Origin of the sequence: Psychrobacillus sp. MER TA 171, assembly GCF_023713305.1 — a bacterium.
Lineage (GTDB): Bacteria > Bacillota > Bacilli > Bacillales_A > Planococcaceae > Psychrobacillus.
Map to the genome: position 1 here is coordinate 1 of NZ_JAMAWN010000013.1, position 115,343 is coordinate 115,343.

At 36.2% G+C, this 115,343-nt stretch carries 105 protein-coding genes and 1 other annotated feature (1 of these 106 running past the window's edge); of the genes, 74 read left to right on the plus strand and 31 right to left on the minus strand.

What is annotated here, in order from left to right:
• Window positions 1-375: 375 nt before the first annotated feature.
• Both M3627_RS12835 and M3627_RS12840 read right to left on the minus strand, forming a co-directional pair.
• Window positions 376-684, minus strand: a complete 309-nt coding sequence (locus M3627_RS12835; RefSeq protein ID WP_251556026.1) for an AzlD domain-containing protein — start codon at window positions 682-684, stop codon at window positions 376-378.
• A gap of 1 nt (window position 685) precedes the next feature.
• Window positions 686-1,369, minus strand: coding sequence for an AzlC family ABC transporter permease (locus M3627_RS12840; protein ID WP_251556078.1), 684 nt, complete (start codon window positions 1,367-1,369; stop codon window positions 686-688).
• A 134-nt stretch (window positions 1,370-1,503) separates the two neighbouring features.
• Here M3627_RS12840 and M3627_RS12845 point away from each other — a divergent pair, with 134 nt between their 5' ends.
• The 9 genes from M3627_RS12845 to M3627_RS12885 all read left to right on the plus strand — a co-directional run bounded on the left by M3627_RS12845 (window position 1,504) and on the right by M3627_RS12885 (window position 15,723).
• Window positions 1,504-2,145, plus strand: coding sequence for a TVP38/TMEM64 family protein (locus M3627_RS12845; RefSeq protein ID WP_169361038.1), 642 nt, complete (start codon window positions 1,504-1,506; stop codon window positions 2,143-2,145).
• Window positions 2,138-2,686, plus strand: coding sequence for a signal peptidase I (gene lepB / locus M3627_RS12850; protein WP_285841708.1), 549 nt, complete (start codon window positions 2,138-2,140; stop codon window positions 2,684-2,686). The genes M3627_RS12845 and lepB overlap by 8 nt, the downstream gene beginning before the upstream one ends.
• A gap of 80 nt (window positions 2,687-2,766) precedes the next feature.
• Complete coding sequence (gene addB / locus M3627_RS12855; RefSeq protein ID WP_251556029.1) at window positions 2,767-6,261, plus strand: helicase-exonuclease AddAB subunit AddB; 3,495 nt, start codon at window positions 2,767-2,769, stop codon at window positions 6,259-6,261.
• Window positions 6,248-9,961 (plus strand): helicase-exonuclease AddAB subunit AddA, encoded by a 3,714-nt coding sequence (gene addA, locus M3627_RS12860; protein ID WP_251556031.1) that lies wholly within the window; start codon window positions 6,248-6,250, stop codon window positions 9,959-9,961. The genes addB and addA overlap by 14 nt, the downstream gene beginning before the upstream one ends.
• An 11-nt stretch (window positions 9,962-9,972) precedes the next feature.
• Window positions 9,973-11,133, plus strand: coding sequence for a DUF418 domain-containing protein (locus M3627_RS12865; RefSeq protein WP_251556032.1), 1,161 nt, complete (start codon window positions 9,973-9,975; stop codon window positions 11,131-11,133).
• A 78-nt stretch (window positions 11,134-11,211) separates the two neighbouring features.
• Window positions 11,212-12,108 carry a fumarylacetoacetate hydrolase family protein gene (locus M3627_RS12870; protein ID WP_169361034.1) on the plus strand — a complete coding sequence of 299 codons (897 nt, stop codon included), beginning with the start codon at window positions 11,212-11,214 and terminating at the stop codon, window positions 12,106-12,108.
• Window positions 12,109-12,165: 57 nt separating this feature from the next.
• A complete protein-coding gene (locus tag M3627_RS12875) occupies window positions 12,166-12,528 on the plus strand; it encodes a YisL family protein (protein WP_251556035.1) in 363 nt (120 codons plus the stop codon).
• Window positions 12,529-12,814: 286 nt separating this feature from the next.
• Window positions 12,815-13,624: an AAA family ATPase gene (locus M3627_RS12880; RefSeq protein WP_169361032.1), complete on the plus strand. Its 810-nt coding sequence runs from the start codon at window positions 12,815-12,817 to the stop codon at window positions 13,622-13,624.
• A 656-nt stretch (window positions 13,625-14,280) separates the two neighbouring features.
• Window positions 14,281-15,723 (plus strand): alpha-amylase family glycosyl hydrolase, encoded by a 1,443-nt coding sequence (locus tag M3627_RS12885; protein WP_251556037.1) that lies wholly within the window; start codon window positions 14,281-14,283, stop codon window positions 15,721-15,723.
• Between the two features lie 313 nt (window positions 15,724-16,036).
• On the opposite strand, the gene M3627_RS12890 is transcribed toward M3627_RS12885, so the two are convergent.
• The 3 genes from M3627_RS12890 to M3627_RS12900 form a co-directional block, all read right to left on the minus strand.
• Window positions 16,037-16,540 (minus strand): DUF3231 family protein, encoded by a 504-nt coding sequence (locus M3627_RS12890; RefSeq protein WP_169361030.1) that lies wholly within the window; start codon window positions 16,538-16,540, stop codon window positions 16,037-16,039.
• Window positions 16,541-16,678: 138 nt separating this feature from the next.
• Window positions 16,679-17,530 (minus strand): DegV family protein, encoded by an 852-nt coding sequence (locus tag M3627_RS12895; protein ID WP_251556039.1) that lies wholly within the window; start codon window positions 17,528-17,530, stop codon window positions 16,679-16,681.
• A 29-nt stretch (window positions 17,531-17,559) separates the two neighbouring features.
• Window positions 17,560-18,369, minus strand: coding sequence for a Cof-type HAD-IIB family hydrolase (locus M3627_RS12900; protein WP_169361028.1), 810 nt, complete (start codon window positions 18,367-18,369; stop codon window positions 17,560-17,562).
• A gap of 134 nt (window positions 18,370-18,503) precedes the next feature.
• Between M3627_RS12900 and M3627_RS12905 the strand changes: the two genes are divergently transcribed.
• Both M3627_RS12905 and M3627_RS12910 read left to right on the plus strand, forming a co-directional pair.
• Window positions 18,504-19,262, plus strand: a complete 759-nt coding sequence (locus tag M3627_RS12905) for a prolyl oligopeptidase family serine peptidase (RefSeq protein WP_251556040.1) — start codon at window positions 18,504-18,506, stop codon at window positions 19,260-19,262.
• Window positions 19,263-19,310: 48 nt separating this feature from the next.
• Window positions 19,311-19,619, plus strand: a complete 309-nt coding sequence (locus M3627_RS12910) for a metal-sulfur cluster assembly factor (RefSeq protein WP_169361026.1) — start codon at window positions 19,311-19,313, stop codon at window positions 19,617-19,619.
• 367 nt (window positions 19,620-19,986) lie between these two features.
• Here M3627_RS12910 and M3627_RS21070 read toward each other — a convergent pair whose 3' ends face one another.
• On the minus strand, window positions 19,987-20,679 hold the full coding sequence (locus M3627_RS21070) for a Crp/Fnr family transcriptional regulator (protein WP_251556041.1): 693 nt from the start codon (window positions 20,677-20,679) through the stop codon (window positions 19,987-19,989).
• Between the two features lie 141 nt (window positions 20,680-20,820).
• On the opposite strand from M3627_RS21070, the gene M3627_RS12920 reads away from it, so the two are divergent.
• Window positions 20,821-22,947, plus strand: coding sequence for an ATP-dependent Clp protease ATP-binding subunit (locus tag M3627_RS12920; RefSeq protein WP_251556042.1), 2,127 nt, complete (start codon window positions 20,821-20,823; stop codon window positions 22,945-22,947).
• A 55-nt stretch (window positions 22,948-23,002) separates the two neighbouring features.
• On the opposite strand, the gene M3627_RS12925 is transcribed toward M3627_RS12920, so the two are convergent.
• Window positions 23,003-23,194 (minus strand): DUF2929 family protein, encoded by a 192-nt coding sequence (locus M3627_RS12925; RefSeq protein WP_169361213.1) that lies wholly within the window; start codon window positions 23,192-23,194, stop codon window positions 23,003-23,005.
• Between the two features lie 167 nt (window positions 23,195-23,361).
• Here M3627_RS12925 and M3627_RS12930 point away from each other — a divergent pair, with 167 nt between their 5' ends.
• The 7 genes from M3627_RS12930 to M3627_RS12960 all read left to right on the plus strand — a co-directional run bounded on the left by M3627_RS12930 (window position 23,362) and on the right by M3627_RS12960 (window position 31,685).
• Window positions 23,362-24,297 carry a beta-ketoacyl-ACP synthase III gene (locus M3627_RS12930; RefSeq protein WP_169361212.1) on the plus strand — a complete coding sequence of 312 codons (936 nt, stop codon included), beginning with the start codon at window positions 23,362-23,364 and terminating at the stop codon, window positions 24,295-24,297.
• 27 nt (window positions 24,298-24,324) lie between these two features.
• Window positions 24,325-25,563 (plus strand): beta-ketoacyl-ACP synthase II, encoded by a 1,239-nt coding sequence (gene fabF / locus M3627_RS12935; RefSeq protein WP_251556043.1) that lies wholly within the window; start codon window positions 24,325-24,327, stop codon window positions 25,561-25,563.
• A gap of 347 nt (window positions 25,564-25,910) precedes the next feature.
• The gene (locus tag M3627_RS12940; RefSeq protein ID WP_169361210.1) at window positions 25,911-26,939 is read left to right on the plus strand and encodes an ABC transporter ATP-binding protein; all 1,029 of its coding nucleotides are present in this window, start codon (window positions 25,911-25,913) and stop codon (window positions 26,937-26,939) included.
• Entirely contained in the window at window positions 26,920-27,867 is a 948-nt protein-coding gene (locus M3627_RS12945) for an ABC transporter ATP-binding protein (protein WP_169361209.1), read from the plus strand. Before M3627_RS12940 ends, M3627_RS12945 begins: the two co-directional genes overlap by 20 nt.
• A gap of 1 nt (window position 27,868) precedes the next feature.
• Window positions 27,869-28,831, plus strand: a complete 963-nt coding sequence (opp4B, locus tag M3627_RS12950; RefSeq protein ID WP_169361208.1) for an oligopeptide ABC transporter permease — start codon at window positions 27,869-27,871, stop codon at window positions 28,829-28,831.
• 30 nt (window positions 28,832-28,861) lie between these two features.
• Complete coding sequence (locus M3627_RS12955) at window positions 28,862-29,773, plus strand: ABC transporter permease (protein WP_251556044.1); 912 nt, start codon at window positions 28,862-28,864, stop codon at window positions 29,771-29,773.
• Between the two features lie 61 nt (window positions 29,774-29,834).
• Window positions 29,835-31,685: an oligopeptide ABC transporter substrate-binding protein gene (locus M3627_RS12960; RefSeq protein WP_251556046.1), complete on the plus strand. Its 1,851-nt coding sequence runs from the start codon at window positions 29,835-29,837 to the stop codon at window positions 31,683-31,685.
• 245 nt (window positions 31,686-31,930) lie between these two features.
• On the opposite strand, the gene trpS is transcribed toward M3627_RS12960, so the two are convergent.
• Complete coding sequence (trpS, locus tag M3627_RS12965) at window positions 31,931-32,917, minus strand: tryptophan--tRNA ligase (RefSeq protein ID WP_251556047.1); 987 nt, start codon at window positions 32,915-32,917, stop codon at window positions 31,931-31,933.
• Window positions 32,918-32,962: 45 nt separating this feature from the next.
• Window positions 32,963-33,176, minus strand: a binding site (T-box leader).
• 51 nt (window positions 33,177-33,227) lie between these two features.
• Entirely contained in the window at window positions 33,228-33,572 is a 345-nt protein-coding gene (locus M3627_RS12970) for a DUF3899 domain-containing protein (RefSeq protein WP_251556048.1), read from the minus strand.
• A gap of 620 nt (window positions 33,573-34,192) precedes the next feature.
• On the opposite strand from M3627_RS12970, the gene M3627_RS12975 reads away from it, so the two are divergent.
• From M3627_RS12975 to pepF, 10 genes are all read left to right on the plus strand, one after another.
• Window positions 34,193-35,917: a peptide ABC transporter substrate-binding protein gene (locus M3627_RS12975; protein ID WP_251556049.1), complete on the plus strand. Its 1,725-nt coding sequence runs from the start codon at window positions 34,193-34,195 to the stop codon at window positions 35,915-35,917.
• Window positions 35,918-36,113: 196 nt separating this feature from the next.
• Window positions 36,114-37,046 carry an oligopeptide ABC transporter permease gene (gene opp3b, locus M3627_RS12980; protein WP_251556050.1) on the plus strand — a complete coding sequence of 311 codons (933 nt, stop codon included), beginning with the start codon at window positions 36,114-36,116 and terminating at the stop codon, window positions 37,044-37,046.
• Window positions 37,046-38,065, plus strand: coding sequence for an oligopeptide ABC transporter permease (gene opp3C / locus M3627_RS12985; RefSeq protein WP_251556051.1), 1,020 nt, complete (start codon window positions 37,046-37,048; stop codon window positions 38,063-38,065). Before opp3b ends, opp3C begins: the two co-directional genes overlap by 1 nt.
• A gap of 15 nt (window positions 38,066-38,080) precedes the next feature.
• Window positions 38,081-39,136 (plus strand): ABC transporter ATP-binding protein, encoded by a 1,056-nt coding sequence (locus tag M3627_RS12990; protein ID WP_251556052.1) that lies wholly within the window; start codon window positions 38,081-38,083, stop codon window positions 39,134-39,136.
• Window positions 39,136-40,077 (plus strand): ABC transporter ATP-binding protein, encoded by a 942-nt coding sequence (locus tag M3627_RS12995; protein WP_169361199.1) that lies wholly within the window; start codon window positions 39,136-39,138, stop codon window positions 40,075-40,077. The genes M3627_RS12990 and M3627_RS12995 overlap by 1 nt, the downstream gene beginning before the upstream one ends.
• Before the next feature lie 253 nt (window positions 40,078-40,330).
• The gene (locus M3627_RS13000; RefSeq protein WP_483315290.1) at window positions 40,331-41,548 is read left to right on the plus strand and encodes a putative glycoside hydrolase; all 1,218 of its coding nucleotides are present in this window, start codon (window positions 40,331-40,333) and stop codon (window positions 41,546-41,548) included.
• A 563-nt stretch (window positions 41,549-42,111) separates the two neighbouring features.
• Window positions 42,112-42,507 (plus strand): transcriptional regulator SpxA, encoded by a 396-nt coding sequence (spxA, locus tag M3627_RS13005; protein ID WP_053590237.1) that lies wholly within the window; start codon window positions 42,112-42,114, stop codon window positions 42,505-42,507.
• Between the two features lie 218 nt (window positions 42,508-42,725).
• Entirely contained in the window at window positions 42,726-43,391 is a 666-nt protein-coding gene (mecA, locus tag M3627_RS13010; protein WP_251556053.1) for an adaptor protein MecA, read from the plus strand.
• Between the two features lie 498 nt (window positions 43,392-43,889).
• Window positions 43,890-45,059 carry a competence protein CoiA gene (locus tag M3627_RS13015; RefSeq protein WP_251556054.1) on the plus strand — a complete coding sequence of 390 codons (1,170 nt, stop codon included), beginning with the start codon at window positions 43,890-43,892 and terminating at the stop codon, window positions 45,057-45,059.
• Between the two features lie 48 nt (window positions 45,060-45,107).
• On the plus strand, window positions 45,108-46,922 hold the full coding sequence (gene pepF, locus M3627_RS13020) for an oligoendopeptidase F (RefSeq protein WP_169361195.1): 1,815 nt from the start codon (window positions 45,108-45,110) through the stop codon (window positions 46,920-46,922).
• 237 nt (window positions 46,923-47,159) lie between these two features.
• Here pepF and M3627_RS13025 read toward each other — a convergent pair whose 3' ends face one another.
• The 5 genes from M3627_RS13025 to M3627_RS13045 all read right to left on the minus strand — a co-directional run bounded on the left by M3627_RS13025 (window position 47,160) and on the right by M3627_RS13045 (window position 50,761).
• Entirely contained in the window at window positions 47,160-47,318 is a 159-nt protein-coding gene (locus tag M3627_RS13025) for a hypothetical protein (RefSeq protein WP_251556084.1), read from the minus strand.
• Between the two features lie 892 nt (window positions 47,319-48,210).
• Window positions 48,211-49,029 (minus strand): ClpXP adapter SpxH family protein, encoded by an 819-nt coding sequence (locus tag M3627_RS13030; protein ID WP_251556055.1) that lies wholly within the window; start codon window positions 49,027-49,029, stop codon window positions 48,211-48,213.
• Complete coding sequence (locus tag M3627_RS13035) at window positions 49,026-49,424, minus strand: globin domain-containing protein (protein WP_169358857.1); 399 nt, start codon at window positions 49,422-49,424, stop codon at window positions 49,026-49,028. The genes M3627_RS13030 and M3627_RS13035 overlap by 4 nt, the downstream gene beginning before the upstream one ends.
• Before the next feature lie 125 nt (window positions 49,425-49,549).
• A complete protein-coding gene (locus M3627_RS13040; RefSeq protein ID WP_169358858.1) occupies window positions 49,550-50,152 on the minus strand; it encodes a lytic transglycosylase domain-containing protein in 603 nt (200 codons plus the stop codon).
• A gap of 33 nt (window positions 50,153-50,185) precedes the next feature.
• Complete coding sequence (locus tag M3627_RS13045; RefSeq protein WP_169358859.1) at window positions 50,186-50,761, minus strand: CYTH domain-containing protein; 576 nt, start codon at window positions 50,759-50,761, stop codon at window positions 50,186-50,188.
• Between the two features lie 97 nt (window positions 50,762-50,858).
• On the opposite strand from M3627_RS13045, the gene M3627_RS13050 reads away from it, so the two are divergent.
• The 6 genes from M3627_RS13050 (at window position 50,859) to M3627_RS13075 (ending at window position 55,693) form a co-directional block, all read left to right on the plus strand.
• On the plus strand, window positions 50,859-51,242 hold the full coding sequence (locus tag M3627_RS13050) for a UPF0738 family protein (RefSeq protein WP_251556056.1): 384 nt from the start codon (window positions 50,859-50,861) through the stop codon (window positions 51,240-51,242).
• Between the two features lie 28 nt (window positions 51,243-51,270).
• Window positions 51,271-51,930 carry a GTP diphosphokinase gene (gene yjbM, locus M3627_RS13055; RefSeq protein WP_169358861.1) on the plus strand — a complete coding sequence of 220 codons (660 nt, stop codon included), beginning with the start codon at window positions 51,271-51,273 and terminating at the stop codon, window positions 51,928-51,930.
• 18 nt (window positions 51,931-51,948) lie between these two features.
• On the plus strand, window positions 51,949-52,752 hold the full coding sequence (locus tag M3627_RS13060; RefSeq protein WP_169358862.1) for an NAD kinase: 804 nt from the start codon (window positions 51,949-51,951) through the stop codon (window positions 52,750-52,752).
• Window positions 52,753-52,754: 2 nt separating this feature from the next.
• Window positions 52,755-53,666, plus strand: coding sequence for an RluA family pseudouridine synthase (locus M3627_RS13065; RefSeq protein ID WP_169358998.1), 912 nt, complete (start codon window positions 52,755-52,757; stop codon window positions 53,664-53,666).
• Between the two features lie 220 nt (window positions 53,667-53,886).
• Window positions 53,887-55,254, plus strand: a complete 1,368-nt coding sequence (gene mgtE, locus M3627_RS13070) for a magnesium transporter (RefSeq protein WP_169358863.1) — start codon at window positions 53,887-53,889, stop codon at window positions 55,252-55,254.
• Between the two features lie 52 nt (window positions 55,255-55,306).
• A complete protein-coding gene (locus tag M3627_RS13075; RefSeq protein ID WP_169358864.1) occupies window positions 55,307-55,693 on the plus strand; it encodes a hypothetical protein in 387 nt (128 codons plus the stop codon).
• Between the two features lie 247 nt (window positions 55,694-55,940).
• On the opposite strand, the gene M3627_RS13080 is transcribed toward M3627_RS13075, so the two are convergent.
• Window positions 55,941-56,462 (minus strand): CotY/CotZ family spore coat protein, encoded by a 522-nt coding sequence (locus tag M3627_RS13080; RefSeq protein ID WP_169358865.1) that lies wholly within the window; start codon window positions 56,460-56,462, stop codon window positions 55,941-55,943.
• Between the two features lie 141 nt (window positions 56,463-56,603).
• On the opposite strand from M3627_RS13080, the gene M3627_RS13085 reads away from it, so the two are divergent.
• The 7 genes from M3627_RS13085 (at window position 56,604) to M3627_RS13115 (ending at window position 59,722) form a co-directional block, all read left to right on the plus strand.
• On the plus strand, window positions 56,604-56,993 hold the full coding sequence (locus M3627_RS13085) for a YhcN/YlaJ family sporulation lipoprotein (RefSeq protein ID WP_169358866.1): 390 nt from the start codon (window positions 56,604-56,606) through the stop codon (window positions 56,991-56,993).
• Window positions 56,993-57,448, plus strand: coding sequence for a stage V sporulation protein AC (spoVAC, locus tag M3627_RS13090; protein ID WP_169358867.1), 456 nt, complete (start codon window positions 56,993-56,995; stop codon window positions 57,446-57,448). The genes M3627_RS13085 and spoVAC overlap by 1 nt, the downstream gene beginning before the upstream one ends.
• Window positions 57,442-58,449 (plus strand): stage V sporulation protein AD, encoded by a 1,008-nt coding sequence (locus M3627_RS13095; protein WP_251556057.1) that lies wholly within the window; start codon window positions 57,442-57,444, stop codon window positions 58,447-58,449. Before spoVAC ends, M3627_RS13095 begins: the two co-directional genes overlap by 7 nt.
• 1 nt (window position 58,450) lies before the next feature.
• The gene (gene spoVAE / locus M3627_RS13100) at window positions 58,451-58,816 is read left to right on the plus strand and encodes a stage V sporulation protein AE (RefSeq protein ID WP_169358868.1); all 366 of its coding nucleotides are present in this window, start codon (window positions 58,451-58,453) and stop codon (window positions 58,814-58,816) included.
• A 64-nt stretch (window positions 58,817-58,880) separates the two neighbouring features.
• Window positions 58,881-59,054 carry a YjcZ family sporulation protein gene (locus M3627_RS13105; protein WP_169358869.1) on the plus strand — a complete coding sequence of 58 codons (174 nt, stop codon included), beginning with the start codon at window positions 58,881-58,883 and terminating at the stop codon, window positions 59,052-59,054.
• A 34-nt stretch (window positions 59,055-59,088) separates the two neighbouring features.
• Window positions 59,089-59,334 carry a stage VI sporulation protein F gene (locus M3627_RS13110; protein ID WP_169358870.1) on the plus strand — a complete coding sequence of 82 codons (246 nt, stop codon included), beginning with the start codon at window positions 59,089-59,091 and terminating at the stop codon, window positions 59,332-59,334.
• Between the two features lie 76 nt (window positions 59,335-59,410).
• Window positions 59,411-59,722 (plus strand): hypothetical protein, encoded by a 312-nt coding sequence (locus tag M3627_RS13115; RefSeq protein ID WP_169358871.1) that lies wholly within the window; start codon window positions 59,411-59,413, stop codon window positions 59,720-59,722.
• A gap of 52 nt (window positions 59,723-59,774) precedes the next feature.
• Here the strand turns inward: M3627_RS13115 and M3627_RS13120 are convergent, their stop codons facing one another.
• Genes M3627_RS13120 through M3627_RS13130 form a run of 3 tightly spaced genes read right to left on the minus strand, consistent with a single transcriptional unit; the run spans window position 59,775 to window position 61,500 of the window.
• On the minus strand, window positions 59,775-60,203 hold the full coding sequence (locus tag M3627_RS13120; protein ID WP_169358872.1) for a GNAT family N-acetyltransferase: 429 nt from the start codon (window positions 60,201-60,203) through the stop codon (window positions 59,775-59,777).
• Between the two features lie 2 nt (window positions 60,204-60,205).
• A complete protein-coding gene (locus tag M3627_RS13125) occupies window positions 60,206-60,721 on the minus strand; it encodes a YjcG family protein (RefSeq protein ID WP_169358873.1) in 516 nt (171 codons plus the stop codon).
• 56 nt (window positions 60,722-60,777) lie between these two features.
• Window positions 60,778-61,500 carry an alpha/beta hydrolase gene (locus M3627_RS13130; RefSeq protein ID WP_169358874.1) on the minus strand — a complete coding sequence of 241 codons (723 nt, stop codon included), beginning with the start codon at window positions 61,498-61,500 and terminating at the stop codon, window positions 60,778-60,780.
• Window positions 61,501-61,616: 116 nt separating this feature from the next.
• Here M3627_RS13130 and M3627_RS13135 point away from each other — a divergent pair, with 116 nt between their 5' ends.
• The gene (locus M3627_RS13135; RefSeq protein WP_169358875.1) at window positions 61,617-62,201 is read left to right on the plus strand and encodes a phosphatidylglycerophosphatase A family protein; all 585 of its coding nucleotides are present in this window, start codon (window positions 61,617-61,619) and stop codon (window positions 62,199-62,201) included.
• Window positions 62,202-62,556: 355 nt separating this feature from the next.
• Here M3627_RS13135 and M3627_RS13140 read toward each other — a convergent pair whose 3' ends face one another.
• Window positions 62,557-62,712, minus strand: coding sequence for a hypothetical protein (locus M3627_RS13140; protein ID WP_251556058.1), 156 nt, complete (start codon window positions 62,710-62,712; stop codon window positions 62,557-62,559).
• A 312-nt stretch (window positions 62,713-63,024) separates the two neighbouring features.
• Here M3627_RS13140 and M3627_RS13145 point away from each other — a divergent pair, with 312 nt between their 5' ends.
• Together M3627_RS13145 and M3627_RS13150 are read left to right on the plus strand one after the other, a co-directional pair.
• On the plus strand, window positions 63,025-64,413 hold the full coding sequence (locus M3627_RS13145) for an aldehyde dehydrogenase (protein WP_251556060.1): 1,389 nt from the start codon (window positions 63,025-63,027) through the stop codon (window positions 64,411-64,413).
• A 190-nt stretch (window positions 64,414-64,603) separates the two neighbouring features.
• Window positions 64,604-66,781, plus strand: coding sequence for a sensor domain-containing protein (locus M3627_RS13150; protein ID WP_251556062.1), 2,178 nt, complete (start codon window positions 64,604-64,606; stop codon window positions 66,779-66,781).
• A gap of 170 nt (window positions 66,782-66,951) precedes the next feature.
• Here the strand turns inward: M3627_RS13150 and M3627_RS13155 are convergent, their stop codons facing one another.
• Complete coding sequence (locus tag M3627_RS13155; protein WP_251556063.1) at window positions 66,952-68,541, minus strand: two-component system sensor histidine kinase NtrB; 1,590 nt, start codon at window positions 68,539-68,541, stop codon at window positions 66,952-66,954.
• A gap of 107 nt (window positions 68,542-68,648) precedes the next feature.
• Between M3627_RS13155 and M3627_RS13160 the strand changes: the two genes are divergently transcribed.
• From M3627_RS13160 to M3627_RS13185, 6 genes are all read left to right on the plus strand, one after another.
• Complete coding sequence (locus M3627_RS13160; protein WP_169358880.1) at window positions 68,649-69,698, plus strand: M42 family metallopeptidase; 1,050 nt, start codon at window positions 68,649-68,651, stop codon at window positions 69,696-69,698.
• A 121-nt stretch (window positions 69,699-69,819) separates the two neighbouring features.
• Complete coding sequence (locus tag M3627_RS13165) at window positions 69,820-71,394, plus strand: peptide chain release factor 3 (RefSeq protein ID WP_169358881.1); 1,575 nt, start codon at window positions 69,820-69,822, stop codon at window positions 71,392-71,394.
• Between the two features lie 787 nt (window positions 71,395-72,181).
• Complete coding sequence (locus M3627_RS13170) at window positions 72,182-75,241, plus strand: efflux RND transporter permease subunit (RefSeq protein WP_251556064.1); 3,060 nt, start codon at window positions 72,182-72,184, stop codon at window positions 75,239-75,241.
• 180 nt (window positions 75,242-75,421) lie between these two features.
• On the plus strand, window positions 75,422-76,510 hold the full coding sequence (locus M3627_RS13175) for an SDR family oxidoreductase (RefSeq protein ID WP_169358883.1): 1,089 nt from the start codon (window positions 75,422-75,424) through the stop codon (window positions 76,508-76,510).
• 225 nt (window positions 76,511-76,735) lie between these two features.
• Window positions 76,736-77,506 (plus strand): TerC family protein, encoded by a 771-nt coding sequence (locus tag M3627_RS13180; RefSeq protein WP_169358884.1) that lies wholly within the window; start codon window positions 76,736-76,738, stop codon window positions 77,504-77,506.
• Between the two features lie 126 nt (window positions 77,507-77,632).
• On the plus strand, window positions 77,633-78,985 hold the full coding sequence (locus tag M3627_RS13185) for a TrkH family potassium uptake protein (RefSeq protein WP_169358885.1): 1,353 nt from the start codon (window positions 77,633-77,635) through the stop codon (window positions 78,983-78,985).
• 231 nt (window positions 78,986-79,216) lie between these two features.
• On the opposite strand, the gene M3627_RS13190 is transcribed toward M3627_RS13185, so the two are convergent.
• The gene (locus M3627_RS13190; protein ID WP_251556065.1) at window positions 79,217-80,977 is read right to left on the minus strand and encodes a B12-binding domain-containing radical SAM protein; all 1,761 of its coding nucleotides are present in this window, start codon (window positions 80,975-80,977) and stop codon (window positions 79,217-79,219) included.
• 174 nt (window positions 80,978-81,151) lie between these two features.
• Between M3627_RS13190 and M3627_RS13195 the strand changes: the two genes are divergently transcribed.
• Both M3627_RS13195 and M3627_RS13200 read left to right on the plus strand, forming a co-directional pair.
• Window positions 81,152-82,207, plus strand: coding sequence for an ATP-binding protein (locus M3627_RS13195; protein WP_251556066.1), 1,056 nt, complete (start codon window positions 81,152-81,154; stop codon window positions 82,205-82,207).
• 75 nt (window positions 82,208-82,282) lie between these two features.
• On the plus strand, window positions 82,283-82,726 hold the full coding sequence (locus M3627_RS13200; protein WP_169358888.1) for a MarR family winged helix-turn-helix transcriptional regulator: 444 nt from the start codon (window positions 82,283-82,285) through the stop codon (window positions 82,724-82,726).
• 36 nt (window positions 82,727-82,762) lie between these two features.
• Here M3627_RS13200 and M3627_RS13205 read toward each other — a convergent pair whose 3' ends face one another.
• The 3 genes from M3627_RS13205 to M3627_RS13215 all read right to left on the minus strand — a co-directional run bounded on the left by M3627_RS13205 (window position 82,763) and on the right by M3627_RS13215 (window position 84,326).
• Window positions 82,763-83,356: a hypothetical protein gene (locus M3627_RS13205; RefSeq protein WP_169358889.1), complete on the minus strand. Its 594-nt coding sequence runs from the start codon at window positions 83,354-83,356 to the stop codon at window positions 82,763-82,765.
• A 43-nt stretch (window positions 83,357-83,399) separates the two neighbouring features.
• Complete coding sequence (locus tag M3627_RS13210; RefSeq protein ID WP_169358890.1) at window positions 83,400-84,011, minus strand: CPBP family intramembrane glutamic endopeptidase; 612 nt, start codon at window positions 84,009-84,011, stop codon at window positions 83,400-83,402.
• Between the two features lie 126 nt (window positions 84,012-84,137).
• On the minus strand, window positions 84,138-84,326 hold the full coding sequence (locus M3627_RS13215) for a YkvS family protein (RefSeq protein WP_144537802.1): 189 nt from the start codon (window positions 84,324-84,326) through the stop codon (window positions 84,138-84,140).
• 226 nt (window positions 84,327-84,552) lie between these two features.
• On the opposite strand from M3627_RS13215, the gene M3627_RS13220 reads away from it, so the two are divergent.
• From M3627_RS13220 to M3627_RS13250, 7 genes are all read left to right on the plus strand, one after another.
• The gene (locus M3627_RS13220) at window positions 84,553-84,741 is read left to right on the plus strand and encodes a hypothetical protein (RefSeq protein ID WP_169358891.1); all 189 of its coding nucleotides are present in this window, start codon (window positions 84,553-84,555) and stop codon (window positions 84,739-84,741) included.
• Between the two features lie 113 nt (window positions 84,742-84,854).
• On the plus strand, window positions 84,855-85,031 hold the full coding sequence (locus tag M3627_RS13225) for an aspartyl-phosphate phosphatase Spo0E family protein (protein ID WP_169358892.1): 177 nt from the start codon (window positions 84,855-84,857) through the stop codon (window positions 85,029-85,031).
• A 19-nt stretch (window positions 85,032-85,050) separates the two neighbouring features.
• Complete coding sequence (locus tag M3627_RS13230; protein ID WP_169358893.1) at window positions 85,051-85,989, plus strand: AAA family ATPase; 939 nt, start codon at window positions 85,051-85,053, stop codon at window positions 85,987-85,989.
• Window positions 85,989-87,146: a DUF58 domain-containing protein gene (locus M3627_RS13235; RefSeq protein ID WP_251556067.1), complete on the plus strand. Its 1,158-nt coding sequence runs from the start codon at window positions 85,989-85,991 to the stop codon at window positions 87,144-87,146. The genes M3627_RS13230 and M3627_RS13235 overlap by 1 nt, the downstream gene beginning before the upstream one ends.
• 85 nt (window positions 87,147-87,231) lie before the next feature.
• Window positions 87,232-88,377 (plus strand): DUF4129 domain-containing protein, encoded by a 1,146-nt coding sequence (locus M3627_RS13240; protein WP_251556068.1) that lies wholly within the window; start codon window positions 87,232-87,234, stop codon window positions 88,375-88,377.
• 405 nt (window positions 88,378-88,782) lie between these two features.
• The gene (locus M3627_RS13245; protein ID WP_251556069.1) at window positions 88,783-89,652 is read left to right on the plus strand and encodes an NAD(P)-dependent oxidoreductase; all 870 of its coding nucleotides are present in this window, start codon (window positions 88,783-88,785) and stop codon (window positions 89,650-89,652) included.
• 67 nt (window positions 89,653-89,719) lie between these two features.
• Complete coding sequence (locus M3627_RS13250; RefSeq protein WP_251556070.1) at window positions 89,720-90,625, plus strand: chemotaxis protein; 906 nt, start codon at window positions 89,720-89,722, stop codon at window positions 90,623-90,625.
• 180 nt (window positions 90,626-90,805) lie between these two features.
• Here M3627_RS13250 and M3627_RS13255 read toward each other — a convergent pair whose 3' ends face one another.
• Window positions 90,806-91,273 carry a YkyB family protein gene (locus M3627_RS13255; RefSeq protein WP_169358898.1) on the minus strand — a complete coding sequence of 156 codons (468 nt, stop codon included), beginning with the start codon at window positions 91,271-91,273 and terminating at the stop codon, window positions 90,806-90,808.
• Between the two features lie 203 nt (window positions 91,274-91,476).
• Between M3627_RS13255 and M3627_RS13260 the strand changes: the two genes are divergently transcribed.
• The 12 genes from M3627_RS13260 (at window position 91,477) to M3627_RS13315 (ending at window position 108,377) form a co-directional block, all read left to right on the plus strand.
• Window positions 91,477-93,510, plus strand: coding sequence for a putative bifunctional diguanylate cyclase/phosphodiesterase (locus M3627_RS13260; RefSeq protein WP_169358899.1), 2,034 nt, complete (start codon window positions 91,477-91,479; stop codon window positions 93,508-93,510).
• Window positions 93,511-93,659: 149 nt separating this feature from the next.
• Entirely contained in the window at window positions 93,660-94,430 is a 771-nt protein-coding gene (fadH, locus tag M3627_RS13265; RefSeq protein ID WP_169358900.1) for a 2,4-dienoyl-CoA reductase, read from the plus strand.
• A 249-nt stretch (window positions 94,431-94,679) separates the two neighbouring features.
• Window positions 94,680-95,132, plus strand: a complete 453-nt coding sequence (gene cbpB / locus M3627_RS13270) for a cyclic-di-AMP-binding protein CbpB (RefSeq protein ID WP_169358901.1) — start codon at window positions 94,680-94,682, stop codon at window positions 95,130-95,132.
• 439 nt (window positions 95,133-95,571) lie between these two features.
• Window positions 95,572-96,447 carry a transcriptional regulator CcpC gene (locus M3627_RS13275; protein ID WP_169358902.1) on the plus strand — a complete coding sequence of 292 codons (876 nt, stop codon included), beginning with the start codon at window positions 95,572-95,574 and terminating at the stop codon, window positions 96,445-96,447.
• 58 nt (window positions 96,448-96,505) lie between these two features.
• Window positions 96,506-98,902 (plus strand): hypothetical protein, encoded by a 2,397-nt coding sequence (locus tag M3627_RS13280; RefSeq protein ID WP_169358903.1) that lies wholly within the window; start codon window positions 96,506-96,508, stop codon window positions 98,900-98,902.
• The gene (locus tag M3627_RS13285; protein ID WP_251556071.1) at window positions 98,902-99,831 is read left to right on the plus strand and encodes an ABC transporter ATP-binding protein; all 930 of its coding nucleotides are present in this window, start codon (window positions 98,902-98,904) and stop codon (window positions 99,829-99,831) included. Before M3627_RS13280 ends, M3627_RS13285 begins: the two co-directional genes overlap by 1 nt.
• A 1-nt stretch (window position 99,832) precedes the next feature.
• On the plus strand, window positions 99,833-100,681 hold the full coding sequence (locus M3627_RS13290; RefSeq protein WP_240949629.1) for an ABC transporter permease: 849 nt from the start codon (window positions 99,833-99,835) through the stop codon (window positions 100,679-100,681).
• Window positions 100,682-100,693: 12 nt separating this feature from the next.
• On the plus strand, window positions 100,694-102,148 hold the full coding sequence (locus M3627_RS13295; protein ID WP_251556072.1) for a PCRF domain-containing protein: 1,455 nt from the start codon (window positions 100,694-100,696) through the stop codon (window positions 102,146-102,148).
• Window positions 102,149-102,159: 11 nt separating this feature from the next.
• A complete protein-coding gene (locus M3627_RS13300; RefSeq protein WP_169358907.1) occupies window positions 102,160-103,152 on the plus strand; it encodes an AAA family ATPase in 993 nt (330 codons plus the stop codon).
• Window positions 103,149-104,024 carry a DUF58 domain-containing protein gene (locus M3627_RS13305; protein WP_169358908.1) on the plus strand — a complete coding sequence of 292 codons (876 nt, stop codon included), beginning with the start codon at window positions 103,149-103,151 and terminating at the stop codon, window positions 104,022-104,024. Before M3627_RS13300 ends, M3627_RS13305 begins: the two co-directional genes overlap by 4 nt.
• 11 nt (window positions 104,025-104,035) lie before the next feature.
• Window positions 104,036-105,796 (plus strand): vWA domain-containing protein, encoded by a 1,761-nt coding sequence (locus M3627_RS13310; protein WP_251556073.1) that lies wholly within the window; start codon window positions 104,036-104,038, stop codon window positions 105,794-105,796.
• Window positions 105,780-108,377: a VWA domain-containing protein gene (locus M3627_RS13315; RefSeq protein WP_251556074.1), complete on the plus strand. Its 2,598-nt coding sequence runs from the start codon at window positions 105,780-105,782 to the stop codon at window positions 108,375-108,377. The genes M3627_RS13310 and M3627_RS13315 overlap by 17 nt, the downstream gene beginning before the upstream one ends.
• Window positions 108,378-108,422: 45 nt before the next feature.
• On the opposite strand, the gene M3627_RS13320 is transcribed toward M3627_RS13315, so the two are convergent.
• The 6 genes from M3627_RS13320 to M3627_RS13345 form a co-directional block, all read right to left on the minus strand.
• Entirely contained in the window at window positions 108,423-109,610 is a 1,188-nt protein-coding gene (locus tag M3627_RS13320) for an MFS transporter (RefSeq protein ID WP_251556075.1), read from the minus strand.
• A gap of 494 nt (window positions 109,611-110,104) precedes the next feature.
• Window positions 110,105-111,178, minus strand: a complete 1,074-nt coding sequence (locus M3627_RS13325) for an ABC transporter substrate-binding protein (RefSeq protein ID WP_251556076.1) — start codon at window positions 111,176-111,178, stop codon at window positions 110,105-110,107.
• Entirely contained in the window at window positions 111,175-111,981 is an 807-nt protein-coding gene (locus tag M3627_RS13330; protein WP_169358913.1) for an ABC transporter permease, read from the minus strand. Before M3627_RS13330 ends, M3627_RS13325 begins: the two co-directional genes overlap by 4 nt.
• Window positions 111,965-112,789 (minus strand): ABC transporter permease, encoded by an 825-nt coding sequence (locus tag M3627_RS13335; protein WP_169358914.1) that lies wholly within the window; start codon window positions 112,787-112,789, stop codon window positions 111,965-111,967. The genes M3627_RS13330 and M3627_RS13335 overlap by 17 nt, the downstream gene beginning before the upstream one ends.
• A complete protein-coding gene (locus M3627_RS13340; protein WP_251556077.1) occupies window positions 112,779-113,885 on the minus strand; it encodes an ABC transporter ATP-binding protein in 1,107 nt (368 codons plus the stop codon). Before M3627_RS13340 ends, M3627_RS13335 begins: the two co-directional genes overlap by 11 nt.
• 15 nt (window positions 113,886-113,900) lie before the next feature.
• A complete protein-coding gene (locus tag M3627_RS13345; RefSeq protein ID WP_169358916.1) occupies window positions 113,901-114,443 on the minus strand; it encodes a helix-turn-helix domain-containing protein in 543 nt (180 codons plus the stop codon).
• 190 nt (window positions 114,444-114,633) lie between these two features.
• Between M3627_RS13345 and M3627_RS13350 the strand changes: the two genes are divergently transcribed.
• Both M3627_RS13350 and M3627_RS13355 read left to right on the plus strand, forming a co-directional pair.
• A complete protein-coding gene (locus tag M3627_RS13350; RefSeq protein ID WP_169358917.1) occupies window positions 114,634-115,077 on the plus strand; it encodes a TlpA family protein disulfide reductase in 444 nt (147 codons plus the stop codon).
• A 102-nt stretch (window positions 115,078-115,179) separates the two neighbouring features.
• Window positions 115,180-115,343, plus strand: the beginning of a protein-coding gene (locus M3627_RS13355; RefSeq protein ID WP_169358918.1) for a potassium channel family protein. The gene runs 496 nt beyond the window's last position; the window shows 164 of its 660 coding nt (coding positions 1-164); it begins with the start codon at window positions 115,180-115,182; its stop codon lies beyond the right edge, outside the window.

Sequence of the window (115,343 nt, forward strand, 5' to 3'; positions counted from 1 at the left end):
TAGAAAGAAATTAAACTTACATTTTTTGGTTAAACCAAAAAGTGTTAATTTCATATGGTCTAATTTTCAAAAATACCAGTTCATATGAGAGTGAATGACGTAAATTTTTCTTAACTTGATAGCTATGTCATCCCGTAGGAGTCGCCGTATGGGCTCCAATCAATAAATAGGAACATCCTTGATACATCGATATATTGATTATAAATTTACTTGCATAAACAAAGCAAAAAAACTGTTGCCAACCCCAATTTCATAATTTATTTGATAGTCATTTGAATATGTTTACAGTCACTATAAATAAGAATTGTTAGTACAAATAAGCCAATAACTTTAACAAAGCTTTAATAAATTAAAATTTTTAAAGAAGTTAAACCTTTATATAAAGAGGCTATAAACTGCTAAAAAACCGACTGTTCCAAGGACGACAACCATCACATTTTGAAATAAAAAAGCGAGAGTAAAAGCAATGATAGCGCCTATAAAACCAAATAATAGATCGCCTTCTTGTATGTATAAAACTGCTGGAAATATTAATGCCCCTAAAACAGCAAAAGGTATATTACGTAATATACCTGAAATAACAGGTGGCAGTTCCTTGCCTTCCAAAAATGTTAAAGGAAATGCCCGAGGAATGTAAGTAACAACTGCCATACCAAAAAGCATCCACCAATACCAACTACCCAATTTATAACACTCCTTTTGGCAAGCTTTTTTGTTTTCTTGCATAGATGATTTCAACTAGAATAGAAGAAGCAAGCGTTGCGACTAATATAGCCCATCCAGTAGAAAGTAAGCTAGTCCAGTAAAAAAAAGCATTAATCACAGCAGAAATGAGGGCTAGCATCACTACTTTTCGGTTACCCTTCATAGACGGGACTAGTAATCCTATGAACATGGCATATAAAGCTATAGCCATCGCTGCTTTTAAAAAAGCAGGGAGGTTTGCACCAATCGCATGACCAATTGCAGTGAAGACAACCCAGCTACTATAGGCAATAATCACGACACCAAATGCAAACGGGGTGGAAATTTTCTCGCCTTTTTTAGTAGCAAGAACCGAAAAGGCTTCGTCCGTTATCCCAAATGCATAAATGCCTTTAATCCATCGTTTCTCGCTTTGCATCTTTTCATTGAGTGATGCCGTCATAAGAAAGTGACGGATATTTACTACAAAAGTATTTAATACAATTAATATAGGGTCTACCCCTTTTGTTATAAGCGTTAAGGACATATATTGGGCTGCTCCAGCGTAAACAAATATGCTCATGGCGGTTGCCTCCAGAAGAGACAATCCTGAGGTTTTTGCTAATAGGCCAAAGGTGAGAGCCACGGGAAAATAACCAATAGCGATACTTAGTCCATCCCGCATCCCGCTCGCGAAAGATCTATTCACAAAATATTCACATCCTTTTTACATAATGAAAAAATTATACTATAAGAGTATAGTTTTATGTATACAATAAAAGGGGAAAGTATAAATATACATAAGCGGAGGAGAGAGACATGCCAGATTGGTTATCGTTTGAGACACTTACTGATTTAACAAAAGAATATCGGACACTTGGCCCGATTATCGGCATTCTTCTGCCCTTTCTGGAAGCCTTTCTGCCATTTTTACCATTAGTCGTTTTTATCGTTGCTAACGTAGCTGCTTATGGTTTATTGTTTGGATTTTTATTATCATGGGTTGGTTCCTTTGTTGGAGCTTATACCGTCTTTTTAGTTATTCGTAAATATGGACGGGCCAGAGTTTTAGGTTTTATAACTAGGCATGAAAGAATACAAAAATTAATATTATGGGTAGAGAGGAATGGTTTTGGACCACTATTCCTATTGATCTGTTTCCCTTTTACTCCATCTGCTCTGGTTAATATCGTAGCAGGGTTATCAAATATAAAAAAACATACGTATTTATGGACTGTAGCCTCAGGAAAGCTCATTATGATTTTTGTCGTTAGCTTTATCGGCTCAGATCTTAAAGCACTTGTGACACAACCGGTTCGAACTGCAATTGTTATCCTAATCATTGCTATCTTATGGTTTATAGGAAAGCATGTGGAAAAAAGAATTGAAAAGAGAGTAGAAGAAGACATAAGTGGAGTCAATATAAAAAGAAAGAGAAAAAGAGGAGAGACATTTGAGTAAATTTAAGCAGGAGACAATGGAATGGGTCATTGCCATAACTATCGCTATAGCTATTGTAGTCGTAGTTCGAATGTTTCTTGTAACAAATTATGAAGTTAGTGGTAAGTCGATGATGCCAACCCTTGCGGATAAGGATAGGGTTTTAATTAGTAAAATCTCACCGATCAACCGTATGGACGTCATCATTTTTAACAATGGTGAGGAAGACTTTGTAAAGCGTGTCATTGGGTTGCCGGGAGATACAATCCGGTATGAAAATGATGAGCTATTTGTGAACGAAAAACAGGTAAAGGAGCCATTTCTAGAAAGTAATCTTGCTTATAAAAATCCAGATGAACATTTTACGGAAGACTTTAATTTACTTGAACTAACTGGCAGTAATACGGTACCGAAAGGCAAACTTTTTGTACTAGGAGATAATCGAATTGCTAGTCTAGACAGTCGGTATTTTCATTTTATAGATAAAGACGAAGTTATTGGAGAGGTTAAATTCAAATACCTTCCATTGGCAGATGCTACCTTCAATTTTACGTCCGAATAATTTCCCTCACTTGACTATGTTTTGTACAATAGAGAGTAGGAGATTATTCGTTTTTTTTTATGGAAAGGAGCTTGTTTAGCTTGTCATTACGAATTATTAGTGGTCGGTCTGGATCCGGTAAGACAAAGTTTATGCAACAAGAAATTGTTCAATCAGTAAATGCGGCTCCATTCGGAGATCCGATTTTTTATATAGTACCTGACCAAATGTCATTTTCCAGTGAATATGACATGGCCGCCGATTCAGGGGTAACTGGAATTATTCGCGCCCAAGTGAGTACATTTAAACGGCTTGCCTGGCGTGTTCTTCAAGAAACAGGTGGGATAGCTAAAGAAGAGATTAGCGGCTTTGGCTATCGTATGCTTATTCGTAGCTTATTAGAGGACAACAAAGACGAATTTACTTTGTTTAAGCGTGCATCTACTAAGCGGGGGTTCACCGACCAAATAGAGGTGCTATTGAAGGAATTTAGTCGTTATTGCGTGGACTCCTCTTCGATGAGCAATGCCTTTAGCAGCTTAAAGGCTGTCGATGCCCCTCAAACATTATTAGATAAATCCTCGGATATTATGATGATGCTTGATTTAATCGAACAAAGGCTAGGGACAAGCTATGTAGACGGAGAAGGGTATTTAACACTACTCGCAAATAATATTAAGGACTCCTATCTTTTGGAAACCTCAGAAATTTATATTGATGGTTTCACCTCCTTTACCGCTCGAGAACTAGAAATTATCCAAGCATTGATGAAAAAGGTAAAAAGACTATCTATCGCACTGCCAATGGAGAGTCTTTCAGATGCCTTTGATGAGCAGTCTCTTTTCTTCCAGCCTGCTAATACAGCTGCTAGATTAATTGAAATGGCTCAGACTGAAAACGTTCAGGTAGAGGAAACGAAGCATTTTACAGATCAAAGACGGTTCGTAGCAGAAGAGCTTGCTCATATTGAAGCTAATTTCGACCAAATCCCAACTCCTCAAATTATGTCTAATGGAGCACTAAGGCTAACGGAGGCGATGAATAGACGCGCCGAGATTCATGCAGTTGCTAGACAAATTAGAGATTTAGCTCAATTTAAAAATGTCCGCTATAACGAAATGGCAATATTACACCGAGATACTGAAAGTTATGAAGGGCTAATAGAGACAACTTTTCCCCAATATGAAATCCCATTTTTTATAAGTAAAAAGAAATCTATGCTTCATCATCCTCTGATCGAGCTCAGCAGAACGGTTTTAGAAATTATTCAATCGGACTGGAAATATGAGCCAATGTTCCGAGCGATTAAAACGGATCTATTCTTCCCGATTGATGCACCTAAAACGATGTGGAGAGAACGAGCGGATCGTTTAGAGAATTTCGTGCTGTCCTTTGGTATATACGGGGATAGATGGTTCGATAGTCGAAGATGGGTGTACAAAAAGTATAGAGGCCTAGAATTCTATTCAAAGGTACAAACGGATGAAGAGCTTAGTATTCAGGCTGATATTCACGCGGCGAGAGATATTCTTATCCAGCCGATAAAGAATTTGGCAGATGCCCTGGAGGAATGTAATACAGGAAAAGAAATTGCTATTGCGCTCTATACCTTTATGGAATCCTTACAGGTGTACGAAAAACTGCAAAAACTTAAAGAAGTGGAGGAGGAAAGCGGACAGCTGTTGCTGGCTACAGAGCATGACCAAGCGTGGAATGAATGGGTCGATGTGCTAGATCAATTTGTTCTAATGTTCGGAGAGAAGGAAATGTCTCTCGAAGAGACTATGAAAATACTTGACGAGGGTTATGACCAGCTAGAGTTTTCTCGCATTCCTCCATCGATTGATCAGGTGATTGTTGGAAACGTGGATACTGCGCGTTTGACGAATATAAAAGCGGTTTTTGTAGTTGGAGTGAACGATGGTGTGTTTCCAAAAAGAATCGATCACGAGGGTTTGCTGTCAGATACGGAGCGTGAGTGGTTCGCCCAAGTAGGCTTTGAGCTCGCACCGACTTCTCGAATGAGATTGCTCGATGAAAATTACTTGACTTATAAAGCCTTTGCTACTCCTTCTCACTATTTGTATGTTTCCTATGCTATTGCCGATAGTGAAGGGAAGGCTCAGTTGCCTTCTATGTATATTAGTAAGCTCCAACAGCTTGTAGGAGGGGTGCCAATAGAGATAGCGGTAATCGATCCTTCTGATGTAAAGGATCCTAGCTTTAGTATGACGTTAATCAGCCACCCGAGAACTACTCTTGCTTACCTGTCGATGCAGTTACGACAGGCTTTACAGTCTGGAGAGTTATCAGATGAATGGCAGGCTGTGTATCAGTATTATATGGAGGATCCTTATTGGTCTACGCTTATTAAGCGAATTATTCGCCCAATGCTGCGTGGAAACAAAACAGACCTTCTATCCTCGGATATAACGGCAGCTTTATACGGGGAAACGATTAATTCCAGTGTTTCAAGGGTTGAAAAGTATTATAGCTGTCCGTTTGCCCACTTTGCTGGTTATGGGTTAAAGCTAGAGGAGCGTTCAGAATATCGCTTAGAGGCACCGGCTATGGGAGATCTTTTTCATGCTGCAATGAAATGGATTTCAGATGAAACCTCTCGCTTAGATTTAACGTGGGGACAGTTGACTAGAGCCCAATGCATGCAGTTTGCCAAGCAGGCAGTCGACCATATCGTACCAATTTTTGTACATCAGCTATTGTTGAGTACAAATCGTTATCGTTATATTCAAAGAAAATTAGAGCAAATCGTCGGAAATACGTTAGTGGCATTAAGCAGACATTCCAAAGTATCTGGCTTCGTACCAATTGCGATTGAGGCAGGCTTTGGTCCAGGCGAACAATTGCCACCTCTAGAGATACCATTAAAACATAGACGTAAGATGCAATTGCGTGGAAGAATCGACCGAGTGGACGCAGCGAATGTAAATGGCAATATGTTCATGCGCATCATTGATTATAAGTCCTCCAAAAAAGGTCTTGATCTCAATGAAGTGTATCACGGTATTTCCTTACAGCTGTTAACGTACTTAGACGTCGCTGTAGAAAATGCTAAAATATGGCTCCAGGAAGAAGCAGAGCCTGCTGGTGTACTTTACGTTCATATGCATAATCCGTTTATTCAAAGCGAGAAGGAATTAGAGGATGAGGAGCTACAGGATTCCATATATAAATCCTATAAAATGAATGGACTGTTGTTATCCGACCCAGAAGTGATTACAGAGATGGACGAGCAAATAGATGGGTTTTCGAAGGTTATTCCTGTCCGGATGAACAAGGACGGCAGCCTTTCCAAATCCTCCTCTAAAGTTGTAGAACCAAATCAAATGAAACTTCTTCAAACCTTTGTCCGTAAAAAGCATGAACAGGCTGGGAACGGCATGAACGCAGGAGACACGAGAGTATATCCATATGTCATGAAGGATAAGATGCCTTGCCAATTTTGCTCATATAGGAGCGTTTGTCAATTCGACCCGCAGGATCCGGAGCAAAAGGTCCGAGTGTTAAAAGTAGATAAACCAGATGTTATAGCGGACAAGATACAAAAGGAGATGAGTACAAATGAAGATTCCTAAGATGCCAGATGATTTAACTTGGACACCAGCGCAGTGGAAGGCAATCTGGGCAACTGGTTCAGATGTGCTCGTAGCTGCCGCTGCAGGTTCTGGTAAAACAGCTGTGCTCATCGATCGACTTATACAAAAGGTGATTGCAAAGGAAAATCCAATAAACGTAGATGAATTGCTAGTCGTTACATTCACAAATGCTTCGGCAGCAGAAATGCGTCATCGAATGAGAGAGGCGTTGGAAAAAGCGATTGCCTTGGACCCTAACTCCAATCATTTGAGAAAGCAGCTGACGTTGTTAAACAAAGCACAGATTTCCACCTTACACTCCTTTTGTTTAAACATTGTGCGTCAGTATTCCTATATGCTGACAATCGATCCGGGCTTTCGAATTGCAGATGACACAGAGGCAGCTCTTCTACGCGACGATGTACTAGCTGACATCCTAGAAGAAGCATACCAGACAGAAAATCCAGATGCTATGTATCTATTATCCGACAGCTTCACCTCCGATCGAGATGACCAATCGATTGAAGTGATGATCGATAAGTTATATACGTATGCTCGTGTGCATCCAGAGCCAAAGAAATGGCTACTAGCTATCCCGGAAGCTTATGAGCTAGACAGTGACATGACGATAGATGAACTGTCATTCATCGACCCGTTAAAGCTCGCGATTATTTATCAGCTGGAGGAAGCGATGGCGCTGGCAGAGGATATTCGAAAGCTTGCGAATCTTCCTGACGGCCCTGCTCCACTTGGAGAGACGGCTATAAATGATCAACAACTTATACAGGAAGCCATACGCTTACTGAAGATGGGGAGCTGGCAGGACACGTATTATTACTTCCAAGGATTAAAGTGGGGGAAAGCTGCCTCCATTCGAAAGGATTCCTGTGATGAAGAGCTGAAAAAGAAGGCTACGAGTAAGAGGAATAAGGCTAAAAAGGTAGTCAACGATCTCAAGGACAAATATTTTACGCGAACACCTGAACGACTTTTAGAAGAGATGAGATTGATGGCTCCTCACCTAAAAACATTAGTAAATCTTGCTATTTCTTATGGAGAAAGATACACTGCAGCAAAAAATGATAGAGGGCTAGTAGACTTTTCTGACCTCGAGCATTATGCCTTAGGGATACTCACTGACCATGATGAGGACGGAAATTTAGTCTCTTCCGCAATTGCAAAGGAATATCAGGAGCGATTTAAAGAAGTGCTCGTGGATGAATACCAGGATACTAATAATCTCCAAGAAACTATTCTTCAATTAGTTAAAAGCGGTGATGAATTAACTGGGAACATGTTCATGGTTGGCGATGTAAAACAATCTATTTACAGGTTCAGACTTGCTGAGCCTATGCTTTTTCTTGGAAAGTATCGCGTATTTAATGAAGAGCCATTAGAATCTGGAGTGAAAATTGATTTAAATGCAAACTTCAGAAGTCGTCAAGAAGTGCTCCATGGAACGAACTATATCTTCCAACAAATTATGGGTAAAAATGTTGGAGAAATAGATTATGATGATGCTGCTTCCTTGAAGCCTCAAGCCCCATACGATGACAAAGACGCAGCAGTAGAGCTTGCGTTGTTATATGAAGTGGAGGATGGAAGTGCCGAGGTAGATGCAGATGAGGAGGATTTTTCATCTGTTGATGCCGAGGAGGAATTAAAAAAATCCCAAGCAGAGGCACGTTATATCATTTCAAAAATAAAAGAAATGATCGCGAGCGGACATACAGTCTATGATCCATGGAAAAAGAAAGAACGCCCTGTTCAATATAGCGATATGGTCATTCTTATGCGGTCCATGACCTGGTCGCAGGAAGTCAATGAACAGTTTAAAGAGGCAGGAATTCCTTTATATGCAGAGCTTTCCAAAGGTTACTTTGAAGCGATAGAAGTTCTAATCATGCTACATACCCTACGTACAATTGATAATCCTTACCAGGATATTTCACTAGCTTCTGTTCTTCGAGCACCTTTCGTTGGCTTAACTGAATCAGAGCTTGCGCTTATCCGATTAGCTGCACCGAAGGAATCATTTTATGAAGCGTTGAAGCTATTTGTCTCTAGTGGAGGAGCAGGCTTATCCTCTGAAACGGCAGAGAAGCTCCAAAGATTCCTGCTACAATTTGAAGATTGGAGAGATCTTAGTAGAAGAGGCTCTTTGGCAGACTTAATATGGCAAATCTATTTGGACACCCATTACTATGAAATAGTAGGCTCTATGCCTAACGGAAAACAGCGCCAAGCGAACCTGCGTGTGTTACATGACCGAGCAGTTGCTTATGAAAAGACATCCTTCCGTGGATTGTTCCGTTTCTTACGTTTTATAGATCGGATGAGAAAGCGTGGAGACGATTTGGGTGCAGCTAGATCTATTAGTGAAAAAGAAAATGTTGTTCGCTTAATGACCATCCATTCCTCCAAAGGTCTGGAATTTCCTGTCGTGTTCCTCGCAGGGATGGGAAGACCATTTAACCAAATGGACTTTAACGAGTCATATTTATTTGATCAAAACTTTGGACTTGCCGTAAAGGCAATAGACCCTATTAAACGTATTTCTTTCACATCGCTTCCATTCCTAGCGGTAAAAGAAAAGAAACAAATGGAACTAAAAGCAGAGGAAATGCGAGTTCTCTATGTGGCGATGACTCGTGCCAAGGAGCACTTATTCCTAGTAGCTACTATAAAGGATTTAGCAAAAACCCTAGACAAATGGGAGGATTCTCAAACACTTATGAGTGATGAAATGATCCCAGATTATAAAAGGGCAAAAGCGAAAGGATATTTGGATTGGATAGGTCCTGCTCTTGCTCGACACCGGGATTATAGTCAGTTATCTCAAATAAACGAGGCAAACATAGTAGAGGGTCCCTCCAAGTGGAATATAGTTGCTAAGCATATAGATGAACTTAAAGTTCACCAGGAAGAAGAGAAAAAAGAGGAAACTTCACTTCAGGAACTATTGCAGTTGGAAAATCCAGCGTTATTAGAGGATGTTAAGAAAATCTTTGATACGCGCTACGAATTTGAAGCTTCCACTCATAAACGTTCTAAGCAGTCAGTGAGCGAAATGAAGCGCCTACAATTATTGTCCGAGCGCCATGATGAAGAGTTCTTTGGCCCTACTACTACTCCTGTAAAAAGCAAAGTGGCTAAGCGTCCTTTCTTTTTACAGGAAGGAACGAAATTGACAGGAGCCGAAGCAGGTACGGCTGTCCATGCGTTTATGCAGCATGTAGATTTATCTGAACGAAAGACCGCCGAACAAGTACTGGCATTTGCAGAGAGGCTAAAAGAACGAGAAATCATTACTAATGCTGAAAAAGAAGCGATTAATCCAGAAAAGATGGTCCCTTTCTTTCATTCTGAAATGGCCGAACGTTTAAGAATTGCTAAAAACGTTATGAGAGAATTTCCTTTTACCTATGCTTTAGTTGACCAAGATGGCGATAAGCAGATTGTCCAAGGGGTTGTAGACTGTTTATTCCAAGAGGAAGATGGACGGTGGGTGCTGCTAGATTATAAAACAGATAAAGTAAAGCATTTACAAAGCAACGAGGATCTTTTACTAAAAGAGATGAAAAATAGATACGCAATACAGCTTTCATTATATGAAAAGGCTATCGAAGACATCTTGAAGGTCGATATAAAAGAGAGAGTATTATATCTATTTGATATAAATAAAACAGTAATTATTTAGGGGGAAGCTTGGTGATTTTACCTACGCAAGAAAAAGAAAGAATCATTTCTATCGATGTAATGAGAGGCTTTGCTTTACTAGGAATTTTCGTAGTGAATATGCTATTTTTTCATGGTCCGTATATTTATGTGAATCCATATGACTGGTATCAAACCCCAGCTGATCAAGAAACCTATAAGTGGATTGATATTTTCGTACAAGGCAGTGTCTATCCGCTGTTTGCAATGCTATTTGGATACGGATTAGCAATGCAATTTATGAAGTCGGAGGCAAAGGGCACATCCTTTTCCCGCCTCGCAGTAAGAAGGCTATTGATACTACTAGGAATTGGGTGTATTCATGCATTTTTAATTTGGTCTGGTGACATTTTGATTACCTATGCATTAGCCGGATTGTGTTTAATCGTATTGATGAAATTAAAGCCACTTTGGTTAATAATAATCGCAGCTGTTTTGTATTTAATACCGAATGGCTTGTTAACTGGGTTGGTCTACTTCATGACAAAAATAGCCCCTGACCAGTCCGTTCTTTATACAGCAATTCAAAAGGTAGAGGAATCGGCCGTAGCCTATTCACAAGGATCGTGGTTCGATGTATTTGGACAAAGATTAGCCGATTGGCTTTACATGCAAGGATACGGTTTAAATGTTGTGCTTATTCTTTGTACAATATTACCGCTTTTAATGCTTGGATCGGCGGCTGCAAAGCTAAGACTAATCGAGCGAGCGAGTGAGCTGAAGTTATTTTGGATCATTACAATAATTATTGCGATGACAGCAGGAACAGCTATTAAGTGGTTACCGTTTAGTCAAGGTGATGATTTATTTACAATGACGGTCCAAGACACTTTTGGAGGGCCTCTTCAAGCCATTGCTTACGGTGGCTTCCTTGCATTGATTTGTACAATTCCTATAGTAGGAAAACTATTATCCCCAATTGCTAAAGCAGGAAGAATGTCTATGACCATTTATTTAATGCAATCTATTCTTGCAACTACTATTTTCTATGGTTATGGCTTTGGTTTATACGGTAAAGTCGACATAGCCACAGGTACATGGATGGCAATAGGAATATATGTAATTCAAATCATTTTTGCAGAAATATGGTTTACTAAGTTTAAACAAGGTCCTGTCGAATTATTGTGGAGAAAACTGACTTATTCGAAAATATGATCGAAAAAGATGAAATTAAACAAAGTTTGTAATAGACTATATTAATAGATTCAAATTTCTTTAGAGGAGTGTTTATAGATGAAGCTATTGTCATACCGATTAAACGATAAAATTTATTTTGGTCCAAAAGTAAAAAAAGAAGAAGCAGTCTGGGATGTACTTACTATTCAAGAAGAATTACAAGTGCTACCTAATTTTCCTGCAACTATCGTCCAAGGTGTCAGCTTCGGGATGGATTTTATTGAACAAATACGTGTTTTAATAGAAACAGCTTTAAAAGAAGAGGATCCAAATCGTTTTAAACGCTCATTTACAGAAATTGAATGGCTATCACCGATACCTCGCACACCCAAAAATGTAATGGCAATTGGTAAAAACTATGCCGATCATGCAAAGGAAATGGGTGGGGTAGCGGAGGACTTTGTTGTATTTACAAAGGCTCCGACAACAATTGCCGCAGATGAACAAACGTTACCAGTCCACTCAGAGGTTACTTCTTCGTTAGATTACGAAGGTGAGCTTGCAATCGTAATAGGAAAAGAAGGAAAGAATATTCCTTCTAAATTAGCCTATGATTATGTATTTGGTTACACAATTGCTAATGATATTACCGCAAGAGATCTTCAGAAGAAACACCAGCAGTTCTTCTTAGGTAAAAGTTTAGATTGGTCATGTCCTATGGGACCTTATGTGGTAACGAAGGATGAAATTCCAAATCCTCAGGACCTAACGATCGTTACAAAAGTTAACGATGAAATTCGTCAAAATGGTGTTACCTCCGATATGATTTATTCGGTTGAGAATATTATTTGTGAGATATCAAAAATTGTAACTTTGGAGCCCGGAGATGTTATTTTAACAGGTACGCCTGCAGGAGTAGGTAAGGGATTCAATCCTCCAAAATTCTTAAAATCAGGCGATATTGTGAAAGTTTCTATTGAAGGAATCGGAACGCTTGTAAACAAGTTTGAGTAATGGTAGTTTAAAAGTGGTATAGTAAAGATATATTAAAATTAACGTTGAGGTGAAACAATGGATTTCTTAGCAAGTACGCACTTACACATAACAACTTGGGTAGTAGCATTAATTTTGTTTTTTGTTGCTCTAGCAATGTCTAATTCAAAGGTTGTTCAGATGATTTTACGTTTAGATTATTTGCTTATCATCCTTACAGGAGTTGCTTTATTCATCAAAGGGATGGATTATGGAGAAGGCATGCTGTATGGCTTGAAGTTTATAGCTGGTATTCTTGTAATTGGTATGATGGAAATGACTTTAGTTAAAAAAGCAAAAGGTAAACCATATACGACGTTTCTTGTATTAGTATTTGTGTTCTTCTTTGTTGCTTTATTCCTTGGATTCAAGCTTCCAATGGGTATTAACTTTTTAGCATAATAATTAAAACTCTCATGTTTACATGGGAGTTTTTTTGTATTTAAATAAAAAGTTTATGCCCATTGTAATACAGGGAAGAGCGATGGTAGATTTTTGCTTCGGTAGACGCTATCCTTATCGTGAGCTAGAAGCTATTATCCATATCTTACGTGATGATTTATAGTCCCTTTAAGAAGGCTATGGTGAAAATGAAGGTTTATTTAAGATTCAACCCTCTAGAGCAATAATAAAAAAATGATAATATTGATTATAGCTATTCATTATTCCAAAAGGGAGGTTAACCCATATGATCTATCTGAAAAGCTTCAAGCTTTCACTTCATACAGTCAATAATCCAAATGCATATCCATACAATGTGTTTAGAAAAATAACTGGAGAAGTGTTAGTCTTTCATAACATTACAGTAGTGTATGGTAACAATGGTTCCGGTAAGTCCACACTATTAAATTTAATGGCAAACAAGCTTAAAATTACGGGGGCTGAGGAAATAACAAATAATAGCCATAACATATACCCGTTAGATTACATATCAGAATGTTCCTACGCGCTAGGTGAAAATAAGAGTGACGGAGAGTCAGATCAACTACCGTATAATAGTTTGTACATCAAAAGCGAAGATATTTTATATGAGATCAAGAAGATTCAGCAGGAGGCGGTTCTTAAGGAGGGTTACCTGTACCAACACTCTAGGTTGGGATATACTAAGGAACGTTTGGAAGAGTTGAAACATTCTTCACAGATGTACAAACAAATGAAGATTATGAAATTTTCTAATGAGAAGTATTCTAACGGTGAGACATCCATGCAGATATTTGATGAATATCTTGTCCCAAACGGATTATACTTGCTCGATGAACCTGAAACCTCTCTTTCTCCTACAAACCAAATTAAGTTGGCAGAAGAAATCAATAAACTCGCAAGGTTTTTTGACTGTCAATTTATTATAGCGACACATTCTCCATTTATGTTGGGAACATTAGATGCTAAGATTTATAATCTTGACGCACCCCTTTTGACAACAAATAGATGGACTGAGCTTGAAAACGTAAGATTTTTCTACGACTTTTTCAATAAACGGAAGAATGAATTTGAATAATCAGCAGAAACATCTGCAGGTTCTTCAGAACGCATATAATAGCCAACCAAACTAGTCACTTAATGGTTGAATAAATAAAGTAATATACTTCTAATAACGTTTTGAAAAAAATAAGTAAGAACTTCTATATAAAAAAAGCCTATAGCTCGCGAAATTGCATCTTCGCGAGCCGCTTGACCATTAGAAAATATTTTTATTCCTTTATTAGCTAAAATGCCTTTATTCCGTTTCTAATAGTTGAAGGGAGGCGACGGATAGAATTAAGCCATAAGATTACCGAAAGTAGAGTGTTGTCGTGACGGTAGTCACGACAACACTCCTAAAACTTCTCCGATAATGATATGGCCAAAGTCTATCCAAAAGCCGACCGGAAACAAATAGATTCCGACTGAAGACTTTCAATATCTAAAAGGAACTTAAAAAATTCTTCAATACAGCAGTAATGTCTTAGCAAAAGCCGACCGGAAACGATTAGAAACCCTAGAAGCTATTAATATGACACAGTTTGGACGAATACTTTTTTATTTTCTACCTATTTCTTTTTAAAACATAGCGATTGAAACGTAGCTTTGTTAAAATTAACGATGATAAGTCTTGTTTTAGAGTATAAATAAACAAGACAATTTTATGTTGACCCGATGTAGAGGAGGATTACCTTGAAATTTAAAAAATGGCTTGTTTGTAGTGTACTTTTCAGCAGCCTATGGATGACAACTGCTTTTAGTGCTCAAGCAGCGGATTCATCTATACAAAATGAAAGTATTTATGACTTATACGTTGACCGATATTTTAATAGCACAGTCGCAAATGACTACAATGTTAATACGAAAGATCATCTAGCCTTCGCTGGAGGAGATTTTAAAGGAATCATGGACAAAATGGATCACATACGTGATTTAGGCTTTTCAATACTCTCTATCGGTCCAGTTTTCTCAACGGAATCCTATGATGGTAAAGCAATTTTAGATTTTAATGAAATTGAAAAACATTTTGGAACAGCTGATGAATTAGAAGCTTTGATTGAGAAAACACATAATCAAAAGATGAAACTAATGATAGAATTTCCATTGAATAACTATAGTGCGCAGCATACTTGGGCTAGTGAAGAGGACAAGCAAGATTGGATTATATCCAAAGACGGCGTACTACAACTAGATTTAGAAAATCCGGAAGTACAGACTGAACTTATAGACACTATTGTAGCTTTTGCTACTAAGTACAAAATTGATGGAGTGAAGCTTTCTGAAATAGAAGGCGCACCTACAGAATTTATAAACGAAATGATTACAGCCTTAAAAGAAGTAAGAAATCCAATGTATGTTATAGCATTAGAGGAAAGCGATGCGAATTTTGATGTCAACTATTCAGAACAACGTATGGTCGCACTAAGAGATGCGTTCAAAAACACGGATTACCCTTCAGATGTTATTAGTTCGGTTGAATCCAATGACTTACTCCTAATTGACAATTTAGTATCAGAACGTTTTACTTACCATAGTGCTTTGGAAAACATGTTCCCTCCGACGCGCATTCGCGCTGCTATAGGAACACTACTGACACTACCTGGAGTACCTTATATGACATATGGAACGGAAATTGCCATGAACGGTCAGGTACCAGAAGAAAGCCATCAAATCATGAATTTTCGTGTAGATGAAGAGTTAATCGAGTATATCCAAGATGTTAACTCCATTCGTAATAAATCAGATGCACTTAGATCTGGTGACATAGAAGTTCTAAAAAATGAAAATGGTTATGCAGTATATAAGCGTGAATCAGAAGAAGAAACATTTATTATAGTTGTAAATAATACTAGCGCTACCCAACGTATTGATCTTTCTAGTGAAGTTGTAGGAGAAGACAAGGAAGTTAGAGGGATTTTTGAATCCGATTTAATTAGAACCACGGATGATGGCTCATACCGCATAGTTATTGATCGTGAAATTGTGGAAGTCTTTCAAGTAACAGACCGCAAAGGTTTAAATACAGCTTATATAATCGCAATGGGAATCTCTTATTTGTTATTTATCTTATTCCTCGTAATTGTTTGGAAAAAAGGAAAGCAAAGAAGAAGAGACGATGAAAACAAAGCGAAATAATAAAAAAACTATCTCTTGAGTGCCAAGAGATAGTTTTTTTAGTTAGAAAGATAAATTGAATTGATGTCCAGCTTCATCGCCTTGCCCCTCGGGGTCAAATGGATAAAAGCTCCGGTGGCTGAAGAACTGCCTCCTCGCTTTTCTGCATTTGCCTGTCGGGGCAGTGACAGGCGCTTGCGCTTTTCTTGATGTCCAGCTTCATCGCCTTGCCCCTCGGGGTCAAATGGATAAAAGCTCCGGTGGCTGAGGAACTGCCTCCTCGCTTTTCTGCATTTGCCTGTCGGGGCAGTGACAGGCGCTTGCGCTTTTCTTGTTAGTGATGTTCTGTATGAAGTGGAGGTAGGATTAACCAACCTTTTTCCTTCGTTAACTGCAATAATTTTGCACCTAATTGAGCTTTTTTCATATGGAATTGGCCATACATGGTAGCTATGTCTTCTCTTGTAGAAATACCCATTGCCTTACTGCAGGCTACTAATCCTGAAGCGCCATCGATTGCTAACGCAGCTGCAATTTCAGGATCATTGAATTTTGCACCTGGTGGGATATTTTCTACTTGAGCTACAGGACGCTCAGGAGGGGCAGGTGGAAGTCCAATGCCATTTTCCTTGAGAATCCTTTCCAAATACTTGTTTTCATCTTTCATGGCATCCACGGAATCTTCAAGAATTTTTTTTAGATCTGTATCTCCAGCGTGATTATAAAAGGTTTGGTGTGCAGCAATTAATCCTTGGTTGGTTGTTAAATTAGTCCAAATAGCAAAAACTTCACCACAATGTAATGGTTGCTCTTTTTGATTCCCAGATAAAATACCCATTTTTTCACTCCATTTCGTCATAAGTCGACATGATTTTTTCAGGTCGAGCTTATTATGTGACAACATGGAGGAACTATTCTAATTCCAATAAAAAAGACAAATCTGCTGGAAGATTTGTCTTTTAATCTATTAAAAGTTTTATGCTTCTTTGTTCAAAAAGAAGACAGAGATTGCTCCGGGGCCAGTGTGGGCACCAATGGTGGAACCAATCAGATGAATTTCTACATCTGTAGGCTGCATTTTTTCTAATATCATTTCTTTTAGTTCTTGTGCTCGATCTAATACGTCTGCATGACTAATAGCAATTACTTGTCCTTCTAAATTTCCTCCGCGTTCCTCTACTAATTCTACTATACGTTTCATTACTTTTTTAGTGCCGCGAATTTTTTCAATCGGTACAAGTTTGCCCTCTTCTACATGAAGTACAGGCTTGATGTTTAACAGGCCACCGATAAATGCACTTGCTTTGGAAACTCGTCCACCGCGGGCCATATAATCTAAGTCATCTACAGTGAAAAGATGTTCCATATGTGTAGCATTCCATCTAATTTTCTCTTCAATTTCCGAAAGGCTTAGTCCTTCATCTCTTAGTTTTACTGCTTCTTTTACAAGCAGTCCATATCCAAGTGAAGCACATTTTGAATCTATGATAGTTAGCTTCATATCCGGATATGTCTCTAATAATTGTTCCTTCATCATCACAGCCGTACTATAAGTACCTGATAACTCTGAGGAGAAAGCGATGTAAATACCTTCTTCTCCTGACTTAGCAAGATCCTCAAAAATACGAAGGAAATGTTCAGGAGAAGTTTGAGAAGTTTTAGGCTGCTTACCATTTCTAATCTCTGCGTATACCTCTGTTGATACAATGTCGTTTATATCTTCATATTCTTTATCGTCAATATGAACACGAAGTGGTGCTAACTCGACTTGATTTGTTTCAAAAAATAATTTTGGTAAGTCACTTGCACTGTCGGCAAATATTCTCATTTTTGTCCTCCTAAAATTTGTGAATTATATTAATTCAATTTTAATCTTTCTTTTAAGAATTCTGCAATACCATCTTCATTATTTGTTGCAGTAATTTCATTTGCGATATTTTGCAAAGGGGAAATAGCATTACCCATTGCGACACCAACGCCAGCATATTCAATCATTTCTAAATCGTTATCCTCGTCTCCAAATGCAATAATTCTATCTTTAGGGATATTTAAATATTTGGATACATGGTCGAGACCTACTGCCTTATTCAGACCGTGTCTAACAATTTCAATAACATCCCAAGGTGCTCCCCAACGGCGGTGATCAATAACTTCTGCATGAACTTCTTTTAAATGCTTTCTAACATCATCTACTGAATTTTCCTCTGCATGTATGAGTAAACTAGTTGGATCGGCGTTTAAAAATTGTCGAAGGTCACCAGTAGTTATATTGGGATTTCCTTGTACTAAAGCGGAGATCATTTGTTCATCATGATAATGTAAGTATACGTCATCTAGGACTTCTGCGAGCATATTTTTTATCGAATAGCTTTGAACGGCCTCAACTACTTCTTTTACAACATTCAAGCTAATTGGTTTATGTATCATTTGCCATGAACGATTTCTAGGGTGATGTACGAATGCCCCATTGAAGTTGACAATAGGAGTAGTTAGCCCAAGTTCATGATAATACATTTCGCTTGCTCGATAGGGTCTACCCGTTGCAATCATTACTTCATGCCCTTCATCCTTAGCCTTTAATAAAATTCTTTTCGTGTTATCAGAAATAACCTTTTGGTCGGTTAATAAAGTTCCATCTAAGTCTAATACGATTAAGTGTCGTTCCATGTGCATATTCCCCCTCATCTTATTAAAGTTTATCTTGTTCCAGATGTTCCGTCAAAATGTATTGGTTCGCGATTTTGTAAAAAAACTTTTACTTTGTTAAAATAGTAATATAACGAATAAGGGGTGTATATTCAATGATTACTAATTTAGAAAATTGGGGAGACATCCCTGTGCTACATATATCAAAAGAAAGCTTTACAAAAAATACTCCCGTAGTCTTTTTTCTTCATGGTTTTGAGAGTGCAAAAGAGCATAATTTACACTATGCATACCAGTTAGTCAATAAAGGCTGTAGAGTTATCATGCCTGATGCTCATTTACACGGGGATCGAGATATTGATCTTGACCAAATACAGATTAGCCTTCGTTTTTGGGAAATTGTTTTAACATCAATCGAAGAGCTAGGTAAACTAAAAAAAGAATTAAACACACGCGGATATGACAACGGACAAAAAATAGGCTTGGCTGGAACCTCTATGGGTGGAATTACAACACTGGGCTGCTTAACGGCATATCCATGGATTGATGCGGCTGCTATTATGATGGGAACCCCGGGATATGTAAACCTTGCTAAAGATCAAATGACTTTAGTTGAGCAAAGAGGATTTAAGATTCCAATGAACGAAGAAGAAAAGAAAAAAATGTTTGATACATTATCTATATTTGATGCTTCTAAGCAATTAGAGAAACTAGAAAATAAGCCACTATTTTTCTGGCATGGCATGAAGGATGAAGTAGTACCGTTCGCACCTACTAACAAATTTGTGGAAGATTTGATTGAACAATATGGTGATGCTCAGATTGAGTTTATGAAAGAAAAAAGCGTTGGCCATGCAGTTTCAAGAAAAGGTATGCTTCGTTCAACGGAATGGTTAGCTAACCGTTTGGCATAATTGATATATCTTTGTTATGATGAATGAAAGATGTAAGGAGGTATTAGTATGGATCAAGATATGAAAGATAGTATGATGGCTGCCCTGGAAAATGTTATTGACCCAGAGCTAGGCGTAGATATTGTCAATTTAGGTTTAGTATATGATGTGGATCTAACTGATGAGGGACAAGCAACAGTTACGATGACACTAACTTCTATAGGTTGCCCGATGGGTCCAATGATAGTAGATCAGGTTAAAACAGCACTAGCTGAGCTACCTGAAGTTAAAGACACTGAGGTTAATATTGTCTGGAACCCACCATGGTCAAAAGACAATATGTCTCGATATGCAAAAATTGCATTAGGTATTCGATAATTATTAAGACTCCTCTAATTATAAAAGAGGACGTTTAAAACAAAACAAGGCATCTTCTGTTCAAGTCGAACAGGAGGTGCCTTGTTTGATTATATGCGTTTTTTCTTGAATTATAAGAGCTGTTTTTCTATAGCTGCTTAGGGTTTGATTTGTAGGGGCAATTCCAGCGGGATAAGTATGAAATTTCACCACAGCACGATTGCCTTGGAGAGGACTTGCCACTTACGCTATTGTGAGTGGCGATTGGAAGCACCCGAACTGAGTATAGCGAGGGAGAAGGCTTGAGTCGTGCACGCGAAAAGCGCCCGTCACAAAACACCGATATATACAAGCGAGTAAATGAACGACAATCGTTCACTTACTCTAATTAATCTATCCGACAAACGCAAAGAGGACAGCTTTCGCACTGGTTTTCTCTTCTTAATAACTCTAAATCGTTAATTGTAATAATACCTTTATGAAACGAAATTAGACCCTCACTTTTCATATCATTTAACATTCGATTAACTACTTCCCTACTCATCGAGCAAAGGTTAGCTATTTCCTGATTAGTAAGTGAAAAATTAATTTTAATCCTACCATCAGATAATGGTTCACCATACGTGTTACACAAGCGTATTAAAGTAGAATATAGAGCGCCTTTTTTACCATAAAGCATCAAATCACGAAACCTTGTCTGGTTTTTTAAGTAAATAAGCTGTATATATTTTGTCCATTCCACCATTAACTGAGTAGAATTAACAAGAAATTTTTCTAATTTATTTTTTGGTAGCACTAATAGCTGTGTAGTCTCCAACGTAAGAGCAGAAAAACTATGATGAGTATTATCTGCGAAAACACCAGATTCACCTATACAGTTTTCGGGGCCTACTATTCTTAAAGTGAGTAATTTGCCGCCCTCTGTATCTTTATTTATCGCAATAGAGCCGCTTACAATAAAATATACGTCTTGTGCTAGTTCGCCTTCTATATAAACCGAACGATCCTTCTCTAATTTTATAATAGAACCGTATTGTTTAAATAATAAACTAATATCTGGGGATACTAAAGTATGATCCACCTCAACACCACCTTTATATGTACCTATAAATATAGCATATATTCCGTTACATAAAGCTTAATACTTTACAAATTATGCTACAAGGATTTATATTTATAATAGTCAATAAAGGTCAAAGTTTTGTGAAATGGAGCTGTTAATATGCAAATGAACCAACAAGATCAAAAAAGTCCTTTAGAAACGTACGGACGTAATTTAGTAAATGCAGTAAAAGACGGCAAAATGGACCCGGTTATCGGTAGAGATCAGGAAATTCGAAATGTCATTCGTATTTTATCAAGAAAAACTAAAAATAATCCTGTACTGATCGGAGAACCAGGGGTTGGTAAAACCGCTATTGTAGAGGGACTGGCACAAAGAATTGTAAAAAAAGATGTACCAGAGGGTTTGAAGGATAAAGAGATTTTCGAATTAGATATGAGCTCGCTAATTGCAGGAGCAAAGTATCGTGGAGAATTTGAGGAGAGACTTCAAGCAGTACTCAAGCAAATCAAAGAGAGTGAAGGAAAAATCATTTTATTTATTGATGAGATCCACACTATAGTTGGTGCTGGGAAATCAGATGGTGCCATGGATGCGGGGAATATGTTAAAGCCAATGCTCGCACGAGGAGAATTGCATTGTATTGGAGCGACTACTCTTGATGAATATCGTATGTATATTGAAAAGGATCCTGCGTTAGAGCGCCGTTTTCAGCAAGTATTAGTAAGAGAACCCTCTGTAGAGGATACAGTATCCATCCTTCGTGGTTTAAAGGAACGCTTTGAATTACATCATGGTGTACGTATACACGATCGAGCAATTGTAGCAGCATCTCAGCTTTCCAACCGCTATATTACAGAACGTTTTCTTCCTGACAAGGCAATAGACTTAATAGATGAAGCATGTGCCATGATCCGTACGGAAATAGATTCAATGCCTCAAGAGCTGGACGAAGTAACTAGAAGAATGATGCAGCTCCAAATTGAGGAGCAAGCGCTGATGAAAGAAAAGGATTCAGCTAGCAAAAAGCGATTAGAACAATTGCGTCAGGAGTTAGAGGAGTTAGACAAGTCCTCAGCAGATATGCGTAAAAAATGGGAATCAGAAAAAGAGTCCATTCAAGTAGTTCAAAAAAAGAGAGAGCTGTTAGACCGCTATCGCAGAGAGCTAGAGGAAGCAGAAAATAAATACGATTTAAATAAAGCAGCAGAGCTACGTCATGGTAAAATACCACCTTTAGAAAAGGAACTTCAATCATATGAAGATGAGATAAACAATGATTATGATTCACGTTTACTTCGAGAAGAAGTCACTGCAGATGAAATTGCTCATATTATTTCAAGATGGACTGGCATCCCAGTAACTAAGCTGGTAGAAGGAGAAAGAGAAAAACTTCTTCGCCTTAAAGAGACATTGGGAGAACGTGTAGTTGGTCAAGATCAGGCAGTACAATTAGTGACAGAGGCTGTTTGGCGTGCACGTGCAGGTATAAAAGACCCGAATAAACCAATTGGTTCGTTTTTATTTTTAGGACCGACTGGTGTAGGAAAAACAGAGCTTGCTAAATCTTTAGCTGCTAACCTGTTTGACTCAGAGGAACACTTCATTCGTATAGACATGTCGGAATATATGGAAAAGCATAGCGTATCTCGATTAGTCGGCGCACCACCTGGATATATAGGCTATGAGGAAGGCGGTCAGTTAACAGAGGCTGTGCGAAGAAATCCATATTCAGTAGTGCTGTTAGATGAAATAGAAAAGGCTCATCCAGATGTTGCTAATATTTTGTTACAGCTAATGGATGATGGAAGGATAACCGATAGTCAGGGGAGAATCGTCAACTTTACAAATACAGTTGTCATTTTAACTTCCAATATAGGCTCCCAATACTTATCCAATACAACCGGACAAGTGTCAGAAACGGACGAGGAACTGGTAATGACCGCTCTTCGTGCACACTTCAAGCCTGAGCTATTAAACCGTATGGATGACATTATTATGTTCCATTCCTTAACGACTCATCACTTTGAAATGATAGCGAAAAAGTATGTAAAACAACTGCAAAATCGTCTGCTAGAACAGGAAGTTACTTTAGAGGTCGAGGAAGATGTCTATACGTGGATCGTGGAAGAGGGAACTGATGCTGCTTATGGCGCAAGACCGCTCAGAAGATTTATCCAACGATATCTAGAAACAGCAGTTGCAAAAATGCTAATTGGAGGGAACGTCCTGCCTGGTAGCACAATTGTAGCGAGCCTGGAGGATGGCCAGCTAATGGTGAAATAGTATCGCTATACAGCTATCAAATAAAAAAACTCCCTTTTGAAGGGAGTTTTTTTTATTAATGATGTTTAGCTTCTACAGGCTCATCCGGAATTACTTTAGTAATTAGTATAATTATAATAGCTGCTGGGATAGCCATATATAAACCATGGAAAAAGTTAAATTCTTCTACGCCATTAACTGAACCTACTACATAATTTAACATCGTAACCAAGATAAGTGTCCAAATTACTGTCATAACATATTGCATATAATTTCACCTCAAAAAAATTAATTTATCTATAGCTATCATAACATAGGGTTGTCCTATACAAAAGAATTATTCTTAACATCCAACAACTATGTTGAAAAATGTTCATATATTCGCTATTATTAATACCAGGTACTAATAATAGATTACAAGAAAAGAGGAATTTCATGAATGCAGGAATTATAGGTTTAGGAACTTATGCACCTGAGAAGATTTTAACGAATGAAGACCTTGAAAAAAGAATAGATACATCGGATGAATGGATAAAAACAATGACTGGTATAGAGGAGCGTCGAATAGCTGCTCCTGGAGAAGAAAGTTCACATATGGCTGTCAAGGCAGCCAAGGAAGCAATAGCGGATGCAGGAATTTCTCCGGAACAAATAGGACTAATTTTGGTAGCAACAGTAACTCCGGATCGTCCTTTTCCTAGTGTCTCCACGATGCTTCAGGAGCAATTAGGGGCTACTAATGCAGCAGCAATGGATATATCCGCTGCATGCGCAGGGTTTATGTATGGTGTCGTTACTGCAAAGCAATTTGTAGAATCTAAAACGTATTCTCATGTGTTAGTAATTGGTGTGGAAAAGCTGTCTAAAATTACAGACTGGGAAGATCGAAATACTGCTGTCCTCTTTGGAGACGGAGCAGGGGCTGTAGTAATTGGAGAAGTCTCTGAGGGCAGAGGCATATTGTCCTTTGAGCTTGGAGCCAATGGTAGTGGAGGAAAGTATTTATTGCAGGACGGACCTTACATTACGATGAATGGAAGAGAGGTATTTAAATTTGCGGTTCGTCAAATGGGCGAATCTGCTATTAACGTTATCGAAAAAGCAGGATTACAAAAAACAGATATTGATTTGTTAATCCCTCATCAAGCAAATATTCGTATTATGGAGGCATCTAGAGAACGACTAGAGTTGCCTGCTGAAAAAATGGCAAAAACCATTCATAAATACGGCAATACTTCATCTTCATCTATTCCACTAGCATTAAAAGAAGAAGTAAAAAATGGAAAAGTGAAAGATGATGATATTATTGTAATGGTAGGTTTTGGTGGAGGCTTGACTTGGGGAGCAATAGCGCTTAAATGGGGAAAATAATTTAATTTGTCGAAGGGACGGACATACATGACGAAACGTAGGGTTGTAGTAACAGGATTAGGTGCCGTAACACCACTAGGTAATGATGTAGAAACTACTTGGGCTGGTATTAAGGAAGGTAAATCAGGTGTCGGAATGTTAACAAGACTTGACGCATCTTTGTTTCCAGCGAAAGTGGCCGCAGAGGTAAAAGATTTTGACATAGAGAAGTATATTGAAAAGAAAGATGCAAGAAAAATGGATCGTTTTACTCACTATGCTTTAGCTTCTGCAATTATGGCAGTTGAGGACGCCAATTTAACAATCACAGAAGAGCTAGGTCTACGTACAGGCGTTTGGATTGGTTCAGGTATTGGTGGAATGGAGACATACGAGAATCAGTTCCGAGTATTTTTAGAAAAAGGAACGAGACGCGTAAGTCCATTCTTCGTGCCAATGATGATTCCTGACATGGCTGCAGGTCAGGTGTCAATTCATTTTGGGGCAAAGGCGATTAATTCATGTACGGTAACGGCTTGTGCATCTGGCACTAACTCTATAGGGGATGCTTTTAAAGTGATCGAGCGAGGAGATGCAGATGTGATGATTACCGGCGGAGCAGAGTCTCCGATTACTCATATGTCTGTAGCTGGTTTCTGCTCCAATACTGCACTTTCTTTAAATACAGATTCTAATACCGCATCGAAACCTTTTGATGCTAATCGAGACGGATTTGTTATTGGTGAAGGAGCTGGAATTCTTATATTAGAAGAATATGAGCACGCTGTTGCTCGTGGTGCTAAAATCTATGCAGAAATAATAGGTTATGGTTCTACAGGAGATGCCCACCATATTACTGCACCAGCTCCAGAAGGAGAAGGGGCAGCTAGAGCGATGAAGCAAGCATTAGACGATGCAGGAGTGTCTCCGGAGAAGATCGATTATATTAATGCGCACGGAACTAGTACGCCTTATAATGATCAGTTTGAAACAATGGCTGTAAAATCCGTATTTGGTGAGCATGCGTACAATTTGGCTATGAGTTCCACTAAATCTATGACTGGTCACTTGCTCGGTGCGGCAGGAGGGGTAGAGGCAATATTCAGTGTATTAGCTCTCCATGAAGGCATCTTACCGCCTACCACAAATCTGGAAACGCCTGATCCGTTATGTGATTTAGACTATGTTCCAAATGAGGCAAGAAAAGAAGAAATTGACTATGCCATGAGTAATTCATTAGGTTTTGGTGGTCATAATGCAAGTATATTATTTAAAAAAATCAAATAAACAACAAAAAATCCACGTTCTTGTGAGCGTGGATTTTTTTGTATATTATAGTTCTTTTAGAACAAATATATATTAAAAAGTATTAAGAAATAAGTGTATATTTAATTTATTTTCATAACAATTTTCCATTATTTAGCCTAATTAAAACCTTGATATTCCAATGTTTATAATAATTTTGTATGGTTCAGAATATATTAAATAAACAAAATATATAAAAAATTTATATTGCGCTTGTAATCATCCTGTAATAGACTTTACAAAAGGAATCAAATAACAGAAAAGTTTTAATCTTTAATTATTTGGAAAAAATCAGACCGAACATAAAGTTGCGTGAGAGGAGAATTAGTTTGAACAACTCAGAACAGCTATTAACCATAAACAATTTACATACCGGATTCAGAATAAAAGATACATATTATGATGCCGTGGATGGGGTATCCATTTCGCTAAAGAGAAATGAAATTCTGGCAATCGTAGGAGAATCAGGTTGTGGGAAATCTACTTTAGCAACGTCCATTATTGGGTTACATGACCACAACAAAACAAGAGTGGAAGGCGAAATTATATACAATGGTATCAATCTTGCTAAATTGAATGATGAAAACTTTAATGCTGTTCGAGGAGAAGAAATAGGGATGATTTTCCAAGATCCCTTATCTGCATTAAACCCGTTGATGAAGATTCAAGACCAAATTGAAGAAAGCCTTGCCTTTCATACAAAGCTGAGTAAGTCTGAAAGAAAAAAAAGAGTATTAGAGTTATTAAAACAAGTAGGTATCCCAAATCCAGAGCGAACTGCAAAACAATTCCCACATCAATTGTCTGGAGGGATGAGACAGCGGGTTATCATTGCGATTGCAATCTCTTGTAAGCCTAAAGTAATCATTGCAGATGAACCAACTACTGCATTGGACGTAACCATTCAAGCTCAAATATTGGACTTACTTATTGACTTACAAAAAGAAACAGGTTCGGGAATTATATTAATAACACATGACTTAGGCGTAGTAGCTGAAGTAGCAGACCGGGTTGCAGTAATGTACGCAGGACAAATTATTGAAGAGGCTCCTGTAGAGGAACTATTTTCTAATCCGTTACACCCTTATACTCGTTCATTATTTAACTCTATACCACAGATGAATAGTGAGAATGATAGGCTTGAAGTTATTCAAGGAATTGTACCTTCTTTAGCCAAATTACCTCGAGAAGGATGTAGATTTTCTGCCAGAATCCCTTGGATCAGTGAAGAGACACATGAAAAAAATCCAGTATTGCATGAAGTTTCTCCAGGACACCTTGTCAGATGCACATGTTGGCAGCATTTTCATTTTGAGGGTGAGAAAGGGGAAGTAACCAATGAGTTTTATGCAAATTAAGGACTTACATGTTCATTATCCTATCAGGGGTGGATTTTTTAATACAGTGGTTGATCGTGTGCATGCAGTAGATGGAATCTCGTTAGAAATTGAAAAAGGGAAAACGTATGGATTGGTAGGAGAATCTGGCTGTGGAAAGTCTACTACTGGTAAATCTATTATTGGACTTGAAAAAATAACATCTGGACAAATCATATACGAAGGACAGGATGTTACAAATAGCCGTCGTAGTCCATCTTCTTCCTATAATCGAGATATTCAAATGATATTTCAAGACGCTCACTCAAGTTTAAATCCTAGAAAACGAGTTCAAGATATCATAGCAGAACCTATTAGAAATTTTTTGAAACTGTCTCCTACCGAAGAAAAAAGAAAAATTAATGAACTGTTAGAAATAGTGGGAATGAGCGAGGATGTCAAGGTAAAGTATCCTCATGAGTTTTCAGGCGGTCAGAAACAAAGGATTGGCATTGCTCGTGCTATTGCAACAAATCCTAAATTGATCATAGCAGATGAACCAGTATCAGCACTAGATTTATCGGTTCAAGCACAAGTGTTGAATTTTATGAAAGATATACAAAGAGAATTTGGATTAAGTTACTTATTTATATCCCACGATTTGGGTGTAGTTAAACATATGTGTGATGAAATTTCTATTATGTACAAAGGTAAATTTGTAGAAACTGGAAGTAGGGAAGATATTTATACAAATCCTCAACATATCTATACAAGGAGATTGCTATCGGCTATACCTGACGTAAATCCAAAAGGTAGAGAAGCAAGAAAAAGAGAAAGAATTGAAGTAGAAAAAAATTATGTAACTGATCATCAGAAATACTTTGATAAGGATGGGAAAGTATTAGATTTAGTACCAATCTCAACTACTCATCAAGTAGCAATGGCCACTAGAAGCAAGGAGGTCATCTAATATGTGGAAAACAATATTGAGAAGAGTTTTAGCCATGATTCCACAGCTTTTTGTCTTAAGCCTACTAATATTTATATTAGCTAAGCAAATGCCTGGAGACCCATTCACAGGCCTAATAACACCAGAATCCGATCCTAATCGATTAGAAGAAATGAGAGTGTTAGCAGGATTTTACGATCCTTGGTATGTACAATACTACAATTGGATAACGAATGCAATTCAAGGGGATTTTGGTAAGAGTTATACGTATAGCATGCCTGTTGCGGATTTAATAGGATTTCGGGCGATGAACACACTGTGGCTATCCTTGCTCAGCGTTGTTCTTCTATACTTAATAGCTATTCCGTTAGGAGTATTGGCGGGGCGCTTTCAAGATACATTCCTAGATAAAACAATCGTACTATACTCTTTTGTGACCTATGCGATCCCAACATTCGTACTTGGCTTGCTAGCATTATTCTTTTTCGGTTATCATCTTGGATGGTTTCCGACAGCCGGTACGGTGGACATAAAGTACGAGGAAGGTACCCTTGGGTATGTATGGAACCGAATTTATCATATGCTATTGCCTGCAATGACCTATGCAATCCTTGGAACGACCGCAGTAATTCAGTACCTAAGATCTGAAATTATAGATGCAAAGTCGATGGATTATGTCCGTACAGCAAGAAGTAAGGGAATTCCTATTAAAAAAGTATACAGTAGACACATTTTCCGAAACTCATTATTGCCAATTGCAGCTTTTCTAGGGTTTACAATTACTGGGTTACTAGGTGGCTCCATATTTATAGAAACCATTTTTGGATATCAAGGCATGGGGCAATTGTTTATACAATCTATATCCTCCAGGGATTATAGCGTTATTACCGCTTTAGTATTGCTTTTTGGCTTCTTAACTTTATTAGGTAGTCTATTGTCTGATATCATCATGAGCATTGTAGATCCACGTATTAGAATAGATTGACCCAAAATATAAGGTTAAGGAGAGAGTATGATGAGTGAACAAATACTTAATACAGAAATTCTAGAAAAAAACACACAAAGCTCTCCGCCTACAGGTTTTCAAGTGCTAGTAAGAGAGTTTAAAAAAGATAAGTTAGCAATGTTCTCGCTATTTTGTTTAGTCATTGGAATAATAGCTATCTATATCTCAGCAGCAATGATCAATCAAGAAGAATTAATGAATGTAAGTTTAAGAGACAAATTTTCAGAACCTGGCGAAAAGTTTATTCTGGGAGCTGATCAGGGTGGACGTTCCATTTTAGGACAGTTAATCATCGGAGCTAGAAACTCCATTACTATAGCATTATCGGTGACAATTATAACAGGTATTGTAGGTGTGGCCATTGGTATGATTACAGGCTACTTTGGTGGTTTAATAGACAATATATTTATGAGAATTATTGACTTTTTCATCACTATTCCAACTTTAATGATCATCATTGTGTTTGTAACAATTATTCCGAAATACTCTATATTTGAGTTCGTTCTTATTATGAGTACTTTTTTATGGGTGTCAACGGCCCGACTGGTTAGAAGTAAGTCATTAACTGAGAGTAGAAGAGATTATATAAATGCCTCTAAAACATTAGGAACTGGCAATGGCAGAATTATCTTTACAGGTGTTATGCCTAATCTTAGCTCTATTCTAATCGTTGAACTGACGTTAAGTTTTGCAGGAAATGTAGGTTTAGAAACAGGATTATCTTATTTAGGCTTTGGCTTACCGCAAAGTGTACCTAGCTTGGGAACTCTTGTAAGTTATGCGAATAATCCGTTAATTTTAGAGGACAAATGGTGGGTATGGCTACCAGCTTCCTTGCTAATTTTGTTATTAATGCTTTCCATCAATTATGTAGGGCAAGCGCTACGTCGATCGGCAGACGCAAGACAAAGGCAAGGATAATGAAGATGGTATTAAACGATTTCGTTTGATATATAAAGATATATAAAAAGGAGGAAAAAGGATGAATAAGAAGCTTTGGACATTATTAGCTGTACTAATAGCATTTATGCTTGTGTTAGGCGCATGTAACAACGACGAAGAATCTTCAGGCTCAAATACTGAAGGAACAACAGAACCGGCAAAGACTGAGGACGATAAGGATAAAGAAGAAGATAAAGAGGAAGAACCTGCTGCAGAAGAAGGTACTTCAGAATTTTCTCAAAAGGTTGAGCATGAGGGAGATGCAATTGATGGCGGAATTTTAAAGGTTGCATTAGGAACAGATACTCCTTTTGAAGGGATCTTCTCTCTAGTATTATATCAAAATGGTGTAGATGCAGATATTTTAGATTACGCTAGTAATTCCATTTTCTCTGTAGATGGTGACTTTTTAATTGATGACAGAGGTATTGCTACACTTGAAGCAGACCCTAATACAAACAAAGCAACAATTAAAATCCGTGAAGGTGTAAAATGGTCAGATGGCGAGCCTTTGAAAATTGAAGATGTTATGCTTCCATATTTAATCATTGGACACCCAGACTATCAAGGTATTCGTTATGACGGAGATTTTAAAAATATCATTGGTGCAGAAGAGTATAATGCAGGAACTGCTGATACAATTTCTGGATTAAAAAAGGTTGACGAAACTACATTAGAAATTTCCTTTAAAAAATTATCTCCAGCAATTTATTCAGGTGGAGATGGTCTATGGAGTTCTGCTGAACCAAGTCATATTTTAAAAGATATTCCAGTAGGACAATTGTTAGAATCTGACCCAGTTCGTAAAAACCCATTATCTTTAGGTGCATTTAAATTTGAAAAAATTATTCCTGGTGAATCTGTTCAATTTGTAAAAAATGAACATTACTTTAAAGGAGAGCCTAAGTTGGATGGCGTACTTTTAAAAGTAGTACCTTCTAGCTCAATCTCTAAAGCGTTAGAAACTGGTGAATATCATATGACAGCTGGATCATTACCAGCAACGAAGTATGCGGAAGTAAAAGACTTTAAAAATGCTTCTGTACTTGTTCAACCAGAGTTATCTTATTCCTACCTTGGATTTAAATTAGGTAAGTTTGACACTAAAACTAAATTAAGTACAATGGATCCAAATGCTAAAATGGCTAATCTAAACTTACGTATGGCAATGGGATATGCTTTAGATGTAGAGTCTGTAAATGAAGCATATTACGATAATTTACGAACTCGTGCAACTGGTTTAATACCACCAGCATTTGCTTCTTTCTATGATGACACTTTAGAGGGCATAAAGTATGATCCAGCAAAAGCAGAACAATTATTAGACGAAGCTGGTTATAAAGATATCGATGGAGACGGATTCCGTGAAACTCCAGAAGGCGAAAAATTAGAGATTAATTATGCAGGTATGTCAGGAGACGTTACAGCTGAAGAAATGGCTGCATATTGGATTCAAAACTGGAGAGACGTTGGTCTAAAGGTTGTATTAACATCTGGTCGTTTAATCGAAATGAACTCTTTCTATGATAAAGTAGAAGCAGATGACCCTGAAATTGATATTTACATGGGAGCTTGGGGAACAGGTACAAACCCATCACCACTAGGCTTATATGGAAAAGACTCAGCATTTAACTATAGCCGCTTTACTTCACCTGAATTAGATGAATTATTAGCAGCTATCGATTCACCGGATGCATTTGACTCTGCAAAACGTGCGCAAGCATTCCGTGATTTCCAAGTATACATGTCAGAGCAAGTTCCAGTAATTCCTACTCAATTCCGTAGCGCAATTTATGTAGTTAACAAGGCAGTGAAAAACTATGATGTAACTTATGGTACTGACTTTGGATTACATGAACTTCAACTAGTATCAGAAGAGCCATTAAAATAATCTTCAAAAAAACCGTTCCTAGACGAAAGTTTAGGAACGGTTTTTCATATGTTTTATGAAGGACGTGATAATAATGAGACTACTAATTTTTCTAATAAGCTACGGAATAGCAATTATCAGCTGCTCCCATTTAGTACTATATTTAAATTTCCTGTCTTTAGGATATTCATGGAAATCAGTGCTGATGTATATGCTAAACTCAAAAGATTTTATTATCTTCTGTCTATCCATTTTAGGATTAACGATTAGCGTCTTCTACCGAGACCCATTGCGGCTTCCATCTTAACAAGTGTTTCATTTGCTAATTGGTTAGCTTTTTCTGCACCGCGATCTAGAATGGAATCTAGTTCTGATGAGTTTAATAATTCCTCGTATCTCTGTTGAATAGGTGCTAGATGATTAATAATAGCTTCTGCAACAGATGCTTTAAAATCTCCATAACCTTTTCCTTCATATTTAGCTACTAATTCTGGAATAGGTGTACCCGTCAAAGCAGATTCTATTGTTAATAGATTAGAGACACCTGGTTTGTTTTCAGTATCAAATGCTACGATTCCTTCTGAATCAGTAACAGAGCTTTTGATTTTCTTTTCTATTTGCTTTGGCGTATCTAAAATACGAATAGTTGCTTTTTGATTAGGGTCTGACTTACTCATTTTTTTCGTTGGATCCTGCAGGGATTTGATACGTGCGCCGTGCTTAGGAAGCTGGATTTCAGGCATAGTTAATACATTACCGTATCTTTTATTGAAACGTTCTGCCAAGTCACGAGTTAGTTCTATATGTTGTTTTTGATCATCGCCAACAGGTACGATGTTTGTTTGGTAAAGAAGTATATCAGCGGCCATAAGTGGTGGGTAAGTCAATAATCCAGCAGTCACAGCATCTTTCCCATCTGATTTATCTTTGAACTGCGTCATTCTTTCCAGTTCTCCAATGTGAGAAATACATTGCATCATCCATCCTGCTTTTGCATGGGCTGGAACCTCTGACTGGACAAACAAAATCGACTTCTCTGGATCTATTCCTACCGCTAGATATAAGGCTGCCAACGAACGAATATGATTTTGAAGTTCTTGGGGGTCTTGAGCTACAGTAATAGCATGCTGATCTACGATGCAAAAAATACAATCGTTATCATTTTGTAGGTCTATAAACTGTCTAAATGCGCCGATATAATTTCCCAAAGTAATTGTACCGGTAGGCTGGACGCCCGAAAAAAGTGTTTTCATAAAATTTTCCTCCTTAGAATATAAAAAAACATCATGCATCCCTAAAAAAGGGACGAATGATGTAATATCCGTGGTACCACCCAGCTTGCTAAAATAAATAGCCACTCTTCTTCATAACGCGAAGGAAACGGTATAAGCTACTTGACCTTTCACTTATACTGCTCAGAAGCCCATTCCATTTATCGTATGATCTGCTTGCAGCATCCGCAGACTCTCTAAACACACTCTATAAATGTACTTTCTTCATCAAAGCTCTTTATTTAGTTTTGATTATTATATATAGAAGAAACTCAAAAATCAAGGGACAAATTTATCCATAATAAAAAAGTAACGCTATACATGTACAAGCTAAAATTGATAACCCTAAAGCAAATAGTGGTTTAGGGGAGAAAGAAAAAACTTCGGAAGGAAGTCGCATATTCACAATCTCATCTTTTAAATGTTTTCTAGTGAAAAATTTCCTTGAGCCAGACGCATAAAGATCAAAAAATCCTCCTGATACAACATATGTAACTAGACCAATAAATGTGACAAGTCCTCCTATATAGAAGGAAACATTAGTATATGCTTCCAGATCGATACGTTTAGTCGTTAATAACATCACTAAAATTATAATAATCTGAGCACTAAAAAAATAGATAAGCTTCTTTTTCATAATTCACCTCTAATAAATTAAATTATAGAAGATTTGTTTGAAATAATCAAAACTAATAAAAAATATGGCTATGTTAAAGCGTAGGGTTGAATTATAATGCAAAGAAATCTTTAAAACAGAGAGTAAAATTGATTTCCGCCCCAGCCGGACGCTTTCCTCGGGGTGAGCGATAAGCCATCACCCATCGCTTACGCGCGTGGTTGTGATGTCTTATCTGTCTCACTCATCCCGTAGGAATCGCCGTCTGGCGCTCCAATCAATAAATGGGAACAGCTTCATGCATAGATAAGTGCTTAAAAATTTACTCGCATAAACAAGGCCAAAAACTGTACCCAATCCCAATTTTATAATCTTAATAGTCATTTGAATGTCCCTTTTATAATGTTTACAGTTACTATAAAAAAGAATTGTTAGTCAAAATCAACCAATAACTTTAACAAAGCTAAAAATATAAAAGATAATTAACAAAATAGTTAGGAATCTTCCTAATTCGTTAGGACAATGTAATGATTTTGTTACATGATTGTAAAAATATTTAAAAAAAGGTATGTACAACTCTCTTATAAAATGTATAATAATAAATGTAATGAATTTTTCTGAATATTAGGGAGGTTATTTTTGTGAAGAATAGTAAATTAGTATGGCTTCTTAGCCTACTGTTAGTTGTAGGTCTATTCCTAGCTGCATGTGGCGGCGACGATGAGGCTAAAGAAACACCAGCTAACGAACCAGCAACTGAAACAGATGGAGAAAAAGAAGACGATGGTGCTGAAGAAGCAACATTAGACGAAGAGCAAGTATTAAACTTAATCATGGGTTCTGAAATTCCAACTCTTGATTCTGCTTTAGTAACTGACTCAGTAGGTTTCGATCTACTAAACAACGTAAATGAAGGTCTTTACCGTTTGAACCAAGAAAACGTAGCTGTACCAGCAATTGCTGACGGTGAGCCAACAATTTCTGAAGATGGATTAGTTTATACGTTTAAATTACGTGACGCTAATTGGTCTGATGGTTCTCCAGTAACTGCAAATGACTTTGAATTCGCTTGGAAACGTGCTATGAACCCAGATACTGCTTCTGAATACGGTCCATACATGATGGAAGGCGTTATCAAAAATGCAGCTGCAATCGCTGCAGGAGAAGCTGAGTATACGGAACTAGGAGTTAAAGCTATTGATGAAAAAACATTAGAAGTAACTCTTGAAAAACCAGTACCTTACTTCTTATCATTAATGTCATTTGGAACATTCTTACCACAAAAAGAAGAATTCGTTACAACTCAAGGTGAAAATTACTCTAAAAACTCTGAAGCACTTTTATACAATGGTCCATTCGTATTACAAGATTGGGATGGAACAGGCTTAAGCTGGAAACTAGTTAAAAATGATCAATATTGGGACAAAGACACTGTAAAACTTACTGAAATTAACTATGATGTAGTTAAAGAAGTAGCTACAGCAGTTAACCTTTACACTAATGGAGAAAAAGACCGCGCTGGTCTATCTGGTGAATATGCGATGCAATATGCTAATAATCCAGAGCTAGTAACAGAAATGGATGCATCTGTATTCTACTTTAAGTACAATCAAGAACGTAATGGAGAGCCAACTCCACTTGCTAACGTAAATATTCGTGAAGCTGTTTCTAAAGCTATCAATAAACAAGATTTAGTTGATGTAGTATTAGCAAACGGTTCTGTACCAGCTCACTACCTAGTACCAGCAGGCTTTACTTTTGATGAAGATGCAAACGACTTCCGCGAAGTAAATGGAGATATGTCTACATTTAACGTAGAAGAAGCACAAGCAGCTTGGCAAAAAGGTCTTGACGAATTAGGTGTTACTGAACTTACATTAGAAATTCTTGGTGGAGATTCTGACGTATCGAAAAAAATGGATGAGTATTTCAAAAACCAATTAGAAACAAACTTACCAGGTTTAACTGTTACTCTTAAAGAAGTACCATTTGCAGTGCGCTTAGATCTTGATACAAACCAAGACTATGACATTCAAGTTGCAGGTTGGGGACCAGATTACCAAGATCCTTACACTTTCATGAACTTATGGTTAACTGACGGTGGTAACAATATGATGTCATATTCAAATCCAAAATATGATGAGTTAGTATTATCATCTAACAATGAATTAGCATTAGATGCAGCAGCTCGTTGGCAAGCACTTGCAGACGCTGAAAAACTTCTAATTGCTGAAGACTATGCTATAGGGCCAATTTATCAACGTGGTACTATGCAACTTCTAAAACCATATGTTAAAGGTGTCGTTTCTCACCAAATCGGTGGAGACTATAGCTACAAATGGGCATATATCGAAGGTAAAAACTAATAAAGTTTAAGTTTTAAAAATCTCATAAAATGAGAGTATATGTATTCCTTTCGGAACATATACTCTCTTTTTAAATGAGTCGAAATATACGCAATATTTTTACTATAAAATATAATTTTGACAAATTACTATTTTTTTTGTTTAATATATAGATTAGTAAAATTATAATTTATTAAATAATTTAGGAGGTGCAAAGATGGCGAAATATATTTTGCGTCGTGTTTTTTATATGATTATCACGCTTTTCCTGATTGCGACAGCTACATTCTTCCTAATGAAGACGCTACCAGGATCCCCTATAAGCTCTGCTTCAAAACTATCCCCAGCACAACTTGAAATAGTGGAAGCGAAATATGGATTGAATGATCCCGTTCCCGTCCAGTATGTAAATTACATGCTTAACTTAGTTCAAGGTGATTTAGGTAACTCATTTCAGTTCAAAAATGCTGAAGTTACTGATTTGATTTTAAGTCGTATCGGACCATCGTTCCAAATTGGTGCTCAAGGCCTTATTGCAGGAGTACTAGTAGGTATTATTTTAGGGATGATTGCAGCATTAAAACAAAATACATTTTGGGACTATGGGAGTACGGTTTTAGCCATTATCGGTATCTCTATTCCATCATTCGTATTTGCCACAGTATTACAATATTGGTTAGGAGTTAAATGGGAAATATTACCAGTAGCTTTATGGAAAGATGGATGGGCCTCAAGTATTATGCCTTCCATTGCATTAGCGATGGGACCACTGGCTACCGCATCTCGTTTTATTAGAACAGAGATGGTAGAAGTTTTAAGCTCTGATTATATAACATTAGCAAAATCTAAAGGAGCAAATGGTACTGAAATAGCATTTAAACATGCTTTGCGTAATGCTTTAATCCCATTAGTAACCGTACTTGGTCCGATGGCAGCTGGATTATTAACTGGGTCATTAGTAATTGAACAAATCTTTGCTATCCCAGGAATCGGAGAACAATTTGTAAAATCTATTAACGTAAATGACTATTCTATTATTATGGGTACTACTATTTTCTTCTCTGTATTCTTAATTGTTGTAATATTCATTATAGATTTACTTTATGGAATCATTGATCCACGTATACGTTTGTCAGGAGGTAAAAACTAATGAGTCAAGACTTGAAAAAATTACCTGCTGATTCATTTGATAGAATCCAAGTAGATAGCAGTCAAGCGGAGAGAATTACTAAACCAAGCGTAAGCTTTTGGAAAGATGCTTGGTATCGTATAAGAAAGAATAAGGCTGCTATTGTAAGTGTATTTATATTAGCTTTTATTATTTTTATGTCATTGATTGGTCCATATATTGGTCCTCATGACGCGGAAACACAAACAATTACCCATGCGAACTTACCACCAAAAGTTCCAGGAGTTGAAAAACTTGGAATTATGGACGGTCATGGAAACTTGGCAGGTAAAGAAGTAGATTTATATGAATTAAAAAATGTAGATACTTATTATTGGTTTGGAACGGATGGTTTAGGTCGTGATATGTTTGCTCGAGTATGGGAAGGAACACAGGTATCTCTTTTCATCGCATTCATGGCAGCGTTAATTGACATGGTTATTGGAGTCGCCTATGGAGGTATCTCCGGTTACTATGGTGGACGTGTAGATGACGTTATGCAGCGTATAGTAGAAATTCTAATTGGTATTCCAAATCTAGTAATCGTTATCCTCATGATCATGTTTATGGATCCTGGTATCACGGCAATCATTATTGCTATTACGATAACTGGCTGGATTGGAATGTCTCGCGTAGTTCGAGCACAGGTTTTGAAATACAAAAACCAAGAATTTGTTCTAGCTTCTCGTACGTTAGGTGCTTCCAATAACAGAATCATAACAAAACATATTTTGCCGAATGTTGTAAGTATTATTGTTATTAATACAATGTTTACAATACCTAGTGCGATTTTCTTTGAGGCTTTCTTAAGCTTTATTGGATTAGGATTACAGCCGCCTGCAGCTTCGTTAGGTACGCTAATTAATGATGGAGTTAAATTACTTAAATTCCAACCACATATTTTAGTATTTCCAGCTGTAATTATAAGCTTACTAATGCTGTCCTTTAACCTTCTTGGTGATGGTTTAAGAGATGCGCTAGATCCAAAGATGAAAGACTAAAGGAGGAAAGCAAGGATGGATAAAATATTGGAAGTTAAAGATCTAGAGCTTTCCTTCCATACTTTTGCAGGCGAGGTTAAAGCTATTCGTGGTGTAAACTTCGATCTTTTCAAAGGAGAAACACTTGCAATCGTAGGGGAGTCTGGCTCTGGTAAGTCAGTTACAACAAAGTCAATTATGCGTTTGTTGCCGGAATCTAGCTCTGAATTTAAAAATGGACAGATTCTTTTTAATGGTAAAGATTTAACAAAGCTTACAGATAAAGAAATGCAAAAGATTCGTGGAAAAGATATATCTATGATTTTCCAAGATCCAATGACGTCTTTGAACCCGACAATGACAATAGGTAAACAAATTATGGAGCCTATTTTAAAGCATCGTAAAGTAAGTAAGGCAGAGGCGAGAAAAGTAGCGGTGGATTTATTGCGTCTAGTTGGTATGCCAAAGCCGGAAGCACGCATAAAACAATACCCTCACCAATTCTCTGGTGGACAACGTCAACGTATTGTTATAGCTATTGCCCTAGCTTGTAATCCACAGATTCTGATTGCGGATGAACCAACAACGGCATTGGATGTAACAATTCAAGCGCAAATTTTAGAATTAATGAAAGACTTACAAAAGAAAATTGATACATCCATCATCTTTATTACGCATGATTTAGGAGTAGTAGCTAATGTTGCGGACAGAGTAGCTGTAATGTATGGTGGTAAGATTGTGGAAACTGGGACGGTAGATGAAATATTCTATAACCCTCAGCATCCATATACATGGGGCTTGTTAAGCTCTATGCCTTCATTAGATACTGCTGAAGAAAAGCTCTATGCAATTCCAGGAACACCACCCGATTTGTTAAGCCCTCCTAAAGGAGACGCTTTTGCTCTTCGTAGTGACTATGCGATGAAAATAGATATGGAGCAATCTCCTCCATTCTTTAAGGTTAGTGATACGCATTACGCTGCTACATGGTTATTGCATCCCGATGCACCAAAAGTAGAGCCACCTGCTTCTATTGTTGAACGTATGAAAAATTTCCCTGGAAGTCGTTACTACGAAGGGAGTACTAACTAATGGCTGAAAAATTACTAGAAATTAAAAATTTAAAGCAATATTTTAACGAAGGTAAAGAAAATGAAGTTCGTGCAGTAGACGACATTAGCTTTGATATCTATAAAGGTGAAACTTTGGGTTTAGTAGGTGAATCCGGATGTGGTAAGTCTACAACTGGACGAACTATTATTCGACTTTATGATGCTACTGACGGAAAAGTAATTTATGATGGTGTAAACGTACATGATAAAAAATCGAAAAAAGATTTAAAAATCTTTAACCGTAAAATGCAAATGATCTTCCAAGATCCTTACGCATCTTTAAATCCGCGTATGAAAGTTTTGGATATCATAGCAGAAGGTTTAGATATTCATGGCTTAGTTAAAAATCAGACTGAACGTAAGGCGCGAGTTATTGAATTGCTGGAAACAGTAGGTCTTAATAAAGAGCATGCTGAACGGTATCCTCATGAATTCTCTGGTGGTCAGCGTCAACGTCTAGGTATAGCTAGAGCGTTAGCTGTAGATCCAGAATTCATTATTGCGGATGAACCAATATCAGCTTTAGATGTATCTATCCAAGCCCAAGTAGTTAACTTATTAAAAGAATTGCAGGAAGAAAAGGGTTTAACATATCTTTTCATCGCGCATGACCTTTCCATGGTTAAATACATTTCAGATAGAATAGGTGTAATGTATTTCGGTAAGTTAGTAGAGCTTGCACCTGCCGAAGAATTATACTCAAATCCATTACATCCATATACGCAGTCTCTATTATCTGCTATCCCGCTTCCAGATCCTAACTATGAGCGTACTCGTGTACGTAAGTCTTATGATCCTTCTTCGCACAAATATACGGATGGGGAAGAAATTGCAATGCGTGAAGTTACACCGGGTCACTTTGTATTTTGTTCTGAAAAGGAATTTAAAGAACTAAAAGCTATATCCCAATCACGTATTTAATAAACCATTAAAAGTAGTCTAATCGAAGAAATTCGAATTAGCCTACTTTTTTTGTCAGGACATATTTTCAAAGTTAAAGCTAAAAATAAGTTATACAAAATTTCTTTGATTATGGAGTAAGCGTGAAAAGAAATAATGATATAGCTGAACATTTAGATTAATTATAATTTTTATTGTAATATTAGACGTATGTACTCTTTTCATCGTACGATATAGTTGTTAGAATGTTAGACGTAAAGAAAGGGAGACGGTTATGAAACAAAAATTATTAACAGTAATTTCTGGTATTATGCTAGGTGTTTTAATGATGACACCATTCGAAGCTTCAGCTGAAACAAAAGCTTTCTCGAAGGATTTTACATCGAAGGAATTTGGCTTCAATTCAATAGAGGAAACGTTAATATCCTCTTCTAAGCTATTTGTCTATGACTCCGGACTTACTTTTAACTATCCTGATGCGGTAAGAGGAGTGTACGTGACGGGTCACTCAGCAGGCGGTTCAAGGTTTAATCAATTAGTAGAGCTAATGGATAATACTGAGTTAAACGCTATGGTCATCGATATTAAAGATGATTTTGGGAACCTAACTTATAAGCCTAAAGAGGATTCACCTTTGTTCAAGTATGAAATTGGAAAACCATACATAAAAGATCTTAGAGGAATTCTGGAAGTGATGGAGAAAAAAGAGATTTATCCGATTGCCCGCGTTGTTGTTTTTAAAGACACAGAACTAGCGGAAAGAAAGCCAGAATTATCATTTGTTGAAAATGGTTCCGTTTGGAAGAATGGAAGAGGCGAAGCTTTTGTTAATCCATTTATGCAAGAAGTATGGGATTACAATGTAGAAGTTGCAATTGAAGCAGCGAAAATGGGCTTTAAGGAAGTACAGTTTGACTATGTACGCTTTCCAGAAGGATTTGAAAAAAGAGACACTACATTAGCATATGGTAAGGGAAAATATGAGGCATCTGAGTTGGATTCAACCCAGCGTAGAGTTTCAGCAGTAACTGACTTTGTTGCTTATGCTAGAGAAAAACTAAAACCATATGGTGTACAAGTGTCTGTTGATATATTTGGATATTCCGCAACACTACCAGAAGCTCCAGGTATCGGACAAAATTTCTCGAAGATATCGGAAAACGTAGATGTCATTTCATCCATGATTTATCCAAGTCATTGGACATCTTATTTTGGAATTGCGAAACCGGATTTAGAACCATATCGTCTTGTCCAAGAATACGCTAAGGTTGAGAATGCCAAGCTAGGAGAGCTAAAAAATCCTCCAGTGTCCAGACCTTGGTTACAAGATTTTACTGCTTCTTATTTAGGTAAAGGGAATTACTTAGTATATGGTAAGGCTGAGGTAGAGGCTCAAATAAAGGCATTAAACGAAGCCGGTATTAACGAATTCTTATTATGGAATGCCGGAAATAAATATACACCAGGTGTAGATTATACACCAGTTAACTAATGTGACAAGTGTCTAGGATTAAAAGCTCCCCAGATTTTACGAAAGTAAAATTTAGGGAGCTTTTTTACTATCTGCTATTTTGATAGGATACTTCCATACAGTTGCTTAAAGTGACTACAAGGGGGAAATTAAAACTATAGATGTACGTGATATCCAATCCAACTGACTATCCGATCATTTTACTTAAAAAATGAGCAAACGCGCCTTAATTACAACATAAAATGAAACTTTTTTTCATGAAAAACGTACTATATAGTGTAACAGTTGTTTTCATTAAAGAACTGCTAATTGAGAATGAATATTTTTTAGAAAACATGGTTTAAATGCTTTTAAAAAAGGGTATCATTGTATTAAAGAAACATTATTATTCTAAAAATGTATCAGGTTGTTCATTATATGTACAAATTGTAAATACTCTTTATAAGTGAGAAAATTTCTGGAAAAATGTATTTTAAATACTTATTAATTAGTGTATACTATAAAAGTGCTAAACTACATTAAATTAATTATAATCTACTTTATATAACACAAGTAACAATCGAGAGGAAGTGTTTTTTAATATGATGGTTACATTATTTACTTCTCCAAGCTGTACTTCATGTAGAAAAGCAAAAGCCTGGTTAGAAGAGCATGACATTCCTTACACAGAAAGAAATATCTTTTCGGAACCATTAAGTATCAGTGAAATTAAAGAAATACTACGTATGACCGAAGACGGTACAGACGAAATAATATCTACTCGTTCAAAAATATTCCAAAAATTAAACGTTGATGTGGAGAGCCTACCACTTCAAAGGTTATATGAATTAATTCAAGAATATCCAGGTTTACTTCGTAGACCTATCATATTAGACGAAAAACGTTTACAAGTTGGATATAATGAAGATGAAATTCGAAGATTTTTACCTAGAAAAGTTCGTGCGTATCAATTACTAGAAGCGCAAAGACTTGTGAATTAGTTCAGGATTAAGCTGATGATTTTCAAAGAAATTTTGAAAATCATCAGCTTTTCTTTATTAGTTTTTCTTGCCTCATGTTATAATTTTTAAAAACATAAAAAGTTGTATTAATATTTTTAAAAGTGAAGCTGGAATCCTTTTCTTTTTTTATTAAACAACATACAATAGTAATAGACACTACAATAATGAGGCGGAAGAAGCGAAAGGAGATGTGTTAAATGGATATCGAGCGCATCAATGACAACACTTTCAAAGTATACATTTCATACATCGACATTGAAGAAAGAGGCTTCAGCCGAGATGAAATATGGTTTAATAAAGATAAGAGCGAGCAGCTTTTTTGGGAAATGATGGATGAGGTTCATGATGATGATCATTTTGAGGAGTTAGATGGTCCCTTATGGATACAAGTTCATGCGATGGAAAAAGGTTTAGAAGTGATTGTCACTCGAACGGAAATGGCAAAAGATGAACGATCAGACGATAGCTTAAGTGCAGAGGATTTATCAAACAAGATATTTAAAAGTGCTGTCTCCAATTCCATGGGGCCACATGAGTTTGATGATTTTTCAAATTATATGGATGACTTAGATGAAATACCCGCAGAATATACTTTTATATTCGAAAATTTTGAAGATGTTATTGGATTGTCCAAAAAACTTGATGATTTAGATCTTGACACTTCTTTATATCATTATAATGAAAAATATTACTTACACGTAATTTTTGATATGGATATGGTGGAGTTAGAAGTTATTTTAAATACGTTGAGTGTTATTTCAGAGTTTGGGCAAAGCACAAAAACAACGATTCACATGATACAAGAATATGGCAAAGAAATTATAGCAGCCAATGTGATGGAAGAATTAAATAAACATTTTTAAAACCTTCTGAAGAGAAGGTTTTTTTTGTTTTAAAAATTTGGCTATGTTAAAGGGTAGGGTTGATTTATAATCCAAAGAAATCTTAGATCAGAGAGTAGAATTGATTTCCGCCCCAGCCGGACGCTTTCCGTGGGGTGAGCGATAAGCCATAACCCGTCGCTAACGCGCGCGGTTGTGATGTCTTATCTGTCTCACTCATCCCACTGGAGTCGCCGTCTGTCGCTCCAATCAATAAATGGGAACAGCTTTGGCATTGATAATGAACTAATAAATTTACTCGCATAAACAAAGCTAAAAAACTGTCACCAACCCCATTTTCGTCATCTATTTATGTTCTTAATAGCCATTTGAAAGTTCAATTGTTTATGTTTACAGTCACTATAAAAAAAGAATTGTTAGTCAAAATCAACTAGTAACTTTAACGAAGCTAAAAATTTTAACCTCATACCATTATGATTTTGATTATTGCGTTTTATTTCTTTTATTTGTATATTAAGAATGGAGGTGATTATCATATTAACAGCCCTAACAAAGGACGGCGAAATCTTCATACCAGCTCATTATTCAAGAGACAGTTTAAAAATGATGAGACAAAATGTCTATAATTGTGCTGAATGTAAAGAAACGCTTATTTTAAAAGTCGGCAACATCAAAATTCCTCATTTTGCTCATCAACATAATACCGTTTGTGCACAGTCATTTTCAGAAGGGGAAAGTGAAGATCATCTGAGAGGGAAAATTCAACTGTACGATTTTTTGCAAAGTAAAAAAGTACCTTGTAATTTGGAACCATTTATTTTAGATATTAAGCAAAGGCCGGATATTTTAATCTTTACAGACAATATAAAGGTTGCACTGGAGTATCAGTGTAGTAAAATACCCACTAGCATCATACGAAAGCGTAATAAAGGCTATATGCAGGTCCATATCAAACCACTTTGGGTTTTAAAAACCCCTAACCCACTGGATTTTCCCCTTCAGCAAATTGGTTCCATGAAGATTTCTGCTTTTCAAACAGAACTTTTATATCATAGTATGAATGGTAAAGTTCTAATCACGTACTGTCCTCAAACCAAATCCTTTTCCTATATTTCTAATCTCCTTTATCTATATTCCAATCATTTTATCGTAAAAATTAATAGGCTTCCCATTACTATGCAAACATGGCCCTTAGCTATGGTTAAAACAATTACTGAGCACGAGTTTCAGACTTATTTAAAACTCTACCAAGATAAGAGAATGAAACGTTTAAAAAATTTATATCTATATAACCATAAAGGTATTCAATCTTCCTTTTTACAGGTGTGCTATAAGTGGAGAATAAATCCTATAAATCTTCCTTTATTTATTGGGGTACCGTCTTGTGGGGCTGATGCGTTTGATGAGCATGCCTGTGAATGGCAGCTGCAGTGGATCGATTTTTTACTAGGCAATAGTCTGATGTTAGACACGATTACCGACCAACACTATCGCTATTTCTTACTGGTTCATCGTTGGAAGGATCCCAATCGATTAGTAATGCGGATAAAGGCTTTAAAAGCGTATGTAGCGATTCTCTTGGAATGCTTAGATATACCGGAACAACTTCACCTAGAGAGTACATGCAACTATACCAAAATGCATAAATTACTTTATAACCAATTCCTTGCAAAAGGAGCTGAAAATTGAGAAAATAGAATTGGTTCGTAGTTCGAAACAATAGGAGGAGAGAGTATTTTGACAGCAGATACAAAAAATAAAATCTTAACAAGAAGTGAAGTAGATGAACGTCTTACTTGGAAGTTGGAGGATATATTTTCTACTGAAGCGGATTGGGAAAAAGAATTTAAGGAAGTAGCGGAGTTAGCTAAAAAAGCCTCTTCTTATCAAGGAACAATAAGTTCTGGACCAGAAGCATTATTAGAAGTTTTAACATATCGTGACGAGCTAACTAGCCGATTACGTAAGCTATATACTTATGCTCATATGCGTAATGATCAAGACACTTCAAATAGTAAATACCAGGCTTTAGATAGCCGTATAAAGTCTTTATACGTAAAAGTTTCCACAGAGCTTTCGTTTTTAGTACCAGAGATATTGTCTTTAGATGAAACGGTACTAGGAAATTATCTAAAAGAAAACAACGACCTTCAAGTATATAAACAAATGCTAGAAGAGATAAACAAAGAACGTCCACATGTACTTCCAAAAGAGCAAGAGGCACTACTTGCTCAGTTTTCTGAAGTGACCGGGGCATCAGCGGATACTTTCGGTAAGTTAAACAATGCAGATTTGGAATTCCCCTTCATTAAGGATGAGAATGGCAATGAAGTACAACTTACACATGGTCGCTATAGTAGATTTTTAGAAAGTGAAGATCGACGAGTGCGTGAGGATGCATTTAAGGGTATGTACGAAACCTATGGTAAATTTAAAAATACATTTGCGTCTACTTTGAGTGGGAATATCAAAGCAGATAATGTTAATGCAAAGATCAGAAACTATTCTTCTGCTAGAGAAGCTGCTTTGTCAGCTAACCACATCCCTGAATCTGTTTATGATAACTTAGTGGAAACGGTTAACAAAAATGTACATTTACTTCATCGATATGTCAGCCTTCGTAAAAAAGTTCTTGGTGTAGACGAGCTACATATGTATGATTTGTACACACCGTTAGTAAAAGAATTGAAAATGGAGTATACGTACGACGAGGCTTGTGCAGTAATGTTAGAGAGCTTTAAACCTTTAGGTGAGGAATACGTTTCAATTGTTAAAAAAGGTCTTGAAAGCCGCTGGGTAGACGTTGTGGAAACGAAAGGAAAGCGTTCTGGTGCCTATTCATCTGGTACTTATGGAACTAATCCTTATATTTTAATGAACTGGCAAGATAACGTAAATAACCTATTTACTCTTACTCATGAGTTTGGACATAGTATTCATAGCTATTATACTAGGGAAAACCAACCGTATGTGTATGGGGACTATTCTATTTTCGTTGCAGAGGTAGCGTCAACTTGTAACGAGGCTTTGTTAAATGATCATTTATTAAAAACAATAGAAGATCCTAAGAAACGTATTTATTTACTAAACCATTGGCTTGAAGGATTTAGAGGGACAGTATTTAGACAAACCATGTTTGCGGAGTTTGAGCATATCATTCATCAACTAGACCAAGACGGAGAAGCATTAACAGCTGATAAGTTTACCGAAGTGTATTACGAGCTAAACAAGAAATATTTTGGTGACGATATTGTTATAGATGAGCAAATTGGTTTAGAATGGTCTAGAATTCCTCACTTCTATTACAATTACTATGTATATCAATATGCAACTGGCCTAAGTGCCGCTACTGCACTGAGCAATCAAATCTTGTCTGAAGGACAGCCAGCGGTTGACCGTTATATTAATGAGTTCCTTAAAGCTGGTTGCTCAGATTATCCAATCGAAGTTTTGAAAAAAGCTGGAGTAGATATGAACACAGCTTCTCCAATTGAAGAGGCTTGTAAAGTATTTGAAGAAAAACTAAATGAATTAGAGCAGTTACTGAGCTAATTAGTAAAAGCCACCTCTTAATAAAAGAGGTGGCTCAGACTGTAGGGGTTGGAAATCGAAACGATTTCCAACCCTTTTGCTATTATCGCAGTTTACATTCTGGAAAAAGAGCTAATTCAGCTCTCGATTTTTTTGTTTTACACCATTTTTGGCGTTTTCCAGGTCCAGTTGGCCAACTTCTTAAGATTTTAGGCAGCAAAAGTTAGCATCGCCTGCATGGACAATTTTTTAAGACCCTTAAAGGTTGTCCAATGGATAGATAAAGGAAAAATCAATTGCCTCATCTAACTTACGAACAAGGTGGTCTTGTGGTACCAACTGTTCAATAGTCAAGATTTCTAATTGTTCGCGTTCATTGGTTTGATTTTTCGTCATCATATCCATCACCTCATTCATTTTATAGGAGGCCCCGTTGATTGGAGCGAAGAACGGCGACTCCTGCGGAAACAGCGCGAGCTGAAGACCCTGGACTGAGCGCAGCGAGGGAAGCGGCTGAAGCCGTGCCCGCGGAAAGCGTCCGTTCGTAGCGGAAATCAACTCTTCCTCGTGTTACTTCTATTTTAAAAGAAAAAAGGCTGTAGACAAACTCCAAAATTTTTGGAGTTTGTCTACAGTCTGAAGCCACCTCTTATATAGAAGAGGTGGCTTTTACTTTAGAATAGAAAGAAATTATAAATTCTGGGATAATGTTTGACGAATTTGTGAAAGTGAAGTACAAGGAGTTGTTTTTATTACTGGAGCATGCTAAAGTAAGAGTGTGAAATAAATCACAAGATAACATACACCCCTTTGTTTGAACGTGAACATTTCTCCCATCCCCTTTGTAAAAAACCCTTTCCTAATTGAGGAAAGGGTTTTTTCTTTTGGCTATGGTAAAGTTATCGGTCAATTTTGACTAAACTTTTCTTTTTTATACCGACTGTAAATTAAACGACTATTAAAAATATAAATTGATTATGAAGTGTGGCTGGAGTGATTTTTCCGGCTTTATTTATGCAAGTAATTTATTAAATAGGGCTTTTTTTACTGGAGTGCCAGACGGCGACTCCAGTGGGATGTATGATCGCTTATCGCTCGCCCCTAGGAAAGGTGGTCTTGGTGCGAAAATCAATTCTACTTCCCGATTTAGAATTTTTTATGCATCATAGATATCAAGCCCGGCCTTTTCTTCATATAAAATCTAAAGCAGTATATGGCAGTGGCTATGGCTCGTTAAACGAGGGGAAAAGCCCCTTTATTACATAATAAAAGGCTGTAAACAAGTGTTTACAGCCGATGAATAATCTATTTATCTATTTTTTAAACGCCAAACTACTAGATTTGGAAGTACAACTCTTTCAACCTCTTGACGCAATAAAAGCTTTTTTAATTCATAATCAGCTTGTTGCATCGTTAAACCGTAGTAATCAGCTATTTCCTTAGTAGTCAATGAATGAAATCGATTTAATAATTTATCAAGTCCGGGTGGATCTTGTCTTTTGGGAGAAGTATTTAACATCTCCTGTAAAATTTGTACATATATATCATAAGGATAAGTGCCAGAAATTTTGATGCCTTCATCTTCAATATTTTCATTAAAAAATACAACCGTTGGGAACGTATCAACTTCCATTTCACAAGTGATGGATAAATCACTTTGGAAGGAGCGTAAACATTCCTGTGACTGGAAGTCACGTGTAAATTCCTCTACATCAATTTTCGCTTCATATGCAAGCTCTTGTAATACCGAAAAAGAAGTTACATTTTTTGTTTGAAGGAATAGATATTCCTGTATTTTATTAAAAAAACGAAGTCCAGCTTTTTTTCCTTGAAATTCAGCTGCTTTTACTGCAATAGAAGGCAATACAGAATGCTGAATATATGGATAGTTGATATCATCTTCAACTGTTCCTTTGGATAAAACGCAGGCAGTATTTAAATTGTTTAGTCTTGTACTAAGCACTGTTCGAATAGTAAAGTACTGCCCATACTCCACTTGTAATTTTCTAATAATCGGTTGCAAATCCCAACAAGCAGAACAAAGCGGATCTAAAAACATATACATTTCAAGTGGCTTGTTTGTAATAGGAGCATTGATCGGCTCAACAGGAATTTGTATTCTTGTCACATCTTTTCCTCCTCATGACTCATTTGATTGACCATGTGGTTGGCAGTAAGTACAAGTCTTCTATATAAATCATGACGCACCTTTCCATCAAGTTCGACTTCGTCCATTGCATCTGACATACAGCTGAGCCAAGCTTCTGCACGTTCTGGTGTGATAGAGAAAGGGTTATGGCGCATCTTTAGCATGGGATGGCCATGTTCTTCCGAATATATGTTTGGTCCCCCAAGGTATTGGGTTAAAAATTGTTTTTGTTTACGCGCTGTTTCCGTTAAATCTTCAGGAAATATTGGCTTTAGCTTTGGATGTTTTGCTACTTTGCTATAAAACGTATCAACAAGGAGTGATAATTTATCTGCACCTATCTCGTCATATGGTAAAATCGGCTTCTGGGTCATAGTTGTTTACTCCTTTGCTTTAGCACTAAATACATTTTAGCAATCAAATACGAATATCTCAAACAATTAGACTGTAATCAGAAACAATATAGAAAAAACGACCAATTTTGGCGGTCGTTTATACGTCAAGCTAAGAAATTATTTAGAACTTTTTTCACATAATTTTCTGTTTCCTTATAGGGAGGAATTCCGTCGAATTTTTTAACTGATCCTGGTCCGGCATTATAAGCGGCTAGCGCTTTTTCTATATTACCATCAAATTGCTCTAACATCTGTTTCAGGTATTTTGTTCCACCCATGATGTTTTGCTCTGGATCCAGAATGTTTTGTACACCTAAATACTTAGCTGTGCCTGGCATAAGTTGCATTAAGCCAGATGCCCCAGCAGAGCTAATTGCACTAGGATTAAAATTCGACTCTTGTTTGATGACAGAAGAAATTAATTTTGCTGGCACATTATATGCGTCAGAAGCTTTGTTTATGATTTCTTCTATTGATGAGGGGTTACCTACAGAAACTTTCATAGACTGGTAGGAATTATTTATACCGTTTTCGGGTATATAAACAGGTGAGTCACCACTATAGAAAAGGGAATCGAAAGTAGTTGTGGGACCCCCAATAGATGTTTCTTGTAGAACCTGTCCAAGCATTTCTGAAAAAAGGGAAGAAGCGTTGTTAGTTTGAGAACTTTGGACACTTCCCAATGTTTGCATAGCATTAATATCCATTAACGTTTTTAGTGACTTTATATCTATAAAGCATCAACCTTTCAAAGAATTCATAGCCTTTACAAGACGTGCAATCTTTTTATCGGTCGAACGAAGGGGGATTTGATGTTTTTTCAATAATTCATAAAAGAATTTTTGCCCTTTTTCGACATCTTTACTTTCATATTCTACCTCATAATCTTCAGTATGACTATATGAGGAGTGGTCTAAGAAAAGTATGCCTTCCTCCAGCTTCAATTGAGCACGATTAGTCTCTATACTACCAAAGCAAGAAAGGGATTTAGAAGCAATCAGCTCATCAATGAAAGCGATAGAAGGAAAAATTGCTTGGTTAATGATTAAATCTCTTTGCTCATCCGTTACTAAAATTGTTTGCTCATTCATCACGTGCTTTTTTACTGGTGATTTTAGGGTAAGTTCATTTCGATCTTCCAACACTCTTAAGCGAAAGCCCATATGATTATTTTTAAAATATTGGTCAGGTGTATCAAAATAATAGTTTATTTGACTTTGAAAATGCTTAGGCTCGATATGGAAAAAGTCTGTCAAACTCATGAATTCTTCTTTCGTTAATAAGTTTTTAAATTCAATCTCTTGTTCAGATAACATAGTCTCACACCTTTCATATTATTTCATTATAGACGGTTTCCAATGAGTTTCAATATGTTAAAATAGTTACAGAATAGACAGAAGGGAACGATGTGTTTTGCCTATTACATTTCAAGTACAAAGTGGCGTGCAACTAGAAAATGATATTCGGTTTACTTTAGAGGATGTCCCTAAAGGGTTAAATATAAAAGCTGGCGGACAAATGATTACAGATTCTGATTCTTTAGCTTTCGTATATTTATTAGAAGGAGATAGCGAATATCACTATCTTAAATTTGGTCAGGATGTATGGCCATTACTAGTTAATACTTTAAAAGCTACCGAGGATCCTACTTTACAAATTGGAGACCAAAGAATCGTTTTAGTGAAATTTAAAGAAGAGTTAGAAATGCTAATTTTCAATATAGAAGGCAATGATAACTATGGAGTAGAGTTTGCTCAAGCAGTTGAAAATGCTTTTAAAGAAATTTTAAAAGTATAATAAGTGTTCAAAGTGGAGGTTTAGTAGTATGGGCCAATGGGAACGTTTTTTAGAGCCGTATAAGCAGGCAGTTGATGAGTTAAAAGTTAAAATGAAAGGTATGCGGACTCAATTTGATATTGAGAATACTAACTCTCCTATTGAATTTGTAACTGGTCGGGTTAAACCACTGGCTAGTATATATGATAAGTCATTAGAAAAGGGAATCGTTTTTGAACCTTCTGCAACACTTGCAAGAGAAATTCCGGACATTGCTGGACTTCGCATGATGTGTCAATTCGTAGATGATATAGAAACCGTCATACAATTACTTCGTAGTAGAAAAGATATGACTATTATTGAAGAAAGAGATTATGTTAGTCATAAAAAGCAAAGTGGCTATCGATCCTTTCATGTCATCATTGAATACCCTGTACAGACAATTCACGGTGAGGTTAATATATTAGCGGAAATTCAAATTCGTACATTAGCAATGAATTTTTGGGCCTCCATAGAGCATTCGTTAAATTATAAATATAAAGGCGTGTTTCCAGAAGAAATTAAAACCAGGCTGCAGTACGCTGCAGAAGCAGCATTTCGTTTAGATGAAGAAATGTCACTAATTCGAGGTGAAATTCAGGAAGCACAAAAATATTTTAGCGAGAACAAAGAACAATCCTCACCTCACATAAAAGAAGAAAAAATATAAAAGAGAGGCCGTGGTACAATGAATTTCTTTATACAGTCTCGAAATGATGAACTATCCAATGAATTAATGGAAACTGCTAAAATGTATCTTACAGATTTCGGATTAAAGTTGAACGAAGAAAATCCTGACATAGTTCTTTCCATCGGTGGTGACGGAACATTATTGCATGCTTTTCATAAGTACAAGCATATGACTGATTCTGTTGCATTTGTTGGTATTCACACAGGGCATCTTGGTTTTTATGCGGATTGGAAACCGTCAGAAATAGAAAAACTAGTTATTAGTATTGCCAAGAAAGAATTTAAAGTTATCGAATATCCATTACTTGAAGTAACGATTAACTATAAGCATGGAGAGGATAGCTCTGTTTATTTGGCGTTAAACGAATCTACTGTGAAATCTCCAGACGTTACCCTTGTGATGGATGTGGAGCTAAATGGGAGCTTGTTTGAGAGGTTTAGAGGAGATGGTTTATGTATGTCGACCCCATCCGGAAGTACTGCGTACAATAAAGCGCTAGGGGGAGCAATAGTGCATCCTTCTTTAGAGGCTATGCAGCTAGCTGAAATTGCTTCGATTAATAATCGTGTGTTCCGTACGGTTGGTTCTTCTTTAGTGTTGCCTAAGCATCATACTTGTTTGCTGAGACCAGTTAACGGTCCAGATTTTATGGTTACTGTCGATCATCTACACTTGCTACATAAGGATGTTGCATCCATTGAATATAAGGTTGCAGAAGAAAAAGTTCGTTTTGCTAGATTCCGTGCCTTTCCTTTTTGGACTAGAGTGCATGACAGCTTTATAGATAGTGACTTAAAATAATGATGGAAAATAGAATACAGCTTTCTTTCACTGTGGATAAATCACTTCTATTAAGAGAAGCGATTAGCCAATATGGCATATCCAAAAAAGCCCTTACTAGTATTAAGTTTGAAGGCGGTCAAATTATAGTAAATGGGGAAGAAAAAACGGTGAGACATATACTTGAAAAGGGTGACATTGTTACGATTGTGTTTCCTAAGGAGAAGAAAAGTGAAGGATTAATAGCCGAGGAAATGTGCTTTCCTATTTTATTTGAAGATGAACACTTACTTGTTATCTCAAAAAAATCTGGAATGAGTACAATTCCTTCCCGTGAGCATCCGAATGGTACATTAGCAAACGGAATAGCTGGTTATCTTGAAAAAAACTCATCTGTCTCTACCGTACATATTGTTACTAGGCTAGACAAGGATACGTCGGGCATAGTCTGTATTGCAAAGCATCGTCATGCTCATCACTTAATGAGTGAAATGCAAAAGGCCGGATCTATTTTTAGAACCTATGAGGCAATTGTTCATGGCAGTGTAGAACAAGATTCTTTCCTTATCGATGCTCCCATAGGTCGAAAGGATACCAGTATAATTGAGAGAAGAATTGACCCAGAAGGTAAGCAAGCAAAAACGTCTGTAGAAGTAATCAAGAGATTTACTGTTAATGGTGAAAATTTAACGCATGTTAGGTTAAAGCTTTTCACCGGTAGAACTCACCAAATAAGAGTACATATGATGTCAGTGGGGCATCCGCTAATTGGTGATGATCTTTATGGAGGAAGTTTGGCTATAATGCCTCGCCAGGCGTTACATGCTAAGCAACTAAAATTGGTGCATCCATTTACAAAGCAAGCTTTAACGATAGAAGATGAATATCCAATGGATATAGCAGCGGTTTTAGAAAAAGCTACGATAGATAAATGAATGAAATAATCTAAAATGAATAACTAACGAAAACAAGGGAGTGGATTAAATCGCTGCCCTTGTTTCATTTTGATAAGAATTCTTTTACATTTAGTTTTAGTATGATTTCCCGGGGAATAATATATTGATGTAACTTTTTTACCAAATAAAGAAAGCAGTTGCTTAATAAAAATAGTGGTCTTACAATAGTAAAGGATAAATGCCGAGGGGAGGGAAAGATATGAGAGAAGAAAAGATGGATTTATTAGAATTAGAGGAATCAAATTTAATTCATTTTTTACTTGCAGATTCTATGGATGAATTTAGAGAAATTTTTATGGAGCTACATCCATATGATCAATCATTATTTTTTGAGAAGGTAGAGCCAGAGCTGCGACAGAAAATCTTTCATTATCTTTCTCCAAAAGAGATGGCAGAGCTTTTTGAAGCAAACAAGTTTGATGAAGAGCTTTATGAATTTTACTTAAAAGAAATGGATACGACATACGCAGCTGATATGCTTTCCTATATGTTTGCTGATAACGCAGTAGACGTCTTAAACGAACTTGAGGATGCCCAGGTTGCTAGCTACTTAAATATTATGGATAAGGAATCTGCTCAGGAAATAAAAGACTTGCTACATTACGAGGAATATACTGCTGGGTCTATCATGACTACAGAATATGTAGCAATTCCAGAAAACTCAACCTGTCGTTCTGCAATGACCATTTTAAGAAATGCAGCTCCTGATGCAGAGACCATTTATTATTTATTTGTAGTAGACGAAGCTCATCGACTTTCTGGAGTAATATCCTTAAGGGATTTAATAGTAGCGGATGAAGATACCCTGATAAAAGATATTATGAATGAACGTGTTGTTAGTGTACTAGTAAATGAGGACCAAGAAGAGGTTGCTCGAATGATCAAAGATTACAATTTTTTAGCGGTTCCTGTTCTAGACTTTGAGAACCATTTACTCGGAATTGTAACAGTAGATGATATTATCGATGTATTGGATGAAGAAGCTTCTGATGATTATTCTAAGCTTGCTGCGGTTTCTGACATGGATACTTTCGATAAAGGGCCATTTTCTGCTGCAAGAAAAAGATTGCCATGGCTAGTTATACTTCTTTTCTTAGGTATGATGACAGCAAATCTTATGAGTATTTTCGAACAAACACTAGATAAGGTAGCTCTGCTTGCTGTGTTTATTCCTTTAATTGCGGGGATGGCTGGTAACAGTGGAACTCAAGCTCTCGCTGTAGCAGTTCGAGGAATTGCAACAGGTGATATTGAGGAACAAAGTAAAACGAAGCTATTATTTCGTGAAGCAGGAACAGGTCTAATAACAGGGTTAATATGTGGCTTACTAGTTATAGGGGTCATTTACTTCTGGAAACAGGATCTGTTAATTGGAATGCTTGTAGGAGCAGCAATTTTTGGCTCTATCTTTTTTGCAACGCTTGGCGGATCTTTTATACCCTTACTTATTCATCGGTTGAAAATCGATCCTGCGGTAGCTTCAGGGCCATTTATAACGACTATTAATGACCTAGTTAGTATTTTAATTTATTTGGGCTTAGCAACACTGTTTATATCTTCTTTATAGATTCACCAATCCAAACTTTTTGGCATAAAGTAAAGGAAAAAAGGATGTGCCCATGAGCTCTTTAAATGATCCTATACTTTATATATCCGGTCCCCCTGTTTTCCATCTTCCTCCACAGATACGCTCCAAGGAGGAAGTAGAAATAGTAGTAGATGAGACAATTATAGAAGAGGAAAGTACTTCTATTTATGAGATAAAAAATACAATGTCAGCAAAAAATAATGCTATTTTTGAAAAACTGAAATTTTTATCTAAGCCATTTCAACGGAAAGTTTATCGTCCATTAAGCTTTCATATGGCCGATGGGAGTATTATTCAAGGTGAAGTGCAAGAAGTGACCGATGAACAGGTAATATTTAGTATCAATGGCGAGAGCATAGAGACGTATCCCGTGCATCAAGTAAAGAAAATATTTTGGCGTGGAAGTATATTGAAATAGTTTAAGGCTACCTTATATAGGTAGCTTTTTTTTGTAGCCTACCGTAAAAGTAAACGATAAATGTTGTATTTCTGTTTTTCTTTGGGAGCAATTCGCTGACGAGTGCGTTTGCTGCCGCTTTCTCAGAGGGGTGTTTCGAATAACCTTTTAGTATTTGCTTATGTAGTAAAAGTAAGATTTTTTAAACATAAAAAAACCGTTCGGTGAGTTAGCCGAACGGAAAAGACACTACAATATTGAAAGACGATCAGTCACAAATATCTAAGAATACATCCGCTACACATTGAATCGCACAGAAGCAGCTTAAGTCCACAGTCACACAGTTTGTTGTTGCATCCCAATCATTAACAGCACAGAAGCTTCCTATATCAAGTGTAGTACCATCTAAGAAATCAACGATAGTAGTTCCACCAACTGTAGATAATGGTGCTAAAACACGTAAAGTGGCACAGCAATTATCAAATACTTCTTCAACTCTGAAGAATATTGAAACGCCACATTGCGGTGTAGTAGTTCCAGGAGCTGTATATCTAAATAAAGAAGAGAATGGCGTGCCATCCTTATTCAAAAGCATAAATACACGAGTATCTGCACGGTTATTTACTGGACTAACTAGACCTCCTAGTGGCTCTAAAAAACAGCTAGTCGGGCAAGATCCACAATCAGTTACAGCTTGTGCTTGAATATCTGCTATTGCTTGCACAACATCACATACACAGTTTCCAGTCGAAGGACTTGGAGCAGGGTGATTATTTTTTCCACAACCCATTTTGTTTCACCTCCTTTGCTTCTTTCTTTAGTAATTTATGTAAAGGGTTCTAATTGAACAAGGGCAAATAGCTCAGTTCCATTTGTATATTTAAAAAGTCTGCGTACATACTAACCTAAAAAAAGAGGAGCAAAAAGCCTAATGCGCAAAATAGTGTATATTCTACTGTTGTCTTTATTATTGACGGCTTGTTCTAGCCCTAAAGATCAGGTGTATTCGGACAGAGATACCTCAAAACTTGAGCAAGTCCTTAAGGTGCAGGATAAGATTGCCGGATATCAAAGTGTAATTGATAACAATGATGTTGTTGTTGCAATAGATATTCCGAGGTTCAAACGTTTCCAAAAAGTTAAAATAGAAGATGAAGTAAAAAAAGCAATTGAAAAAGAGTTTCCAGATAAAGAAGTAATCGTTACAGGAGATATAAAAATTAAATGGGAAATAGAAAAAATAGTAGAAAAGAAGAAGAAAAATGACGAATTAAAAAAGTCAATTAATGACATTAAATCCCTATCGAAGGAAGAGACATGATGGATCAAAAACAATTTCAAAAAATCGTCGATAAGCAAACCCCTAAGGCCCCATTATTTATGAGCTGTCTTAAAGCATTTCTAGTTGGAGGAATATTTTGTACGGTTGGACAGCTAATTACTTTTTTCTATATACGTTTTTTTCCTTTTACTGAAAAGACTGCGGGTAATCCGACCGTAGCAACGATGATCTTTATCGCCATGATCTTAACAGGGACAGGTTTATATAAAAAAATCTCTCAGTTTGGAGGAGCGGGATCAGCGGTCCCTGTTACTGGATTTGGTAATGCTGTAATTTCAGCGTCAATCGAGCATAAGACAGAGGGGTATGTATTAGGTGTAGGTGGTAATATGTTTAAGCTTGCAGGATCTGTTATTGTATTTGGTGTACTTTCCGCCTTTTTAGTAGCGTTAGTTAAAACTATTTTAGTTAAATTAGGAGTGGTTTCGTGGTAAATACCGGTGGAACGATTTCATTTACACAACGACCTAGTATTACAAGTGCCGGAATAATAGCTGGTCCGGTCGAAAAATCAAGTCCATTTGCCGAGGGTTTTGATGAAATACTGGAAACTGAAAAAGAAACAAATGAAACATATGAGCAGGCAGCAAGTCGGTTTATTGAAAAGGCCTGTTCTACGGCAGTAAAAAAAGCACATGAAAAAATGGATAATATTGACTTGCTAATCGGAGGGGACTTAGTAAATCAAATGTCGCCTTCTAACTTTGCTGCAAGAAAGCTTGCTATTCCTTATTTTGGTGTTTTTTCTGCATGTGCGAGTTCAATGGAGGCAGTTATCATTGGATCTCTTATGCTAGAGTCTGGAAATGCTAAGAATGTTCTTGCCGGCGCCTCCAGTCATCACCCTTCAGTAGAAAGACAGTTTAGATATCCATTAGAATACGGAGCACAGAAACCAAAAACAGCTCAATGGACAGTAACCGCAGCTGCTTATGCATTATTACAAAGTAAGGCTAAAAATGCTCCTTATATTACTCATGCTACTATGGGCAGAGTTGTGGATGGCCAGCAATCGAACCCGCTTCATATGGGAGCTGCAATGGCTCCTGCTGCGAGAGATACAATTGAAAGGCATCTGAAAAATACGAATAGCAAAATGACTGACTATGATCTAATTATGACGGGCGATCTTGGAAAAATAGGTCTTTCTATATTAAAAGAAATGTTCCAAGACGAGAATAGTGGAGTTATTTTACAGGATGCCGGTGCCCAATTTTATGGAGACAATCAATTCTTTAATGCAGGTGCGAGCGGTCCAGGTTGCTCCGCCTCTGTATTCTTTAGCCAAATTTATAGTCAACTTAAAAAAGGAACGTTTAACCGAGTATTGTTAGTAGCTACAGGGGCTCTATTGTCCCCTTTAACTTATCAACAAGGGGAAACAATCCCTTGTATAGCACATGCCATAGAATGTCGAATGGAGAAGAAGGGATAATATGATATCATCATTAATTACAGCTTTTGTAGTAGGTGGATTAATATGTGTAGTTGGGCAAATCTTAATGGATGCATTTAAGCTTACGCCGGCCCATACGTTAAGTGGATTAGTTGTTTCAGGATCGATTCTTGATGGATTTGGTTTATATGAGCCTCTAATCGATTTTGCAGGAGCTGGTGCAACTATACCAATTACCTCTTTTGGAAACTCATTAACTCATGGAGCGTTGGCCGAAGCCGAGAAGCACGGATTAGTTGGAGTAATAACAGGAATGTTTGAAGTCACTAGTTCAGGTATTAGCGCAGCAATCTTATTTGGTATCATTGGAGCCTTTATATTTCAGAAACGGAAAACCACGTACTAATTAAAATGCCCTACTTCCTCTTACCCCTTTGCATACTATAAGTTGAAAGGAAGGGGGGAAAGATATGTACGGCTATTGTGGTGGCGAAAGTTTTTGCTATGGTGGTGGTTACGGCTATGGCTATGGCGGAGGTTATGATGGTGGAGGATACGGTGGTTTTCAAGGTTCTAACGCATTTGTTCTGCTTGTAGTGTTATTCATTCTTTTAATAATAGTAGGAAGCACCTTTCTCCCTTAACACCTGGATATAAATAATGCGAGGGGGAAAATACATGCAAAATTCTTTTTTTAGAGCGATTGAGAATAAAACTGGCGTATCAATGGATCAGCTTTTTACATTAGCTAACGCTATTTCAAATGCGGATTTTACTGATGAACATCAAGTTAGAAAAATCGTAAGAAAAGTAGGTAGGGTAGCTAACAAACCTGTCTCTAAAGAATTAGAAGATCAGCTGACGAACTCTATCCTCCAAAAAGGAAGTTCCATCAGTTTAACTGATATTGAAAAAATGTTGTAATTTTTTTTAAAAAAGAGGTTTAAGGTAATTTCAAATGGGGTAAAGAGCATAGAGTTTATAATGGAGGTGGATAAGAATGGGGTATATTATTCCAGTTCAACCTTTGCAGTCACAAATTTATGCTAATCGAATGCAAATGGAAGAATATAATTTTGCTCAAATCAGCAATGTTCAATCAGTTAAAATGAAATCACTTTTTGATAATCACTTAACAAACCTTCAACAAAATGAAGACGTAGAACAAAAAGAAGAGAAGCAATTATCGGGTAATAAGGAACTTTCTAGCTTGCCATTATACAAAGGCTTTATCCAACCTAACCCCGTCAATTTATCACCTATTATTGCAGAAATATCAGGTAAAGGTCATTTTGTAAATACCTATATTTAAGCAAAAAGTAAAACCCGCTAACGGTATGTTAGCGGGTTTTGCTTATGTAGGATTATAATTCTTTTTCCATAGCTCGGTGAGGAATATTAGCCTCCAGAAATTCTGGGGACGTAATAGTATACCCTCTTTTTTCATAAAAAGGTAGTGCCTGACTTTGAGCATTAAGCTTTAGCTTTTTAAATTGATGATCCAATGCATATTTCTCCATACAATCCATCATCAAGTTACCTAAATGCTTCCCTCTGTACTCTGGTAAGATACATACTCTCTCTACTTTACCGACATGGGGCTCTGCAATACGGATGCGGCCAGCTCCAAAAGGAGTGTCTCCATCATAGGCTACAAAATGCGTCGATTTCATATCATATTCGTCTAACTCTAAATGTAGAGGAACATCTTGTTCCTCTACGAATACTTTTCTTCTTATATGAATAGCATCCTCATATTCTTTCTCTGTTTCAACAATTTTTGCAAATACCAAGTTTACTCAGCTCCAGACAATCTAAATGTTTCATATACGGTCCATGAACCGTCTTCTAATTGGTACAACAGGTGAATTCGGTCAATTTCTTCCTCAAACTGTGCACCAATCATTTTTAATTGAGGTAAAATATCGTCGTGTTCACTTCCACTAAGTTTTTGTGCAATAGTAATATGAGGAACAAATGAATACGTTTCGTCATCATGAAATTCAATAGAATTTAAATCCTCATGAAGCTTCTCTAGCTCTGGAGTAGATTGAACATTAAAATAGATGGCATTTGTTACAGGTGCAAAAGAACTTACCTTTGTAGTTTTCATAGTAAAAGGCTTATGTTTTTTAGCTATATCATTAATATGGTCAGCTATTGTTTTAATTTGGGCTTCATCTGCCTCAAAAACTCCCTTCAATGTCATATGAGGAGTAATTAGGGCATAATGGGGATCATAACGCTTTCTATAAGAGTTTGCAAAATCTTGTACCTTTTTTGATGGAAAAGCAACAATACCGTATTTCATAATCATGACCTCCTTATAATTATCTTACAATATATTTCTATTATATCAAAAATACCCTACAGACTGAAATTGTTTAGCAGAGATCTTTTAATATCTGGCTGCCAAAGCTTCCATGTATGGTCTCCATTTAATTCGTCGTAAAAGGTAGAAACTCCTTTATTTTTTAGCATATCATGCAGTTGTCGATTAGGTGTAAGGAAATCGGTGAGTAGTCCGTCTCCCGTTTTAACTGCTGTTTCTTCATTTCCTATTACTTGATAAATGGAAAAAGCACTTACTTCTTTATGATTTTCCACTTTTTCTAATATTTCTTCATTAACCAAAGGGGAGTGAAGGATGACCTTGCCAAAGGTGTTTGGATATCTTAGAGCAGTAAGTAAAGAAATTGTTCCTGCCAGTGAATCACCTATTAGAGCTCTCCCCATTCCAATTTGATAAGTGGGATAATTTTCATCAATATAAGGAACTAGCTCTTGTGCTATAAACCGTGAATACGCAAGCTGCTGCTCTCCCTCTGGATGATATTTACTTCGGCGATCTTTTACATTTTTATAAGGCACGCCCACAATTATTAAGTTTTCTATTTCCCGGTTTTCGTATAACTCATCTGCAATCCGGGATATTCTGCCAAGCTGAAAGTAGTCTTTTCCGTCTGATGCGATTAAAACACTATATTTGTATAATGGTGAATAATTGGGAGGTAAATAAATTAATAACTGGATCTCTTCATCTAACGCTTTACTGTAAATTGTTGTATCTTGTAATGTGCCTCGATTCATATTTACACCTCGTTGTCATGTTATATAGAAATTGTATCATATACTGGTAAAGAGGTATAATAAGAGGAGTTCACAAGGATTGTTTTACATTGTTAGATTATAAGGAGGTTATTTTTTTGGAAAATGAATCATTAAGAGTGCATTCGAGAACAGTAGAGCAAGCCACGTTAGATGCCTTAAAACGTAGAGGGGTTACCATCGAAGAGGTTGCTAAAATCGTGTATGAAATGCAGTTTCCTTATAATAAAGGATTAACAATTGAACATTGTATTGAGTCGATCAAGAGTGTCATGAAAAAAAGAGAAATGCAGCATGCCATCTTAGTTGGTATTGAATTAGATGAGCTTGCTGAGAAGAAAATGCTTTCTGCTCCTCTTCAGCAAATTGTAGAAGCAGATGAAGGTTTGTTCGGAGTAGATGAAACAATCGCATTAGGCGCTGTATTTACATACGGAAGTATAGCCGTCACCACGTTTGGGCATCTAGACAAGAATAAAATAGGTATTATATCTAAACTAGATACAAAGAAGGGTGGAAGTATTCATACCTTTTTAGATGATTTAGTTGCAAGTATCGCTGCTAGCGCAGCATCTCGTCTCGCTCACCGAACAAGAGACTTAGAAGAAGCAAATGAAACCTTTGAAGATATAGCACCAGAAGAAACAGCTCCAGAGACTAAAATTAAAGGTACAACGACATAATATAGTCGTATGAAAGTCTGTGGACAAACTGAAATTGAAGTTTGTCCACAGACTTTTTAGTTAAATAATTATTAGTACAATTTATTTCTCCTATTAACTGGTAAATTTACTTGATTGTAAGCGAAGTTATTATCCCTCTTTTCCATTCATATAAATAGAATGATTTTGAGTTTATATATTATCAATTAACATGACTAGGTACATTATTTCTAAAGTATTGTAAAGAATAAAAAATATAAGAGCATTGATCTGCATATTAAAAGGAGGAGAATCATCGGACTCTCCTCCTAAACGTTCTAAGTAACTACGATACATTACTAATTCAAAATAAAAATACTGACTTTTAGAAAATAATCTATTCGATTGTTGTCGTCTCGGTTGTAGTAGAGTCACTTTGTTGGAAATATAAAAAAGTTTCCTCTTCTAGTTCATTTTGTAAACGTTCCTTGTTTAAACCTATTGACATTGGTCCTTGAAAAATAGGTTCCCACCATGTTTGAGTTTCAGTCATTATATTTCCTCTCCTTTTTAAAAGCTTTTAAATAATTCATTTGATTTTTATATACCCCAATTTGTTGCTCCATCAAACACTAATTACGAAATTAAAACTTTACATAAGACAGGATTGGTTAAAGAACGGTTAAAAAGATTACTTTATAACTCATCCTTTAAAAGTAGTATGCCGTTTTTGAATCATTTAATGTACTAGGTAGAAAATCCAATTTCTTTCGTCTACTTGAAAAAAATAGTATGCTTTAGCAAGAAGGTCTTTTAGCACTAAAGAAGTTTTACTACAAACAAAGTCGATGAGGAGATGATTTATGTGAAATTTACTTCACAGCAGTTGGATATTATGTTAGAGGAGCATCATGCATTTTACTACTCAGGCATAACAAAATCCGCGAAGTTTCGAATCGAACAATTAGAAGTGTTGAAAAAAACGATTAAGAAGTATGAAACTGAAGTAATTGAAGCTCTTTATAAGGACTTGAGAAAGAGTGAGTTTGAGTCCTATACGACAGAAATAGGCTTAATATATGAAAGTATTTCAAACATGAACAAAAATTTGGAGCACTGGATGCAACCTAAACAGGTGAAGACTCCAATGGCCTTAATGCCATCTAAAAGTCAGATTATTAGTGAACCCTATGGAACAGTATTAATTATTGCCCCATTTAACTATCCTTTTCAATTAGTAATGGAACCGTTAATTGGTGCAATTGCTGGCGGTAATTGTGCCATGATTAAACCTTCGGAAACTACTCCTCACACTACTAATATAGTGAAGAAGATTGTTGCAGAGGCATTTCATCCGCATTATATAAGAGTCGTGGAAGGAGAGAAAGAAGAAACATCCCTTTTAATCCATGCTCCATTTGATTTTATTTTCTTTACAGGTAGTGTAAATGTAGGGAAGGTAGTAATGGAAGCAGCTTCTAAAAGACTCACTCCTATTGCTTTAGAATTAGGAGGGAAAAGCCCGGCTATTGTCGATCACACAGCTAACTTAGATTTAGCCGCTAAACGTATAATTTGGGGTAAATTAGTGAACGCCGGACAAACTTGTATTGCACCTGATTATTTATTAGTAGAGGAGCCTGTAAAAGACAAGCTGATTGAAAAATTACAGGAAGCCATTCATCATTTTTATGGAGAAAATGTACAAGAAAATACAGACTACGGCAGGATAGTTAATACCAATCATTTTAAACGACTACAAAAAATGATTGTCCAAGAAAAGGATCAAATTATTTTTGGTGGAAAATCAGACAAGGAAGATTTATATATAGAGCCTACAATTCTAGATGGTGTGCAATTTTCAAGTCCATCTATGCAGGAGGAAATCTTCGGACCAATTTTACCAGTAATCACTTACAAAGAGTTACCTGATATTATTCGTCAGATTAGAAAATTCCCTAAACCTTTAGCTGCCTATATGTTTAGTGAGCATGAGGGAGCTCAAAACTATTTCCTAGAAGAGCTTTCATTTGGAGGCGGTTGTATAAATGATACTATCATGCATGCAGGTAGTGCACATTTACCTTTTGGTGGGGTAGGAAACTCTGGAATGGGTGCATATCATGGGCTAGCGAGCTTTGAATTATTTACTCATCAGAAATCTATTGTGAAGAAGAGCACGACTATACCTCTTAATGTAGCATTCCCGCCTTATAAGAACAAAATAAAGCTAGTAAGAAGTTTATTAAAATAATAGTATTTTTTGGAGGTGCGATGATATAAAATTGTCGCACCTTTAGTGCGTTATAATTATTTTATGGACAAATGGTGACATTACATAATCCAATTATATCAATGCTATATTGACAATTTATATCTTTTTTACTACTATTTGAATTGAGGGAGTTGTGTTTTTACGATAAATTTAAAATGGAGGACAAGTAATGGAGTCCATATTTGGAACAGGGTCCAAAGATTTATTGCTCACAGTAAAAGATGCTTTACATAAAGAATCGTTGTCAAATATTAACCTACTGGAAGAAAAACTTGAAGATACATTTTATAAAATGAATCTGATGAGCTATGCAGTAAATGAAACCATGATAATTGCTTTAACTGATCATGCTGGAAAAATATTATATGTAAATGACAAATTTACAGAGATCTCTGGTTACTCTCATGAAGAATTAATCGGAAAAACTCATCGAGTTATTAATTCCTTCACTCACCCGTCTGAATTTTTTGAAGAATTGTGGGAAACGATTCTTAATGGACAAACTTGGGAAGGTGAAATATGTAACAAACGTAAAAATGGACAATTGTATTGGGTGAAGACTTATATTTTACCTATTAATACAATTGAACAAGGTACATACTTTTTAAGTATTCGGACAGATATAACACATGAAAAAGAAAATGAGCTACGTTTAAAGAATAATATCATTAATTCATTTGATACTGTAGTGAGACATGTAAACAACTTAATTTTTAGATTAGATAAAGAGTTGAATTTTACCCTACTAACCGGAAAGATAGCAACAGAGTACTTTTTGGAAAGAGGAATTCCGATGATTCATCCTTCCAATGAACTGTTTGCGGAACAAACATCTCAATCCTTTAATCGGACGATGGATTATTTTCCTAAGGAAATATCTGATAGACTTAAGCAGAATATTTCAAAGGTCTTTTTAGGGAAGGAAGTTTCTTATAAAGAGTGGTTTGGGCCTAAATGTATTCATATCACGATCTCACCTATTGAAAAAGAAGGTGAGATAATGGGCGCTATAGGAATAGGAAATGATATTACGGAAATAGAAAAGACTAGAAGGAAGTTATCAGAGCTAGCGTACGAGGATCACTTAACAAATACATACAATACTGCAGCATTAAATAGGGATATCCAGCTTAAGATAAAATTAAAGGAAAAGTTTAGCTTTCTATATATTGATTTAGACCGATTTAAAAATATTAATGACTCATTAGGTCATGTTACAGGAGACCTGCTATTACAAAAGGTTTCTAAAAGAATGAAAAAATTCTATAACGAAGGCGCCAAGATTTATAGGATGGGTGGGGATGAGTTTGTTATTCTTTTGGAGGATAACTATTTTTCTTGTAGGGACTCATTAAGTAATGCCCAACTGTTATTAAAAGAAATTGAAAAGCCTTTTAGCATTCATGAAATGGAGCTATACATTTCATGCTCTATTGGAATTTCCTGCTTTCCGGAACACGGAGATAGTTATAATGCTTTACATAGAGCTGCAGACTTAGCGTTAAATGAATCGAAAGATAAAGGGAAGAGAACAGCAGTCTTGTACACATCTGAATATGAAAAAGGATATATAGATAAGTTGTCTTTAGAGAGTGATATTCGGATGGGACTTAAAAAGAACGAATTCTTTCTAGTCTACCAACCGAAATTAAACCTAATTACCAACAAGGTTCAAGGCTATGAAGCGCTTATTAGATGGAATAGAAAGGGAAAAAATATTATTCCGCCGAATGAGTATATTCCATTTGCAGAAGAGACAGGGCTAATTATTCCGATTGGTAGGTATGTTCTTAAGGAAGCATGTAAGCAAGCTACACAATGGTTAAAAGAGGGATTGTCTTTTAGTACAATATCTGTGAATATAAGTCCAGTTGAGTTAGATCAAAATGACTTTACAGCCAATGTAAAATATATTCTTCATGAGACTGGGCTTCCAGCACATTATCTAGAACTGGAAATTACGGAAAACATTCTAATGAAAAATCTAAGCAAGCTGTCTAGTATATTGGAGGATTTAAAACAACACGGTGTTCGAATTGCAATGGATGATTTTGGTTCCGGCTTTTCAAATTTCCGTTATTTAAAGGAACTCCCTATTCACACTTTAAAAATAGATCAAGTCTTTATGAATCAGATCATAGAAAAAAGAGACGAAGTAATAGTGTCCTCTATTATAAAAATAGGCAAAAGTCTTGGTTTAGAAGTAGTAGCGGAAGGGGTGGAAACAGAGGAAGTCATCCAGTTTTTAAAGCTACATAATTGTGAAATTGTCCAAGGTTTCTATTATTCCAAGCCTCTTCGTGTGGAGGATGTTCCTGGCTTTAAGCTTGTGGCCTCACGAACATAGATGACATGAGAATCTTTTAACCTTATAAATTGGATGATAACCCTTTCAATTTTGAGGATTAGCGAGTTCCAACTAAAGAAAAAATACCTTGAGATCCCATTCTCAAGGTATTTTTACTTTAGTAAATGTGGGATGTAAGTCTTTGATGCAACGGATATAAAAAGAAGAGACTAATCCGTTGCCTCTATGTTTGAAGTGTAAGGTAACTGAATAGTTACCGTAGTTCCTTGTCCTTTTTGGCTTTCAATGGCAATCGTTCCACCATGTTCAGCAATAATTTTTTCGGAAATCATCATTCCAAGGCCTGTCCCGTTAATCTTAGTAGAAAAAAATGGATCGAAGATTTTCTCAACAACCTGTTTGTCCATCCCTACTCCATTGTCTCTAATTTTAATAAGGATGATATCCTGGGGCTCGATGGAACAGCTAATATGGATTTTACCATTGTCAGACATTGCCTCTATCGCATTTTTAACCAGGTTAATAAGTACTTGCTTCATCTGACCTTCCTCACCGTAAAGGTGTATCGGACCTTTTATAATATCAGTAGTCAAAAATATCCCATTCAAGTTAATTTCGGGTTGAAATAAAACGAGAAGATCATCTAATGTTTGAGTTAAATCATACTTCTTTGGCAATTTTGCGTGTGGCTTTGCTAAAACTAGGAATTCACTAATAATGTAATTGATTCTTTCAATTTCGTTTTCAATTACTTTAGTGTAACGGTAATAGGGCTGGGTAGGGTCCCCATTCATAATCTGCATAAAGCCAGATATAACTGTTATAGGATTTCGAATCTCATGAGCTACTCCAGCTGCCATTTCCCCAGCAACCTTTAGCTTTTCTGATTGTAGTAATAAATTCTCTGTTTCTTTTTTAAAGCTAACGTCCCTACTAATTATAGAAAGGGCAATCAGCTCGTTTTGGTAATCATAAATTGGAGAAACAGTAATTTGGGCATCAAAATAAGTTCCATCTTTTTTTCGATCAGTAGTTTCGAGAAAATGATAGCTGGCCCCTTTTAATACCTCTTGTTTTCTTGTTTCATCTAGCTGATATTGTGGAGACAAAATAGAAACACTTTTTCCTATTACTTCTTCCCTTTTCCAACCATATAAATCTTCAAAAGCAGGATTTACCTCTATTATTTTATTGTCTTTATCAAATACAGTAATACTATCCTTCGCATTATCAAAAAAAAGCTGTAAATAACTTTCTCTCGAATATTGCTCTTTTCTCATAGAAGTATTTAGTTCAGAAATCTTATTCCAATATTTACGGTCAAAGTATGTATTTAAGATGGAAGTGAAAATAAGTATAGCTAAAAGTAGTATAAAAGCAATTAAATCTTCTGAGGACAAAATATATGTATAGTCATCATTTTTATAATAGATGAGTCCAAGAATTTCAATGATAGTTATAAAGAATAATAATATTCTAGGACCTATATTGGAATAGATGACTGCGATGTATATTGGGTAAATAAAAAATACAATCATAACTACGCTGTCACTGTATATATTCAAGATTAAAAGATAAAGATTGAGTGTTATAAACAAAATGTATTGGATAATTGGGTTCTCTGAGTTTACCCAGCATAACAACGTTAAGATGAGTAGGTATACAATCCCAGCGTATAGATAAATTAATAGGTCCTTGTTATGTAAAAATATTGCCAGAATAATATGACAAACAGTAAAACAGGAAAAAATAATGAAAAACAATTTATTTTTATCTTTCGTAGTATTAATATATTCCATTTTTCCCACCTCCTATCAGATTAGATACTTCTTATATTAGCCTATTTAAAGGTATCTGAAAATACAAGATTTTGATAAGATGGAGTAAGAACAAAGGAGGAGTCATTATGTCATACAAATTTCAAGAGCAAGAGACTGTCTCTTTGCTAAAACAATTAGTGGAAATTCCTAGTCCTTCCGGTTATACAAAGGACATCATGGATTTTATGGAGCAGTTTTTAAAGGATATTGATGTTAATTATATTAGAACTAACAAGGGAGCGCTTATTGCCACCATTCTAGGAGAAAATGATACTAAACATCGTTTACTGACAGCACACACCGATACTTTGGGAGCTATGGTAAAGGAAGTGAAGTCTTCTGGCAGATTGAAGCTTGCAATGGTAGGTGGCTTTAATTGGAACGCTGTAGAAGGTGAGTATTGTACAATCCATACAGCAGATGGAAGAAAAATACGGGGCACCATTCTCATGCATCAAACAACAGTTCACGTCTATAAAAATGCGACTGCGCTCGCTCGTGATGAGCAAAACATTGAGGTACGTGTGGATGAGAAAGTAGTAAGTGCTAGTGAAACAAGAGAGTTAGGTATAGAGGTTGGGGATTTTGTTTCATTTGATCCTCGATTTGAGCAAACGGAATCTGGCTTTATCAAGTCACGTCATTTAGATGACAAAGCAAGTACTGCCCTTTTACTCCAATTAATGAAAGCTATTAAAGAAAATAAATGGACGATTCCTTATACAACACACTTTTATATTTCTAATAATGAGGAAATTGGATTTGGAGGCAATTCTAACATTCCAGAACAAACAGTGGAATATATAGCAGTCGATATGGGTGCGATAGGCGATGGACAAACCTCGGATGAGTATACTGTTTCCATTTGCGCAAAAGATTCCTCTGGGCCGTATCATTATGAATTAACCCGAAACCTCGTAGAACTAGCCAAGGCAGAAGGAATTGATTATAAGTTAGACATCTATCCATACTATGGTTCTGATGCTTCTGCTGCAATAAGAGCAGGTTTTGATGTCAAGCATGCATTGTTTGGACCAGGAATTGAAGCATCGCATGCATATGAAAGAACTCATATTCAATCATTAGAAAATACAGCGAAACTATTGTATTCTTATATACAATCTGAAATCCTGTAATGGATACTAGTAGACATTTTTACGATTAATTTGTAAAATTGTCTGCTAGTTCTTTTTTTACTTGTATTTTTGCTAGTAAATCCATATGATAAAAAAGTGAATAAGAAGGAGATATACAAATATGGACAAACAATTACAAGAAGAAATACTTAAGAGAAGAACCTTTGCAATAATTTCCCACCCGGATGCTGGTAAAACGACTATAACGGAAAAGCTTTTATATTTTGGAGGAGCTATTCGTGATGCAGGTACAGTAAAGGGGAAAAAATCGGGGAAATTTGCAACTTCAGACTGGATGGAAATCGAAAAGCAACGTGGGATTTCTGTAACATCCTCTGTTATGCAATTTGACTTTAATAATTGTCGTATAAATATATTAGATACACCTGGACATCAGGATTTTAGTGAAGACACTTATCGAACATTGATGGCTGTGGATAGTGCAGTGATGATTGTAGATGCTGCCAAAGGGATAGAGGCTCAAACATTAAAACTATTTAAGGTTTGTCGCATGCGCGGTATTCCTATCTTTACTTTCATTAACAAACTAGACCGACAAGGTAAAGAACCTCTTGAATTAATGGAGGAGCTAGAAGAAGTACTTGGAATTCAATCTTATGCAATGAATTGGCCGATTGGTATGGGTAAAGAATTTTTAGGGATTTATGATCGCTACAATCATCGAATTGAGCAATTCCGCACAGAGGAATCTGAAAAATATCTTCCGTTAGATGATGAGGGAGAATTAGCTGTCGATCATTCTATGAAAGAAACATCTTATTATACGCAAGCTATGGAAGATATTATGTTGTTAAATGAAGCAGGGAATGATTTTGATAAAGAAAAAGTACTTTCTGGTGATTTAACACCTGTATTTTTTGGTAGTGCATTAACTAACTTTGGTGTGCAAACCTTCTTAGAAACATACCTTCAGTTTGCTCCAACTCCACAGCCGAGAATGACTGATGTTGAAGAAGAAGTAAATCCTTTGAACGAAGATTTCTCCGGTTTTATATTTAAGATTCAAGCGAATATGAATCCTGCTCACCGAGATCGAATTGCATTTGTACGTATCGTTTCGGGGAAATTTGAACGCGGAATGACTGTTACTTTGGCACGTACTGGAAAAACGTTTAAAGTCACTCAGTCTACTCAATTTTTAGCTGATGATCGTGAGACAGTAGAAACCGCTGTAGCTGGAGATATTATTGGTCTTTATGATGTTGGAAATTATCAGATTGGGGATACGGTTGTTGGAGGAAAAAAAGCATTTAATTATGAAAAACTTCCTCAATTTACTCCAGAAATGTTTGTAAAGGTTACTGCTAAAAATGTATTAAAATCTAAGCATTTCCATAAAGGTATTATGCAGCTTGTACAAGAAGGTGCAATTCAATTTTACAAAACACTTCATACAGAAGAAGTAATTCTTGGTGCAGTTGGACAGCTTCAATTTGAAGTATTCGAGCATCGTATGAAAAACGAGTATAATGTAGAAGTTCGTATGGAGCCAATTGGATCGAAGGTAGCTCGTTGGATTGAAAATGAAGAAGATGTAAAAGAATCAATGACAGGTCCAAGAAGCATGCTAGTAAAAGATCGTTATGATCACTATGTATTCTTATTTGAAAATGAATTTGCAACTCGCTGGTTCCAAGACAAATATGAGCATATAAAGCTATATAACCTACTATAAGGTATAGATCCCTGCTAAATAGGGAATTGTAAATAAAGGTAATCGGAAGAATGCTCGCATTCTTTTGGTTACTTTTTTTATTAGCTTTGTTAAAGTTATTGGTGGATTTTGACTAATAATTCTTATTTATAGTGACTGTAAACATTATAAAAAGGACATTCATATGACTATTAAGATTATAAAATTGGGATTGGGTACAGTTTTTTTGCCTTATTTATGCAATTTATAAGCACTTATCGAAGCATTAAAGCTGTTCCCATTTATTGATTGGAGCGCCAGACGGCGACTCCTACGGGATGAGTGAGACAGATAAGACATCACAACCACGCGCGTAAGCGATGGGTGATGGCTTATCGCTCACCCCGAGGAAAGCCTCCGGCTGGTGTGAACAATCAATTCTACTCTCTGATCTAAGATTTCTTTGCATCATAAATCAACTACCCTTTAACATAACTTTCTTATTAAAAACGAGAGAATTTGATTTCGATATGGAGCAGAAATGATAAATTAAAGAATTACATTCTCATTGGGGTGAGTGAAATCGTGGTATTTTTAACTTATATAACTGAAGAGCTACCCGTTCTAACCATCATCGGCTGTGTATGAAAGGGGAAGTAGTTCGTAATTAATGCTATTAGTTGTTTCTGCACATTTCTTATGCATAGAAAAAAGTTATACAATTGTTATATTCTCTTTATTTATCTATCCCTAAGCAATAATAAAATTTGAACTCTTACGTCATAGAGCATATGATATAAATAGCGAAAGTAAAGGTGGTTCCCTGTATATGAAAATTAGTGGTTTCTCTATAAAAAGACCTGTATTTACTACTGTAATTATGTTTTTAGTAGTTATATTAGGAGCTGTTTCTTTTTTTAAAATTCCAATCACATTGATCCCAGAGTTAAATCCTCCAATCGGCGTTGTTGTAACTAACTATCCCGGTGCTGGGCCAATAGAGGTAGATGAAAAAATAACCAAACCATTAGAAACTTCTTTAAGTACCTTACCTGGTATTAAGTCAATCAGTAGTACATCTCAAGAAAGCGCTAATTTTATTTTATTAGAATTTGATTGGTCTACCGATATGGATGATGCCCAATTGGACATTATGCAACGAATAGATTTAGTGCCCGTACCTACTGGAGCAGATAAGCCAAGATTTTTAAAATTTGATCCTGCACAGTTTCCAGTCATTCAGTTATCACTAAGAGCTGCTGATGAAGGACAAGATATTCGATTGATAGCAAAAGAACTAGAGAAGGAATTAATCAGCACAGAGGGTGTAGCAAGTGTTAATATATCGGGTTCACTTGTCGAAGAAGTGCAGATATTATTAGATCAAAACAAATTAATTCAAAATGGACTAACTCAAAGTGATATTGTCCAGCTAATTCAAGCGAATAATATTTCTCTTCCTGGAGATCCAATAGAAACAGAGGAAAAGATGTCCTTAACTACTCGAATTATGAGCTCATTAACCTCTGTTGAAGAAATACAAAATTTGGTTATTACTGTTAACCCAATTGATGGTTCGCAAATAACTATTTCCGATGTGGCAACAGTTCAGTTAGCAGAACAAGAGACAGATAGTGAAACAAGAGCCAATGAAGAGCCGGCTGTTCTCTTGTCTGTGCTCCAAGAATCAAGTGCAAATACTGCACAAGTATCTACCGCCTTTCAAGAGGCATTGGACAAGCAACTTGAGAAAGAGGAATATAAGGGAGTTACAGCGGATATTCTTTTTGATCAAGGGGATTACGTCAAACTGGCCATCAACAATATTGGAACCACGTTAGTAACAGGTGGTTTATTGGCAATGGTAGTTTTGTTCGTGTTCTTAAAAGGCATTAGAAGTCCAATTATTATTGGTGTTGCAATTCCATATTCCGTTATTGTGACATTTTTACTGATGTACTTTGCTGGTTTTTCTTTAAACATAATGACGCTCGGAGCACTTGCATTGGGAATTGGGATGCTAGTTGATAATTCTATTGTTGTTATCGAGAATATCGAAAGGCATCTCGGTTTAGGAAAAGACCCTAAAGCTGCAGCTTTAACAGGCACAAAAGAAGTAAGTGGAGCAATTACAGCCTCTACTTTAACGACTATAGCAGTATTTATACCTGTAATTTTCCTTTCAGGACTTATTGGCCAGATATTTACCGAATTTGCATTAACTATTTCGTTTAGTCTTATTGCTTCACTTTTTGTTGCACTCACTGTCATACCTATGATGGCTAGTAGAATGTTAAAAAAACCAAAAGGAGATTTAGAAGCTAGAAGACGAAGATCGAAGGCTTACAACAATTTGGAGAAGTCGATTAAGTGGTCTTTAGGTCACCGAGCTTTAGTTCTGTCTCTGACCTTAGCTTTACTAATTATTTCTGTATTTGGTATTTTCCGTGTAGGTACTGAATTTTTACCTCCTACGGATGAAGGCTTTGCTTCTATTAGTGTAAGGCTACCAAATGGTTCATCGTTTACATCTACAAATGAAGTAGTAGACGAGATAGAGAATATATTGCAGGAACAGAAGGATGTAGATGTCTATGTAAGCTTTGTAGGTGGAAGTCAAGAGGGCATGTCTCGAGGTACTTCTAGATCTAACATCGCAGAAATCTCTGTCAAACTAAAACCGCTTGATGAACGAAGTCAATCTACATTTGAATTTGTAGATAAAGTACAGCCTAAAATAGCACAAGCAATAGGAGAAAGAGCAGAGATAAACTTTAATGTTCAAACAGCATCTGGCTCCTCACCTAATGTGGTGTCTTTCAATATTTCCTCCGCTGATAAGGATATATTAAACCAAGCCGTTGCTGATTTGCAGGCTGATTTAGAAAAAATAAAAGGCGTAACTAAGGTCAACAATGACATTATTTCTACCGTAGAGGAAGTACAAATGATTGTTAAGCGAGATGCAGCAACAGAACTAGGTCTCGCTCCTGCTCAAATAGCTCAAATGGTTAACAATGTAACGAGAGGCGTGTTAGCTTCCCAAATAATCTCGGAAGACAATGAAGTTTACGGAGTTTACGTTAAATATAACGAATCAGACCGGGAAAATATTGAAACCTTAAAGCAACTAAAACTACGTACTCCATCAGGTCTTTTTGTAAACCTTGAGGATGTTGCAAGTATAGAGGTTGCTGAGGGACCAGTAGCTATACGAAGCTTAAACCAGGCTAGCGCGGTTGCATTTTCTGTTAAGTATGAGTCAGAAAATACACTAGGAGACATGTCCGAACAAATTGATCAAGTAATAGAGAAGCAAAACTTTAGTGATAAAGTGCAAGTCAATTTTGGTGGCGACAGAGAGTTGATGGATAATGCCAAAAATGATATGATTTTGGCTGTTTTATTGGCGGTTGTCTTAGTGTTTATCGTAATGGCAGCTCAGTTTGAATCTTATAAATATCCGTTTGTAATCATGTTTACTGTACCGTTAATCGTGATAGGAATTGGGATTGTCTTATTCATTACAAATACTCCTATTAGCGTTTCCGCTGTCATAGGGATACTAATACTTGTTGGAATTGTTGTGAATAATGGAATTGTATTAGTAGATTACATTAACCAGCGTAAAGCAGATGGCTATTCATCCTTCGAGGCAATTACGACTTCCGTTCGAGATAGAGTACGTCCGATCCTAATGACAGCTCTAACGACAATATTAGGTTTAATTCCACTGGCCCTTGGAATTGGAGAGGGAACAGAAATAAATCAACCAATGGCTTTAACTGTAATTGGTGGTTTAGTTGCTTCGACTTTACTAACATTATTTGTAGTGCCAATCATCTATAGTTTAGTGGACAAAGAGACAAGAAAAATAAAATCATCTTAAATAAGAAAAGCTCCGAAAATTTACGTACTGTAAAATTTCGGAGCTTTATTTTTGTATACATTGGTTTGGTTTAAGACACTAGACCAAATAGAATATCGTGTAACACCTTTTCCGATTAAAGTTTATGTATGCGCATTTAGAGGTCTTTAGTATAATCAAAAAAAGGGGATGATTACCAATATGTCTAATGCATTGATTACAGGATTTCCAGGGTTTTTGTCGAAAAATATCATAAAGGAACTACGTCATCAAAATCGATATTCCGCTATTTATGTTCTAGTTCTTCCTAACCTAGTTCAAAAAGCTGAACAGGTAATAAGTGAAATTTACGAGGACGGAATAACTAACCAATCGATTATTGTGGTGAAAGGGGATATTACACTATCAAATGCAGGGCTTGATAATGAAACAATTAACAACTTAAAGCAAGAAATAAATGATGTATGGCATTTAGCAGCTATTTATGACTTAGCTGTTCCAAAGGAAATTGCCTGGAAGGTTAATGTGGAAGGAACTAAATTATTTAATGAGTTAGTTCTTAAACTTCCAAATATAAAAAGGTATATGTATTTTAGCACGGCTTATGTGGCGGGGAAAAGAGAAGGTAAGCTACTGGAGACGGAACTTATTAAACCCCCTGGATTTAAAAATCATTATGAGGAAACAAAATACGAGGCGGAGGTACTTGTAAACAACTTAAAAAGCCAACTGCCACTTACCATTATTAGACCAGGGATTGTAAGGGGACATTCCATCACAGGAGAAACGATTAAGTTTGATGGGCCATACTTTTTTATAAACATGATTAACAGACTGAAACGATTACCTATAATACCTTATCTCGGTAAGTCCACGTCTTTTATTAATGTAGTACCATCTGATTACATAACAAAAGCCTCCATATATTGCTGTTTTGATGAAGAAGCAGAAGGGAAGACTATTCATTTAACCGATCCAAAGCCTTATCCAGTTGAAGAGGTATATAGAGCTTTTGTTAGAGAAGTTACAGGGAAATATCCTAAGGGGAGAATACCATTAGCATTAGCAAAGGTATCTGTTAGCTTATTACCTATAAGAAAGTTCCTGCAGGTGGAAAAAGAAACATTAGATTATCTCACTTGGAATTCTTCTTTTGATACAACAAATGCTGAAAAAATTCTGCGTAAAGGGGAGATAAATTGTCCTGATTTTATAGAGTCGATACCTTCCATGGTTCGTTTTTACAACAAACACAAAGACGATCCAACCTATCATATATCCATTAAATAATTATGCTTTACTAATTACTTAAATGTTGTTATTATAGACATATAAATAAATAGACTCTTGACGTTCGTCAAAGGGGAGTAGCTATAGGGAAACCTATTTCATAGTCGTCATTACATGGCTTTTGCCATCGGTTATGATAGCACATTAATTTTTAATTTGCTTAGCAAGACCTTTGCCTTTTTTTAGGCAGGGGTCTTTTTATATTTCAAAGGAGGATATATTTTTATGGATTATGGAATTTTGTTAGAGTATGGATGGGTTTTACTTGTCCTAGTAGGACTGGAAGGCTTGCTAGCTGCTGATAACGCAGTAGTAATGGCAGTAATGGTTAAGCACTTACCGAAGGCCCAACAAAAAAAGGCTCTGTTTTACGGTCTATTAGGGGCTTTTGTTTTTAGATTTGCAGCTTTATTTATGATTACGTTTTTAGTTAACATTTGGCAAGTGCAGGCACTAGGTGCTGCTTATCTGTTATTTATCTCGATTAAACATATTTACGATCAACGTAAAAAACCAGGTCCGCATATTGAAACGGATGGCTTAGAAGAAAATGCAAAAGGTTCAGGATTCTGGATGACTGTATTAAAAGTTGAATTAGCTGATATCGCGTTTGCAATCGACTCTATGTTAGCAGCAGTTGCAATTGCAGTAACGTTGCCATATTGGGGAGACTTTGAAATTGGTGGAATTAACGGTGGACAGTTTGCAGTAATGTTCATTGGTGGAGTTATTGGGCTAGTTATTATGCGTTTTGCTGCTCATAAATTTGTTCAATTACTTGAAAAATATCCTTCATTAGAAACAGCAGCATTTTTAATAGTAGGCTGGGTAGGGGTTAAGTTAACTGTATTAACACTATCTCATCCAAGCGTAGCTATACTTGATGAGCATTTCCCACATTCAACTGGATGGAAATTGACTTTCTGGGTTGTTTTACTAGTAATCGCTATTGGTGGGTATTTACTTGGTGTAGCCAAAAACAAAAAGACTGCTTAATTTTAGTAAATGTATAATGATTTAGTTAAAAGTATGAAAAGATAGTATGGTTACTGCTATCTTTTTATACTTTTTTTTTTTACAATGATTTAATAGGCTCTCTTTAACTTGAAAGGAACATATTAAATGAAAAACTATACATTTAAAGCGAAATATAAAATGACACCGGCTCAAATAATTGTTTCTTATTATTTTATTGCCATTGCTATTTCAGTTATTCTACTTCGCTTACCGGGAGTTCATAGGCCAGGTGTGAAAGTAGACTTTATTGATAGCTTGTTTACAGCAGTTAGCGCCGTTAGTGTAACAGGGCTAACAACTATAAGCATTGTAGATACATATACTATTTTTGGATATATCATGCTTATTCTAATTCTCCAGCTTGGAGGAATTGGAATAATGTCTTTAGGAACATTTATTTGGCTTGTGGTTGGAAGAAGAATTGGTTTAAGGGAAAGGCAGTTAATCATGGTTGACCACAACCAGTCTAAAATGTCGGGTGCTGTAATGCTTATAAAGGAAATTATTAAAATTCTCTTATTCATTCAATTGCTTGGTTCAATAATACTGACAGTTTATTTTACGCAATACTACGATACGTTTAAACAAGCATTGTTACATGGAGTGTTTACTTCAGTTTCTGCTACTACTAATGCCGGTTTTGATATAACAGGTGAATCCTTAGTTCCTTATCATCATGATTACTTTGTTCTAATCATCACGAGTATAATGATTGTATTTGGTGCAATTGGCTTTCCTGTTTTAATTGAGGTAAAAGAATTTCTTTCCAATAAAAATAAAAATTTTAGATTTTCATTATTTACGAAGCTCACTACTTTAACTTATGGGGCCCTATTAATTATAGGAACAGTGATGATTTTTTTACTTGAATTATTTAATACTCTTAAGGATCTACCTTGGCATGAGAAATTCTTCACTGCTTTTTTTCATTCAGTATCAACTCGGTCTGCAGGGCTAACTACTGTGGACATCAATATGTTTAACGAAGGAACTAATCTTTTTATGAGTGCACTCATGTTTATTGGCGCTTCTCCTAGCTCAGTAGGAGGAGGAATACGGACAACTACTTTTGCACTTGCAATCTTGTTTCTAATAAACTTTTCTAGAGGCAAAGAAAATATACAAATATTTAATCGTGAAATTCATCTACTCGATATTTATAGGGCCTTTGCAGTATTTGTTTTAGCTATCCTGATGGTCTTTGCTGCAACAATTATATTATCGGTTTCGGAACCGGGTGTTCCAGTAGCATCCCTACTATTTGAAATAACCTCTGCGTTTGGTACATGTGGTATGTCGCTTGGGGTGACAGAGAACCTATCTTCCTTCGGAAAGCTAGTCATCATGCTCCTCATGTTTATAGGAAGAGTTGGTTTAATATCCTTCCTATTTACACTAGGAGGTAAGCGAAAAATTACCAAATACCATTATCCAAAGGAACGTGTAATTATTGGGTAATTAAAACTGCTTTTGAATAACTGCTAATCATTCTTACACAACACGGTGACTAAGCTTGTGGAAAGAGATAACCGATCAAGTAACCCTCTTGTAAAACAAAGTAGAAACAAAAGCTATGAGGAAACAATAGAAGCCCCAGAATTTACCGAATGGTAAAATTTCTGGGGCTTCTGAAATTATAAAGTGGGCTAATCAGCCTTCTACTAATTTCTGGGATGAAATTTGGTATTATTAATTCGTTACTATTATATTTTCTTTTGGTTGCAAAAAGAAGAATTGTGGAGCTTCTCCGTTTTGGAATGCAGTCAGTAAGAACCCATTATCTTCTTTGATGATTCCTTGCTTAAACATATCCACATTAACAGTAATCGGTGTGATAAATGTCTGCTTGTACAATTCTCGTTCTGACAAATTTAAGTGTGAAAAGTCTACTCCAGCAATCGAGGGATCCTCTATTAGTAGCTTATAGATTGCAGACTGAGTTTCTTTGTTTAAATCATTATTCCACCAAGGTTTCCTTGGTTGGAATTTTTGTTTTGATAAATAATCTAGTTTCATAACAGACTTAATAGTTGCTAAAGGAATATTTTCTAATTGTTCTAGGAAAGCAAAAAGACGAGTATATAGGTCCTCTAGCTGATGACCAATTCTAGACCAATTTCTTTCTTCCCAATAGGTACCGAATTGTTGGAAAAAGTCGAAAGGTGTTTCAAATATATGCTCAAATAGAAATTCTAATGTTTGGTCCATTCTATGTGCATTCCAATACTTTTCAAGAACGTCTTCCACTTGCTTAATAAGTAAAATATCATGAAAGCTTAATACATTATTAGAGAAAATTTCATATGGCGCCTGGTCTACATACACATAACCATACTTTTTTGCTTCGACTCGTAATCCTGTACCTCTTAAAAGCTTCAAAAAGCCTAGTTGTAACTCTTCGGGACGCATTTCAAAAACTTCATTGAAAGTATTTCGGAAGGAATGATAATCCTCTTCTGGTAGCCCCGCGATTAAATCTAAATGCTGATCGATTTTTCCACCGCTTTTAACCATAGTAACTGTCCTTTTCAACTTTTCAAAGTTCTGTCTGCGTTTAACTAACTCATTCGTCAAATCGTTGGTAGATTGAACACCAATTTCGAAACGGAAAAGACCAGCTGGAGCATTTTCATTTAAAAATTGAATAACTTCTGGTCGCATAATATCAGCTGTTATTTCAAATTGAAAAACAACTCCTGGTAAATGTTCGTCGATTAGGAATTGAAACATTTCCATTGCATAACTTCTACTAATATTGAATGTACGATCGACGAATTTTATCGTTTTTGCACCATTTTGCATTAAGAATCGGATATCCTCTTTAACTTTTTCTCGATTAAAATATCGAACACCAACTTCAATAGAAGAGAGGCAGAATTGACAAGAAAAAGGACACCCTCTACTAGTCTCGACGTAGACAATACGTTTAGAAAGATTGGGTAAATCTTCTTCAAAACGATATGGAGAAGGAGATTCACGTAAATCTAATTTTGGAGGTAGCGGATTTAGAATAAATTTGTCGTTTTGTACATATGCTAGTCCAGGTACTTCTTTTAACTCTTTCTTTTTGGAAAGGAAGTCTAATGTTTCCTTGAAAGTCTGTTCACCTTCACCAACTACGATATAGTCAATTTCTGTCACATTACGGAGCCAAACATTCGTGTCATAGGAAACTTCGGGACCGCCTAAAATAATAGTTATGGAAGGATCTACTGTTTTTAACATCTTGATTACTTTAATTGTTTCTTCAATGTTCCAAATGTAACAGCTAAAACCTACTACATTCGGTTTTTTTTGGTACAAATCAGCTACTATATTAAAAGTTGGATCTTTTATAGTATATTCAACAATAAGGGGGGAATAGTCAGGTGCTGCTGCAGCCTTTAAACAGCGCAATGCCAAATTCGTATGGATAAACTTTGCATTTAATGTGGTTAATATAATATTCATTTTCTTAACTCCTTTAGTTTTGCATAACTATTGTAACAGTGAATATTCATGTCGACAATATGGTCAAAAATAACCATATCCAGAATAATAAAAGTGTGTAATAATCAGAATTAATCAATAATTTAAAAATTTGAATTGTTTATTCTCAGATTCTTATGAGAGGTTGGGTGCAAAATGTTAGCAGAATACGAGTACAAACAAAGGTTTGAACAGGTTTTCCAACTCTTTTCAAGTGGATTAATATTTATAAGTGATGAAGGAGAAGTATTAGACGCTAATCCATATATAGAAAAAGTGTTAAAGATAGAACGAGAAGAATTGCTTAAAATGAACTCTAATACACTTTTAAATATGTTCTCTCTAACAGGAGCTTCTAGAAAGACATTTCTACAGAATTTAGCTTCAAAAGGACAAGCAGAATTTTTTAGTGAATTTCAAACATATATGGGTGACAATAGGTATCTGCATTTGATTGTATCTAAACAGAGTGAATCTAATCTATTTCTCATGGAAATTCATGACGAATCAGAAAAAATGTTTATGAGGAAGCGCCTGAATCATAACGAATCGTTAAGTACTCTAGGACAACTTGCGGCAAGTATCGCTCATGAAATACGTAATCCCATGACATCTTTAAAGGGATTCACACAGTTGTTACTGAAAACTGCTAATGAAGACGGAAAAAGATACTTGGATGTTATTGATCATGAGATACAAAGAATGGAAGAAATATTGACAGAATTTCTTCAAGTTTCAAAGCCGAGCAACAAAGAGTACACCTACTTCGAAATTGACCAGCTCATAACAGAGGTAGCTAGTTTCATGACTCCTCAATCGCTTATGAAAGCAATTGAAATTAATATTACTAATGAATTATATACAAACATTAGAGTATTGGGAAATAGAAACCTTTTAAAACAGGTTTTTATAAATGTCATAAAAAATGCTATTGAATCTATGGTAAAAAGTGGTAAAATAGATATTAGATTATCTTTGTCTTGTGATGGATTTGTAAGTATTAAAGTAAAAGATGAGGGGAATGGAATTGGAGAAGAAGAATTAGCTAATATTTTTAAGCCATTCTTCACAACTAAATCGACAGGGACTGGGCTTGGATTATCTCATGCCTATGAAGTTATGGAGGCTCATGGCGGTAAAATAGAGGTTGAGAGTATGGTTGGAAATGGAACGATCTTTAATTTCCTACTCCCCTTACAAGTAGCTTCCTAAGCTATTTTGACAATCTATTAGTCTGACCTATATAATGATTGTTAATGTAATTTAATATAGGTGAGGATGACGACAATGACCAATGACTTATCGAGTAGTGCTTTGAAATTATTTATAGTACTTTCCCGTGCTCATAAAGTAATACATGAATGTACAAATCATTTCTTTCAAGAAAATGGGTTAAATCCAACTGAATTTGCGGTATTAGAGCTTTTATTCCATAAAGGAAAGCAACCCTTGCAACAAATAGGAAATAAGATATTACTCGCTAGTGGATCTATTACTTATGTAGTAGATAAGCTTGAGGGTCGTGGCTTTATAAAGCGGGTATCCAGCGATACAGATCGAAGAGTTACCTATGCGGAAATAACAGAAGAAGGCTCAGAGTTTATGAAAGAATTATTCCCACGTCATGAGCAACAGTTAGTACAATTAATGAGCATCTTGACAGAAGATGAAAAAAAAGATGCTATAGAGTTAATAAAGAAGCTTGGTCTGTCCATTAAAAAATTATCTTAAGAACTTCGAGCCATAGTACGGCCCGAAGTTTTTATTTTAATTGATTTTAATAGTATTTGCCATTTTTATGAAATCTTCAATAGCAGGCGATTCTGCTGTATCAAAAACTGTTAATTTTACTCCTAAGCCATCTTGAAGGAATGTGTAGCCATAGACATTATTGCCATCTGGAATTTCTGCTTTGTACGACTTAACATCTTCTATTTGTTTCCCAGAAGGGACAATTGAGTTATCAGTGATTTCTGTTACGTTGCCTTCTGAATTAGATGCTTTTACTGTCTCTACTAGCTCGTTTGTTACATCTGCCATATTAACCTCAGAGGCATTATAGACTTCTATACGCATAGATTGCTCTTCATTTTCTTTATTGAATAGCAAGTCTTTATTTGGTTCTTCTGCAGTTAATTCATAGCCATCAAGTACGGATATGGAATATTCCTGATTATCACTATCAACAGAAGTTCCGGTTGCTTCAGAACTATTTTCTTTTTCCTCTGAACCGTTAGCTTCGCTGTTGTTTGTAGAATCTGTTACTTGATCATCGTTAGATGTCTCTTTCTCTGAAGAACCACAAGCGGCAATCAAAAGTGTTAACAATAGGACAGATAGAATTGAAATTACTTTTTTCATTTAATCAGCTTCCTTTCTAGTATAGTTATGGTTTACATAACTTTCATATTAGTGGTAGCACCAGGAATAGCAGTAAAAGAAATACAATATGGGCTACAATATTAAGTGGCATACTTTTTTTCTTTTCGTAAAGCCATCCAAAAATGATTCCTACAATAATAGCAAAAAAAACACCAATGTAGAAACCACTCACTATAAATGATGCTCCATATAAAACGGAACTAGTTAGTATAGCGAGAGTAGGAGAGAACCAATTTTTCACTGCATTTTGGATGAAGCCACGCCAGAAAAATTCTTCTCCAGGAATAATGATGAAGAACAGTAAAATGTAATGCCATAAAGCAGAAGGTGCAAATACACCAAAGAAATGAGAAACTTCTTTCGTCGCTTTAGATGGTAATAGCTCCAGTAGCTGTAAGCCTAAAAAGCACAATAAGTAAGTTCCTATACCATATACTATACCCCAAAATAAATAGTTAAACGTTTTCAGCTGATCTTCTAATTTTGAAAAATAAAAAGAAGAAGCCGTTAAAAAAAGTGTTGTAAACGAATAGAAATACCAAAATACGTTTTCATTATTAAACGTAACCCAAGTAAAAACAAAAGCTAATACTAGTGATATTACTAGTCCTATAAAAAGTTTTCGATTAATCATATATGCACATCCTTACCATAGTCACAAAAAAAGAGAAGTATAGAGTTTTATGACGGTCTAGGAAAAAGAATTGCCTGTTACTTAGAAATAAAACCGTTCATCTCATGGAGAGGAACGGCATGACGTTTAATCTTCATTGCTATATAATATCTTATAACGCTTATGGTTGATTACCGTTTTTTCTTCTAGTTCAAGCTCGTTAAAGTTTTCCATATAAGTTAAATCAACTATGACAGAATTCTCGTTAACTTTTTCTACTATACCTTGAAGACCATCTTTAAACTCAATAATGTTACCGACTTCAGCGATTTTCATAGATTGTCCCATCCCCTTAAGAACATAATATAATACAGTTTGCCCTAAAAAAAGATGTACGTAAAGTATTTTTATCAAAAGTTTTAAAACTATACATTTTGTCTAATTTTAAAATAGTACTTTTTAATAATACATGAGGAATTCAGTTTAGGAGACATTCTATGATTGTTATGTTTTTTGAGAGGAATAAACACCATTTATTTAAAATATAAGGAGATTTAAAAATATGCAATCGATAGATGAACAACTTAACGCGCTAAAAAGTGGGATGATAGATCAAATTCACGTCACTAAGGAAGAGTTTTTAGCATTTAGAGAAGTACTTGTAAAAAGAGAAGATTTTAAACACTTTAGTGGTAATGCAATGCAAGGTGGAGATATAATATATACTTATCTAACGCATCCAAGAAGTTAATGTGCTAATGTACATTACTTTACTTTAAATTGTCGGTATATTCTGATTAGTATAAGGGGTTTATGTATAGATAGTAGAGGGAAATATACAATTTTCAAAAGGAGAGTTTTCTAATGATGGAATCTATTCTAAAAAGGCTAGAATATACAAGAGAAAAGATGATTCAATCTGCGATAGAAAATGGTGTAACTAATAGGGAAACTATTCGATTAAGCGAAGAGCTAGATCATTTACTTAACGAGTTTCATTCCCAAGTTAAGCAGCTAAGCACATCTAAACAAATCGACTAGTAAATTGGAGAAGATATGAATGGATTCAGCTTTAATCAAACTAAAAAAAGAATTGAACCAATCTATTATAGGTAGACAAAAAGAAATCGATTTTATGCTAATGGGTTTGTTAGTTCAAGGCCATGTGCTATTAGAAAGTGTACCTGGATCTGGAAAAACAATGATGGCTAAATCTTTTGCAGAAGCCATTCAAGGAGAATTTAAACGAATACAATTTACTCCCGATGTTCTTCCTTCAGATGTAACAGGAATTAGTTACTTTCATCCTCAGAAGCAGGAGTTTATTCTGCGGATGGGTCCAGTAATGAGTAATATTTTGCTTGCAGATGAAATTAATCGTGCCACTCCAAGAACTCAGTCCAGTCTTTTAGAGGCGATGGAAGAGAAACAAGTGTCAATTGATGGTGAAACTATTAAGCTACCTTATCCTTTTATGGTAATTGCTACACAAAACCCAATAGAATCACAGCAAGGTACCTTCCAGTTACCTGCTGCTCAGCTAGACCGCTTTTTATTTAAGCTTAATATTGGTTATCCAACCATGAAGGAAGAGAATTACATTTTAAAACATTTTGGTCAAGCTCCTGGAAAAGTTAAAACTAAGCAAGTGGTTACTCTTGAGAAAATTGAAGAATGGTCTAAGCAAGTAAATAATATTCAAGTTCATGAAGATATTTTTACTTACATCATACAAATTGTACAAGGCACGAGAAAACACCAGTACATAGAACTAGGGTTAAGTAGTCGAGCTTCTTTAGCTATGCTACAGGCTTCTAAAGCCCACGCCTTCATTAATGGTAGGGAGTATGTGACACCAGACGACGTAAAGAACATCATAGATCCTGTTTGTTTGCATCGCCTTAGATTGTCCTCGCAAGGAATGCTAATCCATGAAATATCTAATATTATGGCAGAATTGATTAAAGAAATTGAAGCACCTGTTGAGGCAAGTATATAATGACGTGGAAACGTAACGATGTAAACTATAAGTATATAAAAATATATAGGGATATATTGCTGATCAGTGGGGTATTTCTTTTTATCTTTGATCAGCATGTACTTTTCGTTATTATTATCTTTTTGTTATGTTTCGTGTTGATTCAACTGCTTTACTTTCAAAAAGTTGGTAGTGGACTTACTTTTGTAAATGAGAAAAAAAGAGTTAGATTAATGAAAGGGACTACCTCACATTTTGAGCTGACTTTTAAAAATAAAGGTATGCCGATTTGGAATGGCACCATTACAATAGCATTCCACGATTCAGTTGCTCCAGTTAGAGCCAATAATATTTTATCTTCAGGATTTTTTGAGGTGAATGTTCCTTTTTCTATTGGATACAATAAAACAGTTACGATACAAGTACCTATAGTTGGTAGTCGAAGAGGTCTTTCGAGGTTTAGAGGCATAGATATTAATATCCCTCATCCTTTAACGGAAGGTTCTATTATATTGAATTACCAACCATACATATTGATGGATGCAATGGTTTATCCAACTATCTATCCAATCAAAGAAGAATTTCTTCCTACTCGACTTAAGCCTGGAGAGCTGGAGTTAAATTCTTCTTTGTTTGTTGACCCGTTCTTCCCTATTGGTACTAGAGAATATGAACAAGGTGATCAGTTTAACCATATTCATTGGAAAGCAAGTGCAAGGACACAGCAGCTTCAAACCAAAATTTTTACAAAAGTTACTAATGTATCGGTATTATTTTTAGTTAATCTTGCAGATGGGTATAGGATGGTTCATGATTTTGAGGAGAAGATAGAGTGGCTAGCATCTAATGTGGAAGCTTGTTATAAGGCAAATGTTCCCTTTGGATTTGGCTTAAATATTCGAGCATCAGGAAAGAGACCATTTGTATTTGTTCCTTTAGGCTCTGGTGATGTACATAGACTAAATGCTTTAGAGTTACTTTCTATTCTATCGGTTAGCAATATCACTATACCATTTGAAAATATGATTAAATATATTGATAGTCATGAGGAAATACCGGTGTCTGTTCGAGTTTTTTCTCATAATATGGAGAAGTATCATTCCATATTAACCCCATGGGAGCAGAAGGCCATTGTCACATATCTGACTGAGCAAGAGGAGGGAGATTATGTTAAATAATTCCACTCAAACTTTCCATATACAAAAATTGTCCTATGAAAAGTACCTGAAGGATATGTGGATAGTTAGCTTGTTCTTTGTTTTATTGTTAAATGAGACTTTGGTAAGTTTGCCGTTTCTATGGATTGGTATCCAAATTTTTACCGTGCTGGTTGCCCAGTATACTTTTTCGAAATTTGGACCTAGTTTAATCATCGCTTTTATTATTCCTACGGTGTCATTACTTTTCCTCTTTTTATTTGGAGGTCCCTTTTGGCTATATTGTATTGGGGTTCTAATATCTGTGTGTTGCTTACATTATAGATATAATGTAATTCAGTTGGATGAGGACAGTGATAATCCTTTTGCCTTACTGTCATTAATGGTATTTTTCTCTATCCACTTAATTTGTATTATGCTTGTGATCGAAAATTATAAAATCACTTTATATAGTGTCTTTATAGGAGGAGTTATTTTCTTTGTAGGGTTAAGGCTATTTAGTGTTTGGAGAAAAAGTTACAGTCATACAAAAGAATCGTTAAACCAATTTGCACTTTATTATTTAGTTGGTTTGTCCGTTATCTTTCTTTTAACTTTCTTAAGCTTTTTGATTTTTAGCCCAGTGAGACAACTTTTAGGTGTGATCCTCCAAGGGTTGTTTACTATTGTGATGTTGCCTTTGACACCTTTGCTCCTTTTAATTGAAAAATATTTGAGTAATTTGTTCAGCGAACCAGCAGAGGAAAGAGAACAGGATATTGTAGCAAATGACGGTATAATGGATGGTTTACGTCAAGATGAATCTGAAGCAATTACTTCGTCATTTCCAATAGAGTGGATCCTATTTGGGGCCTTAGGTATAGTAATACTTTTAATTGTTACTTATATTATCAAAAAGAAAATAGAATTTCCTGTGGAACAACAACGAAATAATTTCATTTATAAAAATGATAATTTGGCTATTCAGGATGAAGAATTATTAAAGCAAAGTACCATTTATAAAGTTGAAGCTTCATTCCTTCGAGAGCTTTACTTAGAATTTGAAAAAGAGGCAACATCATTAGGATACAATAGAGAAATGAGTGAAACTGTTAGGGAATGGTTTAAAAGAATGTCATGGGAGGTAAAAGGTGAATTTTTTTCTACTTATGAAGAAGTAAGATATGGTGGTCACATGGTAGGAGAAGAACAGGCAGATATTTTTATAGAAGAATTGGATAAAATAAAAAAAATTTTAAAAAAAGAGGTTTAAATAAATGTGAGCAGGGCATATTAATAAAGAACACAGCAACATTCTCATTTCCCCCTTTTTAAGGATCATCCACTGGATGGTCCTCTTTTTTTGTCTAAATTTATCATTTGCGTATTAGTTATTGAAATAAATTGCACTTCCCTTTATGAATGGACAGGTTGCTGATCCATTAGAATGATGCAAGGGACAGTTAAGAGACAAAACAGTTGATGATAGTTTATCGTTCGCCCGGATCATCTGCACTTCCGAAAAGTGATATAAAATTTCTCTCTTTTCAATCGTCCCTGCCTTACATCAAAACCAAAATTATGAAATGGATTAATCATTAAAGTAAAATTTTAAATAAATTTGTTTTACTTTTCTGATAAACTGTATTTAATACAAATTATATTGGAGGAGTTATTTATGACGGAGCAACTCAAAATAGGTTTTATTGGCACAGGTGTAATGGGTAAAAGTATAGTTAAGCATTTACTAAAAGCAGGTCATGAGGTTAGTGTATACACAAGAACTAAGGAGAAAGCAGAGGAGTTACTTACTTTAGGAGCAAGGTGGGTATCAAAGCCTAGTGAAGCTGCTAGCAGTGTACAATACCTCTTTACCATGGTTGGCTATCCACACGATGTAGAAGAAGTTTATTTTGGAGAAGAAGGAATATTCTCAATAGAAAACAAAGGGTTAACTGTCATCGATTTAACAACATCCACACCTACTTTAGCAAAAAAAATTGACAATCGCGCTAAGGAGCTAGATATGCAATCCCTAGATGCTCCAGTGTCGGGTGGAGATATAGGTGCTCAATTAGGAAAGCTATCCATTATGTGTGGTGGAGAGAGGGAAACCTTTGACAGTTCTTTATCAGTACTGAAGCTATTTGGTGAGACCATTCTACATGAGGGAACTGCGGGCGCTGGACAACATACTAAAATGTGTAACCAAATAACGATTGCATCTAATATGATAGGAGTCTGTGAGGCACTTACATACGGAAAGAAAGCTGGGTTGGAATTAGAACAAGTATTAAGAGCAATTTCTACTGGTGCTGCTGGTTCTTGGTCATTGAGCAATTTAGCACCTCGAATGATTAAAGGTGATTTAGAGCCGGGATTCTTTATCAAGCATTTTGTTAAAGACATGAAAATTGCTTTGGAGGAATCAGAAAGAATGAATTTGACATTACCTGGGTTAGAGTTAGCGAAGTCATTATATGATCAATTAATAAGTGACGGATATGAGGATAAAGGTACTCAAGCACTAATAAAATTATACGAATAATATAGTAATATTTTACCTCTGTATGATACAATTGGTATAATCGTGAGTGTGGAAAGGAAGATTTTTTGTGAATGACCACAAAGGAATATTACTAGAAAGCGGAACCAATGAATTAGAAATTGTAGAGTTTCAAGTAGGTTCAAATAGATTTGGCATTAATGTGATAAAAGTAAAGGAAATTATTCAACCTATTCCGGTTACTTTTATTCCTCTTGCACATCCGCATGTGGAAGGCATTATTCAATTACGAGGTGATGTTCTACCCGTGATAAATATGAGTAAAGTTTTAGGTTTGCCCATGCAATCTACAAGTGAGCAACAAAAATATGTTGTTGCAGAATTTAATAAACAAAAGGCTGTATTTCACGTAGACAATGTAACTCAAATACATCGTATATCATGGGATCAAATAGAAAAGCCTGGTTCCCTATATCAAGGAGGATCTTCCCACGTAATAGGAGTTATTAAAAGAGACGAAGACATGCTCTTATTATTAGACTTTGAAAGAATTATTGTGGATATAAATCCTGAATCAGGAATGAGTATAGATTCGGTGAAGAAATTAGGCCCAAGAGAAAGATCTAACAAAAAAATTGTAATTGCAGAAGATTCACCTTTGTTAAGGAAATTATTGCATGATACTATGCATGAGGCGGGTTATGTAAACCTCGAGTTCTTTGAGAATGGGAAGGATACTTTAGCATACCTAGAGGGATTAGAGAAAGTCTCTCCAGATGTATCGGAACATGTTCAAATGATTGTAACCGATATTGAGATGCCACAGATGGATGGGCATGCTTTGACAAAATCCATTAAAACCAATAGTAATTTAGCCAAACTGCCAGTAGTCATTTTTTCAAGTCTGATTACAGACGACCTTAGACACAAAGGTGACTTAGTAGGAGCAGAAGATCAAGTGAGTAAACCAGAAATTACTGAACTAGTTTTAAAAATTGATAAATATATACTGTAACAATATATAGAAATTAAAAGAGGGATTCTCAAAGCTAATGCTAGCTATGAGAATCCCTCTCCATAATATTAAATCAAATATACACTACTCAGCGTTAAAATAGGGTTAGGTAACTAGAACATTATAAGGAAGAAGAAATACACTTTTTTGACTGATAAAAGTGTTTGCTTCTACGAAATTTTATCGATCTAGGTAAGATTTCATCTTACTTGGGCGTCTATTGGAAACACGAGCAAACTTCGCAGTACAAGATGTAGAGTGATTAGTGGACTTGCTTTTAGTAGCTTTGGGAGGTCCTATATAATCGGTTAATAATTGTTTAGCCATTCTTATACTCATTTTCCTGATAGGGTTTCTATAAGTATCATCTAAATGACCGAGATGTGGTAATGTTTTAAAATCTTCTTTAACCGGAAGAAGGTGGAAATAATAGTCAGCACACTGAACTAAAACGGAGGATTGCTGTTGGCTATTTCTAGGATTACGCACAAAATGAAGACCAATTTTACTAGCTTTTTTTTCTGTAATCATTTTTTGAATAGCTAATTTTTTCAGCTCATAAAGGGGCTTGTTGTCTATAGCAGTTTTTGCATGTCTATTAACTGTATATATTGCAGTCGCTAACTGCTTGTCTGATTCAGTAGTCATAATAAGTACACTCCTTTCTTTTACTCTTACTATACATACTATCATACCAACTAATGACCTAATTGTGTACACAAATCAAAAAAATATTATATAAAAATATTTATTAGTATTTTTATTAAAAATTACCATTATTTGACGATACAAAAGAGAGTACAGTGTGTTGATTTTTGCAATATGTCTTATACGAGGCTATGGAGGCTAACATGAACAATTACGAACAGCTTAAGATGGATGATTACTTAGCAGATATGATTCATGAACAACCCAACCTGATCACTTGCCTATTGCAAAAAAAGGAAGATGGTTCTCATGTAATTATTTATACAAATAAAAGTGCCAACAAATTTTTAAAAAGTGCGATAAATTTAAATAATTTCACGCAAGAATTATGGATTCAATTAGAACCACTTTTTGTAGAAGAGGCCAAGCAGAAAGTCTACCATAACTTTGACATTATATTAAATGACCAAGTTTATACGTTTGATATTACAATAGCGCCAATGGGAGAAAAAACAAGAGGGATATATGGTTTGTTGATGGTTGATCAAACGGCTAAACCCCATTTTGATCCCTTGCTAGAGGTTCAAGAAAAATATCATTCGTTAATAGAACACAATCTAGACACCATATTAGTTATTGACCAAGAAGGTAAAATTCAATACGCAAATAAAATAATAAATACAGTTTATGGATATAAGTCGAATGAGTTATTAAATATACCATTTGAAACATTTGTAGGAGAAGAATCTCTGTGGAACTTCCGCAATATCATGAGCCATGTAAAGACGGGCAAAGCTACCGAAATGCAGAATTGCTTGATACAACATGAAAAAGGCCATTTTATAAGTACAGATCTAAAAGCAATTCCTATAGTAATTGGTGGAAGTGTAAGTGGACTTCATATAGTTCTGCGAAATACGGTAAGTGATACAGAGGAGCAGGAGCAACTATTCTATCTTGTTTACCATGATCATTTGACGGGCTTATGGAATAGAAGAGCATTAAAAGAACACTTACATGAAAATATTAAAGACGCTCAAAAAACAAATAGTGAAATATCTATTATACGAATTGACCTTGATCGATTTAAATTAATAAATGAATCATTGGGTTATACATATGGTGATGAGTTACTAAAAAAAATTGCAGATCGTTTAAGTTTATATATTGATAAGGCGAGTAATTTATATAGGCAAAGTGGAGATGAATTTGTTTTTTTATTAAAGGGAAAAACAAAGGAAGATACTAGTGCATTTGCGGAAAGTATATTAACGGAACTTGCCAAACCGATTTATTTAGATCATCAAGAGTATTTTGGTACAGCCTCTATAGGAATATCGATGTTCCCTTATGATGGAGAAAAAAGAGATGAGTTATTGTTAAAGGCTGATCAGGCTTTATATGTGGCAAAAGATAGAGGAAGAGCTCATTATCGATATTTTCAGGAACAGATGAATTTATCTTTTCCAAATGCAGCATTGATGGAATCACATTTAAGAAGAGCAATTGAAAAAGACGAGTTGTCTATACATTATCAGCCACAGGTCAATCTATTGACTGGTGAGATAAATTCATTCGAGGCTTTGCTACGTTGGAATAATCGCAAGTTTGGATATGTCTCTCCTATGCAATTTATCCCTCTAGCAGAAAAGTCAGGAATCATATTCAAGCTCGGAGATTGGGTTTTAGATGAGGTTTGTAGACAGTTAAAGCAATGGCAAGATAAGGGCTTCCGAATGGCGAGAGTTGCAGTCAACATTTCACCTCAACAATTTAAACAAGATAATTTTGCTTTTAAGATTAGAGATAAAATTAAAAAATTCAATATACTTGCCTCTTCTTTAGAGGTAGAAATTACAGAAAGTGCGATGACCGACTTGCAGAATACTTTCACTATTCTAAAAGAATTGAAGGATATTGGAGTCGTTATTTCAATTGATGATTTTGGAACCGGTTATTCCTCACTGAGTTATTTAAGAAAGTATCCAATCGACATTATAAAGATAGATCAGTCCTTTATAAAAGACATGGAAACCGACGAAAAAAGCGCTGCTATTGCAACGACGATTATTCGTTTAGCTCATAGCTTAGGCATGGAAGTAATCGCTGAAGGAGTAGAAAAAGATACCCAGGTGGAAATCTTAAAAGCAGCGAACTGTCAAAAAGCTCAAGGATTCTTTTTTAGTCGCCCTATCCCAATAGAGGATATTAACAAATCATATATGAATTATCAATAATCATTGTAGACCCATGAGAGAGCACAAAGGCTTTTCTACGGGTCTTTTTTTATTAGTATAGACTCTATCAAGCCATAGTGCTTTTCTTATAAGGGTATGATAAAATATTGAGTGAATGTTCATTCAATTTTAAAAGGGGTGTGTTTTCATTGTTATTAAAGGGGAAAACGATTATTGTCACTGGTGGTTCTAATGGGATGGGTAAATATATGGCGATGGCTTTCGTAGCCGAAGGGGCAAATGTCGTCATTACTGGTAGGGATAAGGAAAAGCTAGATAATGCAAAATTAGAGATCGCTCAGAATGGGGAACAAGTGGAAGTATTTCAAATGGATGTACGAGATCCTGAGCATGTTGCAGCAATGGTTGAGTTTACGGATAAGGCATTTGGTAGCATCGATGGCCTAGTCAATAACGCAGCAGGCAACTTTATTGTCGAGACTTCGAAGCTTTCGCCAAATGGTTGGAAGGCTGTAATCGATATTGTACTAAACGGTACCTTCTATTGTTCAAATGCTGTAGGTAACTATTGGATAAATAAAGGAACGAAAGGTTCTATTATTAATATGCTTGCAACCTATGCTTGGGGAGCAGGGGCTGGGGTAGCTCATTCTGCTGCCGCAAAAGCAGGCGTGATGTCCTTAACAAGAACACTAGCTGTGGAGTGGGGAAGTAAATACGGTATACGAGTTAATGGAATTGCCCCAGGTCCAATTGAACGCACGGGTGGAGCAGGGAAGCTTTGGGAATCAGAAGAAGCTGCTAAAAGAACAATTCAAGCGGTTCCTCTAAAGCGTTTAGGTAAACCAGAAGAAATAGGCGATCTTGCAACATTCATGATGTCAGACAAAGCTGCTTATATGAATGGAGAAATAGTAACGCTAGACGGTGGACAATGGTTAAATCAATTTCCATTTTAAAATAAATGTTAACTTCATCTGAAAATGATGAATTCCATAAAAAATAATAGCGGGCATGTAAAGTATTGCGCTAAATTCCTCTTATACCGAAACATCTTTAGAGATGTTTGAATAGCGATGTCCTCATTTGAATTTAAAAATAATGAGATGTTGTAAGCGATTTCATAGTTTTTTATTCCTTTCATATGCTATCATAGTTTTATAGGTTGTGTTTTCCAATTAGGAAAACAGACAAAGGAGTAGGATTCAATGATATTTGTAAGTAGTAAGGACTTTTTGCAAATTCCTATTAAGGATTACATTATTTCAGCAGATAAGGTTGCTCATGTGCAATTAGGAAATAATGCAGAACATGCATTGCTTGTGTTAACAAAGACGGGTTATTCTTCAATCCCAGTCCTAGACGTAAAGTATCGTCTGCAAGGACTTGTTAGTACTCAACAAATTACAGATGAAATACTTGGACTTGAACATATTGAATATGAACGATTACCTGATTTAAAGGTTGATCAAATTATGAAAAAGGATATTGCTTCTATTCACGTGAATGAAAAATTTCAAAAAGGCTTAGATCTCTTAGTCAATAACCCATATGTATGTGTTGTAGATGATGAGGGTACTTTTATCGGTATTTTAACGAGAAGAGTTATTTTAAAGCAGATGAAAAAGTATTTATACCAATCCCAGGAACCTCAAGAATGATCTAATATAAATAGCTAAGCATAATAATAAGACACTTACTGGTTGGGTTGAACAGTAAGTGTCTTATTTTGTGGGCAAAATAATTGGAGGTATTTAGATTTCATTTAAATTTCTTAAGTCGCACCCTGTAGCTACGATAAAAAAGAATAAAATACTCGTGTTTGGTTGAAAAAAATTCCATATTTCTCTTTCCGTTCGATTGTTATGACTTTAGAATTAAATTAGATTACTTAATAAAAGAAATAAAGTATACAATTAAGATGACTAAGTACTATACCGATAAAGTAATCTCAATTGTAAGGAGTAAAATGGAATAATTATGACGAGATGAATGAGAGAGATAAGTCCTGCAGTAAGTATAGATACATGCTTGTAAATTCTCCTGTGGAACATGAACCGATTGAAATAGTAACCAAACTTAAAGAAAGAGGGTCAATAAATGAATTCAGATTATCTTATTATCAAAACATTAGCTGAAGAACAAAATATGCGTAAGGCTGCAGAGCGACTTTTTCTTTCTCAACCAGCTTTATCCTTACGTCTGCAAACCATTGAAAAGGAATGGCAAACAAAGTTATTCTTAAGATCTCAAAAGGGTCTAACAGCTACTCCTGAGGGAGAACTTGTTATTGAATTTGCTAACAGTATACTCCAGCAAAGAGAAGAACTTTTTGAGACTTTACAATCTTTAAGCTCTAAGGTGCATGGAACATTAAAAATTGCGTGTGCCTCTATAGTAGGTCAAAATTGGCTCCCAAAGGTGTTAAAGGATTTTGTCCAAACGTATCCAGAGGCTAAGGTTTCTTTGTTAACCGGTTGGAGTTCAGAAATTGTGAAAGCCATTTATGATGGAGAAGCTCAAATAGGCATTGTTCGAGGCCAAACGGATTGGAAAGGGAGCAAAATGCACTTATTTAGAGATACTCTGTATTTAGTAGACAAAGAAATGACCAGCATAGATGATGTGCTAACAACAGAAAAGCCTTTTATCCAATTTAAAAGTGATTCGAACTATTATCAAGAAATTCAGCAGTGGTGGCAGAAACACTTTTCTGTAAACCCGAAGCGTCAAATAATTGTAGATCAAATTGAAACGTGCAAGCAAATGGCTTTAAACGGTATTGGATATGCTATTTTACCTTCCATTACACTGACAGGCCATGAGGATGTAAATAAGATCCCGTTAACTAATAATGAAGAAGAGTTTGAACTTACAAGGGATACTTGGTTAATCGGGTATGACAGCTCATTTGAACTTCCACAAGTTGAGGCATTTGTAAAAATTGTGAATGAGCATGCGAAGAAATTCCACTAAAGGAACTTTTTTGGGTGAGAAACGTACTAAAAGATATAAATAATAGGAGGGAAATAATATGCAGATACGCAAGTTTGCTTTGGCAATCGCAGCACTTTTTATCATTTTTTGTATTCAGCCTTTAGATGCCTCAGCAGCTCCAAGCTTAAAGGTCAAGACTACTCTAGGTTTTGACGGTAAGGCAAAGTACGGAGAGGGACTTCCAATAACGATCACTGTAGAAAATTCAGGTGATGCTTTTTCGGGGGATATCGTGCTTGATATGTTCGAATCTTATAATTTAGGCAATGGACAGGCAATTCCATTTGAAATTGGTGCTAAAGAAACAAAGACAGTTCAAATTGCCGCTTCGGGATTAAGTGACGACTATTTATACTCCAACTCCAATACAAAGCTTGTACACTTTTATGAAGGGGGCTGGGAAAAGGGGAAATCGATTGACTATAAAGGCTCCAAGAATTTAAAAGTAAACTTTATGGACCCATCCACGACTTTTTATTTGACTATGACTAATAGTGCCGACCGTTTAACTTTTTTAAATGGTTTTAAACAATCGAATAGTCAAGTAGTCCATTTAAGTCAGTTAAGTGACTTCACTTATCCGACGGAAGGTATAGCTTGGCAGATGGCAGATTACATATTTATAGATGAGTATGTGTTGGCAGACCTTTCTAATAGTCAGCAACAGGCACTAGTTGATTATGTTAGTTCAGGGGGAAATATTATTGCTGGGGCATCCGATAATACTTCCGCAGAACTTGGATTATTAGCAGAATACTTACCTTTCCAATTGCAATCGACCACCAAAAGTCTCTCACCCCAAACAGTAAGCTCTATAACTGGAGAAAAGGTATTATCAAATGATTTAACTGTATATGAGGCTACTTTAACTGAAGGTTCACAGCCCTTAATTAATTTAGAGGGAACATTACTGGCTGGCCAAAAAAAGTTAGGAAAAGGGGCAATTATACAAACAACCTTTTCTTTAGGTGATACCCCTCTCGCAAAAGACGAAGCGTATCCAGAGTTAATGAAAAAGATACTGAATCCAATAAAAACGCAATCTAATAATTATATGTATGGAAATAACCTAAAGGATCAATTAGTTCACGATATTGGTAACACCAATTCTCTTTTTGCTTCTTTCAAAGTATCGACTCCTTTAATGATAGGAATTGTAATCATTTATATGCTTTTAGTAGGTCCTTTACTTTACCTCATATTGAAGAGAAAAGATAAAAGAGAATATGCGTGGGGCATTATTCCGTTACTTGCTATTATAACTTCCGCTGCCATATTCGGTTACGGTGCAAAGGATCGCATTGCCAAGCCACAAGTTCAACAATCCTCGTTTTTATATGTGAATGAAGATAGCAGTCTTAGTGGGTATTATGCAGAATCGATATTAAGTAACAAAGGGGGAGAGTTTGCTTTTACGTCTCCAAATAGTACGTCTATGGTTGCAAATAGAGCGTACAACTCCTTTACAGGCGAAACCGTTAACATTCATGAAAACGTAATACTTGAGAAGAGTGCTTCAAACTCAGAGCTAACATTCCGAGATCTTGGATATTGGTCTGTTTCTTCTTTTTACGGAGAAACATATATTCCTGAGGTAGGTAAAATAGATTCGAATCTTCGAGTTGAGGCAAGTAAACTATCAGGTACTATAACCAATAGCTTCCCATTTGCACTTAAAGACGTTTCTATCTGGTCTGGTTCCAAATTAATAAAGCTAGGAGACTTAGAGCCTGGGGGACAAATGGAAGTCAATAAGGACATAGGATCGATTATGCTAAGTCCAACTTCTAATCCTTATATTAATAATGGTGGTAGCTGGGGCCAGAATGCTGCGAATCAAGACGATTTAATAACACAACGTAAAAAGTCTCTGTATTCGACGAGTAAAACTATGGAACAACAAGCAGCCAAACCTGCTATTACTGCATTCGTGGAGGATAATGTACTACCAATTGAGCTGAAAGATAAAAAGGTAGAAATGTCTGCACTTCATTTGTTGATACAACCATTTGAGGCAGAAACTATTATATCAGGTGATTTTACTCTTCCTTCCACGAGCTTTACGGTTAATCTGGAAGCAGATGCTATGGGTAAATACATGGAACCAATGGAAAATAGTAACTTCGAGTGGTATTTAGATGACGGAGAATACATTACGTCATGGAAGCTACCAGAAACTATAGCAGTAGAAGACGTAACTTATACCCAATTACAAATAGCTAATACGGATCGAAACTCGCAAACAATCGAGCTATGGAATAATAAATCAGAAACATATGAGCCAGTAGATGAAAGCAGATTTACTATAAAAGAAAATATTTCCAATTATATTAACAAAGATGGAGTAATTATATATAAATTGACGAAGGACTCTATTGATGGAAATTCTTATACACGACTTCCAGAGGTTCGCATGAAAGGGGAGGTTAAGTAATGATTGAGATTAAGGGATTAACTAAAAAATATGGCTCTTTTTACGCTTTGAATGATTTAAATTTAACTTTACACGAGGGCACTGTTTTTGGATTTGTAGGAGCAAATGGTGCAGGCAAATCTACAACCTTTTCTATTCTTGCTACTCTATTACAACCAACTTCGGGGGAAGCTTTTGTTAATGGTAAAAGTGTTAAGACAGACCCTCACGAGGTTAGAAAACAGATTGGCTATATGCCCGATTTTTTCGGAGTTTACGATCAACTAAAAGCGAATGAATATTTGGATTTTTATGGTGCTTCCTATGGTATTCCAGAGGCTGAAAGAGCGGTTTTAATACCTCAGCTACTTGAATTAGTGAACTTAACACATAAGCGTTATGCATATGTAGATCTTCTTTCTCGAGGGATGAAACAGCGTTTATGCCTAGCTAGGGCATTGATCCATGATCCAAAGGTATTGATATTAGACGAACCAGCATCTGGCCTAGATCCACGTGCACGTATCGAAATGAGAGATATATTAAGACAGTTGAAGGAAATGGGAAAAACCATTTTAATTTCTTCTCATATATTACCCGAGCTCGCTGAAATGTGTGATGAGATTGGAGTCATTGACGGTGGTAGGCTAATTGCTCATGGCTCGGTACAAGAAATACAAGCTCAGCTTGCTGGTGAAAGACATATTACTGTCAAAGTAAAAGGATTGCTTGAAAATGCAGCAACTTTCTTTGAGGAGGACCCTTTTGCATCTAAGGTAGAGAGCCACCCAGAGAAAAATGCTATTACGTTTAGCTATAGAGGATCAGAAGAAGACCAGATTAATTTACTTAAAAAGGCAGTAGAACAAAGCTTGAAAATCATATCTTTTGCTGAAACAGAAACAGATTTAGAAGATGTATTTATGGAAATTACGAAGGGGGCGAAGTAAGTTGAAGCAAGCTTTAAATAATCCGGTGCTTATAAAAGAGATTAAACTACGCTTTCGCTCTCTGAAAAGCTTTACAGGTATATTATTTTATCTCATTGCTATGTCAATTTTTGTATTTGGTTTTATCCTATTAACGACCTCATTTACAGGCACAGGGTATTTTAGACCAGAAGAAAGTTTCTTTATGTTTGTGATGCTTACCTATATTCAGCTCGGTCTTATTCTTTTCATCACACCAGGTCTTACAGCTGGAGCTATTAGCTCGGAGCGTGAGAAGCAAACCTTGAATATATTGTTAACAACATCTCAAACCTCTTTTCAAATTATTATAGGAAAGCTTTCTTCATCTATTGCTTTTTTATTGTTACTTTTAGTCGCAGGCTTGCCTGTCTATAGCTTCGTATTCCTATTTGGTGGAGTTTCACCTGGACAGCTTGGCTTAATCTTTTTATTTTTCTTCATAACTATGATGGCAATTGGCAGTATAGGCATTATGTATTCCACTATTATTAGGAAAACAATTGTCTCTATGATTGCTACCTATGGGACGATGATTTTTTTTGCAGGGGTAACTGGATTTATTTATCTAGTCCTTACTGGTATGAACAGTATGGCTACGGGAGCACTAGCAACTTCTCCTCAGCCAATAGCTCATTTTTTTGCAACGATCAATCCAGTTGTCCTAATGTTAAATTTAACAATGTCCAGTTCTGAAAGCTTTATCGGTCAAACAACTAATATAAACTTTCCAATATGGGCAGGATATGCAATTTTTTATGTATTACTAACCGTACTAGCAATTTTTATAGCTGTAAGAAAATTACGTGTAAATATGAAGAAATCTAAGTGAGGAGTACTATAAATGGAGAACAATAACAGATTAATCCAGTGGATTAAAAAAGCTAAATATAGCCTAGCAATTGAACACTATTTTAGAATGCTTCAAGGAGCTCTATTTTACGGATTTCTTTCTGTTGCTATCATTTTCCTAATATCTCGCTTGTTTGTCTTACCATATTACACAATTTATGCCTGGTCTTTAGCATCTCTTGTTTTTGCCATTTTTTTAGGATGGGCATTTTGGAAAAGACCAAAGGAGGAAATAGCTCTTCGACAGTTGGATGCTTATTTCCCTGATAATGTTCTAATGACTGCCGTTTCATTTATGCATAATAAAAGCCCCCTCGCTCAAGGTATTTTGCGCAAAGCTGAAACTAGTGGGGGAGTAGCTTTTGAGGCATTTAAAAAAAGAAAAAAGAATTATTTTGAAGTAAAATGGATGGTCGGGTTAGTAATGTCATGTGCGGCGATTCTTTTGTTATACACGTTTCCCGCGACTACTCAATTAGAAGCAAAAGATATTGAACAAGAAAAACAAATAATAAGTGATATAAAGAAGGAAGTAGAGAAACTAGAGAAAAAAGATTTATCTAAAGCAGTAAAAAAGGATTTAGAGGAATTAAGGGAATCATTGAAGGATACAGAACTTGCTGAAGAAGCATTGAGAGAACTTATAAAAAAACAAAAGGAGCTTGCTCTTAAGGAACAAAAACTAGAAGAAAAGAAAAATATGGCTAACTCAGATGGATCAGAGGGAGCCTCTTTAAACGAAGCGGAGTTAAAAGAGCTTGCTTCCTTAAAGGAGTCTAATAGCGCATTGGCAAAAAGTTCAGCATCTGCTCACTCTACTCTAAGTAAAATGGGGAAAAAGCTTCCATTTTCCTCGAACAATATAGCACAAGGTAATACAAATTCAAATAATAACAGTAACAATAACCAGCAAGGCCAAGGACAGCAAGGTCAAGGCCAACAAGGTCAAGGACAGCAAGGTCAAGGCCAACAAGGCCAGGGTCAAGGTCAAGGACAACAAGGCCAGGGGCAAGGTCAAGGCCAGGGGCAAGGTCAAGGTCAAGGCCAAGGACAGGGTCAAGGCCAAGGACAGGGTCAAGGCCAAGGACAGGGTCAAGGTCAGGGTCAAGGCCAAGGCCAAGGGCAGGGGCAAGGTCAAGGCCAAGGCCAAGGTTCAGGAGGACAAGGCGCTGGTAAGGGTTCTGGAGGAAGGGACCTCCTTTCTATTCCATCTAGAATAGGTGGTACTGGAGATACGAGTGTAGACAGTGGAAGCCTTGGCGAGGGTGACTCTTCTAGTGAAGAGCCAGCAGAAGCACCAACAACTAGAGGTACGGTTAAATCATACGAGGAAGTCATCAATGAATACACGGACTCCTATTTAAAGAGTTCGGAAAGAATGCAGCTCCCTTCTGATTTACAGAGGATTGTTCAGGATTATTTCTCATCCGTAGAAAATAACGATTAATGGAGGAAACTATGGAGTTAACAACTGAAGACTATATCAATATGAGTAAACGTTTAGAAACAGTTCGCCAGGAAATAGGTCAATTTATTGTTGGACAAAAAGAGGCAGTAGAATTTTCTATTTATTGTGTTTTAGCAGATGGTCATGCACTTTTAGAGGGATTGCCAGGACTTGGGAAGACTATGCTTATCCGTACAGTTTCTGAAGTACTTGACCTTTCCTTTTCACGTATTCAGTTCACCCCTGACCTCATGCCATCTGATATTACGGGGACTAGTATGATCGAACGATTAGAGAGCGGAAAACAACAATTTAGTTTTCAAAAAGGACCTATATTCAGTCAGATGGTTTTAGCAGATGAAATAAATCGTGCAACTCCTAAAACTCAAAGTGCCCTCTTAGAGGCGATGGGAGAGAAGACTGTTACGGTCCTCGGAGACACCAAGAAGATGGATCGACCATTTTTTGTATTAGCAACACAGAATCCAATTGAAATGGAAGGGACTTATCCATTGCCAGAAGCACAAATGGATCGATTTTTATGTAAGATAATTGTTTCCTATCCAACTAAAGATGAGTTAATAGAAATTACAAAGAGAACTACGGGAAGCCAAGATATTCGTTTGAACAAAGTAATGAATGCAGAAGATCTGATTATTGCTCAACAAATGGTTAAGGAAGTATTGATTGCGGATGACATGTTAGAGTATGCAGTTGATCTTATTGCAGCTACTCACCCGGAATCTTCTGTCGTCCCAGAAGTTCAGCAATATGTTCAATATGGGAGCGGCCCTCGTGGTTTGCAAAGCCTTATTAAACTAGCAAAAGCAAGAGCCTTGGTTTCAGGACGTTATCACGTTTCGATAGCTGATATTAAAACCGTAGTAAAGCCTGTACTAAGACATCGTTTGTTGCTTAACTATGAGGGGGAAGCAGAAGGTAAAAGTACGGATGACTTAATTGAAATTATTTTACAAACAGTGAAGCAAGGACAAAGTGTATGAGTAAGGATTACTTGATCCCAAAAGATTGGACTGGAAAGCTAAGTCGATTGTCTATAGCAACCAAATCTAAACTACGTGGACAGCATAAAGGGTCTCATCGCTCCCAAAGATTCGGTGCTTCTCTAGACTTCTCAGATTTCAGGGAATACACGCCTGGAGATGATGTTCGTCAAATTGACTGGAATGTTTATGCTAGAACAGATAAGTATTTTATCAAACGTTTTTTAGATGAACAGGAAATGAGAGTACATATTCTACTTGACTCCTCAAAATCGATGGGAGAAAAAGTAAAATGGAATTTTGCTAGGCAATTAGCAGCTTCCCTAGGTATCCTTGTACTTCAAAGAGATGATCGACTTACCTTTTCCATGGTTTCAAATGAAAAAGTTCCTCCTTTCAGAAGAAAAGGGGCAACCTACCGTAAAGCGTTTGCACAAGTAATAACCGATTTGAATCCGCCGTCTATGGTAGACTCCTTTGCTAAAAATGCAATCTCCTTTCTGCCGAAAGACAGTACTGTATTATTCCTTATTACGGATTGCTTGGAGGACATAGAGCATTTAAGAACTCTTATACAAAAACTACCTCGCTTTGCGGGTGATATACGACTGTTACAAATTGTTACGAATGAGGAGTTAACCCCTTCTTTTTCTGGTGATATGCAGTTGGAGGATGTAGAAACCGCTCAACAATTAAATATATCTATGTCTTCCAGAGTAATAGATTCTTACAATGAGGAAAGAAAGCTGCATCAACTTGCTTTAGAAAAGTTATGTAGTAAATTCGGTATCAAACTAATACAGGTCAATGCAGATGAGGGCATTTCTCATGTCCTATTTCATCAACTACTAAGAGCAAATTGGGTGCAGTGAGGTGAGTACATTTGGGTTTTAGTCAATTACCATATTTATGGACAGCAATATTTCCAGTAGTTGTTCTCCTTTATTATTTCTTCCGAAAAAAATATAAGAAGCAATCCGTTTCATCTACGCTTTTTTGGGAGGAAGTAATGAAAGAAACGAGGGCCTCTCCTTATTTACAGCACCTTCAAAAAAATGCCTTATTTTATCTTCAGATGTTAGCGATGATTTTACTTGTTCTTGCACTGATTCAGCCTTATTGGAAAAAAGAAGCACTTGCAGGAGAGCAGGTTATCTATGTCGTAGATACATCCGCTAGTATCGAAGTAAATATTAATAATACGAATTTATTTGACCTTCATAAACAAGAAATGCTTGATATGATTGAGCAGTTATCTGGTAAGCCGTTCACCCTTATTACTACAGGAAATGAACCAACTGCTGTATTAAAACAAGAAACAAATATAAATCATATAAAAAATGAAATAAATAAATTAGAAGTGACATATGAGGATGAGGCCTTTTCCAAAACACTAGATTTTGCTCAATCTTTTTTTCAAACGAAAGATACTTCGGTTTATGTATTCACGGACAAGCTTGATCAACAGACACTACCCCTACACTATGAAAATGTCAGCTGGAATGTTATTGGACAGCCAGCGGAAGTGGATAATATATCCATTAAACGTTTTGGGGCTACAAAGATGAAAAACGGAACTTCAGCATTGGTCCAAATTGACAATCAAACGAACGAAGAACAAAATGCTTCTTTAACCGTATCAAATGGAGAGAAGGATATTATAAAAGAGGCGGTTATTTTGCCACCTAGAGAAACGGTGACTCTTTCTTTTAATGAGTTGGAGGAGGCAAGCTTTCTTAAAGCTACTATTGATGTTTCTGATGATTATCTCCTAGATAATGAAATGGTTGTATTTATGCAAGACCAGCTTTCTAAGATTTACATAGATAGCTCGCTACATACATTGGTTCGTACGGCATTTCAATCACTAGGGATTGAAATGAGCAGTATACCATCGGAGCAGGTAAGCTTAGTAAAAGAAGAAGGTATACTCGCTACCAATCAGTTTGGTTTGATAGATCAAATGGAAAGACCAGCCTTATTTATTGGAAGAAATGATGTGACGCCAATCGAAGTGAACGGTAATGTTCAAACTGTGGAGCACCCGTTATTTTCTTTTGCTGATTTATCGGATATTTATGTGAGCAGTGTATACCCAGGAGTAGAAGGCTATTCTACAATTGCAACGGTCGATAATAAGCCCTTTATACAGGTATCAACCAAAGGCGATGTAGTCGTGCTTTCCGATATACAAATGACTGATTGGCCATTAAGTCCTTCCTTCCCATTATTTATGTGGAGCGTAAAAGAACAGCTATCCAATAGTAATCTATATTTAGGAACATTTACTCCAAATGAAAGAAAACCTCAATCGTTAGGCAGTACGACGAACGAATGGGAAATATATACGATGGAGGATTCCTATTTATATTCTATTGAAAATGGAGGAGCCTTTATGGCACCAAGAGAGCCCGGTGTGTATGTTATACGTTCAGGTGAAAAAGAAAAATACTTTACGGTAGCATTATCACAAAAAGAAAAAGAAATTTCCAAAGGAGCTTCTTATTCCATTGGGGCTCAGAAAACAGATAAGCAATCCGAGAATCATGAACAATTTTCGCTAGTTCCATTTCTAATTGTTTTATTGCTCTTGTTGTTTGTTATCGAGTGGGAGGTGCAAAGACGTCGTGGATTTACGAGTTGATCAACCACTATTGCTATTAATATCACTACCTATTCTTATTTATTTTATATGGATATGGAATAAAGACAGAAAGCACTGGAAGAAGGAAGGTCTTGTAGTTTTCTTTATCCGCCTGCTTGCTATTTTTTGTTTAATACTTGGTCTTACGAATCCGTATCTATTAATGCCGATCAAAGAGGAACAGGTAGTTTTCCTTATTGATCGTTCTGCTTCCGTTCAAGGTACGGAACAACAGGTTTCTGAGTGGATTGAAAAAAGCTTAGATGCTCAAACAGACAAACATCTAGTTGGAGTTTATTCTTTCGCTGAGAATTTTCAGTCAGAGATAGCATTAACGAATGAGGATATAAAGCTTCCAGTATTCAGCCCAATGGATTTACCTGGTAATACAGATATAGCTAAAGCGTTGCAATTATCTACTGGAATAATTGATCCCAACAAAGCTACACGAATTGTTCTCTTTACCGATGGAATTGAAACTAGTGGCTCGGTGGCAGACGAACTCATGAAAATGACAGGTAGTAATGTAACTGTTGATGTGGTGGAGCTTGAGAGAATATCATCAGAGGATGTAGCTATTACTACATTTGAGACACCACCTGTAGCCTTTGAAGGAGAACAACAGCAGCTAAATGTGGAATTAGAGGCTACTAAGGCAACTAATGCAGAGCTATTACTTTATCAAAACGATGAATTATTATCTAGAGAACAAGTATCCTTGGAACAGGGCTCCAATAGTTTTACATTCCGTAACACGTCTAAGGGTGAAGGTCTGTTGAAATATGACGTACAGGTGATCGTTCAAGGGGATGCTTTAATCGAGAACAATAAGCTTACGAGTGTTACGAATGTAGAGAGCTCTCCAAGACTGCTGATTGTCACTAATGAGGATGCTACAACTAATATTACTCAAGTAATTGACCAAGAGGCAATTACTACAGATGTTATCTCTGCTAGTTCCTTGCCATATGATTTATCAAATTATCTAGCCTATGATGCAATTATTTTCGACAATGTTCCAGGGCATCTTGTTGGAGAGCAAAAAATGAACGTCATCGAACAGGCAGTCAAAAATTTTGGTACTGGATTTATGATGGTTGGCGGACAAAATAGCTTTGGACTAGGGGGATATTTTAAAACACCTATAGAAAAGTTATTACCCGTTGAGATGGAAGTGAAAGGGAAGCAACAATTACCTTCATTAGGACTTATTATAGTGATGGATAGGTCAGGAAGTATGGCTGGCTCTAAAATGGAGTATGCAAAGGAGGCCGCTGCTCGTTCGGTTGAAATGCTAAGAGATGATGATCATTTAGGCTTCATAGCCTTTGATGATAAACCATGGCAGATCATTGAAACAGAGCCACTCACAGACAGAGAAGACGCGGTTGAAAAGATCCTTTCTGTAGGCGCAGGGGGAGGAACTGAAATATATTCAAGCCTTGCGCAAGCATACGAGCAGTTACAACCATTGAAGCTACAACGAAAGCATATCATCTTACTGACAGATGGCCAGTCAAGCTCGTCTAATGACTATCAAACTTTAATAGAAGATGGAAAAGAGAACAATATAACTGTTTCCACTGTAGCGGTTGGTCAGGATGCAGACCGTGCTTTATTAGAAAGCCTTGCAGAAATGGGAGGTGGAACTTTTTATGAAGTACAGGATGAATCTACCATTCCAGCGATTATGTCTACTGAAACGGCGATCATCTCCAGAACCTATATAGAGGATAATCCGTTTTACCCTACTATTTATGGAGACCCGACCTGGTCTAGTTTGTTTGTGGAAGGAGTTCCACAGATGAATGCATATATTGCAACCACTGCAAAACAAACTGCAAATGTTATTGCACAAAGTGAGAAGGAAGATCCAGTTTTAGCTGAATGGATGTATGGGTTGGGAAGAACACTTGCCTTTACTTCTGATTCTACTGGTGCCTGGAGTGGAGATTTTGCTCGTTGGAATAATTGGGGAGATTTTTGGAACACAGCAGTCTCTAGAATGCTCCCATCCTATAGTGAAGTGCCATATACGATTCAAAAAGCAAGTGATGGAAGCTATACGGTAACAGATCCATCTGGAAAATCATCCTTTATAGAAGTGGCAGCGGTCAATGAAAAAGGGGAGGAACTAGAAGTAAATTCAGAGCCATTGGCGCCTGGAAAATCACGTGTCACGGTTGAGAGCGAGCCAGGACTTGTATTTTTCCGAGTTTCCAATGAACAGGACGCTGTCTATCAAGCTGGAATATCAATTCCTTATAGTGAAGAATATAAGGTCCAACAGCCAGATGTCCAAAAACTACAGCTTATAACAAATAGAACTGGTGGAGAACTTTTAAGTGAACCAGCAGAGGCGTTTCGAGATATGGATGTCACTAGCTCCGAAAAACAGCCTATTAGACAGATATTAATATTAATTGCGATAATCCTTTTCTTTATCGATATAACAATCAGGAGATTTGGATTTAAACAGCTAATTTTACCATTTAAGAAACCTAAAAAAGCAATTACCCCTTCCACTACAACAAAGTCCAGTAATATGGAAAAGCTAGTGAGAGAAAAGAAAAAACGATAAAATGAAAAAGCGCAACAGAGGCTTGTTTCCTCTGTTGCGCTTTTATCATAGAATGACAGGTTTCTTCTTTTTAACCCAAACAAGTGTAATGACCCAAGTGCAAAGTAAAATTACAGCACCTACTAAAAACGGTATGTTAATATTTACGTCAAATAATATTCCAGCAAGTGCTGGGCCAATCATATTACCTAAGCTCATATAAGCATTATTCATACCAGCAGCAAACCCCTGCTCATTGCCAGCGAGCTTAGAAACGATGGTATTAACAGCTGGTCGAATCAATGTAGTAGCAATCGAGAAGACTGTTGCTAAAAACAAGATAAGCCAAAAGGAATCTACTAAAAAGAATAGAACTAATGAGACGGCTCCCACAACTAAGTTGACAAGAATAACGTTTAATTCACCAAAACGTTTAAATAAGCGATCAATGACAACTGTTTGAATAACTACTCCCACAAATCCACCTACCGTTAAAATAGCGGCTATTCTTTGCGGACTATATTCGTATTTGTGATCTACATATAAAGAAAAGGTTGCCTGGAAGTTAGCGATTCCAAAAGAAAATACAAAAATGATAAATAACATCATAAAGTAAGGTGTATAAATCGAGCTTTTCATTTGAGTAAGAATATTTTCACGTTTTTTTATAACTGGATTTAAATCAGTTATTACATTTTTAATATCAGGCAAAATGATTAAGGATACTATTGCGGAAAGAAAAGAAACTACCGCGGCCATATAAAATGGAAAGGATAAACTAACTCCTGCTAAAAATCCTCCAATAGCCGGCCCAATCATAAAGCCTAGTGACATGGAAGCTCCAATGAACCCCATACCTTTCCCACGTTCTTCATAACTTGTGATGTCAGCGACAAAGGCCATCGTTGCAGGTACTAAAAATGCTCCTCCAACTCCACCCATAAATCTTGCAATATAGAGCATCCATTCTTGAGTAGCTATCCCAAACCATAATTGTGAAACAGCAAAAATGATCAAGCCAATAATGATCATTTTTTTTCTTCCATGTTTGTCAGATAGTTCACCCGCTAATGGGGAAAATATAAATTGTCCTAAGGCATAGGATGCGATAATAAAACCTAAGGCTTGCCCAGCAACTCCAAAAGTTTCTAAATAAGAAGGCATTACTGGAATAACAATTCCTATCCCTGACATTACAATAAACATATTGAACATCAGAATATATAATGCGAATTTATTTCTTTTCTCTGTCATAACGACTCCTGCTTTCTCTCGTACTATTATTCATCTATCGATAATATCATATTTTCCCATTAATACATACTTTCGTGCCCCGAAAAGTTTTGATGTTTACATTATGATAAGAATTGTAGAGATAGATGGCAGATTTCCGCTTTCGGCGGACGCTTTTTCGTGGGGTGAGCGATAAGCCATCACCCATCGCTAACGCGCGTGGTTGTGATGTCTTATCTATCTCACTCATCCCACCGGAGTCGCCACCTGCCGCTCCAATCATAGGAAATGTAATAAATTGAAAAGAGGGATCTATCATAAGCTTTTCCGTTATAAAGGCACTTAAATGGCTATTAAGCTAGTCATGCTTGATAAAAATGTATGCATTGAGAGAAAATTAGTAGCATATAAAAAAAGCAAGTACGTGAATGACAATCATTCACGTACTTGTTACTGTTCTATATAATTTTTTTAGGAGAGATGAACTTACGGACACCTTTTTTTCGAAAAAGTGATTAATTATCTCCCATTTTAAATTTCAAGAATAATTCATTGTAATGGCCTAGCATTTCGAGACCTAGATTTTTGTATACTTCTAAATTATCTCTAGCTTCCTCCGTAGGATAGAAACGCTCGTCTGCGATAACCTCTTCATCCATTATTTCCATCGCTGCAGTATTAGGAGTGGAATAACCAACATAATCTGCATTTTGGGCAGCAACCTCTGCATCTAACATGAAGTTAATGAATGCATGAGCACCATCGACATTAGCGGAGGTTTTTGGAATTACCATATTATCAAACCATAAATTAGAGCCTTCTTCAGGAACAGAATAGTCTAGTTTTTCATTTTCCCACATCATGTCAGCAGCTTGTCCAGACCAAGTAAGGGCTACAGCTGCTTCCTCATTTACCATCAGCTGCGTTACTTCATCGCCAATAATAGCCTTTACATTAGGAGTCAAGCCTTGAAGCTTTTCAAGAGCACTTTGAAGCTCATTTTCATCAGTAGAGTTTAAGGAATAACCTAGGCTATTTAATCCCATTCCAATAACCTCACGTGCTCCATCTACTAACAATACTTTGCCTTCTAAGGATGGATCCCATAAATTATCCCAGCTTTCAAATGTTTGTCCCTCCAATAGGGAAGGATTATAAACAATTCCTACTGTTCCCCAAAAATAAGGGATAGAAAACTCATTTTTAGGGTCAAAAGGTAAATCTAAAAAGTAAGGATCCACATTTTGTAGATTCGGTAACTTGGAAGGATCGATTGGCAAGAGTAAATCATTTTCCTTCATTTTTTCAATAGCATACTCTGAAGGGACAGCTATATCATAGGAAGTCCCACCTTGTTCAATTTTTGTCATCATGGCTTCGTTTGAATCAAAGGTTTCATAAACCACACGATATCCGGTTTCTTCTTCAAACTGGTTTATCAACTCAGGATCAATGTATTCTCCCCAGTTAAAGACAGTAACAGTATCACTACCGGCATTATTTGCACTTTTTCCTAAATAATCGTTTGTGATAAATAATACGATACATACAACTATAATGGCTACAGCTGCTCTTACAATCTCTTTCATTTACGTATCCCCATTCCTGTCAGGTTTTTACCGCCTCGTTGGCTAATGAAGTAGTAACCTACAACTAAGAACAATGTTACGATAAAAATAATACCTGAAAGTGCATTTATCGTTAAAGTAATTCCAGCTCGAGCCATGGAGTATATTTCAACAGATAGAGTACTAAAACCATTTCCTGTTACAAAAAAGGTGACTGCAAAATCATCTAAAGAATAAGTAAGTGCCATAAAGAAACCTGCGAAAATACCTGGCTTGATGAAAGGGATGATAACCCTTCTTAAAATGTCTCTTCTAGTTGCACCTAAGTCAGCTGCCGCATCGATTAATGAGCTGTTCATCTCTTGTAGCTTTGGAAGTACCATTAAAACAACAATAGGAATACTAAAAGCAATATGAGAAATAAGCACAGAGGCAAATCCTAGCTTAACGCCCACCATAGTGAAAAGAATTAAAAATGACGCACCAATGACAACGTCAGGACTTACGATTAACACGTTATTTAACGATAAAATCGAATTTCTTAATGATTTGTTTCTAATATAAACGATTCCTAAGGAACCTAGAACTCCAATAGCCGTTGAAATTAAAGCAGATAGTAATGCGACTATAACTGTGTTTATAAGTATCATAATTAAGCGAGTATCAGAAAATACTGCTGCGTAATGCTCCCAAGTAAAGGAGTCAAATTCATTCATCGTACCGCCGCTGTTAAATGAATAGAATATCAAATAAAAAATAGGAGCATAAAGAATGACGAAAATAAGGACTAAATATATTTTTGCTGCCTTACTTGTGTTTCCCATTGGAAGTTGCCCCCTTATCTCTTTGCCCTGTAATAATCATTACGATTACCATGAAGATGATTAAGAATACAGCGATCGTTGAACCCATTCCCCAGTTTTGAGTTACGAGGAATTGTTGCTCAATAGCTGTTCCTAAAGTAATTACTTTGTTACCAGCGATTAAGCGGGTAATCATAAATAGGGATAAAGAGGGAATAAATACTGCTTGAACTCCAGCCTTTACACCATTTGTTGTTAAAGGGAAGATAACCTTTCTAAAGGTTGTCCAACCAGAAGCTCCCAAATCTTTACTTGCATCAATAAGAGAAGGATTTAACTTATCGAGTGAGTTAAAGATCGGAAGAATCATAAATGGTATAAAAATATATACCGAAACGAAAATAAAACTGAAATCAGTAAATAGTATTTGTTGCTCTCCTATACCGAATACATTTAAGAAAGCATTAATTGGGCCGTATAAGCCGAAAATACCGATAAAGGCATATGTTTTTAATAATAGGTTTATCCATGATGGAATGATGATTAAAAGTAACCATAATTGTTTATGCTTTGTTTTAGTCAAAAGATAAGCTGTTGGATATGCGATTAATAATGAGAACAAAGTAATTAGGAACGCATACCAGAAAGAGCTAAGTGTTAGTTTTAAATAAACAGACGTAAAGAAATTTTGATAGTTATCTAAAGTAAAGTTTCCGCTTAAATCGAAGAAGGAATAATAAGCGATTAATGCAATTGGAGCTATTACAAATAACAGAATCCAAGCATAGTAGGGTATTAGATAAAGTGCCCTAGCTTTTTTAGTTTCCATAAGCGTCTTCTCCGTAAGATTCTAGGCGTTTATCAAACTCTTCTTCTGTTTCATTCAGACGCATAACATGAACAGACTCTGGATCAAAATTTAAGCCAATCATTTCACCTACGGCTGCCTTTTTAGTTGAATGTACTAACCACTCATTTCCTTCTTCATCATAAGTGGAAAGCTCATAGTGAACTCCTCTAAACAATTGGGTATCTACTTTAACTTTCATTTTTCCTTTATCAATCGTTGTGATTTCTAAATCCTCTGGACGAATAACAATATCGACTTTTTCATTTGGGTTTAGACCTTGGTCTACACATTCAAATTCCTTGCCACCGATACGAACACGGAAATCTGCTACCATTGTTCCTTCAACGATATTAGACTCCCCAATAAAGTCTGCAACAAAACGATTAATCGGTTCATCGTAAATATCCATAGGCGTACCACTTTGTTCAATGTTCCCAGCATTTAGGACAAAGATTTCATCCGACATTGCAAGTGCTTCCTCTTGGTCATGGGTAACGAAGATAAATGTTTTACCTAGACGTTGTTGCAGCTCACGAAGCTCGTATTGCATCTCGGATCGTAGTTTTAAGTCTAATGCTGAAAGGGGCTCATCTAGTAGTATAATTTCAGGGTCATTGACAATAGCTCTAGCAATAGCGACACGTTGTCTTTGTCCTCCAGACATCTCTGCTATTTCTCTATTTTCATAGCCGTTTAGGTTAACGAATTTTAACGCCTCTAATACTCTGTCCTCTATTTCTTTTTTCCCTAATTTTTTGATACGTAGCCCGAATGCTACATTTTCAAATACATTTAAGTGAGGGAACAAAGCGTAGTCCTGAAACACTGTATTTACTTGGCGTTGGTTAGCTGGCACATTGTTAATTAGCTTCCCGTTAAGATAGATACTGCCATTTGATGGCTGCATGAAACCAGCTATTAAGCGAAGGATAGTTGTTTTCCCACAACCAGATGGGCCTAACAATGTATAAAACTTTCCACGCTCTAATTCAAAATTAATGTCTTTAAGAACTGTTGTGTCCTCATCATAAAATTTAGTAACATTTTCAAAGCGAATAATAGGTGTCTCTGACATAATAACCCTCCATTTTCATAAATAAGAATTCGTGACGACATAAATAACCTTGGAGATATCATCTGATGCATTTTTCAAAAGATGATGATCTGCCGCTTCAAAATAGAGGGACTCTCCAGCCGAAGCAAAGTAGTGTTGTTTGCCAAGTTGTAACTCGACGCGACCTTGTAAAACATATATAAAAGTTTGAGATAAGGAAGGTTCAAACTCTTTAAACTGACCGCCTTTATCAAAAGTGATCAATACTGGCTCCATATCGTTTTCATTGGATTCAGAAATAAGCCAGTGAAGCTTGTACTTTTTTTCTTCATCTATGTAAACAGTCTGCTCCTCTTCTTGGAAAACCACCTTAGTTCTACTATGTTCATCGTCAAAGAAATCCTTAGGCTTACAACCTAAAACATTTAGGATAGAAAAAAGTGTTTCAATGGAGGGAGAATTTAGATCTCTTTCCAGCTGGGATATGAAACCCTTGCTTAAGTCCGTTCTCTCGCCTAGTTCTTCCTGTGTTAGACCTTTTTTCAGCCTTAACTGTTTAATTTTTCTACCAATTTGCATGTAATTACGCTCCTTCTCTTTTGTAAAATAAAGAGCTTTTCCATAAAACAAAGTTTATTTTAACATAACTTTAAGTTTACTTTAACAACTTTTTAAAGATAATACAAAAAAAAATTTTTCCAACTATTAGATGCAACTGTCTCTTAGTTGCATAGACTGAATATGGATGACGGATAAAGGAGAGATATGGATGAATTTGAGAGAGGAGTTACCGGAGTTTCCTATTACGACTAAATGGTTAAACGGCTCATGGACAAAGGGACAGTTATTAGGTACAAAGCCTTTGCTTGTCTATTTTTGGTCTGTTAGCTGTGATGCCTGTAAGGTTGCTCCACCATTAATAAATAAATGGAAAGAGAAGTATGAAAATCAGTTTAATGTCATTGCTATTCATATGCCTAGGTCTCCTGAAGATGCGAGTAAAAGCTTGGTGAAGTCGACAGCTTCTGCTGCAGGAATTTATGACTCGATTTGTCTAGATCATGATTTGGTGCTATCTGAAATGTACCAGTGTAAGCTTGTACCAAATTTTTATTTGTTTGATAAAAAAGGTCGACTGCGACACAGACAGGCTGGCGAGAGAGGGCTGCAAATGTTGGAAAAGCGACTTGTCCTCTTGATAAAAGAGATCTAATTTTTAATAATAAGCATGGGTTTAAAAAATGATGGAAATCTAGATAGCAGTAGAACCACTGTTGTGTTAAACTAATGGCAATTAGTTCTAGGAGGCGCAGCTATGCAGAAGGAATTTGTTGTTATTGGTTTAGGTCGTTTTGGTGGAAGTATCGTCAAAGAGTTAATGGAGCAGGGCGCCGATGTTATGGCCATTGATAAGGTACAAGAAAGAGTTGATGAATTTGCCTCCATAGCAACCCAAGCAGTGATTGCGGATACGACAGA

What these genes read in the sequence shown, in the direction of transcription:
- M3627_RS13285 (WP_251556071.1), top strand. Translation starts at nt 98,902, where the DNA reads ATGATTGAGATTAAGGGATTAACTAAAAAATATGGCTCTTTTTACGCT.
- M3627_RS12840 (WP_251556078.1), bottom strand. Translation starts at nt 1,369, where the DNA reads ATGCGGGATGGACTAAGTATCGCTATTGGTTATTTTCCCGTGGCTCTC.
- M3627_RS13180 (WP_169358884.1), top strand. Translation starts at nt 76,736, where the DNA reads ATGGATTATGGAATTTTGTTAGAGTATGGATGGGTTTTACTTGTCCTA.
- M3627_RS13080 (WP_169358865.1), bottom strand. Translation starts at nt 56,462, where the DNA reads ATGGGTTGTGGAAAAAATAATCACCCTGCTCCAAGTCCTTCGACTGGA.
- addA (WP_251556031.1), top strand. Translation starts at nt 6,248, where the DNA reads ATGAAGATTCCTAAGATGCCAGATGATTTAACTTGGACACCAGCGCAG.
- M3627_RS12945 (WP_169361209.1), top strand. Translation starts at nt 26,920, where the DNA reads ATGAGTTTTATGCAAATTAAGGACTTACATGTTCATTATCCTATCAGG.
- opp3b (WP_251556050.1), top strand. Translation starts at nt 36,114, where the DNA reads ATGGCGAAATATATTTTGCGTCGTGTTTTTTATATGATTATCACGCTT.
- spoVAE (WP_169358868.1), top strand. Translation starts at nt 58,451, where the DNA reads ATGATATCATCATTAATTACAGCTTTTGTAGTAGGTGGATTAATATGT.
- M3627_RS13230 (WP_169358893.1), top strand. Translation starts at nt 85,051, where the DNA reads ATGGATTCAGCTTTAATCAAACTAAAAAAAGAATTGAACCAATCTATT.
- M3627_RS13205 (WP_169358889.1), bottom strand. Translation starts at nt 83,356, where the DNA reads ATGAAAAAAGTAATTTCAATTCTATCTGTCCTATTGTTAACACTTTTG.
- M3627_RS13115 (WP_169358871.1), top strand. Translation starts at nt 59,411, where the DNA reads ATGGGGTATATTATTCCAGTTCAACCTTTGCAGTCACAAATTTATGCT.
- M3627_RS13255 (WP_169358898.1), bottom strand. Translation starts at nt 91,273, where the DNA reads ATGACTACTGAATCAGACAAGCAGTTAGCGACTGCAATATATACAGTT.
- M3627_RS13125 (WP_169358873.1), bottom strand. Translation starts at nt 60,721, where the DNA reads ATGAAATACGGTATTGTTGCTTTTCCATCAAAAAAGGTACAAGATTTT.
- M3627_RS12870 (WP_169361034.1), top strand. Translation starts at nt 11,212, where the DNA reads ATGAAGCTATTGTCATACCGATTAAACGATAAAATTTATTTTGGTCCA.
- fabF (WP_251556043.1), top strand. Translation starts at nt 24,325, where the DNA reads ATGACGAAACGTAGGGTTGTAGTAACAGGATTAGGTGCCGTAACACCA.
- mecA (WP_251556053.1), top strand. Translation starts at nt 42,726, where the DNA reads ATGGATATCGAGCGCATCAATGACAACACTTTCAAAGTATACATTTCA.
- cbpB (WP_169358901.1), top strand. Translation starts at nt 94,680, where the DNA reads ATGATATTTGTAAGTAGTAAGGACTTTTTGCAAATTCCTATTAAGGAT.
- M3627_RS13170 (WP_251556064.1), top strand. Translation starts at nt 72,182, where the DNA reads ATGAAAATTAGTGGTTTCTCTATAAAAAGACCTGTATTTACTACTGTA.
- M3627_RS13305 (WP_169358908.1), top strand. Translation starts at nt 103,149, where the DNA reads ATGAGTAAGGATTACTTGATCCCAAAAGATTGGACTGGAAAGCTAAGT.
- M3627_RS13330 (WP_169358913.1), bottom strand. Translation starts at nt 111,981, where the DNA reads ATGGGAAACACAAGTAAGGCAGCAAAAATATATTTAGTCCTTATTTTC.
- mgtE (WP_169358863.1), top strand. Translation starts at nt 53,887, where the DNA reads ATGAGAGAAGAAAAGATGGATTTATTAGAATTAGAGGAATCAAATTTA.
- M3627_RS12925 (WP_169361213.1), bottom strand. Translation starts at nt 23,194, where the DNA reads ATGCAATATGTTATGACAGTAATTTGGACACTTATCTTGGTTACGATG.
- M3627_RS13345 (WP_169358916.1), bottom strand. Translation starts at nt 114,443, where the DNA reads ATGCAAATTGGTAGAAAAATTAAACAGTTAAGGCTGAAAAAAGGTCTA.
- trpS (WP_251556047.1), bottom strand. Translation starts at nt 32,917, where the DNA reads ATGAAAACACTTTTTTCGGGCGTCCAGCCTACCGGTACAATTACTTTG.
- M3627_RS12920 (WP_251556042.1), top strand. Translation starts at nt 20,821, where the DNA reads ATGCAAATGAACCAACAAGATCAAAAAAGTCCTTTAGAAACGTACGGA.
- M3627_RS13245 (WP_251556069.1), top strand. Translation starts at nt 88,783, where the DNA reads ATGACGGAGCAACTCAAAATAGGTTTTATTGGCACAGGTGTAATGGGT.
- M3627_RS13075 (WP_169358864.1), top strand. Translation starts at nt 55,307, where the DNA reads ATGAGCTCTTTAAATGATCCTATACTTTATATATCCGGTCCCCCTGTT.
- M3627_RS13140 (WP_251556058.1), bottom strand. Translation starts at nt 62,712, where the DNA reads ATGACTGAAACTCAAACATGGTGGGAACCTATTTTTCAAGGACCAATG.
- M3627_RS13300 (WP_169358907.1), top strand. Translation starts at nt 102,160, where the DNA reads ATGGAGTTAACAACTGAAGACTATATCAATATGAGTAAACGTTTAGAA.
- M3627_RS13110 (WP_169358870.1), top strand. Translation starts at nt 59,089, where the DNA reads ATGCAAAATTCTTTTTTTAGAGCGATTGAGAATAAAACTGGCGTATCA.
- M3627_RS13150 (WP_251556062.1), top strand. Translation starts at nt 64,604, where the DNA reads ATGGAGTCCATATTTGGAACAGGGTCCAAAGATTTATTGCTCACAGTA.
- M3627_RS12930 (WP_169361212.1), top strand. Translation starts at nt 23,362, where the DNA reads ATGAATGCAGGAATTATAGGTTTAGGAACTTATGCACCTGAGAAGATT.
- M3627_RS12910 (WP_169361026.1), top strand. Translation starts at nt 19,311, where the DNA reads ATGGATCAAGATATGAAAGATAGTATGATGGCTGCCCTGGAAAATGTT.
- M3627_RS13215 (WP_144537802.1), bottom strand. Translation starts at nt 84,326, where the DNA reads ATGAAAATCGCTGAAGTCGGTAACATTATTGAGTTTAAAGATGGTCTT.
- M3627_RS13235 (WP_251556067.1), top strand. Translation starts at nt 85,989, where the DNA reads ATGACGTGGAAACGTAACGATGTAAACTATAAGTATATAAAAATATAT.
- M3627_RS13260 (WP_169358899.1), top strand. Translation starts at nt 91,477, where the DNA reads ATGAACAATTACGAACAGCTTAAGATGGATGATTACTTAGCAGATATG.
- M3627_RS13275 (WP_169358902.1), top strand. Translation starts at nt 95,572, where the DNA reads ATGAATTCAGATTATCTTATTATCAAAACATTAGCTGAAGAACAAAAT.
- opp3C (WP_251556051.1), top strand. Translation starts at nt 37,046, where the DNA reads ATGAGTCAAGACTTGAAAAAATTACCTGCTGATTCATTTGATAGAATC.
- M3627_RS13065 (WP_169358998.1), top strand. Translation starts at nt 52,755, where the DNA reads ATGGAAAATAGAATACAGCTTTCTTTCACTGTGGATAAATCACTTCTA.
- M3627_RS13155 (WP_251556063.1), bottom strand. Translation starts at nt 68,541, where the DNA reads ATGGAATATATTAATACTACGAAAGATAAAAATAAATTGTTTTTCATT.
- M3627_RS13190 (WP_251556065.1), bottom strand. Translation starts at nt 80,977, where the DNA reads ATGAATATTATATTAACCACATTAAATGCAAAGTTTATCCATACGAAT.
- M3627_RS13220 (WP_169358891.1), top strand. Translation starts at nt 84,553, where the DNA reads ATGCAATCGATAGATGAACAACTTAACGCGCTAAAAAGTGGGATGATA.
- M3627_RS13035 (WP_169358857.1), bottom strand. Translation starts at nt 49,424, where the DNA reads ATGACCCAGAAGCCGATTTTACCATATGACGAGATAGGTGCAGATAAA.
- M3627_RS13200 (WP_169358888.1), top strand. Translation starts at nt 82,283, where the DNA reads ATGACCAATGACTTATCGAGTAGTGCTTTGAAATTATTTATAGTACTT.
- M3627_RS12995 (WP_169361199.1), top strand. Translation starts at nt 39,136, where the DNA reads ATGGCTGAAAAATTACTAGAAATTAAAAATTTAAAGCAATATTTTAAC.
- M3627_RS13000 (WP_483315290.1), top strand. Translation starts at nt 40,331, where the DNA reads ATGAAACAAAAATTATTAACAGTAATTTCTGGTATTATGCTAGGTGTT.
- M3627_RS13045 (WP_169358859.1), bottom strand. Translation starts at nt 50,761, where the DNA reads ATGTTATCTGAACAAGAGATTGAATTTAAAAACTTATTAACGAAAGAA.
- M3627_RS12880 (WP_169361032.1), top strand. Translation starts at nt 12,815, where the DNA reads ATGATCTATCTGAAAAGCTTCAAGCTTTCACTTCATACAGTCAATAAT.
- M3627_RS13210 (WP_169358890.1), bottom strand. Translation starts at nt 84,011, where the DNA reads ATGATTAATCGAAAACTTTTTATAGGACTAGTAATATCACTAGTATTA.
- M3627_RS13325 (WP_251556076.1), bottom strand. Translation starts at nt 111,178, where the DNA reads ATGAAAGAGATTGTAAGAGCAGCTGTAGCCATTATAGTTGTATGTATC.
- M3627_RS13350 (WP_169358917.1), top strand. Translation starts at nt 114,634, where the DNA reads ATGAATTTGAGAGAGGAGTTACCGGAGTTTCCTATTACGACTAAATGG.
- M3627_RS13335 (WP_169358914.1), bottom strand. Translation starts at nt 112,789, where the DNA reads ATGGAAACTAAAAAAGCTAGGGCACTTTATCTAATACCCTACTATGCT.
- M3627_RS13060 (WP_169358862.1), top strand. Translation starts at nt 51,949, where the DNA reads ATGAATTTCTTTATACAGTCTCGAAATGATGAACTATCCAATGAATTA.
- M3627_RS13320 (WP_251556075.1), bottom strand. Translation starts at nt 109,610, where the DNA reads ATGACAGAGAAAAGAAATAAATTCGCATTATATATTCTGATGTTCAAT.
- M3627_RS13130 (WP_169358874.1), bottom strand. Translation starts at nt 61,500, where the DNA reads ATGAATCGAGGCACATTACAAGATACAACAATTTACAGTAAAGCGTTA.
- M3627_RS13015 (WP_251556054.1), top strand. Translation starts at nt 43,890, where the DNA reads ATGGAGGTGATTATCATATTAACAGCCCTAACAAAGGACGGCGAAATC.
- M3627_RS13085 (WP_169358866.1), top strand. Translation starts at nt 56,604, where the DNA reads ATGCGCAAAATAGTGTATATTCTACTGTTGTCTTTATTATTGACGGCT.
- M3627_RS12900 (WP_169361028.1), bottom strand. Translation starts at nt 18,369, where the DNA reads ATGGAACGACACTTAATCGTATTAGACTTAGATGGAACTTTATTAACC.
- M3627_RS13160 (WP_169358880.1), top strand. Translation starts at nt 68,649, where the DNA reads ATGTCATACAAATTTCAAGAGCAAGAGACTGTCTCTTTGCTAAAACAA.
- M3627_RS12955 (WP_251556044.1), top strand. Translation starts at nt 28,862, where the DNA reads ATGAGTGAACAAATACTTAATACAGAAATTCTAGAAAAAAACACACAA.
- M3627_RS12895 (WP_251556039.1), bottom strand. Translation starts at nt 17,530, where the DNA reads ATGAGAATATTTGCCGACAGTGCAAGTGACTTACCAAAATTATTTTTT.
- M3627_RS13340 (WP_251556077.1), bottom strand. Translation starts at nt 113,885, where the DNA reads ATGTCAGAGACACCTATTATTCGCTTTGAAAATGTTACTAAATTTTAT.
- M3627_RS13185 (WP_169358885.1), top strand. Translation starts at nt 77,633, where the DNA reads ATGAAAAACTATACATTTAAAGCGAAATATAAAATGACACCGGCTCAA.
- M3627_RS13280 (WP_169358903.1), top strand. Translation starts at nt 96,506, where the DNA reads ATGCAGATACGCAAGTTTGCTTTGGCAATCGCAGCACTTTTTATCATT.
- M3627_RS12905 (WP_251556040.1), top strand. Translation starts at nt 18,504, where the DNA reads ATGATTACTAATTTAGAAAATTGGGGAGACATCCCTGTGCTACATATA.
- M3627_RS12970 (WP_251556048.1), bottom strand. Translation starts at nt 33,572, where the DNA reads ATGAAAAAGAAGCTTATCTATTTTTTTAGTGCTCAGATTATTATAATT.
- M3627_RS13105 (WP_169358869.1), top strand. Translation starts at nt 58,881, where the DNA reads ATGTACGGCTATTGTGGTGGCGAAAGTTTTTGCTATGGTGGTGGTTAC.
- M3627_RS12960 (WP_251556046.1), top strand. Translation starts at nt 29,835, where the DNA reads ATGAATAAGAAGCTTTGGACATTATTAGCTGTACTAATAGCATTTATG.
- M3627_RS13195 (WP_251556066.1), top strand. Translation starts at nt 81,152, where the DNA reads ATGTTAGCAGAATACGAGTACAAACAAAGGTTTGAACAGGTTTTCCAA.
- M3627_RS12875 (WP_251556035.1), top strand. Translation starts at nt 12,166, where the DNA reads ATGGATTTCTTAGCAAGTACGCACTTACACATAACAACTTGGGTAGTA.
- M3627_RS12890 (WP_169361030.1), bottom strand. Translation starts at nt 16,540, where the DNA reads ATGGGTATTTTATCTGGGAATCAAAAAGAGCAACCATTACATTGTGGT.
- M3627_RS13175 (WP_169358883.1), top strand. Translation starts at nt 75,422, where the DNA reads ATGTCTAATGCATTGATTACAGGATTTCCAGGGTTTTTGTCGAAAAAT.
- spxA (WP_053590237.1), top strand. Translation starts at nt 42,112, where the DNA reads ATGGTTACATTATTTACTTCTCCAAGCTGTACTTCATGTAGAAAAGCA.
- yjbM (WP_169358861.1), top strand. Translation starts at nt 51,271, where the DNA reads ATGGGCCAATGGGAACGTTTTTTAGAGCCGTATAAGCAGGCAGTTGAT.
- spoVAC (WP_169358867.1), top strand. Translation starts at nt 56,993, where the DNA reads ATGGATCAAAAACAATTTCAAAAAATCGTCGATAAGCAAACCCCTAAG.
- M3627_RS13295 (WP_251556072.1), top strand. Translation starts at nt 100,694, where the DNA reads ATGGAGAACAATAACAGATTAATCCAGTGGATTAAAAAAGCTAAATAT.
- M3627_RS13165 (WP_169358881.1), top strand. Translation starts at nt 69,820, where the DNA reads ATGGACAAACAATTACAAGAAGAAATACTTAAGAGAAGAACCTTTGCA.
- M3627_RS12845 (WP_169361038.1), top strand. Translation starts at nt 1,504, where the DNA reads ATGCCAGATTGGTTATCGTTTGAGACACTTACTGATTTAACAAAAGAA.
- M3627_RS13025 (WP_251556084.1), bottom strand. Translation starts at nt 47,318, where the DNA reads ATGAATGAGGTGATGGATATGATGACGAAAAATCAAACCAATGAACGC.
- opp4B (WP_169361208.1), top strand. Translation starts at nt 27,869, where the DNA reads ATGTGGAAAACAATATTGAGAAGAGTTTTAGCCATGATTCCACAGCTT.
- M3627_RS13040 (WP_169358858.1), bottom strand. Translation starts at nt 50,152, where the DNA reads ATGGATATTAATGCTATGCAAACATTGGGAAGTGTCCAAAGTTCTCAA.
- M3627_RS12990 (WP_251556052.1), top strand. Translation starts at nt 38,081, where the DNA reads ATGGATAAAATATTGGAAGTTAAAGATCTAGAGCTTTCCTTCCATACT.
- M3627_RS13225 (WP_169358892.1), top strand. Translation starts at nt 84,855, where the DNA reads ATGATGGAATCTATTCTAAAAAGGCTAGAATATACAAGAGAAAAGATG.